Origin of the sequence: Stenotrophomonas sp. ZAC14A_NAIMI4_1, assembly GCF_003086915.1 — a bacterium.
Lineage (GTDB): Bacteria > Pseudomonadota > Gammaproteobacteria > Xanthomonadales > Xanthomonadaceae > Stenotrophomonas.
In genome coordinates this window covers 455,781-571,123 of the sequence record NZ_CP026002.1, presented here as the reverse complement: position 1 = coordinate 571,123, position 115,343 = coordinate 455,781, and the positions used below count along the sequence as shown (strand labels likewise).

Sequence of the window (115,343 nt, the reverse complement as noted above, 5' to 3'; positions counted from 1 at the left end):
ATGCGCTTCTCGATGGCGGCCATGTCTTCCGGCGTGAACGGACGCTCGGAATAGATGTCGTAGTAGAAGCCTTCGGCGATGACCGGACCGATCACCATCTTCACGTCGGGGTACAGCTGCTTGACGGCATGGCCGACCAGGTGGGCGCAGGAGTGGCGGATGATTTCCACGCCCTCCTCGTCCTTGGCGGTGATGATGCGCAGGCGGGCATCGTGGTCGATGACGTCGCTGGCATCGACCAGCACGCCATCGACCGAACCGGCGATGGTGGCCTTGGCCAGGCCGGCGCCGATCGACTGGGCGACGTCCATGACGCTGACGGGATTTTCGAATTCGCGGCGGCTGCCGTCGGGAAGGGTGATATTGATCATCGCAATGGCTTCGTGCGGGGCCCGCTCGGGCGGGCTGGAAAGCGTTCCGGGCGGTGCCCGGGCAATAAAAAAGCGCCGCGAGGGCGCCTGGAAACACAGGGCCTTCGGGGGCAGGTCAGCGGTGGGCGGTGGTAGTGCTCATGTCGCACGCTCGGCCGGCGCTGGGCGCGGGCCACCTTGTTCCAGTCAGGGTTCTGCGTCGATCTTAAACCAGCGCGCGGCAAAGCCCAAGGTGCAGCTCCGGTCACCGCTGAACCGGGATCGCTGGCAGCGGGAAATCGCAATGATTACCATGTGCGCGCAGCCATCTCCGTTGGCAGCTTTACCGACCACACCAGGACCCCTCCACCATGCGTCCCGCGTACCTTCCGGCCTGCGCAGCCCCTACGCACGTGGCCCTCAAACAGGCACTTGTACTGCCATGTGCCCGGCAATGATCACCGTGGGCCTGTCGACGCTGGGCTTCTGCAGCCTGGCCATGCTGTCGGCGATGTTTTCCGCCCTGGCGTTCTACGCGGCATCGCCGCACTGCCGCTGGCCACGCCTGCGCCGTGCCGGCCGCCTGGGCCGGCAGATCGGCATGGTCGCGGCGGTCGCCTCGCTGTGGCTGTGGATGGCCGAACTGGGTGTTGCCGCCGGCCTGGTGGCGATGCTGTGCACCTGGATGCTGGTGGCCCTGCTGCTGCCGGCACTGGCGGCCTGGCACCGCCCGGCGGTGGATGGCAGCGCACGGGAGCCGCGCTGATGTGGATGCGCGCCCTGTCGGGCATCTTCGCTGGCTTCTTCCTTGCCGCCGCTGCCACCGGCCTGCTGACCTGGCTGCCGCCGGGGCCGTGGCCGAGCGCGGTGGTGCCGGCCCTGATCGCCTTCGTCCCGCTGTGGATGCTGGCGGCGCTGTGGGCCTTCAGTTTCCGCACGGTGGCGCGCGCCTGGCTGGTGCCCGCCGCCTGTGCCGCCGGCGGCTTCGCCGCGCTGTGGCTGCTGCGCCTGAGCGGCGCGGTGCAATGAGAACGACCGCATGAAATTCAGTTCGCAGACCCTGCGTACCTTCACCACCCTGCACACCTGGGTCGGCCTGGTGGCCGGCTTCGGCCTGTTCGTGGCGTTCTATGCCGGTGCCCTCACCCTGTTCCACCACGACCTGCCGATGTGGCAGACGCCGGGCGCGGCCAGCGTGCTGCCGGCCGGGCTGGATGATGCGCAGTACCTGCTGGACGACGTGCTGGCCAAGCACCCGGAGGCACGCCGCCATGTCGGCATGACCTTCCCCGGCGCCGAGCACCCGCAGCCGCTGGCCTACTGGCAAGGGGCCGACGGCGGCTGGCGCTATGCCTGGCCCGGCCAGACCGGCGGCAGCCCGACGCCGCCGCAGGCCGGCCTGGCCGAGCTGGTCAACGAACTGCACTACAGCCTTGGCCTGCCGGTCGCCGGCATCTACGTGATGGGCATCGTCAGCCTGCTGTACGGCATGGCCCTGCTCAGCGGCGTGGTCATCCACCTGCCCAAGCTGCTGGGTGACCTGTTCGCGCTGCGCCCGGGCCGCAACCTCAAGCAGATGTGGCAGGACGCGCACAACGTGATCGGCGTGCTCAGCCTGCCGTTCCACCTGATGTTCGCGGTGACCGGCGCCCTGCTCTGCCTGGTGTTCATCCAGATCGCCCTGCTCAACCCGCTCATCTTCGAAGGCAAGGCCATGCAGGTAGTGCCTGCGGCAATGGACACCGCACCGGTGCGCGAGGCCGCGGGCGTACCGGCCGCACCGGGCAGCCTGCGCGAGCTGCACGCGCGCGCCCTGGAAGTGGCGCGCGCACAGGGCGTTGCCGATTTCGAACCGGCCTACCTGAAGCTGGCCAATGGCGCAGATGCCAACGCCACCATCGAGATCACCGGCGAATCCAGCGGCACCCTCGGCCCGCTCGGCTCGGTCGCACTGGATGTGGCCAGTGGCCGCGTGCTGGCCAGCCAGCTGCCCGGCCATCGCGATGCCAACCACGCCACGCTCAGCGCGGCGTACGCCCTGCACTTCGGCGAGTTCGGCAACGGCGTGGTGGTCTGGCTGTACTTCCTGCTGGGGCTGGGCGGCGCCTTCCTGTTCTACTCGGGCAACCTGTTGTGGATCGAATCGCGGCGCAAGCGCCGGCAGCCGCAGCAGCCGCGTTCGGGAGTGAACATGGCGCGGGCGACGGTGGGCGTGTGCATCGGCCTGTGCGTGGCGATTTCGGTGGCGTTCGTCACCGCGCTGGTGCTGGAACGCGTGGCCCCGGCCGCGGTGGACCACGGCATCCGCTGGGCCTGCTTCGGCACCTGGGCGGCGTGCGCGCTGTGGGCGGCCCTGCGCCGGCCGGCGCAGGCCGCGCGTGAACTGCTGTGGGCCGCAGCCATCAGCACCGCCTTGGTGCCGGTGATGCATGGCGCACTCAACGGCGACTGGCCGTGGCTGGCCGCCGCGCGCGGGCTGTGGCCGCTGTTCTGGATCGACGTGGTGGCCCTGGCGATGGCGTTCGGCTTTGCGCGGCTGGCGGTGGCCAGCCAGCGCCGTGCCCGTGATGGCGACCCCAACAGCGTGTGGGCCAATTGAGGCACCCGCCGGGCATGGCCCGGCGCTACCGGTACGCACCGCCCCGGTAGAGTCGAGCTTGCTCGACTGCAGTCGCCTCTCCGGTAGAGTCGAGCCATGCTCGACTGCTGTTGATTTCGCGCCAAAGGCAGTCGAGCATAGCTCGACTCTACAAAAGCGTGGTCAATCGCCGACGCGGGCCTTGTGCCACGGTGCCAGCATGGCGTTGAGCAGGCTGGCCTGTTCGTCATCGCCGGTCAGTTCCCACATGAACACGCCGGCCAGGCCCTGCTCGCGGGCGAACTGCGCACGCAGGCCGATCGAACGCGGGTCTTCGTAGCTGATGAAGATCTTCTTGGCCGCGTTGTACAGCCAGGGGCTCTGCGCCTGCGGCTGCCAGTGTTTCGTCCAGCCCGGCTGGTCCAGGTAACGGGCCTTGATCACCCGCCAGTCGCCGGCATCGGCCGGTGTGCTGTAGGCCTGGTACAACCCATCAGGCGCCTCGCCGGTCACCTTGAAGCCACGCCCGTAGAACGGCACGCCCAGCACCAGCTTGTCGGCCGGCACGCCATGGTCGCGGTAGTACTGCACCGCGCCGGCCACGTTGTTCCAGCGCCGCAGCTCCGGCGCCAGCGGGTCGGCTGCCACTTCATGCAGCGGCGCGTTGAAGGTGGACACCGCCGAGAACCCGGTGCCCATGTCGTAGCTCATCAGATTGATGAAATCGAGTACATTGGCCAGCGCCGGCAGGTCATAGCTGGCGGCCGGATCATACGGGCCATCGGTCTGCAGGCGGCCGGCTGCAAGGGCGGCGGTCAGCAGCATCGGCTGGCCAAGCTTACGGCCGCGCGCATCCAGCGCCACGCGGAACGCCTGCGCGAGCCGGGTCATGTTCGCGCGGTCCTGCGGGCGATGGGCCAGCTCCTTCGGGCCGCCACTGACCGGGAATTCCCAGTCGATGTCCACGCCATCAAAGCTGCCCGCGTACTGGTCGAAGAACAGCGCCATGCACGAATCGACCAGGCGCTTGCGGCTGGCCTCGGTCAGCGCGGCATCGGAAAAGCCACCTGCGCCCCAGCCGCCGATGGAGATCAGCGTGCGCAGGTGCGGGTGCGCCTTCTTCAGCTCGGCCAGCGCGGCGAAGTTGTCCGGCGCTTCGGCGCCGACCGTGCAGCGCCCGGCTTCGATGGTGGAGAACGCATAGAACAGGTGGGTGAGGCGATCGGCTGGAATACGCGACACCGGGTAGCGCTCGGCCGAACCGCCCGGGTAGTAGGCACCGTAGATCGGCGGCTGCGCCGCGTGGCTGGCGACAGGAACGGCGGCGGCGATCAGCAGGGCAAGCCCGGCCAAGGTCTGGCGCAACATGGAAACTCCCGGTAGGTAGAGACGAGCGTGCTCGACTCTACACGGATCCGGCATCGGCTAAGGTAGCCGCGGATCTTCAATCGCACACGGACATGAGCACAGACGACAACGCCTCCCACGATGACACCCAGGATGCACTGCAGGCCCTGGAGGCACGCGCCTATGCGGCGTTCGACGATGGCGAGCTGGTGCAGGCTGCGGACCTGCTCGGCGAGCTGATCGGCCATGCGCCAGAGATCCCCTACCTGCATTACATGCGCGGGCTGGCGCACAAGTACCTGCGCAACTGGCCTGCTTCGCTGCAGGACAACCTGCGTGCGGCGCAGGTGCGCGGCGACTTCGACGAGGCCACGGCCTGGAATGCCGGCATCGCTGCCTCGGCCCTGGGCGACTGGGCCGAGGCACGCCGGCAGTGGACGCACTGTGGCATCACCCTGCCCGAGGGTGAGGGGGCAATCGCAGGCAACTTCGGCGTGGCCTGCGTGCGCCTGGCACCCTGGGCCGATGCCGAGGTGGTGTACATGAGCCGCATCGACCCGGTGCGCGCGCGCATCGACAACGTGCCGCTGCCCGAAAGCGGTTTCCGCTTCGGCGACATCGTGCTGCATGACGGCGCCTCCACCGGCCGCCGTACCTACGGCGACGGCGACGTGCCGGTGTTCAACGCGATGCAGCGCCTGCAGGCATCGGACATGGCGACCTTCACCGTGTTCGTGCAGTGCGACGCGGCCGAGGACATCGCGGCGCTGGAAGCCCTGAACCTGCCCGGCATCGGCACGGTCGAGGATTGGACCGCCACCGTGCGCCGGCTGTGCCGCCGCTGCAGCTACGGCACGCCGCACCGGCATGACGACGACGCCGGCAACGATGATGGCGGTGGCTGGGCACGCGAGCGTGATCTGGGCATTGCAGCCCAGGGCCGGGCTGCGGTGGAAAAGCTGCTGGCCACCTGGACCGCTGCGGCACCGGGGCGCGTGCTGCAGGCCATCGAGCAGCGCGAGCATCCGCTGAGTGATCCGGCGCCGGGGCAGGTGTGGTGGCTGGGCGAGGACGAAGAGGACGCGTCGTAGAGTCGAGCTTGCTCGACTGCAGCGTGAGGACCAACGGTCCTCACCCACGGAATCGCAGGCAAAGAAAAAGCGGGCCGAAGCCCGCTTTTTCATTTTCGAAGGCGTGAGGACCAACGGTCCTCACCTACCGTAATCGACCGTAGGTCGATTACTCGGCGCTGGCGCCTTCGCCTTCTTCCACGGCCTTCATCGACAGGCGGATACGGCCCTGCTTGTCGACTTCCAGGACCTTGACCTTGACCACATCGCCTTCCTTCAGCACGTCGCCGACCTTCTCGACGCGGTCGCTGGAGATCTGCGACACGTGGACCAGACCGTCCTTGCCCGGCAGGATCGTGACGAACGCACCGAAGTCCATGATCTTGGCGACCTTGCCTTCGTAGATGCGGCCCGGCTCGACGTCCGAGGTGATCTGCTCGATGCGGGCCTTGGCGGCCTGGGCAGCGATGGCGTTGACCGAAGCGATGACGATGGTGCCGTCATCCTGGATGTCGATCTGGGTGCCGGTTTCCTTGGTGATGGCCTGGATGGTCGAGCCACCCTTGCCGATCACTTCGCGGATCTTGTCCGGGTGGATCTTGATGGTCAGCAGGCGCGGCGCGTAGTCCGACAGCTCTTCACGCGGAGCGGTCAGGCCGTGGGCCATTTCGCCCAGGATGTGCAGACGGCCAGCCTTGGCCTGCTGCAGAGCCTGCTTCATGATCTCTTCGGTGATGCCTTCGATCTTGATGTCCATCTGCAGGGCGGAGATGCCCTCAGCGGTACCGGCAACCTTGAAGTCCATGTCGCCCAGGTGATCTTCGTCACCCAGGATGTCGGACAGGACGACGAAGCGATCGCCTTCCTTGACCAGGCCCATGGCGATACCGGCAACCGGTGCCTTCACCGGCACGCCGGCGTCCATCAGGGCCAGCGACGAACCGCAGACCGAGGCCATCGACGAGGAGCCGTTCGACTCGGTGATTTCCGAGACGACGCGGATGGTGTACGGGAAGGATTCCAGCGACGGCATCACAGCCAGCACGCCGCGCTTGGCGAGGCGACCGTGGCCGATTTCGCGGCGCTTCGGGCCCATCATGCGGCCGGTCTCACCCACCGAGTAGGGGGGGAAGTTGTAGTGGAACAGGAAGTTTTCCTTGTACTCACCGGAGACGGCATCGATGACCTGGCCATCACGGGCGGTGCCCAGGGTGATGGTCACGATGGCCTGCGTTTCACCGCGGGTGAACAGCGAGGAACCGTGGGTACGCGGCAGGATGCCGGTCTGCACGGCGATCGGGCGGACGGTGTCCAGCTGACGGCCGTCGATGCGGACCTTGGTGTCCAGCACCGAGTTGCGCATGGTGCTGTATTCCAGCTCGCCGAATTCCTTCGACAGCTCGGCCGGGTTCCAGCCTTCAGCGGCCACGCGGCCAGCCAGGGTTTCAACCACGTCCTTCTTGATCGCCGAGATGGCGTCACGGCGCTGCAGCTTGTCGCGCACCTGGAAGGCTTCGCCCAGGCGCGGGCCGATGGCTTCCTGCAGGGCGCTGATCAGCACGTCGTTCTTGGCCGGGGCCACCCAGGTCGACGGCTTGGTGCCGGCTTCCACGGTCAGCTCGTTGATCGCGTTGATGACCTTCTGCATTTCGCGGTGACCGAAGGTCACGGCGCCCAGCATCACGTCTTCGGACAGCAGTGCGGCTTCGGATTCAACCATCAGCACCGCGTTGGCGGTACCGGCAACGACCAGCTCCAGCTCCGAATCCTTCAGTTCCGACACGGTCGGGTTGAGGATGTACTCACCGTTCTTGTAGCCGACCTTGGCGGCGGCGATCGGACCCTTGAACGGGGTACCGGCCAGCGACAGGGCAGCCGAGGCACCGATCAGCGCCGGGATGTCACCGTCGATCTCCGGGTTCAGCGACATCACCGTGGCGATGATCTGGACTTCGTTCTTGTAGTCTTCCGGGAACAGCGGACGGATCGGACGGTCGATCAGACGCGAGATCAGGGTTTCCTTCTCGGTCGCGCGGCCTTCGCGCTTGAAGAAGCCACCCGGGATACGGCCACCTGCGTAGAACTTCTCCTGATAGTCACAGGTCAGGGGGAAGAAATCCTGGCCTTCGCGCGCGCTCTTGGCGGCAACGGCGGAGACCAGCAGCACGGTGTCGTCGAACTTGACGATGACGGCGCCACCGGCCTGACGGGCGATTTCGCCGGTTTCAAGCGTGACGGTGTGCTTGCCGTACTGGAAGGTTTTGGTGATTTTTGCCACGGAGGGTGTCCTTGGGGATGCTGTCTGCGAATTTGGACCGTCGGCGACCCTTGCCGCCTGCGGGTGACCGGATCGTTCCGGTCTGAATCGGTATTTCGGTGCTACAAAACAAAACCGCGGCGCATCGCTGCGCCGCGGGGGATTCTTTGCTTAGCGACGCAGGCCAAGCTTTTCGATCAGGGCCTTGTAACGCTCGACGTCCTTCTTCTTCAGGTAGTCGAGCAGGCTGCGACGGCGGTTGACCATCTGCAGCAGGCCGCGGCGGCTGTGGTGGTCCTTCTTGTGGGTCTTGAAGTGGCCGGTCAGCAGTTCGATGCGGGCGGTCAGCAGGGCAACCTGGACTTCCGGGGAGCCGGTGTCAGCCGAGCTGCGCTTGTTGTCTTCAATGACCTTCTGGGTGTCGATCGACATTTTCTTTTTTCTCTGTGATGCGTGGCCGGCAGGAACGCGCTTCGCGCACCGCCAGGCTCGCCGTGGACTACGAGGATGAAACCTGCGCGAGGCAGGCTGCCGGAAAACGGCCGCGAAATTGTAACGGTCAGGGGCTCCGGGAACAAGGACCGGGGCTGAACCGCCCTCCCCCGGTCAGAGGTTGAACCGGCGCTGTGGGGCCAGCAGGCCACTGTCGTCGACCTGGCCCAGGCCCTGGACAGCATCGTCCGGACCGTACACGGCCACCAGGCCGCGCGGCCACGACGCGTCGCGCTGGCGCTGGCCGACACAGAAGCGATGGGCCTGTTCAGCGTCGAGGTCGACGCGCGGGTATTCGGCCAGGCCGGCGGCCAGCGGCAGCAGCAGTGCGTCCATGCCCGCTTCGTCGCCGGCCTCGACCATCGCCCGCAGCTGGTCCAGGGTGACCATGGCCGGGGCATGGAACGGCTCGACCCACAGCCGGCGCAGCGCGCTGATGTGGGCGCCGCATCCCAGCGCCTCGCCGAGGTCGCGGGCCAGGCTGCGGATGTAGGTGCCCGAACCGCAGGTCACGCGCAGGCGCAGGCGATCGGCCTGCTGCTCGAGCACCTCGATGGCCTGCACGTGCACCTCGCGCTCGGGCGCCTCGATGGCTTCACCGCGGCGGGCCTTCACATACAGCGGCTCACCACCCTGCTTCAGCGCCGAATAGATCGGTGCCCGCTGCAGGATGCGGCCGGTCAGCGGCGCCAGGGCGGCCTGCAGGGCTTCGGCACTGATGGCCGGCACCGGGCGCTGCAGCAGCACCTGGCCTTCGGAATCATCGGTATCGGTGGTCTGGCCGAGCTGGATCTCGGCGTCGTAGGCCTTGGCCGAGCCCAGCAGCAGGCCGGCGATCTTGGTCGCCTCGCCGAAGCACAGCGGCAGCAGGCCGGTGGCCAGCGGGTCAAGGCTGCCGGTATGGCCGCCCTTTTCGGCACGGAACAGGCGGCGGGCCACCTGCAGGGCGGCGTTGGAGCTCATGCCGGTCGACTTGTCGAGCAGCAGGATGCCATCCAGGCGGCGGAACTGAATTCGGGTCATGACAGGATTTCGTAGCGTCGAGCCATGCTCGACTGCCGAAGCGCGGCCAGCGTCGGGCCTCACACGGTCAGAATGGAAAACGCCGGGCATCACCCGGCGCAAGCTTATTCTTCGTCGCTCTCGCGACGCTTCTCCGCGGCCAGTGTATCGGGCAGGTCGCGCAGGAGGTTGTCGATGTGCTCACCACGGTCGACCGAGTCGTCGTAGTGGAAATGCAGCTCGGGCACGTGGCGCAGCTTCATCGCGCGGGCCAGGTCCATGCGCAGGCGGTAGCCCAGCTCCTTCAGCCCGGCCACGGCTTCGGCCGAACGTTCCGGCATCAGCGCGGTGACGAACACCTTGGCATGGGCCATGTCGCGGGTGATTTCCACGTCGGACACGCTCACCGAGGGCAACCCGTGCTCGCGCACGGCGTTGTGCACCAGGGTGCCGAGTTCACGGCGCAGCTGGGCGGAGACACGGTCGGTTCGATGGAAAGTCTTGGGCACGAGAGGCTCTTGGTTCAGTTGTCGCCCGACCAACGGTCGGGCGCTACTCTTGATTCAATGGCCGCCCGACCAACGGTCGGGCGCTACATCTACAGGGTCGCCTGACCAACGGTCGGGCGCTACATCTACATGGTACCCGACCGTTGGTCGGGTTCTACATCACGGTAGGGCCCGACCGTTGGTCGGGCCACCTTGCAGCATTACAGGGTGCGCGGCACTTCGATACGCTCGAAGCACTCGATCTGGTCACCCGGCTTGACGTCGTTGTAGGCCTTCACCGCGATACCGCATTCGGTACCGTTGCGGACTTCCTCGACGTTTTCCTTGAAGCGGCGCAGCGATTCCAGCTCGCCCTCGAAGATCACCACGCTGTCGCGCAGCACGCGGATCGGCTTGTTGCGCTTGACCACGCCCTCGATGACCATCGAACCGGCAACGGCGCCCAGCTTGGAGCTGCGGAACACGTCGCGGACTTCGGCGATACCGATGATCTCTTCGCGGATTTCCACGCCCAGCAGACCGGAGGCCACCTGCTTCACCTGGTCGATCACGTCATAGATGATCGAGAAGTAACGCAGGTCCACGCCGTTGGATTCGATGATGCGACGGGCCGAAGCATCCGCACGCACGTTGAAGCCGATGACGGTGGCCTTCGAAGCGGCGGCCGAATTGGCGTCCGACTCGGTGATGCCGCCCACGCCGGAGTGGATCACGTTGATGCGGATGTCTTCGTTGGACAGCGCGACCAGTGCCTGGCTCAGGGCCTGCACCGAACCCTGCACGTCGGCCTTGATGACCAGGTTGAGGACCTGCTGGCCCTCGCCCTTGCCCAGGGTCGCCATGATGTCTTCCATGCGGCTGCCAGCGGTGGCAACCAAGCGCGATTCACGGCGCTTGGTCTCACGCTGCTGGGCAACGTCCTTGGCCAGGCGCTCGTCCTCGACGACCACGAAATCGTCACCGGCTTCCGGCACGCCGGACAGGCCCAGGACCTGCACCGGGATGGACGGGCCAGCGAACTCCGGCTGCTTGCCGGTTTCGTCGAACAGCGCACGCACGCGGCCGTACTGGATGCCGCACACCAGGTAGTCGCCCTTCTTCAGGCGGCCCTGCTGCACCAGCACCGTCGCAACCGGGCCACGGCCCTTGTCCAGCGACGATTCGATCACCACGCCTGCGGCGCGGCCTTCGTCGACGGCCTTCAGTTCCAGCAGTTCAGCCTGGACCGAGACGGCGTCCAGCAGGTCGTCGATGCCCAGGCCGGTCTTGGCCGAGATCTCCACCATCTGGATGTCACCACCGAAGTCTTCGGCCACGACCTGCTCGGAGAGCAGCTCGTTCTTGACCCGCATCGGGTCGGCACCGGACTTGTCGATCTTGTTGATGGCCACGATCAGCGGCACACCCGCCGAACGGGCGTGCTGGATCGCTTCCTTGGTCTGCGGCATGACGCCGTCGTCGGCGGCAACCACCAGCACCACGATGTCGGTCAGCTTGGCACCGCGGGCACGCATCGAGGTGAACGCGGCGTGGCCCGGGGTATCCAGGAAGCTGATGACGCCCTTCGGCGTATCAACGTGGTACGCACCGATGTGCTGGGTGATGCCACCGGCTTCGCCGTGGGCGACCTTGGTGCGGCGGATGTAATCCAGCAGCGAGGTCTTGCCGTGGTCGACGTGGCCCATGATGGTGACCACCGGCGGGCGCTGCACGGCTTCGCCCTGGTCTCCACCGGTCGAGGCCAGCAGTGCGTCTTCGGCATCGTTGTCATTGGCACGGATCGCCTTGTGGCCGAGTTCTTCGGTCACCAGCGCGGCGGTGTCATGGTCGATGGACTGGGTGATGGTGGCCATCACGCCCATCTTGAACAGCGCCTTCACCACCTCGCCGCCCTTCAGCGCGAGCTTCTGCGCCAGGTCGGCCACGGTGATGGTTTCGCCGATCGCCACTTCACGCACGACCGGTGCGGTCGGACGCTCGAAGCCGTGCGGACCGGCATTGTTGCCACCACGCGACATGTCGCGACGGCCGCCACTCTGGTTGCGGCCACCCGGACGACCACGGTTGTTGCTGTTGTTGCTGTTGCCACGACGCGCACGGTCGGCAGCCGACAGGTGCATCTGGCCGGCGAAGCGATCGCCCGGGCCACGCTCGTTGCGCGGCGCGCTGCGGTTGTTGCGGTCGTCGCTGCGCGGCGGCGCCGGCGGTGCACCACGCGGTGCGGCCGGAGCAGCAGCCGGGGCACGCGGCGGGCGCGGCGCGGTTTCGTCGATCGGCGCACGCTTGGGCTTGGTGGCAGCCAGGGCCTCGGCGGCCTTGGCGGCCACTGCAGCTTCCTCGGCAGCCTTCTTCTCGGCCTCGGCGCGTTCCTTGGCGGCAACTTCTTCCTCACGGGCACGGACGATGGCTTCGTCGCGCAGACGATCCTTTTCGGCCAGGGCCTGCTGTTCGGCGAGGTTGCGGGCGCGCGACTCTTCCAGCTTGCGCAGGATGTCGGCACGCTCTTCGTCCGGCGTCATGGCACGCGCACCATCCTTGACGTAGGTACGCTTCTGGCGCACCTCGACATTCACGGTCGTCTTGCTGCGACCGGAATTGACCGTCACTTCCTGCTGTTTCCGGCGGTTGAGCGTGATCTTCTTTGCAGATTGATCAGTCTCCTCCGGGGCCTGCTCGGGCTTGCCGTGCGAACGACGAAGGAAGCCCAGGAGCTTCACCTTCTCGGTGCTGGTCACGACCTGGTCGGGACCGCTGAACTTCATGCCGGCACCGGCCAGCTGTTCCAGCAGTTTCTCGACCGGCGTGTTGACCAGTTCGGCAAGCTTGCGGATGGTGGTTTGCTGCGACATTCGGATCCTATGATCTTGTGGGCGCCCCCCCGCAGATGGAGGTGGCGCGGATTCTACGCCCTGATCGGCTCAGGGCCCTGTTCATTGCCGGCTCATTCGCCGCGTTCCAGTCGGGCGATCTCCTCGGCACGCGCGGCCAGGATCAGCGCCGCGGCGCGCTCCTGGTCCAGCCCTTCGATGCCGAAGTCCATGACCTCGTCGGCGGCCAGGTCGGAAAGCTCCTCGCTGGTGCGCACGCCGTGGCCGGCCAGCGCGTAAGCGGTGGCTTCGTCCATGCCCTCAAGGGACAGCAGGTCCTGCGCCGGCTGGCCGTCTTCAAGGCCTTCCTCGACTGCCAGGGCCTCATTGAGCAGCGCATCGCGGGCACGAGCGCGCAGCTCTTCGACGATGTCCTCGTCGAAACCTTCCACGGCCAGCAGTTCGCCGACCGGGACATATGCAATTTCTTCAACCGTGCCGAAGCCTTCGCTGACCAGGATGCCGGCGATTTCCTCGTCCACTTCCAGCTTGTCCATGAACAGCTGGCGGGCCGAGGCCTGCTCGGCTTCGGACTTGGCGGTGACCTGGTCCTGGGTCATCACGTTCAGCTGCCAACCGGTCAGGCGGCTGGCCAGACGCACGTTCTGGCCGCCCTTGCCGATGGCCTGGGCCAGGCGGTCTTCGGCCACGGCCAGATCCATCGAGTGCTTGTCTTCATCGACGATGATCGACTGCACTTCGGCCGGCGCCATCGCGTTGATGACAAAGTTGGCCGGGCTGTCGTTCCACAGCACGATGTCCACGCGCTCGCCATTGAGCTCGTTGGACACGGCCTGCACGCGCGAACCGCGCATGCCGATGCAGGCACCGATCGGATCGGTACGGGTATCGTGGGCCAGCACGGCGATCTTGGCGCGGTCGCCCGGATCGCGGGCACAGGCCTTGATTTCCACCAGGCCCTGGCCGACTTCCGGCACTTCGAGCTTGAACAGCTCGATCATGAATTCCGGGGCGGCGCGGCTGATGAACAGCTGCGGGCCACGCGGTTCCGAACGCACTTCGGCCAGGTAGCCGCGCACGCGGTCACCGGCGCGCAGCACGTCGCGCGGGATGCCCTTGTCCTTCGGGATGAAGCCTTCGGCGTTGCCGCCCAGGTCCACGTAGATGTTGCCGCGCTCGGCGCGCTTGACCACACCGGTGATCAGCTCACCGACGCGATCCTTCCACGCATCGACGACCTGCTGGCGCTCGGCTTCGCGCACGCGCTGCACGATGACCTGCTTGGCGGCCTGGGCGGCGATGCGGCCGAAATCGGGGTTTTCAATCTGTTCTTCGATGTAGTCACCGACGTCCACGCCTTCGGCTTCGTCGATGGCGTCCATCAGGCGGATCTGCCGGTCCGGCGATTCCATGACCACGTCATCGGCCACCACTTCCCAGCGGCGGAAGGTTTCGTAGCTGCCATCCTTGTGGTCGATGACCACGCGGGCCAGCACTTCCTCGTCGGGATAGCGCTTCTTCGCTGCGGAAGCCAGGGCGGCCTCGATCGCATCGAAGATCACTTCACGCGGCACGCCCTTCTCGTTGGCGACCGCGTCCACTACCAGCAACAGTTCCTTGCTCATTGGCTCACTCCGCGCGCGGCTTTTTTGCCGCCGGCTCGTTGGAAGAAGAATTCTTGTCCGGCTTCGGACGCTTCGGCGCCGGGCCGGTCGGCTTGCTCGGGGCCAGGCCCAGGGCAACCCAGTCCGGCATGATCCGGGCCTTGTCGATGTTGTCGGCCGACACGACCACTTCGGTCTTGTCGACGATGAAGGTGATGGTGTCCGCGGCCTCGTCGGTCGCTTCGATGCGGCCCTGCAGGCGACGACGGTTGTCCTGCGGCAGCTTCAGCGTGACCTTGGCCATTTCGCCGAGGTGACGGGTGAACTGCTCCAGGTTGAACAGCGGACGGTCGACGCCCGGCGAGGACACTTCCAGCGTGTAATTGCCGCTGATCGGGTCTTCCACGTCCATCTGCGCGGACACTTCGCGGCTGACGCGCTCGCAATCGTCCACGTTGATGATGCGCTCGGGCTGTTCAGCCAGCGGCACGTCGATGTAAAGGCGCAGGGTCGCACCGCCGGGGGCCGGCAGATACTCAACGCCCAGCAGCTCCAGGCCCAGCGACACAACGGTCGGGGCGAGCAGATTCGCGATGTCGGTTGCCTTGTCGCTCACAGCCTGCCTTGATCTCTTGGTTGGGTGCCGGCCACAGCCGGCGGGAAAACATGACGCCCCGGAAACGACAAAGGGCCCGCTGGGCCCCTTTTTCCGGAAAGACTCCGGTGACTGGATTCCGGTTGCAGCCCGCTGCGTAAGCGGATTGCGAGCCCTCCTTCCGGACCGGGTCTCCCGATGGGAGGCCGCCTTCAGGGGTACTGCCTAGGCCGCTGATGATAGCGGCTGCACCGCACTGGTGCAAGGTGCGGGCCCGGGGTCAGATCCCTTTTCCGGCAGGTAGTCGAGCATGGCTCGACTCTACAGAAACGGAAGACCCCAAAGAAAAACGCCTTCGAAGCAGGACTTCGAAGGCGATCTCTTTACTTGGTAGCGGGGGCAGGATTTGAACCTGCGACCTTCGGGTTATGAGCCCGACGAGCTGCCAGACTGCTCCACCCCGCATCAGAAGCGGAATTATGAGTGATAACTTCAAAACATGCAAGCTTTCCCTCATTCATCAAATCGGTTGGCGCCGTTTCGATGTTTGGTAGCGGGGGCAGGATTTGAACCTGCGACCTTCGGGTTATGAGCCCGACGAGCTGCCAGACTGCTCCACCCCGCACCGGAAGTGTTTGAACTGCTGCCCTGCTCTTTCGAGGAGGGCTACCGCAACGATGTTCTGGCTGAACCGCTGCAGTGACAACTCAGGCTGCGCATATTACACGAATCGCGCAGCTTTGTGTCAACTTTTATGCAAGATGCGCAAATGCCTGCTGGCACCAGACCATGATCGGGTTCCAGGCCAGGCCCAGAGCCAGCAGTGCCAGGGCATTCACGCCCAGCACCACGCCCAGCACGCGGTCGTTGTTGCGCGGCATGGCCTCGCCCACCGGCTCATCGAAGTACATGACCTTGATGACGCGCAGGTAGTAGAAGCAGCCGACCACGGCGCACAGCACGCCCAGGATGGCCAGCCACAGCAGGCCGCCGTTGACGGCTGCGCCGAGCACGGCCAGCTTGGTCCAGAAGCCCAGGAACGGCGGGATGCCGGCCAGCGACGCCATGATGCACAGCACCAGGCCGGCCATCCACGGGTTGCGGGCGTTCAGGCCCTTGAAGTCCTCGATGTTCTCGGCTTCAAAGCCGGCGCGCGACAGGGCGATGATCGCACCGAAGGCGGCGGTGGACATGATGGCGTAGGCCAGGGCGTAGAACAGCGCGGCGGCATAGCCCTGCGCGCCACCACCGGCGATGCCCATCAGCAGGAAGCCGATGTGCGAGACGGTGGAGAACGCCAGCATGCGCTTGAGGTTGCTCTGCGCGATGGCCATCAGGTTGCCGATGACCAGCGACACGGCGGCCAGGCCGGCGATGAGCAGCTGCAGTTCGGTGGACAGCGGACCCACGCCCATTTCCAGCAGGCGGTACGCCATGCCGAAGGCGGCCAGCTTCGGTGCCGAGCTGATGAACAGCGCGATCGGTGCCGGGGCACCCTGGTACACGTCCGGCAGCCACATGTGGAACGGCGCGGCACCCAGCTTGAAGGCGACGCCGGCGATCATGAACACCGCACCGGTGATCAGCAGCACACGCTCCTCAGAATGCGGGATGGCGGCCTGGATGGCGTCCAGGTGCAGGCTGCCGGTGGCGCCGTAGATCAGCGACATGCCGTACAGCAGCAGGCCCGATGCCAGCGAACCGAGGACGATGTACTTCATCGCCGCTTCCGAAGCCAGGCCGCTGTCGCGGTTGCTGGCCACCAGGGCGTAGGAGCACAGGGCCAGCAGTTCCAGGCCCAGGTAGACCATCAGCAGGCTGCCGGCCGAAACCAGGATCATCATGCCGGCGGTGCCGAACAGGATCAGCACCGGGATCTCGCCCTGGAACAGGTTGCGGTCGCGCAGGTAGCGCCAGCCGTAGACCAGGGTCAGGCCGCTGAGCAGCACGATCCCGGTCTTCATCACGTCCGCGGCGGTATCGCGCACGAACATGCCGTGGAAGACCTCACCCTGCCCGCCCACGCCGGTGGCGAGCATGAACAGCACCACGGCCAGGGCAGCGACCGAGAACAGGTGGGTGACGATCTTGTTCCGGTTGCTGACGAACAGGTCGAGGATCATCAGGGCGAAGGCGCTGCCGATCAGCACCAGCTCGGGAGCGAGCGGTGGCAGGTCAGCGGCGGTCAATGGCAACAGCGGCGAGGTGGTCATCATCAAATCCTGGAATTACAGCAGCTTGCTGGATGCGATCTGCATCGCCAGCTTCGCGATCGAGGGCTCCATCAGGTCGGTCAGCGGCTTGGGGTAGATGCCCAGGGCCAGCACGCCGATGGCGAACACGGTCAGCAGCGCCCATTCGCGGCCGTTGATGTCCTTCAGCTCAGCCACGTGGCTGTTGGCCACTTCACCGAAGAAGATGCGCTTGTACAGCCACAGGGTGTAGGCCGCACCGATGATCAGGGTGGTGGCGGCGCCCAGGGCGATCCACGGATTGCGCTGGAACGCAGCCAGGATGACCATGAATTCACCGGCAAAACCACTCGTGCCCGGCAGGCCGGCATTGGCCATGAAGAACAGCATGGCGAAGGTGGCGAACCACGGCATCACGTTGACCACGCCGCCGTAATCGGCGATGCGGCGGCTGTGCATGCGGTCGTACAGCACGCCGACGCAGGAGAACATCGCACCGGACACGAAGCCGTGCGAGATCATCTGCACCATGGCGCCCTGCAGGCCCAGGCGGGCGGCATCGGCGTTGCCGGCTTCACGCACCAGCCACAGGGCGATGAAGGTGCCCAGGGTGACGAAGCCCATGTGCGCGATCGACGAATAGGCGATCAGCTTCTTCATGTCGTCCTGGACCAGGGCGACCAGGCCGACGTAGATCACGGCGATCAGCGACAGGGCGATGACCAGCCAGGCCCACTCGCTCGACGCATCGGGGACGATCGGCAGGTTGAAGCGCAGGAAGCCGTAGCCACCGATCTTCAGGGCGATGGCGGCCAGGATGACCGAACCGGCGGTCGGCGCTTCCACGTGGGCGTCCGGCAGCCAGGTGTGCACCGGGAACATCGGCACCTTGACCGCGAAGGCGATCAGGAAGGCGAAGAAGATCCAGGTCTGTTCCTTGGCGCTCAACGGCAGCGCGTACAGGTCGGCCAGCTGGAAGCTGCCGCCCTTCATGTACAGGTAGATCAGCGCCACCAGCATCAGCACGGAGCCGAGGAAGGTGTACAGGAAGAACTTCATCGCGGCATAGATGCGGCGCGGGCCGCCCCAGACACCGATGATGAGGAACATCGGGATCAGCATCGCCTCGAAGAACACGTAGAACAGCATCGCGTCCGTGGCCGAGAAGATGCCGACGGTGACGCCTTCCAGGATCAGGAAGGCAGCCACGTACTGGTTGACGCGCTTGTCGATCGCGCTCCAGGCGCCCAGCAGGGCCAGCACGCCGACCAGGGTGGTCAGCAGGATCAGCGCGATGGCGATGCCATCCACGCCCAGGTTGTAGCCGATCTTGTACGCCGGGATCCACGCATGGGTCTCGACGAACTGCATGCCATCGGCAGCCGGGTTGTAGCCGCTGAGCAGCGAGAGACTCGCAACGAAGGTCAGCAGCGCCACGCCGATCGACGCCCAGCGGGCGGTCTGCGCATCACGGATCGCAAGGATCAGGGCACCGCCGAGGATCGGCAGCCAGATGAGGACACTGAGTAGGGGCCAGTTCGACACGTCTTCTTATTCCGTACAGGTCATCAACGCAGGTAATGCATCAGCACGCCCAGGAGGGCAATCAGGCCGATGATCATCGCGAAGGCGTAGTGATAGAGGAAACCGGATTGGGTACGACGCAGCACGCCGGCTGCGACGTCCACAACACGTGCCGAGAGATTGACCACGCCATCGACGATGTTGCTGTCGATCCAGCGTGCGACCTTGCCGAGCTTGACGCTGCCACCGGCGAAGCCATCGATCCACAGCTTGTCGAAGCCGTACTTGTTTTCCAGCACCGAGACCAGCGGAGCGAAGGTCCTGCGGGCCTTGCCCGACAGGTCCGGCTTCCACAGGTAGAACAGCGCGGCCAGCAGGAAGCCTGCCAGGGTCAGCCAGAACGGCGGCAGCATCATGCCGTGCAGCGCGAACGCCACCGGACCATGGAACTCCTCGCCGAGGAAGCCGACGGTGTTCTTGGCCGGATCGTAGAAATCGACGATGCCGGTGAAGAACGTGGTCGCCTGGCCCTTGATCGCCTCGTGGGCGTGGTGGCCAGCCCAGTCGGTGCCGTGCAGCATCGGGCCGATGCTGAAGAAACCGATGGCGATCGAGGGGATGGCCAGCAGGATCAGCGGCAGGGTCACCACCCACGGGGTTTCGTGCGGCTCATGCGGACCGTGGCCATGGCCGTGGTCGTCATGGGCATCGCCGTGGTGCGCGTCGGCATGATGGGCATCGGCGGCATGATGGTCGTCATGGCCGTGGTCATCATGGTGCGCATCGCGGAAGCGTTCCGGACCATGGAAGGTCATGAACAGCAGGCGGAAGCTGTAGAAGCTGGTCACCAGCACGCCACCCAGCACTGCCCAGTAGCCATAGGTGGCCACCCAGCTGTTCTGGATATGGGCGTGGATCTCGGCCGCCTCGATGATGGTGTCCTTCGAGTAGAAGCCGGAGAAGAACGGCGTACCGACCAGGGCCAGCGTACCGATCCACATGGTGATGAAGGTGATCGGCATGTACTTGCGCAGGCCGCCCATCTTGCGCATGTCCTGCTCGTGGTGCATCGCGATGATGACCGAGCCGGCACCCAGGAACAGCAGCGCCTTGAAGAAGGCGTGGGTCATCAGGTGGAACACGGCGGCCGAGTAGGCCGACACGCCCAGTGCAACCGTCATGTAGCCCAGCTGCGACAGGGTCGAGTACGCGACCACGCGCTTGATGTCGTTCTGCACGATGCCGATCAGGCCGGTGAAGAACGCGGTGGTGGCACCGATGAAGAGGATGAAGTTCAACGCGGTCTGCGACAGCTCGAACAGCGGCGACATGCGGGTGACCATGAAGATACCGGCGGTCACCATGGTCGCGGCGTGGATCAGTGCCGAGATCGGGGTCGGGCCTTCCATCGAGTCCGGCAGCCACACGTGCAGCGGGACCTGGGCCGACTTGCCCATGGCGCCGATGAACAGGCAGATGCAGATGACCGTGGCGATCGACCAGACGACCGGCTCGCTCAGCAGCTGCATGCCCAGCACGGTGCCGTCCCAGACCTGCATCTGCGCCTGCGGGCTGGACAGCACGCTGGCCTGCGAGAACACCTGCGAGTAATCCAGGGTGCCGAACACCCACAGCACGCCGGCGATGCCCAGCAGGAAGCCGAAGTCACCGACGCGGTTGACCAGGAACGCCTTCATGTTGGCGAAGATCGCGGTCGGGCGCTTGAACCAGAAGCCGATCAGCAGGTACGACACCAGGCCCACCGCTTCCCAGCCGAAGAACAGCTGCAGGAAGTTGTTGCTCATCACCAGGGTGAGCATCGAGAAGGTGAACAGCGAGATGTAGCTGAAGAAGCGCTGGTAGCCCGGGTCTTCTTCCATGTAGCCGATGGTGTAGATGTGGACCAGCAGCGACACGAACGTCACCACCACCATCATCATCGCGGTCAGCTTGTCGACCATGAAGCCGACATGGGCCGAGTACTGGCCCACTTCGAAGAAGGTGTACAGGTTCTGGTTGAACGGCTGCGCACCGCCCCAGACCAGCTGGTACAGCGTGTACATCGACAGGGCGCAGCTGATGGCCACGCCGAGGATGGTGACGGTCTGTGCGCCGAAGCGCTTGACCTGGCGACCGAACAGGCCGGCGATGATGCTGCCGAACAGCGGTGCAAGCACCACTGCGATCAACAGACTCTTGGAGAGAGTGATTTCCATCTGTGGATCAGCCCTTCAGCGAATCGACTTCGCCGACATTGATTGTGCGGCGTGTACGGAACAGGGTCACCAGGATCGCCAGGCCGATGGCGGCCTCGGCAGCGGCAACGGTCAGGATGAAGAACACGAACAGCTGGCCGGACGGATCGCCCAGCTGGCGCGAGAACCCGACGAAGTTGATGTTCACCGACAGCAGCATCAACTCGATGGACATCAGCAGGACGATGATGTTCTTGCGGTTGAGGAAGATGCCGGCAAGGCTGATGCAGAAGAGCACCGCGCCCAGCGCCAGGATGTGGCCGAGAGTGATCATGCCTGGGTCTCCTCGTCGCCCGCGACCGGCTTGGTGTTGCTGTGGACCAGCGGCTTTTCAGCGTCCATCTTGACCACGCGCAGACGCTGCGAGGCCTTGACCATGGTCTGGTCGCCCGGGTTCTGGACCTTGACACCGGTGCGGCGACGCAGGGTCAGCATGACGGCGGCAACCACGGCCACGGTCAGGATGACGGCGGCGAACTCGAACGGCAGCAGGTACTCGGTGAACAGGCTGCGGGCCAGCCAGGTGATGTTGGACGTGTCCGCGGCCAGGGCCGCAGCGTTGTCCGCCGGGAAGGCGTTGACCGCCCTGCCCTTCACCCCGATCAGGATCAGCATCTGCACCAGCATGGCGACGGCAACGATCAGGCCGACCGGCAGGTAGCGCACCCAGCCCTCACGCAGGTTCGTGGGATCGATGTCGAGCATCATCACCACGAACAGGAACAGCACCATCACCGCGCCGACGTAGACCAGCACCAGCGCGACACCGAGGAACTCGGCGCCCACCAGCAGCCACACGCAGGCAATGGAGAAGAAGGTCAGCACCAGGCAGAGCACGGCGTGAACCGGGTTGCGCACGCTGATCACCGCACCGGCCGAAACCGTTGCCGCGATGGCGAACACCCAGAAAGCGATATTTACCCAATCCATCTCTCGACCTCAGCGGTAAGCGGCATCGGCGGCACGACGCTCGGCGATCTCGTTTTCGAGACGATCGCCAAGGGCCAGCAGCTGCGGCTTGGTAACGATGTTTTCGCCACGGTTCTCGAAGTGGTACTCGAGGATGTGGGTTTCGACGATCGAGTCCACCGGGCAGCTTTCTTCACAGAAGCCGCAGAAGATGCACTTGAACAGATCGATGTCGTAGCGGGTGGTACGGCGGGTGCCGTCCTCGCGCTTGGCCGAGTCGATGGTGATGGCCAGTGCCGGGCACACCGCTTCGCACAGCTTGCAGGCGATGCAGCGCTCTTCACCGTTGGGGTAACGGCGCAGGGCGTGCAGGCCACGGAAGCGCGGCGACTGCGGGAACTTCTCCATCGGGTACATCATCGTGTACTTCGGCTTGAAGCTGTACTTCAGCGTCAGCCAGAGACCGGCCAGCAGTTCGAGCAGCAGCAGGCTCTTGAAGTAATGGGTAATCCTGTTCATCACTTTAGACGCCCTTTTGAATCACGCCGAAGAACACCATGACGGCGGTAACCGCGATCCACAGAATGGCCAGCGGGATGAAGACCTTCCAGCCCAGGCGCATGATCTGGTCGTAGCGGAAGCGCGGGAAGCTGGCACGGAACCAGATGTAGGCACTGGCGAAGAAGAACACCTTGACGAACAGCCACGGTGCGCCGCCCTTCCAGATCCAGTCGACCAGCGGCGAGACATCACCGAAGTTGACCCAACCCTGGATCGGGCTCAGCCAGCCGCCGAGGAAGAAGATCGAGATCAGGAAGCTGATCAGGATCATGTTCGCGTATTCGGCCAGGAAGAACAGGGCGAAGGCACCGCCGGAGTATTCGACCATGTGGCCGGCGACGATTTCCGATTCGCCTTCCACCACGTCGAACGGCGCGCGGTTGGTTTCAGCCACGCCCGACACCCAGTAGATGACGAACAGCGGGAACAGCGGGATCAGGAACCAGTCGAAGAAGCCGGAGCTGCCGGCCTGGGCCATCACGATGCTGCTCAGGTTCAGGCTGCCCGAAGCGATCATCACGCCTACCAGGGCGAAGCCCATGGCGATTTCGTAGCTGATCATCTGCGCCGAGGCGCGCATGGCACCCAGGAACGCGTACTTCGAGTTGGACGCCCAACCGGCCAGGATGATGCCGTAGATGCCCAGCGATGTCATCGCCAGCAGGTACAGCAGGCCGGCGTTGGCGTTGGACAGCACGATCTGCGAGTCGAAGGGCACCACCGACCAGGCCGCGAAGGCCGGGGCCAGGGTGATCAGCGGCGCGAGCAGGAAGATCGCCTTGTTGGCGCTGCTCGGCTGCAGGACTTCCTTGAACAGCAGCTTGAAGACGTCGGCGAAGGCCTGGAAGATGCCCATGCCCACGTACATCGGGCCGTGGCGGACGTGCATCCAGCCGATCAGCTTGCGTTCCCAGACCACGTAGAAGGCCACCGAGACGATCACCGGAACGGTGATCACCAGGATCTTCAGGATGATCCAGATCAGCGCGCCGATATCACCGAGGCCAAGCAGCCACTGGTGCAGCGGGTCGACCGCGTTCAACAGCAATTCGTTCATGCAGCCACCACCGATACGCGAGCGGCACCCAGCGGCGCGGTCGCGCCGTGGCCCGATTCAATCCAGACCGAACCCGCAGCGACGCGGGCGTCGACCACCACCGGCAGGGTGGCCTTGCCGGCATCGGTGCCGACCTTGGCCATCTGCCCTTCCTGCAGCTGCAGGCGCGCGGCATCGTCAGCGTTCAGCACGATGCGCGGGGCGTTGTTCAGCGGATGCGACTGCAGCGCCGGGGCGCGGCGGACCACCGCATCGGTGCGGTAGATCGCAGCGGTCGAAGCCACTTCCAGGCCTTCGCCGGCAGCGGCCGGCTGGGCCGAGGCAGCCACGGCGACCGACACCGGCGCCAGGCTGGCACGCAGGCCGGCCAGGTCGGTGAAGTCGAAACCGGCCAGTGCCATCTCGCCGCCCAGTGCGCGCAGCACGCGCCAGCCTTCACGGGCCTCGCCCGGCAGCTTGCCGCCGGCGCGGGCCGACTGCTCGCGACCATCGAGGTTGGTCAGGGTGGCGTCGATTTCCGGCAGTGCACCGATCGGCAGGATGACGTCGGCAACGTCGCGGGTGGAGACACAGGCGAACTGGCTGAAGGCCACCACCTTGGCACCGACCAGCGCCTTGCGCGCGGCCGGGGCATCGGCGAAGTCCAGGCCCGGCTCCAGGCCGTACACCACGTAGGCCTGGCGCGGCTGCGCCAGCATGGTGGCCACGTCCTTGCCGGCCGGCAGCACGCCGGCGCGGGCCAGGCCCACGGCATTGGCGCCCTGCGGGATGCGGCACAGCCTGGCACCGGTAGCGGCAGCGAAATCACGCGCAGCGGCGCGGATCGCGGCGGCCTGCGGGTGGTTCTCGGCGATGCCACCGACGATCAGCACGGTGTTGGTACCGCCCTGCACTGCCGAACGCAGTTCTTCGTTGGCCAGCGCGTCGACGAACTTCGACGGGGCGACGATCTGCTTGCCGGCAACGCTGAAGGCGAAGTCGAAGTCCACCGGGTTGACGACGTGGATCTTCGCGCCCTTGGTGGTCTGCGCCTTGCGCAGGCGGGCGTGCAGCAGCGGCAGTTCGTGGCGGATGTTGCTGCCCAGAATGACGATGCGGTCGGCGCCTTCGATCTCGGCCAGCGGCAGGCCGAACACTTCGGCGGTTGCGGCGTCGGAGAAATCGCGGTTGTTGATGCGATGGTCGATGTTGTTCGAGCCCAGGCCCTTGGCCAGGCGGGCCAGCAGCGCGCCTTCCTCGTTGGAGGTCGACGGGTGCACCAGCACACCCAGGTGGTCACCCTGGTGGGCCTTGAGGATCTCGGCGGCCGCGGCCAGGCCTTCGGCCCAGCTCACTTCCTTCCACTCGCCATTGACCTTGCGCAGCGGCTTGACCGCACGGTCTTCGCTGTACAGGCCCTGGTGCGAGTAGCGGTCGCGGTCGGACAGCCAGCACTCGTTCACGGCTTCGTTGTCGCGCGGCACGGTGCGCAGCACTTCGCCGCGACGCACGTGCAGGAACAGGTTCGAACCCATGGCGTCGTGGTAGCCCAGCGATTCGCGCGCGGTCAGTTCCCACGGGCGGGCGCGGAACTGGAACACCTTGTTGGTCAGCGCGCCGACCGGGCAGACGTCGACGACGTTGCCGGACAGCTCGGTGGTCAGCGGCTTGCCGTCGTAAGTACCGATCTGCAGGTTCTCGCCGCGGTACATGCCACCCAGTTCATAGGTGCCAGCCACGTCGGCGGTGAAGCGCACGCAGCGGGTGCACTGGATGCAGCGGGTCATCTCGGTGGCGACCAGCGGCCCCATGTCCTCGTCCGGCACCACGCGCTTGCGCTCGTTGAAGCGGCTGACCGAACGGCCATAGCCCAGCGAGACGTCCTGCAGTTCGCACTCGCCGCCCTGGTCGCAGATCGGGCAGTCCAGCGGGTGGTTGATGAGCAGGAACTCCATCACCGAACGCTGGAACTTGAGCGCCTTCTCACTGCGGGTGGCGACCTTCATGCCGTCCATCACCGGGGTGGCGCAGGCCGGCGCCGGCTTCGGCGACTTCTCCACGTCCACCAGGCACATGCGGCAGTTGGCGGCGATCGGCAGCTTCTCGTGGTAGCAGAAGCGCGGAATGGAGATGCCAGCCTTGTCGGCGGCCTGGATGATCATCGAGCCCTTGGGCACGACCAGCGACTTGCCATCGATCTCGATGGTGACGTGATCGGGTGGGACGCTCGGATTTACGGGTTGCGCGCTCATGCAGCGGCTGCCTCCACCTTCTTGCCGTCAACCATCGAATGACCGTTGACGATGTAATACTCGAACTCGTCCCAGAACTGGCGCAGGAAGCCCTGGATGGGCCATGCAGCCGCTTCGCCGAACGCACAGATGGTGTGGCCTTCGATCTGGCCGGCCACCGCCTTCAGCTGGTGCAGGTCTTCCATCGTGGCCTTGCCGGCGACGATGCGCTCCAGCACGCGGTGCATCCAGCCGGTACCTTCACGGCACGGGGTGCACTGGCCGCAGGATTCCTTGTGGAAGAACTGGCTGATGCGGCAGGCGAACTTGACGCAGCAGACGCTGTCATCCAGCACCACGACGGCGCCCGAACCCAGGCCGGAGCCCAGTGCGCGGATGGTGTCGTAGTCCATCGGCAGGCCCTTAAGCTCTGCCGCGGTCAGCACCGGCATCGACACGCCGCCCGGGATCGCGCCCTTCAGGGTGCGGCCCGGACGCAGGCCACCGGCCATCGCCAGCAGGTCGTCGAAGGTGGTGCCCAGCGGCACTTCGAAGTTGCCGCCGTTCTGCACGCAGCCGGAGACCGAGAAGCACTTCGGGCCACCGTTGGCAGTCAGGCTGAGACCCTTGAACCACTCCGGACCGTTGCGGATGATCGCCGGCACCGAACCGTAGGTTTCGGTGTTGTTGATCGTCGACGGCTTGCCGTACAGGCCGAAGTTCGCCGGGAACGGCGGCTTGTAGCGCGGCTGGCCCTTCTTGCCTTCCAGCGATTCCATCAGTGCGGTTTCTTCGCCGCAGATGTAGGCGCCGGCGCCCAGGGCACCGTAGATGTCGATGTCCACGCCCGAGCCCATCACGTTCTTGCCCAGCCAGCCATTTGCATAGGCATCGGCCAGGGCCTGTTCGAAGTTCTCGAACGGCTCGTGGTGGAACTCACCGCGCAGGTAGTTGTAGCCCACGGTCGAGCCGGTGGCGTAGCAGGCGATCGCCATGCCTTCCACGACCGAATGCGGGTTGTAGCGCAGGATGTCGCGGTCCTTGCAGGTGCCCGGCTCGGATTCATCCGAGTTGCAGAGGATGTACTTCTGCATGTTGCCCTTGGGCATGAAGGACCACTTCAGGCCGGTCGGGAAGCCCGCGCCACCGCGACCGCGCAGGCCCGAGGCCTTGACCATCTCGATGACCTGCTCCGGCGGGATCTTCTCTTCGAGGATCTTGCGCAGGGCGGCATAGCCACCGGTCTTCAGGTAGCTTTCGTACGACCACGGGGTGTCGTAATGCAGGGTGGTGTAGACCACCTGGTGCGGCAGCGGCGCGGGGCCGACCGGACCCTTGGATTCGTGGTGATGTGCCATGCCCTTACTCCAGCCCGTCCAGCAGCTCGTCGACCTTTTCCAGGGTCAGACGCTCATGGTAATGACCGTTGATGACCATCATCGGTGCACCACCGCAGCCTGCCAGGCACTCTTCCTCGCGCTTGAGGTAGACGCGGCCGTCCGGGGTGGACTGGCCGTGCTTGATGCCCAGCTTCTTCTCGCAATGGCGCACGATGTCCTCGGCGCCATTGAGCCAGCAGCTGATGTTGGTGCAGATGGCCACGTTGTTGCGGCCCACCTTCTCGGTCTCGAACATCGAGTAGAAGCTGGCGACCTCGTAGGCCCACACCGGCGGCAGGTCGAGGTACTTGGCCACGCCGGCGATCAGCTCGTCGGTCAGCCAGCCCTCGTTCTGCTCCTGGGCCGCGTGCAGGCCCTGCAGCACGGCAGAGCGCTTGCGGTCCGGCGGGAACTTGGACAGCCAGTGATCGATGTGAGCGCGCGTCTTGTCGCTCAACACCACCATCGGGTCGACGTCGCGCGCCGTCTCGAAATTACCTGTCGCCTTCATCGGCCGACCTCAGCGAAATGCATAACGTGAAATTGCAGAAACTGCGGCGCCGGCTTGCGCCGGCTGCCTGCAGCAGGCGTTGGCTTGGCAGACGTCATTACCGGTCAACCTCGCCGAACACCAGATCGTAGGTGCCGATCATTGCCACCACGTCAGCCAGCATGTGGCCGCGCACGATCGAATCGATCGAGGACAGGTGGGCGAAGCCCGGCGCGCGCAGGTGCACGCGGAAAGGCTTGTTGGCGCCATCGGAGACCAGGTAGCAGCCGAACTCGCCCTTCGGAGCTTCCACCGCCGAATAGGTTTCGCCGGCCGGGACGCAATAGCCTTCGCTGAACAGCTTGAAGTGGTGGATCAGCGCTTCCATGTCGTCCTTCATGTCCTCGCGCTTGGGCGGAGCGACCTTGAAGTTCTTCACCATCACCGGGCCCGGGTTGGCCTTCAGCCACGCCACGCACTGCTTGATGATGCGGTTGGATTCGCGCATTTCGGCCACGCGGCACAGGTAGCGGTCGTAGCAGTCGCCTTCCTTGCCCAGCGGGATGTCGAAATCGACGGCATCGTACTTGGCGTACGGACGCTTCTTGCGCAGGTCCCAGGCAATGCCCGAACCGCGCAGCATCACGCCGGTCATGCCCCACTGGTGGGCCAGTTCCGGGCTGACCACGCCGATGCCGACCGTACGCTGCTTCCAGATACGGTTGTCGGTCAGCAGGGTCTCGTACTCGTCGACACGACCCGGGAATTCATTGGTGAAGTTTTCCAGGAAGTCGAGCAGCGAACCTTCGCGCGAGGCGTTGAGGTTCTTCAGGGCCTTGCCCTTGTGCCAGCGCGATTCCTTGTACTTCGGCATGTGGTCCGGCAGGTCGCGGTAGACGCCGCCCGGACGGTAGTACGCCGCGTGCATGCGCGCGCCGGAGACCGCTTCGTAGCAGTCCATCAGCTCTTCGCGTTCGCGGAAGGCGTACAGCATGACCGCCATCGCACCCAGGTCGAGCGCGTTGGAGCCCAGCCACATCAGGTGGTTCAGGATGCGGGTGATTTCGTCGAACATGGTGCGGATGTACTGCGCACGCTCCGGCGCCTCGATCCCCATCAGGGTCTCGATCGAGCGCACGTAGGCGTGCTCGTTGCACATCATCGACACGTAATCCAGGCGATCCATGTAACCGATCGACTGGTTGAACGGCTTGGATTCGGCCAGCTTTTCGGTACCACGATGCAGCAGGCCGACGTGCGGGTCGGCGCGCATGATGGTTTCGCCATCCATTTCCAGGATCAGGCGCAGCACACCATGGGCGGCCGGATGCTGCGGGCCGAAGTTCATGGTGTAGTTGCGGATTTCCTGCCGGCTTTCGGCGGGGTTGCTGGCGAAAGCTTCGCCGGCCTGGTGTACGTGGCTCACTTCACTGCCTCCTGCGCGCGCTCACCTTCTGCGGTCTGCAGACGGGCGTCGTCACGGATCACGCGCGGCACGCCGACACGCGGCTCCACCGAGGTGACCGGTTCGTAGATCACGCGCTTCTTTTCTTCGTCGTAGCGGACTTCGACGTTGCCGATGAGCGGGAAGTCCTTGCGGAACGGATGGCCGACGAAACCGTAGTCGGTCAGGATCCGGCGCAGGTCCGGGTGACCTTCGAAGATCACGCCGTACAGGTCGAACGCTTCACGCTCGAACCAGTTCAGGCCCGGCCAGATGCCGGTCAGCGAGGACACCACCGGCAGTGCTTCGTCAGGGGCGAAGCAGCGCAGGTGCAACATCAGGTTGTGCTGGTAGGAGCGCAGCTGGGCGACCACGGCGAAACGCTGGGTCGGCATGTGCTGCGGGCTCGCGCCATCGGCACCGTTTTCCTCGGTGGGGAACTCGCCCCACGCGAAACGGCCCTGGGCCTTGCCTTCGACGCCGCGGCTGAAGCCCTGCGAGGACACGTCAGCGGTGTCCCATTCGTCGGAGCCATAACCGAGGTAATCGACGCCGCAGAGATCCACGGCCTGCTCGAAACCAAACTCGTCACGCAGCGCCAGCGCGGTGGCATGCCACTCGGCGGCAGGCACCTCCAGCGTCACTTCGCCGCGGGGTTCGACCACGATGACCTTCGCACCAGCGAAACGTGCGGAGAGTCGGTCGATGAAGGATGCTTGCTCTGCCATGGGGGCTTGGCGCGCTCTTGTAGTGTGGAAGGGTCAGCGGGCGATGGTCTGTGTACGCCAGATCTTCTTCTGCAGCTGCAGGATCCCGTACACCAGCGCCTCGGCGGTCGGCGGGCAGCCCGGGACGTAGACGTCCACCGGCACCACGCGATCACAGCCGCGCACGACAGAATAGGAGTAATGGTAGTAGCCGCCGCCGTTGGCGCAGCTGCCCATCGAGATGACCCACTTCGGGTCCGGCATCTGGTCGTAGACCTTGCGCAGCGCCGGGGCCATCTTGTTGACCAGGGTACCGGCCACGATCATCACGTCGGACTGACGCGGCGACGGGCGGAACACCACGCCGTAGCGGTCAAGATCCAGGCGCGCGGCGCCGGCGTGCATCATCTCGACCGCGCAGCAGGCCAGGCCGAAGGTCATCGGCCACATCGAGCCGGTGCGCGCCCAGTTCAGCAGTGCGTCGACGCTGGTGGTGACGAAGCCCTTTTCCAGCAGCGGGTTGTCGCCCTCCGGCCGCAGGATGTCATCAACCCGCCCTTCCGGGACCGGGTTGTTCATGAGGCCATCGAGAGTCTGAATCACTCCCATTCCAGCGCTCCCTTCTTCCAGACGTAAATGAAACCGAGGAACAGCATGCCGACGAACAGGCCCATGGTGACGAGCGAACGGGCGCCCAGCTCCATGAAGACCTGGGTCCACGGCACGATGAAGATGATTTCCAGGTCGAAGACGATGAACTGGATCGCGATCAGGTAGTAGCGCACGTCGAACTTCATGCGCGCGTCTTCGAAGGCCTCGAAGCCGCACTCGTACGGCGAGAGCTTTTCCAGATCGGGGCGGCGGGGACCGAGGAATCGACCGATCAGCATCAGCGTGATGCCGATACCGGTCGCGACGATCAGAAACAGCAGAGACGGCAAATATTCGGCCAGCACAGCGATTCTCTCTTGCCTCTGCCGCCGCGCCTGCAGGCGCTTTGGCATGGGGGAGTGGACGGGAAACGGCTGGCGCATTGCGCGCCAGGAGAACCCGCTTTACTTACAAATGGTGCCCAAGAGGGGACTCGAACCCCTACGACCTAAGTCGCTACCACCTCAAGGTAGTGCGTCTACCAATTCCGCCACCTGGGCAAACGATCACATCAGTCAGATAACCCGATGCGCCGCATATTGTAACCGTCTTCAGTCTTTCTGGGAGCCTTCCGAAGGCTTTTCTTCACCAGAAACCGAAGATTCCGCCTGAGCCGGCACAGTCGCGGCCGGAACCGGGGCGGCCGGGACCGCATCGGCCTTCGGAACGGCCGGAAGTTCACCTGCCGGAGCGGCCGGAGCGCTGGCCGCCGGGGCGGACATCAGGCCCAGGTCCTGCTCGGCCGCCGGACGGCTGCCGTGACCGGCATACCAGGCCATGAAGAGGCTGATGCCGAAGAACACCACGGCCAGCCACTTGGTCGACTTGGACAGGAAGTTGGACGCGCCACGCGCACCAAACACAGTGCCCGAGGCGCCAGCGCCGAAGCCCGAACCAGCCGCCGCACCCGAACCACGCTGCATCAGGATGAGCGCGATCATGGCCACGGCCACGAGCACGTAGACGACATTGAGGATCAACATCAGCATTGGGAATCCGCCCTCGGACAATACTTGTAGAGTTAGTTCGCAGCCGCCGCCTGCGCGATGGCCAGGAAGTCCGCGGCCACCAGGGAGGCGCCGCCGACCAGCCCACCATCGACATCCGGCTGCGCGAACAGTTCCCCGGCATTGTCGGGCTTCACGCTGCCGCCGTAAAGAATGGGCAGTGAATCAGCGATTCTAGCATCGATGCGCGCCACTTCGCCACGGATGAACGCGTGGACCTGCTGCGCCTGCTCCTTGCTGGCGGTCTTGCCGGTGCCGATGGCCCAGACCGGCTCGTAGGCGACCACGGCGGTGGCGAAACCCTCGCCCCCGACCAGGGCCAGCACCGGGGCCAGCTGGGCGGCGATGACCGCCTCGGTCTGCCCGGCCTCGCGCTGTTCCAGGGTTTCCCCCACGCACAGCACCGGTACCAGGCCGGCATGCAGGGCGGCGGCGAACTTGCGCGCGACCAGCTCGCTGCTTTCATTATGGTACTGGCGGCGCTCGGAGTGGCCGACCAGGCCGTAGCGGGCACCGACCTCATGCAGCATGGCGGCGCAGACCTCCCCGGTATAGGCGCCCTTCTCATTGCTGCTGACGTCCTGGGCACCGAACACCAGGCCGGTCTCGCCGAAGTCCTCGACCAGCTCGCCCAGGTAGGGCAGCGGCGGCAGGATGACGACCTCCACCCCGGCCTTGGGCAGCCCCGCAGCCACCTGGCCCAGCAGGTCAGTGGCGAATTGACGGCTGCCGTGCAGCTTCCAGTTTCCGGCGACGATCTTGCGGCGCATGAGCGGGTGGCTCCTGTATGAAGTCAGCCGCCCATGATACCCGTTACGGGAAAAACCCGTTTGCTTGTAAGCGGTTACATGGGTTTTCAGCGAACGGCGCAGCCCCTCGTGGCGGGTCGGTTGGGTTGGGTGGGTCGCGGAATGCCCGGTTGGTTGCGCTGGCTTGGCCGGGCGCGGCAGGGGCGCGGGACACGCCGTGAACCCATCCATGGGGCTCGTAGGCGCCATCCATGGCGCCTGCGGTCCCGCGCCCCTGCCCCGCCCGGCCTCTGACACATTCCGGCGGTTCCCCCGCCACGGAAAGAAAAAAGAAGAGCAAGGGCAAGAGCAGAAGCAGCACTCCGGCGAGCCGCCGGGGTCAGATCCCTTTTCCGCAGGAAAAGGGATCTGACCCCTACCCCACGTCGATCTGACAGATTCCATCCACGCGTGGCGTGGATCTACTGCCGTCACCGGGAAACTGTCGAAGGCGGGGAGGTGTCGGATGGCGGGGTGTCCGCGGCATGGATGCCGCGGCCAAGCCCCCAGGGATGGGTTTACGGCGTCCCCGCCATCCGACACCTCCCCGCCTCCCCACGCAGAAACCCAGAGCCGCTTCGCTTTGGCTCTGGCTCTGGCCTTGGCTTCTGCAGGTGCAGGGCGCAGCCCTGCAAAGAAAAAGCCGCCTTTCGGCGGCTTTCTCATTACTTCAGCTTGATCTCGCGCAGGCGTTCCTCGAGGAAGCCGTGGGCGGTGATCGGCTCCGGGTACCGGCTCGGGTTCTCCGGGGTGATGCACGACGGCAGCACGTCGATCAGGAAATCCGGGTTCGGGTGCAGGAAGAACGGCACCGAGTAACGCGGCTGGCGGGCCAGCTCGCCCGGGGGGTTGACCACGCGGTGGATGGTCGACGGGTACACGTGGTTGGTCAGGCGCTGCAGCATGTCGCCGATGTTGACCACGATGGTGTCCGCGTCGGACGTGAACGGCACCCACTCGCCCTCATGCGACTGCACTTCCAGGCCTGCGGCGCTGGCGCCGACCAGCAGGGTGATGAAGTTGATGTCGCCATGGGCACCGGCACGCACGTTCGGAATGTCGTCGGTGGTGATCGGCGGGTAGTGGATCGGGCGCAGGATCGAATTGCCGAAGTTGGTCTTGTCGGCGAAGAAGTCTTCCGGCAGGCCGATGTGCAGGGCCAGTGCCGACAGGACGCGCGAGCCCAGGTTGTCCAGCGCCTGGTACAGGCCGTAGCCGCGCTCACGGAAGCCTTCGACCTCGGTCGGCCACAGGTTCGGCGCCATCACGTCACGGTACTTGGAGTCGTCGGCGATCTCGCGGCCGATGTGCCAGAACTCCTTCAGGTCAAAGTGCTTGGAGCCCTTGGCGGTTTCCACGCCGAACGGGGTGTAGCCACGGGCGCCGCCGCTGCCGGCCACGTGGTACTGGCGCTTGACCTCGTCCGGCAGGGCGAAGAAGGCCTTGAAGACATCGTAGGCCGCGTCGATGTCGGCCTGCGGGATGCCGTGGTTGCGGATGCCCGCGAATCCCCATTGGCGGTAGGCCGCGCCCAGCTCGGCCACGAAGGCCTCGCGGTCGCTGTCAAAACGGGTGATGTCGAGGGTCGGGATCTGGCTCACAGCGGTTCCTGGCTTGTCGTTGGGTCAATGGGCCGGCAGCTGTCTGCCGGCCAGCCTGAACATTGTGACAGATCGGCCCAGGTACGCCACCGATACAATGAAACAAACCGATACAATGCGCCACCCGCGCGAGCAGGCAGCCCCTCCGGGCGCCCATGCAGCACGTCCCCTGCACCCCTGCCCGCTGCCTGCACCATGTCCGTCGCACTGCCCGCTGCTGCCCCTGCCCTGCTTTCCGGAAACGACCGCCGCTGGCGCCGGTTGGCGTGGTGGTCGCTGTTTGTCGCGGCCAACGCCGTGCTGGCCCTGCTGATCGCGCTGGGCAACGTGCCGCTGCGCGACAACCCCGGTGGCGGCCTCGGCCTGGCCTATCTGGCCGTCGCCCTGCCCGGCCACCTGCTGGCGCTGGGCGCGCTGGCCGGCGCGCTGCCTCTGGCGATCGGCCTGTGGCCGCGCAGTGCGCGCACGCTGACACTTTCAGCCATCGCACTGCAGGGGCTGTGGCTGTGCCTGCTGCTGGTCGACGCCAAGGTGTTCGCCCTGTACCGGTTCCATCTCAATGCGATGGTCGCCAACATGGTGTTTGGCGGCGCGCTGCAGGACCAGGTCAGCCTGTCGTGGAAGACCTGGCTGCAGGTGGCCGGCCTGGTGGCGGCCCTCTTTGCTGCCCAGGCGCTGCTGGCCTGGGCCTGCTGGAAGCTGCTCTCGCCGGCGCCGCACCGGCACCGCGTGCTGCAGGCCTGGACCGCCATTGCGCTGCTGATGGGCGGCGGCCAGGTCGCCACCGCCTACTACGATGCGCTGGGCGAGCGCGCGGTGATCAGCCAGTGGAACTACCTGCCCTGGGCGCAGCCGATCACCGCCAAGAGTTTCATGCGTCGGCTGGGCGTACACAGCCAGCAGCAGGCCGGCCTGCCCGATCCGCGCCACGCCCAGCTGCAGTATCCGCTGCAGCCGCTGCGTTGCCAGAGCCACCGCCGGCCCAACGTGCTGATGGTGGTGCTGGAATCGCTGCGGCACGACGCGCTGATCCCGCAGTACATGCCCCACACCGCGGCGCTGGCTGGCTCGGCCCGCGTCTACGACCACCACCTCAGCACCGGCAACGCGACCCGTTACGGTCTGTTCGGCCTGTTGTACGGCCTGCCGGGTGGCTACTGGCCGAGCATGCTGGACGAGCAGCGCGGCTCGCAGCTGTTCAAGGTGCTGCAGCAGCAGGGCTACGACCTGCATCTGTACGGTAGCGCGCCGCTGTACAGCCCCGAGTTCGACCGCACCGCATTTGCCGATGTGCGCGACCAGCTGCACCAGGGGCCGACGGAACTGGATCCGTCCGCGCGCGACCAGAGCATCGTCGCGTCCCTGCAGCAGGACATCACCCGCAGCCAGGCTGCGCAGCGGCCGTGGTTCGGTTTCGTCTTCCTCGATTCCACCCACGCGCCGTACCAGATGCCAGCCGGCTATCCGCCGGTGGCCACGCCGATGGCCGCCGACATCGACTTCCTCAAATTCGGCCCGGACCATGATCCGGCGCCGGAGTTGAACCGCTACCACACGGCCGTGCACTACGCCGACAGCCTGGTCGGCCAGCTGCTCGAACAGCTGCGCGCACAGGGCCTGGAGCAGGACACCATCGTGCTGGTGACCGGCGACCACGCCGAAGAATTCAACGACCTCGGCCTGAACTACTGGGGCCACAACGGCAACTTCTCCAACCACCAGGTGCAGGTGCCGTTCGTGCTGCGCTGGCCGGGCGAAGCCAGCGGTCACGACGCGCGCACCAGCTCCCACGAGGATTGGGTGCCGACGCTGATGCGGCACGCGCTGGGCTGCGAGAACGCGCTGGGTGATTTCAGTACCGGCCAGGATCTGCTGGCCGTGCCGCAGGGCCAGCGCTCGCTGGTGGTGGAGAGCTGGTCACAGCGCGCGGTACGCCACGGCGAGGTGATCTACGTGTTCGACAAGTTCGGCAACGCCACCGCACTGGACCAGGACTACCTGCCCCTACCGCAGCAGGCGCCGGACCCGGCCGCACTGCGCACCGCATGGGACGCGCTCACGCGCTTCCGCAACCGTTGAAATCCAGGACAGATTCACGATGAACCGCCCGCTGCGCATCCTCCACACCGAAGCCGCCAAGGGAATGGGTGGCCAGGAGATCTACATTCTTCGCCACATGCAGGTGATGCGTGCGCGCGGCCATGAGGTCGCGCTGCTGTGCCAGCCCGACGCGCGGCTGGGCACGCTGGCCCGCGATGATGGTTTCACCGTGCACACCCTGCGCATGGGTGGCATGGCCCGGCTGATGCGCGGCATCTGGTCGGTCTCGCGCCTGGTTCGCCGCGAGCGCTACGACGTGGTCAACACCACCAGCCGGCGCGACACGCTGATCGCCGCTGCGGGCGCACGCCTGGGCGGAACGCCGCTGGTGGTGCGCTCGCGCCACCTGATGAGCCCGGTCAACTCGCTGCTGACCTATACCGGGCTGCCGCACCGGGTCATCACCGTGAGCCGGTTCGTCAAGCAGCTGCTGGCCGAGCGTGGCATCGCTGGCGGGAGCATCGGCATCGTGCCGCCCATCGCGGTACCGCCGCGCTGGACCGACATGCGCAAGGAAGACCCATGGCAATGCCTGCAGGACGTGCGCGCCGAGGTCCGTGCCGAACTCGGCTTCAGCGACGACGACATCGTGGTCGGGTGCGTGGCCGTGCTGCGCGAGCCGAAGGGCCATGCCGACCTGCTGCGCGCGATCGCGCCGCTGTGCAAGGCCAACCCGCGACTGCACCTGGTGGTGGTGGGCAATGGCGAGGCGGTCATGCAGCGCCTGCTGGCGATGCGCGAAGAACATGGCCTGCAGCAGCAGGTACACCTGCTCGGCTACCGTGACAGCGCCTGCCGCCTGATGACCGGCTTTGACATCTTCGCCCTCGCCTCGCACAAAGAGGCCGCCGGCACGGTGTTCCTGGAGGCCGCCTACGTGGCCGTGCCGATCGTGGCCACGCGGGTGGGCGGCGTGCCTGAAATGGTGCTGGAGGGCAGCAATGCGATCCTCACCCGGCTGGGCGACAATGGCGCGCTGACCGCTGCGCTGCGCCTGCTGGTGGACGATCCGCAGCGGCGGCAGCTGATGGGCCGTGCAGGCTGGGACTGGATGCGCAGTGCGCACGATTTCAGCCCGGCCGGGCATGGCGAAACCACCGAATCCTATTACCACCAGTGGCTGAAGGAGCTGGGACATGGCTGATGCGCGAACTGTTCCGGTGCTGATGCACCACCACGTCAGCCCCTCGCCGGGGATGATCACCGTCTCGCCGGAAAACTTCGAGAGCCAGATCGCCTGGCTGGCCGACAACGGCTGGACCTCGCTGACCCTGGACCAGTACGCCGGCTTCCTGGCCGGCAAGCCGGTGCCGCGCCGGTCCATCGTCATCACCTTCGATGATGGCTACCTGGACAACTGGGTGTACGCGCACCCGATCCTGCAGAAGTACGGCATGCATGCGGTGGTGTTCGTGGTGACCGGCTGGATGGGCGAAGGCGACGTACGCCCGCATGCCGGCATCGCCGGGGCCACGCTGCCGGCGACGCCGGACCACCGTGGCTGCGAAGCGGCGATCTTCGAGGACGACCGCAGCGACACGGTGATGATGCGCTGGAGCGAAGCGCGCGCAGCCATCGAGGCCGGCACCTTCGAAGTGCACTGCCATACCCACACCCACACCCGCTGGCTGCGCCGTGATGACCTGGACCGCGCGCAGCGCCGTGCCGGCATCAGCCAGGACCTGGCGATCTCGCGGCAGGTGCTGCAGGACAAGCTGGGCGAAGTGTCCGACACCCTGTGCTGGCCCTATGGCGATTTCGACCAGGATCATGTCGAGGTGGCCCGCGAGCACGGCTTCCGTTACCTGCACACCACCCATCCGTTCGGCCGCAACGTGGTCGGCGGCGATCCGGAGCGGATCTACCGCTTCGCGATCCGCAACCGCCCGGCCAGCTGGCTGCGCAAGCGCATCGCGCAGAGCTACAACCCGCTGATCGCGCCGTTCTTCAACGGCTTCAAGGCGCGCCAGAAGAAGATGGTGCCGGGGCCCTGATCACGCGACCTTCGCTGCGGAAAACAAAAACGCCCCGGTCTCCCGGGGCGTTTTCCGTCTGGGCCCAGCGCAGCGGCCTCAGGCGGAAGCTGCCGCCTTCACTGCGGCCGACAGGCGATCCAGCGTGTCCTGCATCAGCACGGCCTCGTCGGCTTCGACAGTGACGCGCACCACCGGCTCGGTGCCGGACGGACGCAGGAACGCGCGACCGCGCCCCGCCACTGCCTGCTGTGCTTCGGCCAGCGCCGACTGCACGCTGTCCGCCTGCACGGTGGTCTTGGCCGAGACATCACCCAGGCGCACGTTGACGGTCTTCTGCGGCACCTTGGCCAGCGGCTGCAGGGCCTGGCGCAGGGTCTGGCCACTGCGGCGCAGGGCCACCAGTACCTGCAGGGCGCTGACGATGCCGTCGCCGGTGGTTGCGCGATCCAGGCACAGCAGGTGGCCGGAGGCTTCGCCGCCGAGCACGCCGCCGCCTTCAACCAGCGCCTGGTGCACGTAACGATCGCCCACGTTGCTGCGCACGAACGGGATCTGCAGTTCGCCCAGGGCCTTTTCCAGGCCGAAGTTGCTCATCAGCGTGCCGACCACCGGACCGCGCAGGCGGCCGTCGGCCTGCCATGCACGGGCCAGGATGTAGAGCAGGTCGTCGCCGTCAACCGGGTTGCCCTGGTCGTCGGCCATCAGCACGCGGTCGCCGTCGCCATCGAAGGCAATGCCCAGGTCGGCACCGGTCTGGCGCACCTTGGCCGCCAGGTTGTCGATGTGGGTCGAACCCACGCCGTCGTTGATGTTGACGCCGTTGGGTTCGGCACCGATGCCGATCACGTCGGCACCCAGCTCACGGAACAGCAGCGGTGCGATCTGGTAGGTCGCACCGTGGGCGCAGTCCAGCACCAGGCGCACGCCACGCAGGTCGAAAGTGCGCGGCACGCTGGCCTTGCAGAACTCGATGTAGCGGCCGACCGCTTCGCGCGCGCGCGCCGCCTTGCCCAGCTTTTCCGACTCGGCCGTGGTAAACGGCACGTCCAGCGCTGCTTCCAGCGCCAGCTCGGTGGCGTCATCAAGCTTCTCGCCTTGGGCGGAGAAGAACTTGATGCCGTTGTCGTAGTGCGGGTTGTGCGAGGCACTGATGACCACGCCGGCATCCACGCCCAGGGTGCGGGTGAGGAAGGCCACCGCTGGGGTCGGCATCGGCCCCAGCAGCTGCACGTCGGCACCGGCGGCCACCAGGCCGGCTTCCAGTGCGGCTTCGAACATGTAGCCGGAAATGCGCGTGTCCTTGCCGATCACCACGATCGGGCGGCGCTCGTCGTGGCCGCGCTGGTCGACCAGCACGCGGCCCAGCGCATTGCCCAGGCGCATCACGAAGTCGGCCGAGATCGGGCTCTGCCCGACGCGGCCGCGGATGCCGTCAGTACCGAAGTACCTGCGGCCTGCCATTACGCAGCCTCCGGCGCCGGCGCCGGCTGGCGGCCGAGCATGGCCAGCAGGTCGGACAGGCGATCACGCATTTCACGGCGGTCGCAGATCTGGTCGATGGCACCGTGTTCCAGCAGGAACTCGGAGCGCTGGAAGCCTTCAGGCAGCTTCTCGCGCACGGTCTGCTCGATCACGCGCGGGCCGGCGAAGCCGATCAGCGCCTGCGGCTCGGCGATGTTGATGTCGCCCAGCATGGCGAAGGAGGCCGACACGCCACCGGTGGTCGGGTGGGTCAGCACCGAGATGTACGGCAGGCCGGCTTCACGCAGCTTGCCCAGCGCAGCGGAGGTCTTGGCCATCTGCATCAGCGAGAACAGGCCTTCCTGCATGCGCGCGCCGCCGCTGGCGGAGAAGCACACGTAGGGGGCACCGATCTCGACCGCGGTTTCAGCGGCCAGGGCGAAGCGCTCGCCGACCACCGAACCCATCGAACCGCCCATGAAGGCGAAATCGAAGGACGACGCCACCAGCGGACGGCCCTTGAGCAGGCCGCGCATGGCGATCAGCGCGTCGTACTCGCCGGTGTTCTTCTGCGCGATCTTGATGCGCTCGCTGTACTTCTTCTGGTCCTTGAACTTGAGCAGGTCCGTCGGGCCCAGGCGCGCACCGATCTCGGTGGTGCTGTCAGCGTCGAACAGGGCCGCCAGGCGCGCGCGGGCGCGGATCGCCATGTGGTGACCGCACTTCGGGCAGACCTCCAGGTTCTCTTCCAGCTCGGGGCGGTACAGCGCGCTGCCGCAGCTGCTGCACTTTTCCCACAGGCCCTCGGGGACGCTGCGCTTCTTGCTGGGGGTGTTGTCGGTGCGGATGCCGGACGGCATCAACTTGCTGAGCCAACTCATGCGGGAGGACACTTCCGTTCAGGGCGGCCCGAGGGCCGCAAAGGCGGACAGTCTAGCTCCGCTGCCCCCGCCCGTGCACCCCTTGCGCGGCACGGGCCGGCAGGAAAAAACCATGCTGGGACGTACGTTTAGCGCCGGAGGTAGTGCCGGCCGCTGGCCGGCAACCCCTTGCGCACACGCGGGCCAGGCGCTACCGACATCGCTCGATCCCCGCTCTGGTGGGTGTCGACCGTTGGTCGACACGCTCTTGCTGGCATGCGGGCCAGCGGCCGGCACGACCAACGCCGGGCATGGCCCGGCGCTACCGACATCGCTCAACCCCCTGCTTTGGTAGGTGTCGACCTTGGTCGACACGCTCTTGCATGGCATGCCGGCCAGCGGCCGGCACTACCAACGCCGGGCATGGCCCGCCGCTACCGACATCGCTCGATCCCCGCTTTGGTAGGTGTCGACCGTTGGTCGACACGCTCTTGCATGGCATGCCGGCCAGCGGCCGGCACTACCACCGCCGGGCACGGCCCGGCGCTACCGACATCGCTCGATCCCCGCTCTGGTAGGTGTCGACCGTTGGTCGACACGCTCTTGCATGGCATGCCGGCCAGCGGCCGGCACTACCGTTACGCGTCCAGTGCCTGCCGCAGCGGGGCCAGGAAGGCGCCGGCCCGCTGGGCGGCTTCGTCGGCCGAGGCGGCATCGGCCAGCGCCGCCACCAGGGCACTGCCGACCACCACGCCATCGGCCTGGCGGGCCATGGCCGCGGCACTGGCCGCATCCTTGATGCCGAAGCCAGCCACCACCGGCACGCTGGCGCGCGCGCGCAGGGCCTGCAGGCGAGCGCTGGCGGCCTCGCTGTCCAGGCGCTCGGAGGCGCCGGTGACGCCGGCGAAGCTGACGTAGTAGAGGTAGCCACGGGCCAGCGCCAGCAGCTTGTCGGCCCGGGCCTCACTGGTGGTCGGCGAGGCCAGCAGGACCAGCGCCAGGCCGGCCGCGTCGAACGCCTGCAGCGCTTCGGTGGCTTCTTCCGGCGGCAGGTCCACCAGGAGCACGCCGTCCACCCCGGCTTCGACCGCGGCCTTGGCGAACGCCGCATAGCCATGGATCTCCACCGGGTTGAGGTAGCCCATCAGCACTACCGGGGTCTGCGCATCGCGCTGGCGGAACTGCGCCACGGCCTGCAGCACGTAGCGGCTGCCGGCGCCGCGGGCCAGCGCGCGCTCGGAGCTGCGCTGGATGGTCGGGCCATCGGCCATCGGATCGGAGAACGGCACGCCCAGTTCGATCACGTCGGCGCCGGCCTCGACCAGCGCATGCATGACCGGCACGGTGGCCTCCAGCGACGGATCGCCAGCAGTGATGAACGGGATCAGGGCCTTGCGCTGCTGCTCGCGCAGGCGCTGGAAACAGGCATCGAGTCGGGAAACGGACATGTCAGGTACATCCTTCGATCAGGTCAACGGCGCCGCTGGCGCCCCAATACATTCGGGATACGGTGCCGTCGACGATCTCCACGCGGATCGCCAGGTCGGAACCGGGGTCCTGCCAGAGCAGGGTCTCGCCGGCCTCGGCATCTTCGCCATAGGGCCGTGCGGTGGCGCCCGCTGGCAGCAGCTTCAGGGCCTGTGCGCGCGGCATGTCCAGGTGCAGGCCGAACGGCCCCGGCTGCACCACCACCTGGCCCGAATCGTCGATGGGGGCCAGGTCGAAACGCACCACGTCGCCGTCCTGCACCATCATCGCCACGCCCTCGGGCAGCGTGCCACGCTCGTAATACTCGCAACGCCCGGCCGTGGCTTCGCCGAGGCCGGCCGAATGCCACTGCGCCTCTCCCTCCAGCTCGCTGAAGGGTTGGCCGATCAGCACCTCGCCTGCGTGGTCCAGCGCCACCGACACCACCGCCGGGGCGGTTTCGCCGCCCGCGTCGTCGTCTGCCGTGGGTGCAGGTGCATCCTCGATGGGGCGATGGGCCGCATCATCATCGTTGCTGGCCACCTGCCGCGCCGGGGCAATGGCCGCAGGTGCGGCCGGCGCGGGCGCCAGCACCGGCGGATCGGGCGGCGTGCAGCCGCCCAGGCCGACCGCCAGCACCAGCGCGCCACCGTGGCGCAGCATGCAGTTCACAGCACCAGGCCTTCGCGCGCGGCGATGGTGTGCACGTCCTTGTCGCCACGGCCGGACAGGTTGCACAGCACGATCTGGTCACGCGGGCGCTCGCGCGCCAGCTTGATGGCCTGGGCCAGCGCATGGCTGGATTCCAGTGCCGGCAGGATGCCTTCGGCATGCGCCAGCAGGTGGAAGGCCTGCAGCGCCTCTTCGTCGGTGATGCCGAGGTAGGTGGCGCGGCCGCTGTCGGCCAGGAAGGCGTGCTCGGGGCCGACGCCGGGGTAATCCAGGCCGGCCGACACCGAATGCGTTTCGATGATCTGGCCATCGTCATCGCACAGCACGTAGGTGCGGTTGCCGTGCAGCACGCCGGGACGGCCGGCCGCGATCGATGCGGCATGGCGGCCGGTATGGATGCCATCACCGGCCGCTTCGGCGCCGAAGATCTCGACCTGGCGGTCGTTGAGGAAGGCATGGAACAGGCCGATGGCATTGCTGCCGCCGCCGACGCAGGCGGTGATCGCATCGGGCAGGCGGCCGTACTCGGCCAGCATCTGCTCGCGCGCTTCGCGGCCAACGATGGCGTTGAAATCACGCACCATGCGCGGGTACGGGTCCGGGCCGGCCACGGTACCGATGATGTAGAAGGTGTCCTGCACGTTGGTCACCCAGTCGCGCATCGCTTCGTTGAGCGCGTCCTTCAGGGTGGCCGAGCCGGAGGTGACCGGCACCACCGTCGCGCCCAGCAGCTTCATGCGGTAGACGTTGATCTTCTGCCGCTCGATGTCGGTGGCGCCCATGTAGACCACGCACTCCAGGCCCAGGCGCGCGGCCACGGTGGCACTGGCCACGCCGTGCTGGCCGGCGCCGGTCTCGGCGATGATGCGCTTCTTGCCCATGCGCGCCGCCAGCAGGGCCTGGCCGATGGTGTTGTTGATCTTGTGCGCGCCGGTGTGGTTCAGGTCTTCGCGCTTGAGCAGGATCTGCGCGCCACCGACATGGTCGCTCAGGCGCTGTGCGTGGTAGATCGGGCTCGGCCGGCCCACGTAATGGGCCAGGTCGCGGTCGTAGGCCTGCTGGAATGCGGGGTCCTGGCGGGCCTGGTCATAGGCCTGGGCCAGTTCCTGCAGCGGGCCGACCAGGGTTTCGGCGACGAAGCTGCCGCCGTAGCGGCCGAAGTGGCCCTGGGCATCCGGGAAGGCGTGGAAGTCGGCAATGGGGGAGGCAGACATGGAAGCGACCGCTGGTTCGAGACAGGTGGATACTCTAGCGCACGGATCCTGACCGGAATATCGATATTATCTGGCGCATATCGTCAGGAAATCTCACATGAGCACCTCCCTGCTGCCGCCGCTCAATGCCCTGCGTGCCTTCGAGGCGACCGCCCGCCTGGGCGGCGTGGGCCGCGCCGCGCAGGCCCTGCACGTCACCCACGGTGCGGTGAGCCGGCAGCTGAAGCTGCTGGAAGACCATTTGGGGTTGCCGCTGTTCCAGCGCGCCGGGCGCGGGCTGCGCCTGACCGAGGCCGGGCAGCGCCTGCACGCGGCCTGCGGCGAGGCCTTCGCCGGCATCGAGGCCTGTGTGCGCGAACTGCGCCAACCGGCGCGCTCCCCGGCGCTGGTGCTGGGCTGCAGTGGCAGCGTGCTGGCGCGCTGGATGATTCCACGGCTGCCCGCGTTGCAGGCGGCCCTGCCCGGGGTGAACCTGCAATGGTCGGCCCTGGATGGCGCCTTCACCGAGGCGCAGGCGGCGCTGGACGCGGTCCTGCTGCTGGCGCAGGGACCGTGGCCGCGTGGCTGGCAGGTGCGCGAACTGGCGCCGGAACGGGTGGGCGTGGTGGTGGCGCCCTCGCATCCCGCCGCGCAGCGGTTGCGCCATGTGCCGCCCCCGGCACTGCTGAAGGAGACGCTGCTGCACACCAGCTCGCGCCCGCAGGCATGGCCGGCCTGGGCACAGGCGCACGAGCTGGACCCGGCGCAGTTGCAGATGGGCACCGGCTTCGAGCATCTGTACTACCTGCTGGAAGCGGCCGTGGCGGGCCTGGGGCCAGCGATCGCGCCGGAGCCGCTGGTGGCCGAGGACCTGGCCGCAGGGCGGCTGATCGCGCCCTGGGGGTTCTCGGCGACAGGCGGGTTCTGGGTGCTGGCGCGGCCGGACGGCCCGGCCGACCCGCGCGTGGATGCGCTGGCCGAGTGGGCGATGGCGCAACTGTAGCGTCGAGCTTGCTCGACAGGCATTGATCTCCTCAGTCGAGCAAGCTCGACGCTACGACTACCTCAGTCGAGCAAGCTCGACGCTACGACTCCCTCAGTGCCGTGGGTGCGGCCAGCCGCTGCTGCAGGTCTTCGCGCAGGCGCGACAGTTCGACTTCGGCCTGCTGGCGCTGCTGCATGCCTTCGCGATGGATGCTGCGCACTTCCTCCACCGTGGCGATCAGCTGGTCGTGCACGTGGCGCAGCGTGGCCACGTCGATCACGCCGCGCTGGTTGCTGCGTGCGGTATCCACCGACGCCTGGCGCAGCAGATCGGCATTGCGGCGCATCAGCTCGTTGGTGGCATCGTCGATGGCGGTGGACAGCTCTACGGCGGCCTTCTGCTCGCCCAGCGAAAGCTGGATGGCGAACTGGCGCTTCCACGACGGGATGGTGATCTCGCGCACCGTGTTGAATTTTTCGATCAGCTGCAGCGCGTTGGCCTGGATCAGGCGGATCATCGGCAGCGACTGGTCGGCCGCATGCTGCATCAGCTGCAGGTCGGAGACGCGCTTTTCGATCAGGCGGATCGCGTTGTCGACTTCGCTCTGGCGGATGCGCTGCTGCGGGTCGTCGCTGCCCTGCCCTGCCAGCTGCTCGGCGTGAAGTTCGGCCAGGCGCTGCTTGCCGGCGGCTGCGTACAGGCCCAGCGCGTGGCGCTCCTCGCGCACGATCTCGTGCATGCGGTCGAACTCGCCCACGCGCTTGCCCATCAGCGCCTGCTGCACGCCCACGTCGCCCAGCAGCTGCTCGATCTGTGCGTTGGTATCGCTGAACTTCTGCACCAGTTCGCCCTTGGACACGCGCAGGCGATCGATCAGGCCGCCGATCACCGGCACCTTCGAACGCTGGGCGAAACCGTCCAGTTTCAGGCTGCGCGCAATGCGCACCACTTCGCCCAGCTTGTCGCCGCTGGCATCGAGGTCGCGGTTGCGAACCTGGTCCAGCAGCTGGCTGGAAAACGCTGCCGTGCGCGTCGCTGCCTCGCGGCCGAACACCTGCAGGTTGCCCGGGCGCAGGTCGTCCAGTTCCATGCGGATCTCGGCGATGCGCGGCAGGTCCTCGCGGACCAGGCCCAACGCCTGCAGCGCGCCTTCATCGAGTGCGGAAGGGGTGGCCGGGGTCGGCACGAGGGTGCCGGGGTGCTGGCTGTCCTGGGTCATCGGGCAGTCTCCTTGCAGGTGGGTTGGCGGCAGCGGCGGCCGGCTCAGCGCAGTCTAGCCTGAGCCGCCGCGACCTCGTCGTCGATCTGTGCGTGCAGCGTGGCCGCCTGGCCGGCACGGACCGCGCCGGTGGCGGCCTGCGCGGCCAGTGCGGCCTGCCGCCACGCTGGCAGCAGGACATCGTGGATGCGGGCGAAGCGCTGCAGCAGCACCTCGTCCTGTTGTTGCAGCAGCTGCCACTGCCCGGCTTCGATGCGGCGCAGTGCCGCCAGCCGCTGCAGGTGGTCGATGCGCGCCGCCAGTGCTTCCTGGCCGGCGCCCTGCAGCGCTGGCACGTCCGCGGCGGCCGCGTCCGCCCAGGCCTGCAGTGCTTCGGCGGCCTGGCCGGTCGCGCTGATCGCGGTGGCACGCATGGCCATGTGCTGCTGCAACTGCTGGGCCTGCTCGCGTGCCTGCAGGGCGAGAACCCCCAGCTGCGACTGCAGGCCGCGGCCCGCGGCCTCACGCTCGACATCGCGGCCAAGCAGGCGGCCCCACCAGCTTTCCTGCCGGCGCAGGCGTGCCGGGTCGGCAGCCTGCAGCGCCAGCGCGATGCGTGCCAGCGCCTCGACCAGCCCATCGCCGGCGGTCGCCGGCAATGCGACGTCGCGCACGGCCAACGCCTGCAGCAGCGGTGCGCCGTAGTCGGCCAGGCGTGCGACATCCGCCGTGTCCGGCCGCTGCGGCGTCGGCAGGGGCGCCGTGTCGGTCATGGCAACGGCGGCGGCATCGGCGCGCTTCCCGCCGGGGCGTCGTCAGTGGCTTCCGGTGGCAGCGACTCGCCGTAGAAGTGGCGCATCAACGCCTCATCCAGTGCGCGCTCCTCCGGCGTGCTGGCCCGCCGCACGCGCGGACGACGCGCGGTGGTGGTGCTGCCGCCAGCCGCGCCTTCGACCTGCTGCCGCGCCCACCCGGCGAATGCCGCCAGGGTCTGCGATACCTGTTCCTGCTGTGCCTGCGAGGCCACCAGCAGTTGGACCAGCGGAGCCAGCCCGGCCTGCAGGTCCTCGGCCAGCGGCGTGGCCGGGGGGCTGGGCGCGGCAATCACCACCGGCTCGGCAGGCTGCACGGCGGCCGGTGCTTCCGGGCGTGCTTCGGCCAGGCGCTGCAGCGCTTCCAGCAAGGCCGGCCACGGTGCCGGATCAGCCGCCACCAGCGGCGCCGCCGGTGGCGGCAGCTGCAGTGCACTGGCGATGTCGGCCAGCTGCGCGACCACGCGACCACCGACATCGCTGTCGTCGGCACCCATGGCCTTGTTGCGCAGGAAATCGCGCTTGATCTGCGCCCAGCGCTGCGCCTGCGCCTCGTCCAGCACGCCGCGCAGTTCGCCCAGCTTCAGCAGGTTTTCCTCGGCGCCGGTGGTCAGCAGCTGCGCCTCGCCCAGGTAATGGTCGGAGATCAGCTGCTGCAGCTCGTCCTCGTTCATCACCGGCGAGATCTTCTCGGCCAGCTTGTTCATGTTGCGGTAGCTGCCCTGCAGACGGAAGGGCGGCTCGGTGCGGTAGCGGTCATCCTGCGCGGCGCTGGCGATGTACTGCTGGTTGACCCGGTAGACCACGTCGCGCACGCGCAGCATGCGCTGCAGGGTGGCGGTGATCTCGTTGATCTCGGCACCGCTGTAGGCATGGCTGAGACCGTTGGTCGACACGTCCTTGCCCATCGCACGATCGACCAGCAGGTACAGGTCGGCCATGTCACGGGTCGCCAGCGGTGCCAGCACCGGGTTGGAGGTCAGGCTGTTCTCGATGTAGCTGAGGGTGAACGCCGCTTCCATGCCGCCCAGCACGTCGCCGAGGTTGTAGATGTCGGCGCGGTTGGCCAGCATGTCCGGAATCTTGAACACCTCGCCCGACTCGGTATACGGGTTGCCGGCCATCACCACGCAGAACTTCTTGCCGCGCATGTCGTAGGTGCGCGTGCGGCCGCGCCACACGCCTTCGATGCGGCGGGTGCCATCGCACAGCGAAATGAACTTCTGCAGGAACTCGGGATGGGTGTGCTGGATGTCATCCACATACAGCATGGTGTTGTTGCCCATCTCCAGGGCCAGGTTGAGCTTTTCCAGCTCCTGCCGCGAGGTGGCGTCGGGCGCCTGCTCCGGGTCCAGCGAGCGCACGTCGTGGCCCAGCGCCGGGCCGTTGATCTTCATGAAGACCAGGCCCAGCCGGTGCGCCACGTATTCCATCAGCGTGGTCTTACCGTAGCCCGGCGGCGAGATCATCATCAGCAGGCCCATCAGGTCGCTGCGCTTGTTCTCGCCCACCGTGCCCATCTGCTTGGCCAGGTTGTCGCCGATCACGCCGAGGTAGACGTCGTTGATGAGCTTGTTGCGCACGAACGAGGACAGCGGCCGCGCCTTGAACTCGGACAGGCGCAGGGCCTGCCGCTCACGGCCGATGATGCCCTGGCGCACCGCCTGGTAGGCGTGGAATGCCGGCACGAACTGCTGCAGGTGGGTGTGCAGGCGGGCCAGGAAATCATCCAGCGACAGCGCGAGGGTTCCCTGCACGATGCGCGGATGCTCGCCGAGCAGGCCGTTCACTTCCACCCGCAGCGTGGCATCGCTGGCGCGCGTGCGCAGCTGCCGCTGCACCAGCAGCAGTGCGGCGGCCTCATCGGTGTAACCGGCATGGGCGGCCTGCGCCGGCAACCGGCCCAGCGCGCGCAGCCACTGCCCGGCCAACGCCCAGCGCAGCGGCAGCGGATCCTGTCCACGCTGCAGCGCGCGTTCCAGTGCTTCGCGCTGTCCCGCCTGCTCCAGCTGCTGCTGCAATGCCTCCAGCAGTGCCAGCGCATGGCGGCTGCTGGCGAATACCGGATCGCCCGCGCTCAGTTCGTCACCGAGGTAGGCAGCGGCACCTTCGATCGCGGCGGCGTCGAACGGCAGGGCCTGCGCCTGCACGAACGCATCCAGCGCAGCGGCCATCTCCGCGCGCAGCGCCTGGCGTCCTTCGTCGGAACCAAACAGGCGGGCGATGGCATCGGCACCGGCCTGGCGCGCCGGCCACTGCGCCACGGCCTCGTTGCGCTGCTCGGCGGCCCAGAACAGCATGGCCAGTGCGCGGACGCGCGGTGCATGGCGCAGGCTGCCGGCGGCCTGCTGCAGCGGCAGCAAGGCGTGCAGGATCAGCGCGGCATCGTGGTCATGGATGCCGCGCTCATACCCCTCGCGGTAACGCGGCGCGGCGAACGCACGCACGCGCTGGTCCAGCGCCTCGGGGCTGGCGAGATCGTGCTGCAGCTGGGCCATGTCCAGGCCATCGCGGCCGTCCTGCGCGGCCAGCAGCAGGCTGCCGGCCAGGTACTCGCCGCGGTAGATCGCATCGGATTCCGAATCCAGGGTCACCGGCCAGAACGGCTTGAGCGCCTCCAGCTCGGGGTCGTGCAGGGTTTCCAGAAAATCGGTGCCGGTGAGGTGGATGGCCAGCGTGTCGCCGCGCGGCAGCAGGGTCAGGTCCAGCGCCTGGGTGTTCACGCTGAAACGGTGGCGCGGGCCGAGCCGGACGACGTTGCCGCCAGCTTCGTACAGGTCGCTGCGATCACGCAGCTGGCGCACGGCCTGGTCGCGCACGCCCTTCAGGCGCGCCTCGATGTCATCGGCCTTGACGTTGTCGCGCAGCGCGCGCAGCCGCTCGGCCAGTTCGCGCAGCTTGAGGATCAGCGGATCGCCGGCGAAGAACGCGTTGAGCTCGTCGGCGGTGGCGAAGCGCTCGGTGCGCTTGGCCAGGCCGTCGAGGATGCGGTTGGCCGCGTCGAGCACCGAGCGCGCCTTGCGCTGGCGGTCGTCCAGCAATGCCTGCTTGTGCGTCTCGAAGGCTTCAACCAGTTCCTCGCGCTTGCTGAGGATGTCGCCAAGGAACTGCTCGTGCTCGCCGAACTGGCTTTCCAGTTCCTCCAGCTGCACCAGCAGGCGCGACAGCTGTTCGTCGGCCTTTTCCGGATCGTTGGCCATCGCCAGCGCACTGGTGATGGACTGCGAGAACAACGCGAACTGTGCGGCGAACTGGGCCACGGCCTCGGCCGAACCGAGCGTGCGGCGGCGCTGTTCGGCACGCGTGCGCGCCTGGTTCAGCCGCCCGTACAGCGCGGAAATCGATTCGACCACGCGGGTACGCGCGGTGGCATCGTCCACCTTCAGGCCGGCCATCAGTTCGGACAGCATGTCCAGGTCGGCGGCCATGCCACGCATGCCTTCCAGCTGCTCGTCCAGCTGGCGCGCACTGCTGGCCTGCTGGGCGGCTTCATCCAGTGCCTGCAGGCGGCTGCCCAGTGGAGCCAATGCGGCATCGCCGGCCAGGAACTCGCCGGTGGCGGCGCCCACGCGATCCTGCGCCTGCACCAGTTCGGCGGCCATCGCCTCGATGCGCGCGGTGTCGATGTAGCGCAGCTCGCGGATGGTCAGCAGCCGCCCGCGCAGCGCGGTGATCTCGTTCAGGGCCTCTACGAAGGCCTGCACCTCGTTCCAGTTCTGCGGCTGCAGGCGGCCCAGCAGCGCCTTGTAGTTCGCTTCCGCCTCGACCATCGCCTGCGCCGACTGCTCGCGGATGGACTGGACCTTCTCGTACTCGTCCAGCACCGACTCGCCGGTGGCACTGATCTGCCGCAGCAGCGCTTCGGCGCCGTCGCAGGCCTCGTCCCCCAGCCAGTGGTGGGTATCGAACAGGCGGCGGGTGTCGGCCACCAGGCGCTGGTAGCGCTGCACCGAGACATCCTGGCCGTCGATCTCGCGGGACAGGTTGAACAGGTTGGAGATGCCGCGCACCAGCTCGGCATTGCCGATGCGGCCCATGAAGGTGTTGCCGGGCGGCCGGCTGGCGGCGAACTCGTCGCTGCTGAACGGCGTCTGCCAGACCTGCATCGGATGGATGCGGGTGGGTTCGGCGCCCTCGGCATGGAACAGCACCATGCGCCCATCCTGCATGAAGGCATAGCCGTGGCCGAACACCGGGTTCTGCAGCACGCGCTGGATGGTGTTGTAGACGAACAGCGCCGAGCGCCCGCCTTCGCGCTCGTAGAAGATGTACAGCACGTCCTCGCCGTTGGGCGAGCGGATGCTGCGCTTGAACTGCATGCCGGCCATCGAGGCATCGAAGGCCTTGTGCTCGCCGCCCTGCAGGTAATAGCCGCCGGGGAAGATCACGCCGTGGTCTTCGGGCAGCTGCACGCAGGCCTGGACGATGGCGTCGTTGCGCACGATATCGCCGGTGAGCGTGTTGTAGATCAGCCCGCGCCAGACGGTCTCGCGGTACGGCAGCACCTTCAGCAGCAGCAGCGAACCGACGCGCGCGAACTCGAACTGGGCATCGTCCAGCGACTGCGTGCTGTCCTCCACCGGTTCGCTGTAGATGCCCTGCCCGGTTTCGGTGTTGTTCTCGACCTTGATGGTCAGGTCGCCACCGGTGGTTTCCACGAACAGGGTGTCGAGGATGTTCAGGTGCGAGTGGCGGCCGTTGACCGCGAGGTCGCGGGTGGCCTTGGTCCATTCGAAATCGAACGGCGGCGGCAGGGCGATATCGCGTTCGCCGCGCGCATCGAGGTAGGTCAGCTCGCCTTCGCGCGACAGCGCCCAGCGGAACACGCGCACGTCGCTGCTGCGCTCGCCGATCTGGAACGAGGCCAGCAGCTTGTCGCCGACCACGATCAGCTGCAGCAGGCGCGCATGCTTGTAGTAGGCGTACAGCTCGTTGAAGTCGTGCACGAAGCCAGGCTGGTCGAGGAAGCTGCCCTTCAGCTCGAGCGCGGCCACATCGTAGCCGTCCTTGCCCTGCACCAGCCGGTACAGACCAAACACATCCTCGATGCGGGTATGGGTCTTGAGCCCGATGTAGACGTTGTAGCCGAACAGCAGGCGGTCAGGCCCGACCTGGACGATGTCACGGCCGACGCAGTTGTTCTCGCTGCGGATGCGGAAGCGACCGACCACCTCCAGCCGGCTGTCGCCGAACTCGGCCAGTCGCTGGCGGTTGAGGGCTTCGGCCAGCGCCTGCAGGCGCTGGCCCTGTTCGCCAAGGCGGCGGCGCAGGACTTCGTAGGCACCGCCCTGGGCAACGGCCTGGTCGACGGTGTTGCCGCCGGCCTCCGGCGCGGTGGTTTCGGCGGACGGATGGGTTTCAGACATCAGCAGGCTTCCGGCTTACGGACGGCCGGCCGTGGTTGCGGCCGGCGCGGGCGGGCGGTGGCCGCAGCGGCCACCGCCCGGTGCATCAACGGGCGCTGTCGACCACGGCGGCCGACACGGCCGGGGCCGCGTCGGCGTCCTCGGCGATCTGCCGCGGTGCCGGTTCGGCCACGGCCACGCCCAGGTAGCGCTGCATCAGCTCCTGCACGATCGGGCTCTTGCCGGCGAAGCCTTCGATCGACTTGCCCAGCGACACGGCCTTGACCAGGTTCTCGAACATGCCGCCGTCGCCACCGACCAGGTCGATGTCGGCATTGCGCAGCGCGCTGGCGATGACGTTGGCGTTCTCGCGCGAGACTTCCTTGCCCGCTTCGATGGAGGCCAGTGCCTGCTTCAGGCTGTTGTCCAGCATCATGCGGAACTCTTCATGGCCACGTGCCTGGTCGCTCAGCGAGGCGATGGCTTCGAACTTGCGCACCAGGCCTTCGGCTTCGGCCAGCAGCTTCTTCTGCACCACGCCGGCTTCGGCGTTGCCCAGCGATTCGGTGGCGGTGGCGCGGGCCAGGCCCATCTTCTCTTCGCCCTGGGCCTGCGCCTGCAGGGTTTCGGCCAGCACGCGGGCCTCGTTGCTGCCCTGCTTCAGGTTGGCTTCGGCCTTGGCTTCGATCACGCGGGCTTCGGCGATACCGACCTTCTCGATGGCCAGTGCGGAGGCTTCACGCACCTGCGCTTCGGCCAGGCCCGGCGCCGCCTGTTCGGCACGGAAGGCGTCGGCCAGCAGGCGCTTGGCTTCGGCCTGCTTGCCGGCCGCTTCGTGTTCGGCCTGGGCCAGGGTGGTCAGTTCCACCGCGCGGTGCTTGGAGGCGGTTTCGCGGGCCTGCGCTTCCTTCACTTCGCGCACCAGCGATTCCTGCGCCTTGGCTTCGGCTTCCAGGATCAGTACCTGCTTCTGGCGGTCGGCCTCGGAGACCTCGCGCACTTCCTTGATGCGCTCTTCTTCCTGGGCCACGGTCTTGTCGATGGAGATGCGTTCGCGGGTGATGTTGGCCACGTCCATCTTGCCCTGCTCGACCACCTTGTCACGCTCCACGCCCTGCAGCTGCACTTCGCGGTCGGTGGTGACCTGTTCCAGCTGGCGCGCGCGCTCCACGCGCTCGGCTTCGATGGCCACCGCACGCTGGCGGTTCTGTTCGGCCACTTCCACTTCGCGCAGGCGGTTCTGGTCACGGATGTCGATCAACTGCTGCGCTTCGATGCGTGCGTTCTCGGACAGCTGGCGCTGTTCTTCCTGCACCTTGGCAGTCTCGGCTTCCTCGCGGGCGCGGATGGTCTCGATCTCGCGCTTCTGCCGCGCCTCGGCCTCGGCCTGCTGGCGTTCCAGGGCCAGCAGGGCTTCGCGCGCTTCCACGTTCTTCTTGGTGATGGCGAGCTTCTCGTTCTGCTCCAGCTCGTTGGTCACCACGTTCTGCGCGGCGGTCAGCTCGGTGATCTTGCGGATACCCTGCGCGTCGAGGATGTTGAACTGGTCCAGCAGCGATTTCGGGGTCTGCTCCAGGTAGTCGATGGCCACGTCTTCCAGCACATAGCCGTTCAGGTCGTTGCCGATGACCGCGATGATCTCGTCGCGGAATTCCTGGCGCTTCTCGAACAGCTCGGTGAAATCGAACTTCTTGCCGACCGTCTTCAGCGCTTCGGAGAACTTGGCGTTGAACAGCTCATCGACGGCGTGCTTGTCCGAGGCACGGTCGGCACCGATGGCCTTGGCCACGCGCAGCACGTCGGCCTGGGTCTCGTTGACCCGCAGGTAGAAGGCCACGGCGATGTCGGCGCGCATGTTGTCGCGGCAGATCAGGCCTTCCTTGCCGCGGCGGTCGATCTGCAGGGTGATCAGGCTGATCCGCATCAGTTCGGCGCGGTACAGCACCGGGATGATCAGCGCACCGGTGAAGTGCACCTTGGGCGTGGCGCTCATGTCGTTGACGATCAGGGCCACGCCCTGGTCGACCTTGCGGTAGAACGCCTTGAACAGTCCCGCCAGGCCGAGCAGCAGGCCTACGAGGACGATGATCCCGATCAGGAAGGGGGCCGCGCCAGCAAAACTCATCAGTGATTCTCCTTGTTGCCCGGAAGCAGGTTGTCCTGGAAATCGAGGGCGACCGCATCAGCGCGGACCACCCGGTAGTAATGGTGTTCGGCCACGTGCTCGACCAGCACGATGCGCTCGCCACGCTGCAGCTCGATGTCGCTGCGCACCTGCAGCACCAGCCCGGCACCGCCGTCATCGACCGTGGCGTGGCCGCTGCGCGCATCCACCCTGGGCGAGGCGACCACGCCCACGCGCCCCAGCAGGGAGGCCTGTGCGACCGGCTGCAGGCGCTGCAGGAAGGTGCGGATGGGCCGCAGCAGCAGCGCGGTGATCGGCACCGCCGGCAGCGGCGCGAGCACGGCCACGAGCGTGCCGAAGCCCCAGCGCAGCAGGCCCGGCAGCGGCAACAGTACGAACAGATGGATGAAATAGGTCAAGGCCCAGCCGAAGAAGCCCAGCAGGGTGACCACGACCATGACCGGCACGCCACCGAGGCCGAAGCGCTGCAGCAGGGCCGAGAGGCCGCTGAGATCGGTGTCACTGTCCAGCGCACCATCGGCGCCGAGATCGCCGAACCCGTCATCGACCAGGCCAAAAGCGGCAAGCCCCCAATAGACCAGCGACACCGCCAGCAGGACGCTGTACGGCAGGGTCGGATAGCCGAACACGACGGTGAGGAATTCCTGCATCGCTTTGCCTTCCTGGGCTATGGGCGCGTGACGCCACGTTCGGAATCCGCCGGGAGCGGTTCCGTCGATCCCGCCACGGCCCTCATGGCCATGGCTTCCCCTTCATCCTATGTGAAGAGGGTGTACAGGGACAAATGTGAAGACGCGCGCCAACCGCAGGCGGCGACGCGCGCGGGGTCGTGCCGGGTCACTCCAGCACGGTGCAGTCGGCGCTGCGCACCTCTTCGACGAACGTGCGCATCTTGTAGCCGTCCTTGATGCCCGGCTCGAGCTCGATGCCGCTGGACACGTCAACGCCCCACGGCAGGGTGGCGAGGATGGCGTCCTTTACGTTCTCCGGGTTCAGCCCGCCGGCCAGCAGGAAGGGACGGTGCAGGCCGGTCGGAATGCGCGCCCAGTCGAAGGCCACGCCGGTGCCGCCACCGCCACCCGGGGCGTGGCTGTCGAACAGGAAACCAGCAGCACTGGGGTAGCGCAGCTGCAGGGTGCGCGCATTGACGTCCTCGCGACCGCCCATGGCGATCGCCTTCAGGTACGGCATGTTGAAGCTGCGGCAGAAGCTTTCGTCTTCCTCGCCATGGAACTGCAGCAGGGTCGGACGCACGGTGCGCAGCACTTCACGCACTTCTTCCTTGCTGTTGTTGCGGAACAGCGCCACCACATCGACCATCGGTGCGATCGCCTGGCGCATCGCCCGGGCTTCGGCCGGGGCCACCCGGCGGCGGCTTTCACGGGCGAAGATGAAACCCACCGCGTCCACGCCCAGTTCGCCGGCCAGGCGCACATCGCCGGCGCGGGTCATGCCACAGAACTTGATGCGGGTACGGTAGTAGGAGCGGCTCATAAGGTGACCTCGGCAGGCAGATGCCAGTTGTCGGGGTACAGCGGCCCCAGGAACACCAGCCCCTGCGGAGGTGCGGTAGGGCCGGCAACGGTTCGGTCGCGTCCGGCCAGCAGCTCGGCGATCCACTCCACCGGTTTCTCGCCGCTGCCGACCAGGATCAGCGAACCGACGATATTGCGGACCATGTGATGAAGGAATGCATTACCGCGCACCGCCACCTCGATCACCTCGCCCTGGCGGCTGACCTGCAGGGACTGCAGCTCGCGCCGCGCATGCAGGGCCTGGCACTGCACCGAGCGGAACGCGCTGAAGTCGTTCTCGCCGAGCAGGGCCTGGCCGGCGGCATGCATGAGGGTCTCGTCCAGCGCCCGTCGTTCCCAGCTGAGGGTCTGCCGGTCCAGTGCCGGGCGCACCTCGCGGTTGAGCAGGCGGTAGCGGTAGCGGCGGGCGCGCGCCGAGAAGCGGGCGTGGAAATCGTCGGCCACCGGCACGCACCAGCGCACCGCGATGGAGCGCGGCAGGCGGGTGGTGGTGCCCAGCATCCAGGCGCGCGGATCGCGCACCACGTCGGTATCGAAATGCACGACCTGGCACTGGCCGTGCACGCCGGCATCGGTGCGGCCGGCGCAGACCACCTGCAGCGGCGCATCGGCCACCGAGGACAGGGCTTTCTCCAGGCTGGCCTGGACGCTGGGTCCACCCTCGCCCAGGTTCTGCCAGCCCCTGAAATCGCTGCCGTCGTATTCGACGCCGAGCGCGTAACGCATGTGCTGCTACCTCGATGTTGCGGGTGGGACGGCGCTCAGGCCGGGTCGCGTTCGGACCAGACCGCCAGCTCGTTGCCACCGGGCTCGACGAACTGGAAGCGGCTGCCACCGGGGAAAGAGAAAACGGGCCGGACGATCTGGCCGCCAGCCGCGCGCACGGCCGCTTCGACCGGCGCCAGCAGATCGGCATACAGCACCAGCAGCGGTGCGCCGGCTTCGGCCCGCTGCGGCTGTCCACGGAAGAAGCCGCCCTGCAGGCGGCCATCGTCGAACGCGGTGTAGTCCTCGCCGTAGTCGACGAACGACCAGTCGAACACGGCCTCGAAAAAGGCACGGCTGGCGGCCGGGTCGGCCGAGGCGAACTCAACGTAGTCGATGCGGTTTTCGCGGGTCATGGGCGGCGCCTGTGGTCCAGTGGTCAGTCCAGCCGGGCGAGCAGTTCGCGCGCCTGCGCCTGGCAATGCACGTCGCCGTCGGTGGCGACTTCTTCCAGCAGCGTCCGCGCGGTCTGCGCGTCGCCCAGGTCGAGGTAGGCGATGGCCAGTTCCAGCCGCTCCTGGCCCGCGCGCGGGGCCCAGTCCGGGTCGGCGGATCCATCGGCCGGCGCCGCCTCGTCGAGGGGTGCGGCCGCGGGCGGCGCAGCCTCCGCCGGTTCGGCCGGCAGATCGAACACGCCACGGAACTCCGGCTGCTGCTCGGCCTGCAGCGCGTAATCGGGCACGCCGACCTCATCGGCCGGTTCCGGCGCGGCGGGCGAGAACTCGGGCGCGGGTTCATCCCAGCGCGGGGCGTCGCTCACCGCCGGCGGCAGTTCGTCGCCCTCGTCGCCCTCGTCGGTCACCAGCGCCCCCACCTGCCAGGACGCCTCGACGTCGGCAGCAGGCGGTGCCATCGGCTCTTCAACCGGCTCGGGCGGCAGCGCATCCTGGTCGGCATGCACCTGGGCGGCACGGTCGTCTTCGAGGGCCCAGACCGGCATCGACGGTTCCTGGCGGCCATCCTCTTCGTGGCCAGCAGCCCACGACGACTGCTCGGCCAGCGAATCCAGCGCGGCACCGGCAGGCACCGCTGCGGCCAGGGCCACGGCGTCGCCTTCCTCACGCAGCGGCGGCAACGGCGAGGGCTTGCGCCGGCGCAGCAGCCAGGCGGCACCAGCCACCAGCAGCAACAGCGGCAGGCCCAGCCAGTACCACGGCGTGCCGCCGGCGGGTGCGCCGGGCGGTTGCGCCAGGCGCTGCTGGGCAGCGGCCAGGTCGTTGTCCTTCATCGCAATCAAGGACTGCTGCTGTTCCTTCAGCTTCTCCAGCTCGGCCACGCGCTGCTTCAGCTCACCGATCTCGGCATCGCGGGTGGCAACGTCTTCCCTGGCCTGCCGCAGTTGTTCATTGCCCAGCATGTCACCCTCGCTGCCGGCACCGGTGCCGGTGGTTGTGCCCGCGTGCGCGGCGTCGGACGCCAGCGCCGGAGCGATCTCAAGACGTGCCCCTGCGCTGGCGGCAGCAGCAGCGGGCGTGGCGGTGGCGGCCACGGGCGCGACCGCCGGTGTACCGGCAGGCTGCGGCACCGTGCGCGCCTGGCGCCACTGCGCGGCATGCTCGCGGACCAATGCGGCGGCTTCGTTGCCGTCGATCGCGGCCAGGGCTTCGCTGCCCGGCACGCGCAGTACCGCGCCCTGCTTGAGCAGGTTGACGTTGCCGCGGATGAAGGCCTCCGGATTGGCTCGCAGCAGGGCGATCATCGCCCGCTCCCGGCTGATCTGGTTGCCCCGGGCCAGCGCACCGGCAATCTGCGAAAGGGTCTGGCCCTGCTGCACGGTGATGCTGCCGTCGGCAGCGGCGCGGGCAGCGGGTGCGGCGGCCCGCGGCCGCGGCTCGGCCAGTCGCGCGGCGGTGGCCGGCGCGGACGGGGCGGCGGCGGGCGCCTGCGCTGCCGGCGACGGCGTATCGCGGGTGATGGTGTTGCCCAGCACCCCGGCCGGGGCGACGATTTCCGGCTCGGCCACGGCCAGCGCACTGGCCGGTGCATCGACCAGGGCGGAATATTCGCGGACCAGGCGGCCCTGGCCCCAGTCGGCTTCGACCAGGAAGCTCAGCGACGGGGTCTCCACCGGGGCCTGCGAGGTCACCCGCACCACCGCCCTGCCCTGGCTGTTGGTGGTCAATTCGAACTGGAGTTCGCTGACCAGGCCGGTCGGCCGTTGCAGGCCGACCCGCTCGAAGGTGGCGGCCGAGGCCAGCGCCACGCGCAGGTTCTCGAGCTCGGAAGGATCGGCGGACACCACCGGGATCTCGGCCAGCAGGGGCTGGCCGGGGCGTGACAGCACGCGGATGTCGCCCAGGCCCAGGGCCATGGCCGAACTGCTGGCCAGTGCCAGCAGCGCGGCGGAGAGATAGATGAGCGGGCGCGATGCGCCCCTGGCCCGTTTATTCATGGGCGACACTATAAAGCGTGCGGACCGCGGTCCGCATCCACCGGGGGAGCGGCACCCGGTAGAGTCGAGCTTGCTCGACTGCCTTCAAAGCAGTCGAGCAAGCTCGACTCTACGAAGGGCAGACCCGCCCACCATGCAATGCCGGCCAGCGGCCGGCACTGCAGTCGAGCATGGCTCGACTCTACTCAACGGGTGATCAGCGCTGTTCGGCGGCGACCAGCTCGGCCAGCTGCACGGCGTTCAGCGCCGCGCCCTTGCGCACGTTGTCCGAGACGATCCACAGGTTCAGGCCGCGCGGGTGCGACAGGTCTTCACGGATGCGGCCGACGTACACCGCATCGGTGCCCGAGGCGTGGGTGACCGGGGTCGGGTAGCCACCGGCTTCATGGCGGTCCACCACTTCCACGCCCGGCGACTGCTCCAGCAGCGCGCGCGCTTCGGCCACGGTCACCTTGTCGCGGGTCTCGATCGCCACCGATTCGGAGTGACCGTAGAACACCGGCACGCGCACGGCGGTCGGGTTCACCAGGATGCTCTCGTCGCCGAGGATCTTGCGGGTTTCCCAGACCAGCTTCATTTCTTCCTTGGTGAAGCCGTTGTCCTGGAAGTCGTCGATGTGCGGGATCAGGTTGAAGGCGATCTGCACCGGGAAGCGCTGCGGATCGATGTCCTGGAAGCTCAGCAGCTGGCCGGTCTGCTTGCCCAGCTCTTCCATCGCCGAACGGCCACCGCCGGACACCGACTGGTAGGTGGACACGTTGATGCGCTCGATGCCGTACTTGCGGTGCAGCGGGGCCAGCGCCACCAGCATCTGCATGGTCGAGCAGTTCGGGTTGGCGATGATGCCGCGCGGACGGTTGCCGACCTGGTCCGGGTTGACCTCGGACACCACCAGCGGCACGTCATCGTCGTAACGGAAGGCCGAGGAGTTGTCGATCACCACCGCACCGGCGGCGGCGAACTTCGGCGCGTATTCCTTGGACACGCTGCCACCGGCCGAGAACAGGGCGATCTCCACGCCGCTGGGATCGAAGGTGGCCAGGTCCTGGATCTTCACCTTCTGGCCTTCGAACTCGACTTCGCCGCCGGCCGAGCGCTCGGAAGCGAGCAGGCTCAGGGTACCGACCGGGAAGTTGCGCTCGGCCAGGATGGCCAGCATGGTCTCGCCGACGGCGCCGGTGGCACCGACGATGGCGACGTGGAAGCTGCGTTGTGCATTGCTCATGGGGGAACTCTCACGAAAACGGGAAGGGGAAAAACTCACGCACGACAGCTGGGTTCGGGGAACCTCCTCAGGCGGGGCGCGCAGAGGTTCCCTATCGTTTCCCGGTTTTTTTGCCCAGCGCGGCACGCGCGGCGAGGGCCGCGTCGGCATTGATCGCGCTCGGCATGCGCGCTGCTTCGCCGGCCAGGCCGAGGCCGGCCAGCAGGTTGTCCACTGCCAGCTGCACCATGGCGGTACGGGTGCCCAGCGAGGCGCTGCCGATATGCGGGGTCAGCACCACGTTGCGCAGCGCCAGCAGTTCCGGGCGTACCTTCGGTTCGCCTTCGTAGACATCCAGGCCGGCGGCGGCCAGGCGGCCATGGGCCAGCGCATCGGCCAGGGCCAGCTCGTCGACGATGCCGCCGCGGGCGATGTTCACCAGGGTGGCCGACGGCTTCATCTTCGCCAGCGCGGCCGCATCGATGATGTGGTGCGAGGCGGGGGTGTACGGCAGCACGGTGACCAGGTGGTCGGACTGGGCCAGCAGCGTGTCCAGGTCCACGTAGGTCGCGCCCAGTGCCGCTTCGGTCTCGGCCGGCAGGCGCGAACGGTTGTGGTACAGCACCTTCATGCCGAACCCGTGTGCACCCCGGCGGGCGATGCCCTGGCCGATGCGGCCCATGCCGAGGATGCCCAGCGTGCTGCCGTGAATGTCGGCGCCGAGCATGGTCTGGAACGACCACTGGCCCCACTGCCCGTCACGCAGCCAGCGTTCGGATTCGGTGATGCGGCGCGCAGTGGCCATCAGCAGGGCGAAACCGAGGTCGGCCGTGGTCTCGGTGAGCACGTCCGGGGTGTTGCTGGCGAGGATGCCGGCCGCGCTCAGCGCGTCGACATCCAGGTTGTTGTAGCCGACGCCGACGTTGGCGATCACCTGCAGCTGCGCGGCATCGGCCACCTGGGCCGCGCCGATGCGCTCGTTGAGGGTGACGATCGCACCGTCGACCGAGGCCAGGCGCTCGGCGATCTGCTGTGGCGACCAGGCGGTGACGGTATCGGTGGCCAGCAGCTGCACGCGATCGCGCAGCGGCGCGATGGCCGCGTCGATCAGCGGCTGGCTCACCCACACCGTCGGCCGGGTATCAGCCATCGATCTGCCCGGGAATGCGCGGGGTGATGGTGCCGACATCGCCGCACTGGGCGCGGTGGCGCAGCGCCTGGTCCATCAGCACCAGCGCCATCATCGCCTCGGCGATGGGGGTGGCGCGGATGCCGACGCAGGGGTCGTGGCGGCCGGTGGTGACCACCTCGACCACGTTGCCTTCGGTATCCAGCGACGGGCCGGGCAGGCGCAGGCTGGAGGTCGGCTTGAGGACGATGGACGCGACCACCGGCTGGCCGGTGGAAATGCCACCGAGGATGCCGCCGGCATGGTTGCTGGCAAAACCCTGCGGGGTCAGCAGGTCACGGTGTTCGGTGCCCTTCTGCGCGGCGCTGGCGAAGCCGTCGCCGATCTCCACGCCCTTCACTGCGTTGATGCTCATCAGCGCGGCGGCGAGGTCGCCGTCGAGCTTGCCGTAGATGGGTTCGCCCCAGCCCGGCGGCACGTTGTCGGCCACCACGTCCACGCGCGCACCGACCGAATCACCGGACTTGCGCAGCGCATCCATGTACGCCTCCAGCTCGGGCACCTGCTCGGCATGCGGCCAGAAGAACGGGTTGTCCTCCACCGCCGACCAGTCGAAACCAGCCGGACGGATCCCGCCCAGCTGCGACAGGTAGCCACGCACGGTCACGCCGAAGCGTTCGGCCAGCCACTTCTTGGCGACCACGCCGGCGGCCACGCGCATGGTGGTCTCGCGCGCGGAAGAACGGCCGCCACCGCGCGGGTCGCGGATGCCGTACTTGTGCCAGTAGCTGTAGTCGGCATGGCCCGGCCGGAACTGCTGGCCGATGTTGGCGTAATCCTTGCTGCGCTGGTCGGTGTTGCGGATCAGCAGCGCGATCGGGGTGCCAGTGGTCAGGCCCTCGTACACGCCGGACAGGATCTCGACCTCGTCGGCCTCGCGGCGCGCCGAGGTGTGCCGGCTCTTGCCGGTGGCGCGGCGCTGCAGGTCGTGGGCGAATTCGGCCGCATCCAGCGCCAGCCCCGGCGGGCAACCGTCGAGCACGCAGCCGATGGCCGGCCCGTGCGACTCGCCGAACGTGGTGACGGTGAACAGCTTGCCGAACGAATTGGAACTCACGGGCGCTGCGCCGCCAGTTCGGTGATGCGGGCGCTGTGGGCGATCAGCTCGCGGCATTCGACCGCGAAGATGCCCATCTGGCCGACCTTGAATTCAACCCAGGCGAAATCGACTTCCGGCAGCAGCTTGATCAGGTGCTGCTCGGATTCACCCACTTCGCAGATCAGCAGGCCGTCCTCGCTCAGGTGCAGCGGGGCGTCGCGCAGGATCTTCAGCACCAGGTCCAGGCCGTCGTCGCCGGCACGCAGGCCCATTTCCGGCTCGTAGGAGTATTCCTGCGGCAGGGCATCGGTCTCGTCGTTGGTGACGTACGGCGGGTTGGTGACGATGAGGTCGTAGTGGCGCCCGGTCAGGCCGTTGAACAGGTCCGACTTCAGCAGGGTGACGTTGTGTGCCTGCAGGCGTTCCTTGTTCTCTTCGGCCAGCGACAGCGCGTCATCGCTCAGGTCGACGCCGTCCACTTCCCAGTTCGGGTAGTAGTGGCCCATGGCGATGGCGATGCAGCCCGAACCGGTGCACAGGTCCAGCGCGCGGCTGACATCACGGCCGGCCAGCCACGGCTCGAAGCCGCACTCGATCAGCTCGGCGATCGGCGAACGCGGCACCAGGGCGCGCGAATCGCTCTTGAAGCTGAGGCCGGCGAACCAGGCTTCACCGGTCAGGTAGGCAGCCGGGACACGCTCGTCGATGCGGCGCTGGAACAGATCCAGCACGCGCAGCTTCTCGGCCTGCAGCAGGCGTGCCTGGCCGTAGGCCGGGCCGAGGTCGTGCGGCAGGTGCAGGCTGTGCAGCACCAGCTGGGTGGCCTCGTCCAGGGCGTTGTCGTAGCTGTGCCCGAAGGTCAGCCCGGCTTCGTTGAAACGGCTGGTGCCGTAGCGGATCAGGTCGATGATCGTGTGGAGTTCGGCGGCCGTTTCAGCGGTCATGGCGGTACTGCGGGCAAAGTGGCCCACGATTATAGGGGCTGGCGCCCGCGGCGGCATCCGTTGCGACGGAAACGATCAGGCTGCAGCCGGTATGATGGGGATTACTTCCTGCGGGGGCTCCCATGTTCAATCGCAACGTCGGCATCATCCTGCTGATCGCCCTGGCGGCGGGCCTGGGCCTGCTGGCCGCGCAGCAGGTGTTCGCGCCGAAGCCGCCGGCCAACCAGCCGGCCACCGAAGCGATCACCCTGTACCCGCACACCCGCGAGCTGCCCGACTTCAACCTGGCCCAGTCCGATGGCACCCGGCTCATCCCCGGCGAGCTGAAGGGCCACTGGACCCTGGTGTTCCTGGGCTTCACCTTCTGCCCGGACGTGTGCCCGACCACCCTGGCCGAGCTGGCCGGTGCGCAGAACCAGTGGGAGGCCCTGCCCGACACCCTGCGCCCGCGCGTGCTGTTCGTTTCGGTGGACCCGGACCGTGACAACGCCACCCGCCTGGGCGAGTACGTGCATGGCTTCCACAAGGACACCCTGGCCGCCACTGCCGACATCCCTTCGCTGGAGCGCTTCGCCACCTCGCTGGGCTTCGTGTTCCAGAAGGTGCCGGGCAAGCATTTCGACGAGAATCCCGAGGATTACACCGTCGAGCACTCGGCCAGCCTGGCCGTGCTCGACCCGCAGGGCCGGCTTGCCGGCCTGGTGCGCCCCCCGTTCAACGCGCCGGCCATCGCCCGCGACCTGCAGAAGCTGACCGAGAAATCCGCCCCATGAGCCTGACCACCGCCCTGACGTACGCCCTGCCCCACCGCCTGCTGTCCTCGATGGCGCGCTCGCTGGCGTACTCGGACGACCCGCGCGTGTCGCGCTGGCTGATCGATACGGTCACCCGCAAGTTCAACGTCAACCTGGACGAAGCGGCCAACCCCGATCCGCGCAGCTACCCGACCTTCAACCAGTTCTTCACCCGCGCCCTGAAGCCGGGCGCACGCGTGGCCGACGCCGATCCGCGCAGCCTGGTGATGCCGGCCGACGGCCGCATCAGCCAGCTGGGGAAGATCGAGGCCGGCCGCATCTTCCAGGCCAAGGGCCAGTCCTTCACCGCCGCCGAGCTGCTGGGCAGCGAGGAGGACGCCAAGCCGTACAACGACGGCCTCTACGCCACGGTGTACCTGTCCCCGCGTGACTACCACCGCGTGCACATGCCCTGGACCGGCACCCTGCGCGAGACTGTGCACGTGCCCGGCCGCCTGTTCAGCGTCGGCCCGGCCGCGGTGAACGGCGTGCCGCGCCTGTTTGCCCGCAACGAGCGCCTGGTCTGCCACTTCGATACCAGCTTCGGCCCGATGGTCAGCGTGATGGTCGGTGCGCTGCTGGTGTCCGGGGTGGAAACGGTGTGGAGCGGCGAAGAGATCCCGGCCTACGGCGACCGCATCACCCGCAAGGATTACCGTGGCCAGGGCATCCAGTTGGAGCGCTTTGCCGAAATGGCGCGCTTCAACTACGGCTCGACCGTGATCGTGCTGCTGCCGCCGGACGTGGCCGAGTTCGCGCCGCAGCTGGGCGCCGAAAGCCCGGTGCAGCTGGGCCAGGCGCTGGCGAAGCTGCGCTGAGGAAGCGGCAACAATGCCGGCCAGCGGCCGGCACTACCGGGGCGGTAGATCCACGCCATGCGTGGATGGATTCACCACCGGGTCCGTAGAGTCGAGCTTGCTCGACTGCTGCCGGGTCAGTCGAGCAAGCTCGACTCTACTGCAGGGTCGGGGCCGGGCCGACGTCGACGCCGTCGTAGTCTTCCACGCCGGTCTGGCTGGCCAGGGCGGCCAGCTCCTGGTTGCGCAGGTCCAGCGAGGTCTCGTCGTGGATTTCCACGCGCTCCACGTGCAGCACGTGGAAGGGCGCATCGCCCTCCTCCGGCTCCTGTTCGAACAGCTCCACCACCTCATAGCCCTGGGCTTCCAGGGTGGTCGCCAGCGCCTGCAGGCGGTCCGGGGTGGAGTGCACGAAGTAATAGCCCCACAGCAGGGGCGTGGCGAGATCCCAGTCGGTGTTCTCGCGCAGGTTGGCGAACAGATCGCGGGTTGCTTCCAGGTCCATGGCTCTCTTCCGGTTCGGTTACTTGTCGCAGCCCTGCAGCTTCAGCACCTGGCCGGGGCGCAGGCTGTAGCTGGGGGCCTTCAGGCCGTTGGCGCGCGCCAGGGTCGGCACTTCGCACTGGAACTTCGCCGCGATGCGGCCCAGGGTGTCGCCCTTGCCGACCTTGTAGGTCTTGGCAGGCTTGGCCCGGGGCGCAGCCGGACGCGGCGCAGCCACCGGCGCGCTCGGTGCGGTCGGCACCGTGGTACTGGCGTTCGGGTCGGCCAGCGGCACTACGCCACCCACCGCCACGCTGCCGGTGTAGCTGGCGGCGGTCGGGCGCACGATGGCCGCGTTCAGGTCGGCAGTGATGAGGGTGCGGGCGAGGTCCGCGCGCGGGCCGCTGACGCAGTTGCGCTGGTACAGGCCGGCAATGCGGGTGGTGGCATTGATCAGCGTGCCGGCCGGAATCCAGCCATCGGCTTCATAGCGCGGGTTGAGGTTGCGCAGCACGCGCATGTAGCCATCACGGGTGCCGTGGCTGCCCAGGCAGATGGTCAGCTCGTAGATGGTGGTGGACTTGGCCAGGCGCAGCGTGGCCGGCTGCGCGCTGATCTTCGGGAACTCCACGCCGTACTGCTGCGGGTGCAGGAAGATCCAGGCGGCAGCGATCACCATCGGCACGTAGTCCTTGGTCTCGCCGGGGAACTGGTTGTAGACGCTGTCGGTCCAGAAGCTCTGCCCGCCGCTCTGCTTGAACACGCGCGCGGCGCGGCCTTCGCCGCCGTTGTAGGCGGCCACCGACATTTCCACGTTGTTGTTCAGTTCGCGCAGGCGCTCGTTGAGATAGCTGGCGCTGGCTTCGGCGGCACTGCGCGCGTCAAAGCGCGTATCGAAGCCGGTGCCGTCCGGGCCCAGCCCGAAGCGGCGGCCGGTGGCGGGCATGAACTGCATCAGGCCGGCAGCGCCAGCGCGCGAGGAGGCATGCACGCGGCCATTGGATTCCTTGGCCATGATGCCGAACAGCAGCGCCTCGGGCAGGCCGCGCTTTTCCCACTCGGGCCACATCACCGCGCGCAGGTTCTGGTAGTTCTCGTAGCTGGTCAGCAGTGCCGGGCGCATGTCGGTCAGCCAGCGGCGGATGCCCGCCTGCACGGCCGGGTTGTAATCGACCATGTTGTCGAAGGCATGGCGCTTGTCGTTGAGCAGGGCCGCAGCGCGGGCCGCCTCGGGCACATCGGCGGTGAGCGGGCCAACGTGGTCCGGGTCGGCTTCCAGGCGGTCGCCGCTTTCATCGGCGGCGTCATCGCTGGCGGCCGCATCGGCATCACGCTTGAGCAGGCGCTTGTAGGTGGCCAGCATGTTGCTCATCTGGCAGCCCTTCTGCTTCACGCATTCGCTGATGACATCTTCCATGTCCTCCAGCGCGGCGTCGGCTTCGTTGCTGCCCTTCGGGTCGGAATTGGCGACCAGCAGCAGGGCATCGCTGTAGCGTTTCTCGGCGGTGGCCATGCGCTGCTGCAGCGCCTCGGCCTTCGCCTGGTCCCGCGCCGAGACACGCTGCGCATGGGCGTCGGGCGCCAGGGATACCAGGCCGGCAAGTGCCAGCAGCGGCCAACCACGGGAAATCAGGACAGGAACGGGCATTGGTGGCACTGTGTGCGAAACAGGCAGGCAGAGTAGCGGGGCCGCCAAGGTCCGGGCAACCCGGCCGTCGGCCCGCGACCGTCGCCGGTTAACATTGGGCGCATTCACCACAAGGGCTGGACCATGGATCCGATTCTGCTGGGCAAAGGCATCACCGATGATGTGGCCGTCACCCTGCTGCCGAAACTCGGCAACCGCCATGGCCTGGTCGCCGGCGCCACCGGCACCGGCAAGACCGTGACCCTGATGACCCTGGCCGAGGGTTTCTCGCGGCTGGGCGTGCCGGTGTTCCTGGCCGATGTGAAGGGCGATGTGTCCGGCCTGGCCGTGCCCGGTACCGGCGCCGATGCGCTGCTGCAGCGCGCCGCCGAGATCGGGGTGGCCGACTATGCCCCGGCCGCCAGCCCCACCGTGTTCTGGGATCTCTACGGCAAGCTCGGCCACCCGGTGCGCACCACCATCAGCGAAATGGGCCCCACCCTGCTGGCGCGCATCCTGGAGTTGAACGATACCCAGGCCGGCGTGCTCGACATCGTCTTCAAGCTGGCCGACGACCGCGGCCTGCTGCTGCTGGACATGGATGACCTGCGCGCCCTGCTCGGCCTGGTGGCCGAGGAGCGCAAGGACATCTCCACCGAGTACGGCCTGGTCAGCGCGCAGTCGATCGCCGCCATCCAGCGCTCGGTGCTGCGCCTGGCCCAGGACGGCGGCGAAGGCTTCTTCGGCGAACCGGCGCTGGAACTGGCCGACCTCATGCGGGTCAACCACGACGGCCGCGGCGTGGTCGGCATCCTCGCCGCCGACCAGCTGGTGCTCAAGCCCAAGCTCTATTCCACCTTCCTGCTGTGGCTGCTGTCGGAACTGTTCGAGCAGCTGCCCGAAGTGGGCGACCTGGACAAGCCCAAGCTGGTCTTCATCTTCGACGAGGCGCACCTGCTTTTCGACGACGCACCGGCCTCGCTGGTGCAGCGCATCGAGCAGGTGGTGCGGCTGATCCGCTCCAAGGGCGTGGGCGTGTACTTCTGCTCGCAGTTCCCCGACGACGTGCCGGGCAACATCCTCGGCCAGCTCGGCAACCGCGTGCAGCATGCGCTGCGCGCCTTCACCCCGCGCGACCAGAAGGCGGTGAAGACCGCCGCCGAGACCTTCGTGCCGAACCCGAAGCTGGACGTGGCCAAGGTGCTCAGCCAGCTCGGCACCGGTGAAGCACTGGTATCCACGCTGCAGGACAAGGGCGTGCCGATGCCGGTGCAGCAGACGATGATCGCCCCGCCGCGCTGCCGGATGGGACCGATCACCGAGGCCGAGCGCGCACAGGTGCGTGCGGGCAGCCCGGTCGGCACCCGTTACGACACCGCGGTGAACCGCGAATCGGCAGCCGAGCTGCTGGCCCAGCGCGCGCAGAAGGCCACCGAGAAGGCCGCAGCCCCGGCCGCCCGCAGCCGCGAACAGGATGACGCACAGGAAGGCGGCTTCGGCCAGTCGATCAAGGATGCGATCTTCGGCACCAAGCGCCGCCAGGGCATGATCGAGACCATGGCCAAGCAGACCACGCGCACCGTCGGCACCAAGCTGGGCAACCAGATCGTGCGTGGCATCCTCGGCGGCATCTTCGGCGGCAAGCGCTGATCTGCTCCTGCCGGGGTCAGAGCCTTTTCCGCTGGAAAGGGATCTGACCCCGGGGTCGGATCCCTCCCGCCAGGGAGGGCTCCGACCCCATTCCCCTATTCGTCACCCAGAAAAGAAGTCGTACCGCATGTCCCGCTGGCGTCCCCCCGCAGAAAAAAGCACCGCCCTGATCACTGCCGCCGGCCACGCCCGGTTGAAAGCCGAGCTGGATGACCTGTGGCGCGTGCGCCGCCCTGAAGTGGTGAAGGCGCTGGCCGCCGCGGCCGCCGAGGGCGACCGCTCGGAGAATGCCGAGTACACCTACCGCAAGAAGCAGCTGGGCGAAATCGACCGCCGCGTGCGCTACCTGACCAAGCGCCTGGAATCGCTGCGCGTGGTCGATACCACGCCGACCGACCCGCAGGCGGTGTTCTTCGGGGCGTGGGTGGAGCTGGAGAACGTGGACAGTGGCGAAACCAGCCGCTATCGCATCGTCGGCCCGGACGAGACCGATGCAGGGCTGGGCTGGATCAGTATCGACTCCCCGCTGGCGCGCGCGCTGCTGAAGAAGCGCATCGATGACGAGTTCGCGGTTGAGCTGCCCGGCGGCCAGTTCACGTTCGCGGTGATCGGCGTGGAGTACGCGGCGCCGTAACGTCGACGGTCGGTCGACTGCGCCGCTGTTGGTAGAGTCGACTGTTAGTCGACTATCGCGCGCAGCGCGGGGGTTTTCATGGACCCAAGGGCAATGTAGTCGACTAACAGTCGACTCTACCAACAGTCGACTCTACCAACAGTCGACTCTACCAACAGTCGACTCTACCGAAGCAGCGGCAGCGGCGGCGGGTACTGGCGGCCGGCACGCAGCGGGCGGAAATAGTCGGCGTTGCCGTAGAAGGCGTCATCCTGCTGCTCATGCCAGCCGGGAATACCCGCCAACGGCAGCGGCCGCAGCTGCAGCGGATCGCCCAGCACCCTGCCCTCGCCGATGGCGCGCGCCACCGTGTCGATGCACGCGGCCTCCTCTTCAGCCTGCACCAGCACGCACTTGCCCACCAGCAACCGGCCCGGCAGCAGCGCCTGTTCCATCAGCGCGTGGCCGAACACCGCCACGATGCCGATGCCGCCGCCCTGCCAGTGCGACGGTTCAAACAGCGCGCGCCAGTCATGTGTATCCCACGCGGCCAGCACGGCCGGATCGCGCACCTGCACGACCACACCGGTTTCATCGAACTGGGTCAGCGCGGCCTGCGCGCGGTTGCGCTGGCCGGGCGCCATCGCCGCGATGTGTCGGCACTGCTGGGCATTGAGCGCACGCTTGAGCGACGGCAGGCTGGCCCAGACCAGTGCGTTGAACAGGTCGTGCCAGTTGTCGGCGCGGGTGGCGATGCGGCCTTGGGCAATACGGGTTTCGTAGTGCAGGCCGTCGGCCAGCAGCGCCGCATCCTGCTCCACCAGCTGCACGCCCGGCAGCGCCAGCCGGGCATCCAGCACGGAGACGGCCGGCCACCCGGGACCGGCCAGCAGATCGGCGAAACCGCGCACGCCTGCAAACAACGGATGGTCGAACACCCGCGCATCGACCGCCGCACGCAGCGGCGGGATGAAGCGACGAGGGCCGCCTGCGTCGCCGCCGGCGGCCGTCGCTGCGGTCACAGCACCTTGAGGTCGAACGCCGGGCGGGCAGCGCTGGGCAGCGCGTCACCGTACAGATCGTGCTCGTCGCTCTCGGTGATCTCCACATTGACGAACTCGCCCACGCGCAGCGGCACCTGGTCGGCGTTCTGGATGTGCACCAGGCCGTCGATTTCCGGGGCATCGGCCTTGGAACGGGCCACGGCGATATCGCCTTCGATGGCATCGACCAGGCACTGCTGCACGGTGCCGATCTTGGCTTCCAGGCGCGCGGCGGAAATCTGCGCCTGCTTTTCCATGAAGCGCGCCAGGCGCTCCTGCTTCACTTCTTCCGGCACCGCGTCCGGCAGGTCGTTGGCGGTGGCGCCCTCGACCGGCGAATAGGCAAACGCGCCCACGCGGTCCAGCTGCGCTTCGTCCAGGAACGACAGCAGTTCTTCGAACTCGGCCTCGGTCTCGCCCGGGAAGCCGACGATGAAGGTCGAGCGCACGGTGATGTCCGGGGCGATGCGGCGCCAGTTCTGCACGCGCTCGAGGGTCTTCTCGACCGCGCCGGGGCGCTTCATCAGGCGCAGGATGCGCGGGCTGGCGTGCTGGAACGGGATGTCCAGGTACGGCAGGATGCGGTTTTCCGCCATCAGCGGCACCACCTCGTCCACGTGCGGGTACGGGTAGACGTAGTGCATGCGCACCCAGGCATCGAGTTCGGACAGGCCTTCGCACAGCGCCTTCAGGCGGGTCTGGTAGGCCTTGTCGCGCCACATCTTCTCGGCGTACTTCACGTCCACGCCGTAGGCCGAGGTGTCCTGCGAAACCACCAGCAGTTCGCGCACGCCGCCGCGCACCAGGCGCTCGGCTTCGCGCAGCACCTCATCCACCGGGCGCGAGACCAGCTTGCCGCGCATCGACGGGATGATGCAGAAGCTGCACTTGTGGTTGCAGCCTTCGGAAATCTTCAGGTACGCGTAGTGGCGCGGGGTCAGCTTGATGCCGTAGTCCGGCACCAGGTCCACGAACGGGTCGTGCTTGGGCGGCAGCGCTTCGTGCACCGCTTCCATCACGCTCTGGTAATCCTGCGGGCCTGACACCGCCAGCACGTTCGGGTACGCCTCGCGGATCTGCTCCGGGCGCTTGCCCAGGCAGCCGGTGACGATGACCTTGCCGTTCTGGTTCATCGCCTCGCCGATGGCGTCCAGCGACTCGGTCACCGCCGAATCGATGAAGCCGCAGGTGTTGACCACCACCACGTCGGCCGAATCGTAGGACGGGACGATGTCATAACCTTCCGAGCGGAGCTGGGTCAGGATGCGCTCGGAATCGACAAGGGCCTTCGGGCAGCCAAGGCTGACGAAGCCGACTTTGGGGTTCAGCTGGGACATGGAAATCGCGGGACTCTGGGGGCCTGGGCCCCTGCCGGCATGGCAGGGGGTCCTGGGGGCCGGGGCCTGAAAGGGCGCCAGTATAACGGGGTTGGTGGCCCGGCTCTGAACGGCCAGCCGCCTGATCGGGCACAGCCGCTGACACGCCGCTAACCCGGCCAGCGTCGACAATGCAGGCCTGTCCCCTGCAACGAGGTACCCGACGATGTCCGAATGGATCACCCTGGATACGCATCATGGCCCGGTCCGCGCCTGGCAGGTCCTGCCCGAGGGCAAGCCGCGCGCGGCGCTGGTGGTCATACAGGAAATCTTCGGGGTCAACGCGCACATGCGCGGGGTCGCCGAGCGCTTCGCCGCCGAAGGCTACGCGGTGCTGGCGCCGTCGTTCTTCGATCTGGTCGATGGCCCGGAGTCCGACCCCGACGCCCTGCCCTACAGCCCGGAAGGCGTGAAGGACGGCCTGGAGCGGGTCAACACCCTGGGCATGGAGAAGGCGCTGGAAGTGGTGCGCGCCGCGGCGACGCGCCTGGCCCCCTACGGCAAGGTCGGCACCGTCGGCTACTGCTGGGGCGGCAGCGTGGCCCTGCTGGCGGCGATGCGCCTGGGCCTGCCGTCGGCCAGCTACTACGGCGGCCGCAACGTCAATTTCCTCGACGAAACGCCGAAGGCGCCGGTGATCTTCCACTTCGGCGCCCAGGACAAGAGCATCCCGCCGGAGGCCGTGCAGGCCCACCGCGAAAAGCTGCCGCAGATGGCCACCTACGTCTATCCGGCCGACCACGCCTTCAACCGGGAGGTCGGACATGCGTATGATCCAGACAGCGCCGCCCTGGCGCTGCAACGCACCCTCGATTTCTTCACGGAGCATCTTGGATGAGCGATTTCGAACTGGATTCACGCCTGGCCACCGACAGCGTGCTGGTTGCTGAAGGACCGTTGTCGCAAGTGCGGTTGATGAACGACGAACGATTCCCCTGGCTGGTCCTGGTGCCGCGCCTGGCCGGGATCACCGAGTGGATCGAGCTGGACGGCGAGCAGCAGGACAAGCTGCGCACCGAACTCAACCGCGCCTGCAAGGCCCTGCATGGCTCGGACGGGGTGGAGAAGATCAACATCGGGGCGCTGGGCAACATCGTGCGCCAGCTGCATTTCCACGTGATCGGCCGCCACGACGGCGATCCGGCCTGGCCCGGCCCGGTCTGGGGCAGCGGGCCGGCGCACCGTTACGAGCCGGCCGCGCTGGACCAGCATGTCGCCTACTGGAAGGAACGGCTAGGATATCCGGCCCACCCCTGAGCCTTTGACGACCCGATGCGATTCAATCTTGTCGCCGCCATCCTGCTGATCCTGATCGGCTTGTTCATGCTCGCCAGCAACCTGGGCTGGACGCACCTGAATGTTTCCAAGCTGTTCCTGACCTGGTGGCCGGTCGGCCTGGTCGGCGTCGGCATCGCGATGCTGTTCGGACGCGGCAAATAAACAAAGGCGGCGCAAGCGCCGCCTTTGTCCATGTGCAGCCGGTCATGGCCCGGCGCTACCGACAGGTTGCTCAGGTACGCGGCAGGGTCACGCCGGTCTGGCCCTGGTACTTGCCGCCGCGGTCCTTGTACGAGGTTTCGCAGACATCGTCGGCCGCCGCCTGGAAGAACAGCATCTGGGCCACGCCTTCGTTGGCGTAGATGCGCGCCGGCAGCGGCGTGGTGTTGCTGAATTCCAGGGTCACGTGGCCTTCCCACTCCGGTTCCAGCGGGGTCACGTTGACGATGATGCCGCAGCGGGCATAGGTGCTCTTGCCCAGGCACACCACCAGGGTGTCGCGCGGGATGCGGAAGTATTCCACCGTGCGGGCCAGCGCGAAGCTGTTGGGCGGGATGATGCACTCATCACCGACGATGTCCACGAAACTGCCCGGATCGAAGTGCTTGGGGTCGACGATCGTGGAGTTGATGTTGGTGAACACCTTGAACTCGCGCGAGCAGCGCACGTCGTAACCATAGCTGGAGGTGCCGTAGCTGACGATGCGCTCACCGTTGGCATGCTTCACCTGCCCGGCCTCGAACGGCTCGATCATGCCGTGCTGCTCGGACATACGGCGGATCCAACGGTCACTCTTGATGCTCATGCTTTGTCCTGGGTGCGAGGGGCGCGTGGATTCTAGCAGGGGGCCGGGCAGCCACGCCGCAGCCCCGCGGTTGCTGCCTCAGAGCAGCGAGGACAGGATCTGGATCGACGCCCGCGGGCGCTTGCCCACTTCCTCCACCAGGCGCTCGGCGGCCCGGCGATAGGCCTGGGCGGCGGTCGAATCGGGCTGGGCGACGGTGATCGGGCTGCCGGCGTCGCCCTGCTCGCGGATATCGATCTGCAGCGGCAGCGACCCCAGCAGCGGCACGCCGTACTGCGCGGCCATGCGCTCGCCACCGCCCTCGCCGAACAGGTGCTCGACGTGGCCACAGTTGCTGCAGGTGTGCACGGCCATGTTCTCGACGATGCCCAGCACCGGCACCTCCACCTTCTCGAACATCTTCAGCGCCTTCTTCGCATCCAGCGTGGCGATGTCCTGCGGCGTGGTGACGATGACCGCACCGGCCAGCGGGATCTTCTGCACCAGGGTCAGCTGGATGTCACCGGTGCCCGGCGGCAGGTCGATCAGCAGGTAGTCCAGGTCGTCCCACAGCGTGTCTTCGAACAGCTGGGTGAGCGCAGCGGTCGCCCGCGGCGCGCGCATGATCAGCGGCGTCTCGTCTTCCACCAGGTAGCCGATGGACATGGTGTCCACGCCGAACGCACGCATCGGTTCGATGCTCTTGTTGTCCGGGCTTTCCGGGCGGCCGGAAAGGCCGAGCATGGCCGGCACGCTGGGGCCGTAGATGTCCGCGTCCAGCACGCCCACGCGGGCACCGAGCTGCTGCAGGGCCACCGCCAGGTTCACCGAGGTGGTGGACTTGCCGACGCCCCCTTTGCCCGAACCCACCGCGATCACGTTGCGGATGCGCGCATGGGGCGACAGGCCCTTCTGTACCTGGCTGGCGTGGGGACGACGGGCGGGGCTGTTCACTGCGGACTCCGGAAGCGGTTCGTGGGGACTGGCAACCTCCCATCATACAAGTTGGACCCGCCGGGCCAGGCGATGAAGGCGCTCCGGTTGGCACTGACGCGCCTACCGAACATCTGCTACCGTCCGAATCCGTTCACCAATCAGTCAGCTTTCGACCTCGATCAACGCGCAGCCCAAGGACAAGAAATGCACGTGATTCCCCGCTTCCGCCTGGGTACCGCCCTGGCCCTGGCCCTGGCCGGCACCTCTGCCCACGCCGCCCCCGTCCCCATTGAAGACCTGGCGCGCCTGCCGGCGCTGCAGTCGGTTTCGATGAGCCCTGACGGCAAGCACCTGGTCGCACTGATCCCGTCCCCGGCCAACCCGGAAGAAACCGCGCTGGCCAGCTGGGACACCGACAGCCTGTCCGGCGGCCCGAAGGTGGTCACGCCGTCTGGCGACCGCATGAAGTTCATCGCCGCCGCGGCGCTGAAATCCGACCGCATCCTCGCTGTCGGCCGCCAGGAATGGACCGGCCAGCTGGGCGGCTGTGGCGAAGGCAGTGTTTCCGGCGCGACCAAGACCTTCGTGGTCAAGACCTACCTGACCGACACTACCCAGAAGGATTTCGGCGAAGCCTTCGCCGACAACACCCGCAAGCTGGGCGTCAGCGAGCAGACCCAGCGCTGCCTTGAACTGGGTGGCACCGCGTCGCTGGTCAACATGCTGCCGCTGGATCCGGACCGGGTGATCATCCGCCAGCTGAGCGAAATCTCGCTGACGGCCAACTACTATCTGTACAACCTCAAGACCAAGGAAACCGAGCTGCTGTTCCGCGGCGGCACGCGCGCCCAGCCCGCGCTGTTCGACGCGCGCACCGGCAAGGTGCTGGCCAAGGCACAGATCGAACCGGTAAGCGGCGACTACGAGCAGCAGGTGCTGATCCTGGACCCGTCGTCCGGCCAGTTCGTGCTGCAGAAGCCCCTGCTGTCCAAGCTGTCCAACCGGCACTCGGTGGAGCTGGCCGGCGTGGATGACGCCACCGGCAAGTACTACACCCTGACCGACCTGTTCTCGGACAAGGTCCAGGTCCATCTCTACGACGCAAAGCTGCAGAAGTTCGACCCCGAGCCCGTCCTCGCCAACCCGAACTTCTCCATCGCCAGCCTGGTGTTCAGCACCCAGCCGAAGACTTTCAACCAGGTCGTGGGCTTCACCATCGATGGCCCCAGCGCGCAGACGGTGTACGTGGACCCGACCCTGAAGTCGATCCAGGACACGCTGAAGCAGGCCGCCGGCGGGCGCCAGGTGGAAATTGCCCGCTACAACGATGATTTCTCGCGCATCCTGTTCCGCGCCGTCGGCCCTGATGCGCCCACCAGCTACTTCCTGCTGCTGGACCGCAAGAATGTGGTCAGCCTGGGCAGCGAGCGCCCATGGATCGCCAAGGGCGCCACCGGTGAAGAGCGCTGGGTCACCTACAAGGCCCGCGACGGGCGCGAGATTCCCGCCATCCTCGACCTGCCGCAGGGCTGGAAGGACGGCGACCCGGCACCGCCGGCCATCGTCAACCCGCATGGCGGCCCCTGGGCGCGCGACTACGTGCAGTGGGACGCCTCGGGGTGGATCGCACTGCTGACCTCGCGCGGCTACGCGGTGCTTCGCCCGCAGTACCGCGGTTCGTCGGGCCTGGGTCGCGAGCTGTGGATCGCCGGCGACCGCGAATGGGGCCAGAAGATGTCCGACGACAACGACGACGGTGCCGCCTGGCTGGTGTCGCAGGGCTTCGCTGCCAAGGACCGCATCGCGATCTTCGGCTACTCCTACGGTGGTTTCGCCGCTGCTGCGGCGACCGTGCGACCGAACTCGCCGTACCAGTGCGCCATCGCAGGCGCGCCGGTGACCGACCTGGCCCGCCTGGGCACGTCGTGGAGCGACAACCGCCTGCAGCGCATCCTGCAGGGGCAGACCGTCAAGGGCATGGATCCGATGCGCAACACCGCGTCGGCCAACATCCCGGTCATGCTGTTCGTCGGTGACCGCGACGTGCGCACGCCCTCGTTCCACGCACAGGGCTTCTACGACGCGGTCAAAGGCAAGGTGCCGGCGAAGTTCCACCTGATCGCCGACCAGCAGCACAGCATGCCGTGGTACCCGCGCCAGCAGCGCGAGACGCTGGGCCTGATCGAATCGTTCCTGAAGAACGACTGCGGCCCCGGCGGCCTCTGATTTCACCGTTAACACAAAGATGTGAAGAAAAACCCTCTCGATCCTGAACCGAGAGGGTTTTTTTGTTTCAAAAGCCCTGGATGTCTTTTAAAAACAACGAGTTATAAATTTTCGTATTCATATTGCATTTAGCTAACGTCCTACTTACACTCGCTTAACCGAAGCATAACAAGTGGGGATCCAACCGAAATGCGCACCGCCAATCGCCAGATCAAGCCAAGCCGCGTCCCATTGACCCTCGCCGTCCTCGCATGCCTGCAGGCCGCGCCCGTCTTTGCCCAGGAAGCGGAACCGCAGCAGCCGACGACCACGTCGAGCAGCGCGTCCAAGAACGCCACCAACCTGGATGCCATCAGCGTCACCGGTTCGCTCATCAAGCGCCCGGAGTACGAAACCACCTCGCCGGTGCAGGTCATCTCGATCGAAAAGGGCATCGCCTCCGGTCAGTTCGACACCGCTGACTTCCTGCAGACCTCGGCGATCGCCGCTGGCTCGACCCAGATGAACAACCAGTTCGGCGGCTTCGTCGTCGAAGGCGGCACCGGCGTGCAGACCGTCTCGCTGCGTGGCCTGGGCGCCAACCGCACCCTGGTCCTGCTTGACGGCCAGCGCCCCGGCCCGGCCGGTACCCGTGGCCAGGTCGGCTCATTCGACCTGAACGTCATTCCGCAGGCCATCCTGCAGCGCATTGAAATCGTGAAGGACGGCTCGTCCTCCATCTACGGCTCGGACGCTCTGGCCGGCGTGGTCAACCTGATCACCAAGAAGAGCATCGACCGCCCGGAGATGACCTACTCCATGAGCGTTCCGCAGCACGGCGGCGGCGAGCAGTTCTCTGCCTCGATCGCCAACGGCTGGAACTTCGAGAAGGGCAGCATCGTTGCTGCGGCCCAGTGGGACCGCCTGAACGCCCTGACCGTGGGCGACCGTGACTTCTTCTCCTGCGCCCAGGACATGGTGTGGGGCACTGACGGCAAGCGTATCGACCGCGAGGATCGTTCGATCCTGGCCGGCACCGACCTGGCAGGCTGCAGCACCGGCAACCTGTACGCCAATACCATCATCAACTACAACAACTCGGCGATCCGCTACGTGCCCTCGCCCGATGGCAGCACTGTCGGTCCGTTCCCGGGCTACCGCCCGCGTCCGCGCCCGACCCCCACCTACGCCAATGGCGGTACGGCCTATTACGAGGACGTGCTGAACTTCCCGTTCTACCATGACCAGGAAGTGATCAACCAGCGCGAACGTGCCACGCTGTACGCCGCCACCGATTTCAGCTTCGACAGCTTCAACTGGAAGACGCAGTTCCTGTACAACCGCCGCGAGACCAAGGCGCACTCCTGGCGCCAGTTCTTCCCGATCGTGTACAGCGAAGCGGCCGATGACTACTACCAGGTCATCATGCCGTTCCCGAGCGACCAGAAGATCACCGTCGACTACTTCTACGGCACCACCAAATTCGATGGCCAGTTCAAGTCCACCGAGAGCTGGGCCTGGGAAATCAATGCCGGCTACAGCCGCTCGAGCGGCGATTACGGTGCGTTGGCCATCGATGCGACCCGTACGGGTGATCTGTCCTACGACAACAGCGGCGACATGCCGGTTGACTACTTCAACGCCGGCTTCCTGAGCGGCCAGCGCATGGACGAGCTGGTGAACGCGATCGGCCAGTACCACACTGGCAACACCGTGTACGAACAGACCAGTGCGAACGCCATCCTCAGCGGCAACCTGTTCACGCTGCCAGCCGGCGACGTCGCCTCGGCCTTCGGCGTCGAGTTCCGCAAGTACAAGATCAACGACACCCCGTCGGAGTTCTCGCGCTCGGGCAACATCTGGGGTTCCAGCACCGCCGACATCACCAAGGGCACCGACAAGGTGAAGGAAGCCTTCGCCGAAGTGGACGTGCCGCTGCTGAAGGGCATTCCGGGCATCGAATCGCTGTCGGTCAACCTGTCCGGCCGCGTGTTCGAATATGACTCCGTGTCGGGTTCGGACAAGGTCTGGAAGACCGGCGTGAACTGGCAGATCGTCCCCTCGCTGCGCGTCCGCGGCACCATGGGCACCTCCTACCGTGCGCCGGGCCTGTATGAGCTGTACCTGGGCAACCAGACCGGCTTCCTGGCCCAGAACCAGATCGACCCCTGCATCCTGTGGGGCGACAGCAACAACGACTTCCTGCGCGCCAACTGCGGCGCGGCTGGCATTCCGGAAACCTACGCCGGCGGCGGTGGCAGTGCCACCATCTATTCCGGTGGCGGCGCTGGCCAGCTGAAGCCGGAAACCTCCAAGGCCAAGACCCTGGGCCTGGTGTGGACCCCGACCTTCGCCAACCTGAACATCGCGCTGGACTACTTCGACTACGACGTGCGCGGCGAAATCACCCAGCTTGACGAATACGACATCGTGTTCGGCTGCTACGGTTCGGCCGTGTACCCGAACTCGTTCTGCAACAACCTGGTGCGCAACAGCCCGACCGATCCGGCCAACCCGAACCAGATCACCACCATCTACAACCAGTACGTGAACATCAACCGCGAGCGTACCCGCGGCTACGACCTGCAGATCAACTACGACAACGACTTCGCCTTCGGCAAGTTGTCCGCCGAAGCGCAGGTCACCTACACGCTGGAAGACACCTACCAGCTGTTCGACTCGGCAGCTGACAGCGGCTTCACCACCTCCGACCAGGTGGGCTATATCGGCCGTCCGAAGACCGTCGGCCTGGCCAGCGTGAGCCTGGAGCGCGGTGACTGGGCCTTCAACTGGCAGGGTGTCTACAACAGCAGCACGCAGAACAAGGATCTGGACCGGACCTTCACCTACTCCGGCTACCAGAACGCAACGCGCGACATCAAGGCCGGCTGGCAGTTCCGCCACAACGTCTCGGTGGCCTACAACATGGACGACTGGAGCCTGATGGTCGGCGTGCGCAACCTGCTCGACAAGGCACCGGACCTGATTTCCAACACCGCCGGTACCCGCTACGGCAACACCCCGCTGTACGCGTCGCAGTACGACTGGTACGGCCGTACGTTCTTCGCCCGGGTTTCCTACAAGTTCTGACCGGCGACAACGTCAACATGAAAAGGGCGGCTTCGGCCGCCCTTTTCTTTTGTCTTCAGCCCGGCAGCCGACGCGCGGACGGACGCCCGAGACGCCAGTTTGTGCAAAGCCCACGCCACTTCTGCGCAAAGCTTCGCTTAATCCCCTATTCATCCCTATTGTTGGCTTACAGACGTAACCATCACAACTGAGACTAAGCCTCTGTATTTGTTGCAATTTGATGAACAACTGGGACACGAAGTGCGTCAATGCGTGACGGAAACATGCATTTATCGTTAAGGCCGTGTTAGGTTCGAGGCGAGTCAGGACGACACATGAACGCACACAGAACTACGGCACGGAAGCCAGCATTCACATCCATTAGGGGGTTTCACGCATGACGATTCACCGCACGCCCGGTCGCCACCCGCTGACCTGCGCCCTGCTGGCCGGCCTGATGGCCGCCGCTGCAGCACCGGCCTTCGCCCAGGACGCCGAGTCCACCGGCAACAGGGCCGTCGACCTGGACAAGGTCACCGTCACCGGCTCGCGTATCGCGCGTACCGGTTTCGTCACCCCGTCGCCGGTCACGGCCATCTCGGCCGAGGAAATCCGTGGCACCGGCGCGGTGAACATCGGTGACCTGATGGCAAAGATGCCGCAGCTCACCCCGACCTACACCATGGGCAACTCGACCCGTTTCATCGGCACCGCCGGTCTGGGCCTGATGGATCTGCGTGGCATGGGCACCTCACGCACCCTGGTGCTGGTCAACGGCCGCCGCCACGTGGGCGCCAGCCCGGGCTCCACCGCCGTGGACGTCAACACCATCCCGGTCGAGTGGATCGAGCGCGTTGAAGTGATCACCGGTGGTGCATCCGCCGTGTACGGCGCCGATGCGGTTGCCGGCGTGGTCAACTTCATCATGAAGAAGAAGTTCGATGGCTTCGAACTGCGCGCCCAGCGCGGCGCGGCATCGGAAGGCAGCTTCGACCGTTCCTTCATCAGCTTCTCCGGCGGCAAGGACTTTGCCGACGGCCGCGGCAGCGCCGCCATCGCGATGGAGTACAGCACCCAGGGCCGCTACGGCCGTGGTGATCGCGCGATCGGCCGTGAGTTCCTGACCACGGTCAACAACCCGGACTATGACCGCACCAAGCCGCCGAGCGAAAGCAACCCGCAGACCATCCTGCAGGGTCCGGGCGGCAACCATGCGCTGTCCTACGGCGGCACGTTCACCCTCGGCGCATTCCGCGCTGACGGTTCGAACCGCTATGTGTTCAATCCCGATGGCACGTTCCGCAAGAACCGCTATGACGGCACGATCGTCAGCGCGAACACCTGTACGAACTGCGATTTCGCCGATCTGAATGCCGTCGCGGATCTGGAGCCGGCGTTCAACCGCTTCAGCTTCAACACCGCCGTCAACTTCGATCTGAACGACGACCACCGCCTGTTCTTCGAAGGCAAGTACACCAAGACCGAATCGGAGTTCTTCGGCCAGCCGACCTTCGACCAGGTGGGTACCGCGCGCGCCCTGCGCATCCAGCGCGACAATGCGTACGTGACCCCGGAGCTGGGCGCCCTGATGGACGCGAACGGCCTGAGCACCCTGCTCGTGTCGCGCTTCAACGTTGATTCCGGCCGCCGCGGCGAGAACGTCGAGCGCTCCACCGCACGTGCCGTGCTGGGCCTGGAAGGCAACCTGGGCGCCGACTGGACCTACGAGGCTTCGGCCAACTTCGGCCAGACCACCATCGACCGCGTCAACTTCAACAACCGCATTGAAGAGCGTTGGCAGGCCGGTCTGGATGCCGTCATCAATCCGGCCAATGGCCAGATCGTCTGCCGCTCGACGCTGAACCCCAACGCCGTCAACCCGTATACCGGCCGCGCCTACTCGGCCGCCCTGGTCGCCGGCTGCGTTCCGTTCAACGTGATGGGCAACGGCAAGGTCAGCCCGGAAGCAGCTGCATGGTTCAACACCAACTCGCTGAACCAGTCCAAGCTGAAGCAGCAGGTGTTCAGCGCCTCGGTGGCCAACGGCTCGCTGTTCTCGCTGCCGGCCGGTGACATGGGCATCGCAGCAGGCGTGGAGTACCGCAAGGAACAGAGCCAGGAAAACACCGATCCGCTGTCGGCGATGGGCCTGACCTTCCTGAACGCCATCCCGAGCCGTGGTGGCGAGTACGACACCAAGGAAGCCTTCGTGGAAACCTCGGTGCCGCTGCTGGCCGACATCCCGGGCATCCGCCGCCTGAACCTGGATCTGGCCGGTCGTTACTCGGACTACAGCACCATCGGCGAAACCAAGACCTGGAACGTCGGCCTGGATTGGGAAGTGCTGAGCTCCCTGCGCTTCCGCGCCAGCCTGGCCAAGGCCGTCCGCGCCCCGAGCATCGGCGAACTGTTCAACCCGCAGTCGCAGAACTTCGCGACCATCAACGACCCCTGCAACACGCTGTCGACCAACTCGAACCGTCCGGGCACCGCGAAGGATCCGGCACTGCGTGCAGCCAACTGCGCCGCGCTGGGCATCCCGAGCAACTGGGTGGACACCTACACGGCGACCCGCCCGGGCGTCAGCGGCGGCAACCCGGACCTGAAGCCGGAACGCTCCAAGTCGGTGACGATGGGCTTCGTGTGGCAGCCTGAGTTCCTGGACGGCTTCGGCATGTCGATGGACTACTGGCGCATCACGCTGGAAGACGCGATCGGTTCGGTGACCGCGCAGACCAACGCAACCCGTTGCGTTGACTCGCCCGGCGGCGTGCAGAACAACTCGTTCTGCGACATGGTGGTCCGCGCCAGCGGCACCGCAGGCACCCCGTACAGCATCATCGGCTGGACCGCGCTTGCCGAGAACCTGGCCAAGTCCCGCCGCGTCGGCGTCGACGTGGAAATGGACTACCGCTTCCAGCTGGCAGGCGGCAACACCACCCTGCGCCTGGTCGGTACCCGCCTGATCCAGTCGCGTGAGTGGGCCTTCCAGGCGTTCCCGGATGAGTTCACCGAGTACGTCACCTACTACAGCGATCCGCGCTGGCGCGGCCAGTTCAACGTCAACTATGACCTGGGCAACTTCCGCGCGAAGTGGGACATGATCTACGTCGACGGCAACCTGCGCGTGACCCCGGACAGCTACAAGTCCAACCCGGGTTCGCAGAGCCCGATCCGCAACCCGTCGTACCTGTACCACAACATGCAGGTCGGCTATAAGATCGCGGACTCCGGCGTGGAGGTCTACCTGGGCGTGGACAACGTGTTCGACAAGGATCCGCCGGTGAACTACTTCGGCACCGATCTGGGCTCGTCCTACTACGACATGGTCGGCCGTTATGCCTACGTGGGCGTGACCTACAAGTTCTGATCCCGTCAGGACCGCAATACCCCGACAGGCCCGGCTTTTGCCGGGTCTGTCTTTTTATGGGCCCCGCCCGGCCCTTGCGCCCGGCCATGACCTTCGACACCCTTGCAGGGCGGGCCAGCGGCGTATCGTTCGGCCCACGGCCGCCCCAAACGGCCCTTCCCTGAATCACCCGGCCTGGAGGCCATTCAAGTGACCCGTACTCCCAAGATCGTGCTGCTGACCCTGGCCGTTTCGGCCGCGCTGGTCGGCTGCGGCAAGACCGACACCCCGGCAAAGGACGCCACCGCCTCCACGCCGGCCGCCACTGACCAGGCCACCACCTACAAGCTGGACGAGGCCAAGCTGCCGGCCTACAACGCCTTCCAGGCCAGTGACCTGGACAGCGCGATGGACGCCTGCGGCGCCTTTGGCGACTACGTCAACAGCAAGTGGCTGGCCGCCAATGAAATTCCGGGCGACCGCACCAGCTGGGGCGCCTTCACCATCCTCGACGAGCGTTCGGTGGCCGTGCAGCACCAGCTGGCCGAGCAGCTTGCCCAGGTCAAGAACCCGAACCACATCGAGAAGATCGTCGGCGACCTGTGGGCCACCGGCATGGACGAAGCCAAGATCAACGCCCAGGGTATCGAGCCGCTGAAGGCTGACCTGGCCGCCATCGACGGCCTGCAGGACAAGGCCGCCATCGCCGATTACCTGCGCACCAGCGCAGCCAAGGGCGACAACGTCCTGTTCGGCTTCGGCGCCGAAGCGGACTTCAAGAACTCGGCCATGAACATGGCCTACGCCAGCCAGGGCGGCCTGGGCCTGCCGGACACCACCTATTACACCGACACCAAGAACGCCGACAAGCTGAAGGCCTACCAGGCGCACGTCGCCAAGGTGCTGGAACTGTCGGGCGTGGCCGCTGCCGATGCCGCCAAGCAGGCCGAGGACGTGGTCAAGTTCGAGACCCGCCTGGCCAAGGCCTCCAAGTCGCGCGTCGACCTGTCGCGCAACGTCGAGCTGTTCTACAACCCGGTCACCCTGGCCGACGCCGACAAGCTGACCCCGAACTTCAGCTGGACCGAGTTCTTCAAGTCGCAGGGCGTTGCCGCACCGGAGAAGTTCTCGCTGGCCATGCCGGCCTTCCACGAGGAAGTGAGCAAGGCACTGGGCGACACCGATCCGTCGGTCTGGCGCGCCTACCTGCGCTTCCACACCGTTGATGGCGCCTCGCCGTACCTGGCCGACGCCTTCGTGCAGGAGAACTACGAGTTCTACGGCAAGACCCTCAATGGCCAGAAGGAACAGAAGCCGCGCTGGAAGCGCGTGCTGGGCACCATCGAGAACGATGCCGGCGAAGCCTTCGGCCAGCTGTACGTGAAGGTCGCCTTCTCGCCGGAAGCCAAGGCGAAGATGGAAGAACTGGTGAAGAACCTGGCCGCGTCGCTGAAGGAACGCATCCAGGGCCTGAGCTGGATGAGCGACGAGACCAAGGCCAAGGCCATCGCCAAGTGGGAAACCTTCACCCCGAAGATCGGTTACCCGGACAAGTGGCGTGACTGGGCCGGCCTGCAGACCCAGCGCGACAGCTACCTGGGCAACGTGCGCGCCGCCAACGAGTTCAACTACAAGTTCAACCTGTCCAAGGTCGGCAAGCCGGTGGACAAGACCGAGTGGGGCATGACCCCGCAGACGGTCAACGCCTACTACAACCCGCTGCAGAACGAGATCGTGTTCCCGGCCGCCATCCTGCAGCCGCCGTTCTTCGACCCGAAGGCCGACGACGCCCTGAACTACGGCGGCATCGGCGCAGTGATCGGCCACGAAATGACCCACGGTTACGACGACCAGGGCGCACGCTTCGGGCCGACCGGCAACCTGGAAGACTGGTGGACCCCGGCTGACAAGAAGAACTTCGAAGGCCTGACCGGCAAGCTGGTCAAGCAGTTCGACCAGTACAAGGTCGACGGCCAGGCCGTGAACGGCCACCTGACCCTGGGCGAGAACATCGCCGACCTGGGTGGCCTGGCCACCGCCTACGACGCCCTGCAGAAGGCCACCGCCGGCAAGGAAGATCCGAAGGTCGATGGCTTCACCCGCGACCAGCGCTTCTTCTTCAACTGGGCCACCGTGTGGCGCACCAAGTACACCGCTGAAAACGCCAAGGTCCGCCTGGCCACCGACCCGCACGCCCCGGCGCAGTTCCGCGCCATGGGTGCGCCGTCGAACCTGCCGACCTTCGCCGCTGCATTCCAGTGCAAGGCCGGCTCGCCGATGGCCCGCACCGGCGACCAGCAGGTGGTGATCTGGTAAGCCGCGGCTGACGCCAAGGCAGACCCTCGAAGGCCCGGGATTTCCCGGGCCTTTGTTTTTGGCGGCTCCGGCCATCCACGCATGGCGTGGATCTACTGGCCATGCCACCCGGTAGCGCCGGGCCATGCCCGGCGGATGTGACGTGACGCATGCATCCCGTGCCCATGCCACACACCCCGGTAGCGCCGGGCCATGCCCGGCGGATGTGACGTGACGCATGCATCCCGTGCCCATGCCACACCCCCCGGTAGCGCCGGGCCATGCCCGGCGGATGCGACGTGACACATGCATCCCGTGCCCATGCCACACCCCCCGGTAGCGCCGGGCCATGCCCGGCGGATGCGACGTGACGCATGCATCCCGTGCCCATGCACGGCTTGCTATAGTTCGCCCGCCCTCAATCCATCACGGATTCGTTCTACATGCCCAATTTCCGTCCGCTTGCCGTCGCCCTGGGTATCAGCCTGGCGACCCTGGTCCCGACCCACGATGCGTTCGCCGCCAAGAAGAAGGCCGTGCGCGCCCCGGCCGTCAGCGCCCAGTGCAGCGATTTCTACGATGCCACCAACGCGGACTGGCTGAAGGCCAACCCGGTGCCGCAGTCCGGCGCCGCCACCGCACTGGGCCAGCTGGTCGACCGCAGCCGCCAGCAGCAGCGTGAACTGCTGGACGCCTCGATGAAGGCGCCGCAGGGCAACGTGCAGAAGCTGCTGGGCGACTTCTGGGCCAGCGGCCTGGACGAAGCTGCGGTGGAAGCCGATGGCTCCAACCCGATCGCCCCGCTGCTGACCCGCATCAATGCGATCAAGAAGGCCAAGGACGTGCCGGCCTCGATCGCCGCGCTGCACCAGGTCGGCATCCCGGTGGCCTTCAACTTCGGCCCGGACGTGGACCTGAAGGCGCTGGACCGCCACATTGGCTACTTCATGCAGGGCGGCATGGGCCTGCCCGACCCGGCGTTCTACACCCGTAGCGACGCCGACACCGTGGCCCTGATGGGCCGCTACCGCAACTACGTCAAGCAGATCCTGGCCCTGACCGGCACCCCGGCAGCCAAGCTGGATGCCGAATCGCAGTCGGTGATCGAACTGGAAACCGAACTGGCCCGCAACGCGCAGTCGCTGGCCGGCATCAACAACCCGTTCAACAACTACGCGCCGATTTCCACCAAGGACCTGAACAGCCGCTACCGCAACCTGCAGCTGGATGCCTTCCTGAAGGTGCAGGGCGTGAACGACGACCTGGTCTCGCTGGCGGACCCGGGCCTGTTCAAGCAGCTCGACACCATGGTCACCAAGCTCAAGCCGGAACAGTGGAAGGCTTACCTGCGCTGGCGCGTGGGCGACTCGATGGCGCCGTACCTGTCCAAGGCCTACCGCGACGCCGAGTTCGAGTTCCGCGGCCGCGTGCTGCGTGGCCAGACCCTGCCCGCGCAGCGCTGGGAAAGCGTCCTGGATGCCATCAACGTGGCCGCCGGCCCGATGGTCGGCCGCGAGTACGCCGCCCGCTACCTGTCCGCCGAAGACCGTCGCCAGGCGGCGTGGATCGTCGACAAGGTGCGTGAAGTGCAGATCGAGGCGGTCAAGAACAGCACCTGGATGAGCGCCGAGGCCAAGGCCGAAGCACAGGCCAAGCTGGGCGCGCTGAAGATCGAGATCGGCACCCCGCTGCGCGACCTGGACTACACCGTGCAGCCGATGGGCCGTGGCTCGTTCGGCGGCAACATGCTGATCGCTTCGACTTGGCGCCACCGCGAGGAAATGAAGCGCATCGGCAAGGGCAACGCCGACCGCCGCTGGGACGTGCTGCCGCAGCAGCCGTCGCTGGCCTACGACCTGGCGCAGAACCGCCTGATCGTCACCGCCGCCATCCTGCAGGGCCCGGTGTTCAACGCCAAGGCCGATGCCGCCGACAAGTTCGGCAGCTTCGGTGGCCTGGTCGGCCACGAACTGAACCGTGCCATCGATGCCAAGGGCGCCCTGGTCGATGCCAAGGGTGAACTGCGCAGCTGGTGGAGCCCGGCCGACAAGACCGCCTGGACCCTGCTCGGCAGCCGCGTGGCCGCGCAGTACGGCGCCTACGAATTCCCCGGCGTGAAGGGTGCCAAGGTCAACGGCACGCTGACCCAGGAAGAGAACCTGGCCGACATCGCCGGCCTGGAACTGGCCTGGGCGGCCTACACCGCGCAGGAGCCGAAGGCCAAGCCGGCGCAGCAGCAGGGCTTCTTCCGCGCCTGGGCTGCACTGTGGCCGCAGCAGCTGTCGCCGAACGAAGCCGCTCGCCGCCTGACCGCCGACATCCGTGCACCGGGCCGCTGGCGCACCAACGGCCCGCTGTCGAACCTGCCGGCGTTCGGCGCGACCTTCAGCTGCAAGGCCGGCCAGCCGATGCAGCGCACCGACGCCGAGCAGATCAAGGTCTGGCGCTGACCACGAGCGTAGTGCAGTAACGAAGAAGGCGCCGCAGGGCGCCTTTTTCGTGGGCGGTGCCCGCACATAAAAAGACCCCGGCAGATGCCGGGGTCAAACGTCCTACTGAAAGAGAGCGGGTTTTACATCAGAAATCGTAGGACGCACTCAGGCGCACCGAACGCGGTGCGGTGTAGAAGGTGCCGATACCGTAGGTATTGGAGACCGTGTGCTGGCCCGATTCATACGTCGGATCGGACTGGACCGCGCGGCGCTGGTTGAGCACGTTGAACACGTCCAGGCCGAATGCCAGCTTGTGGTCGGCAAAGGCCGGGCGGTACATCACGCCCAGGTCCAAGCGGTAGGTCCACGGCTGGCGGCCGGCATCACCCGGGCGCGACGGCTCGCCGTTGCAGTAGTGGTACGACGACCGATAGCCGATCGGATCGCTGCCATCCGCGCCGTAATAGCCGAGGCAGCTCTTCGGCATGCCCGAGGTGACGCGCAGGGTGGCCGACGCCGTCCACTCATCGTTGAACTGGTACGCGCCGTAGCCCTTCAGCTGGTGGCGACGGTCGTTGGCGAGGTAGCCACCGGCGTACTCCATCAGGTAGTAGGAATCCCAGTCCTGGGTCTTGGCCGCTTCATCCTGGCCGATGTCCGACTTGACCTGGCCTTCGGTGTTGCCGTAGCTGCGCGACCAGGTGTAATCCAGGCGGCCGTACCACTTGTCACTCAGCGGATGCTCGATGAACAGATCGACTGCAACGTAGCTGCGCTTGGCCTTGTTGCCGTTGTAGCCCCAGTCCGACGAGCTCATCTGCACCGGCGTGTAACCCGAGCCATCGCTGTGCTTGACCATGAAGGTATTGGTCTTGCCCGGGTTGAAGATCACGCAGCCCGGCACTTCCAGGCCGTCCGTATCAACGCCCATCGCATCGAGCTTTGCGTAGATCTGGTCGGAGTCGCAGGTATCGTCGATGGCGGTCTGCAGGCGACGGTAGGTGAACTTCGCACCCGTGTTCCAGGACGAACCCAGGGTCTTTTCGAAGCCCATGATGAACTCATCCTGGTACTGCGACTTCAGGTCGGTCGGTGCAACCGACAACGGATCGGGCGCAACGCCGTACTCGTTGTTGGTCGATACCGGGCCCGGGCCCAGTGCGGTCAGGTCGGTCGGGTTGCCGTTGGCATCGATGCCACCGTAGGTGAAGTACTCACTGGTATAGGTCGACGCCGATGCGCCACGGATGGCCACGCTGTTGGGCAGGGCCAGGTAGTAGCGGCCGAGGTTGGCGAACACCTTCAACGACGAATCGCCAAAGACATCCCAGCTGGCGCCCAGGCGCGGGGCCCACTGGTCACCACTTTCAACGTAGGCAATGGCCGAGCTGTTGTAGTTGGTGAACTTGTCGTTGCGCAGGCCCAGGGTCAGCAGCCAGTTCGGGCTGACCTGCCAGCGGTCTTCCAGGTAGTAGGCCTTCTGTTCCACCGACATGCTGGTGGTGGTGGAGAAGATGTACTTGTAGACGTAGTAGCCATCACCACCCGGCGCGGCAACGTCGAACGCCGGCGCCGGCGACGAACCCGGTGCGATGCGCGAATAGATCCAGGCGTAACCCGGGCCGGTCATCGCCTGCCCTTCGTTGTGGGCCTGGTAGGTCATGTTGTCGATACCGGCGGTCAGCTCATGGCTGCCGATGCGGTACTGCAGGTCCACGCGCAGGCCGCGGGTCTTGCTGCCCGCATCAAGCGACTTGGTGTACAGCGCGGTCTGGTCGTTGCGGATCGGCGTACCACCGGTAATCGACGGATCCTGGCTGGTCGGGCCGCTGATGTAGGGGTTGGCCGAATCCTTCGGATTGGATTCCAGGTTGGTTTCCTTGCTGCGGCCCCACACCGCGCTCAGGGTCAGGTCATCGGTCAGGTACCCGGTGTACTTGAAGATGTCGAACTCGTCCTTGAGCTTGGTCGTGTTGGCGAAGGTACCGGTGCGCTCGCCCTCGCTCATCGTGTCGTAGTCGAAATCACGGTAGTAGCTGCCGTAGCGGTCCGTGTTCTGCAGCCGGGTGTATTCCAGCGTGTTGTTGTCGTTGATGTTCCAGTCGATCTTGCCGTAGAACTTCGGCGTGTCGTAGGCGTAGTGGCTGCGGATCTGCTGTGCGGCTTCGGCAGCACTGGTGGACACGCCCTCGTTGCGATCCTTCTCGGCGGCGAGGTGGATGAACAGGCGATCCTCGATCAGCGGGCCGCTGACATAGCCGCTGTAGGTGGTGCGGGTCGCCTTGTCGCCCTTGCGCGAGCGGTACAGGGAGCCGGCGACCGTGCCGGTAGGATCTTCGAGTTCGAGACCCGGCGGCGCGGTGTGGTTGGGGTAGTAGATGTCGCGCGGCGATTCGGCCAGCGAATCGGGCGACCAGGTGGTCTGGAAGCCGAACTTCCATTCATTGGTACCGCGCTTGCCGAGCTGGTTGATCACGCCGCCGGTGGAACGGCCGTAGCCCGCGCCGTAGCCACCCATGAAGGTTTCCTGCTGGTCGATCGAGCCATACGGCAGGCTGACACCGCCCATTGCATTGAGCGGATTGGTCGCGTTGAAGCCGTTCAGGTAGTACGCGTTCTCGGTGACACTGGAGCCGCCGAACGACAGCACCGAGCGCGACCCATTGGAGAACTCGCCACTGCCGGCGACAACGCCTGGCGCGAGCAGGGCGATCGCTTCGGCGCTGCGGCCCAGCGGCAGGACATCGAGCTGTTCGGAGGTGATGACCGACTTGGAGACCGTGTTGGTCACGTCGATCTTCGGGATGTTGGCCGCAGTGACGTTCACCGCGTCGAGGTTGGTGGCACCGCCGCTGGCGGACTGGCCAAAGGAGACTTCCGTGCCTACGCCGACCTTCAGCAGCACGTTGTCGCGTTGCTCTACCACCTGCCCGTCACGCTCGAGGGTGATGGAGTACCGGCCCACCGGCAGTGAACCCAGGTTGTAGCGGCCGTTTGCATCGACGTTCGCGCTGCGCTTGAGGCCCGAGTCGCTCTGTACGACGACCGTGGCGCCTGCGGCGGCCGGGGCGTTGCCATACAGGGAACCGGTGGTGCTCTGCGCCGCGGCGGCGCCGATGAAGGAGGTCAGGACAGCGGCAAGTGCCGTGCGCTTCAGCCGGATGGCCGTCTTGCTATAGGTCATGAAAATTCCTTGTTCCGTGAAAAGACACACTCGTTTTTCAGACTCGCTGCATCAGCGTTTCATCTTCGTAGCAGCTGAATAGAATATTAATTTCATAAAAGTTTAACTTGCAAGGGTTGATAGCAAATATTTTATCTTGTTGATTTAATTGATTTTTTCCTGATACAAAAGAAAACAATTGTTTACATTCCATTCAACTGAGACTTTTGCGGGCATATTTGACCGCTTATCGACGGCGATATTCGAGAGAATCCGTGCCGCGAATCCGGGATATTCGAAAGGTTTACTGAGTTAATGCTTTCGGTTTCCTCGATTCCCGGGGAAAGAAGTACGGCGACGGAAAAGGCGCCGCAGCCCCATGCAGGCAGGACTGCGAAAAACGGCCCGACAGCGATCAGGGCCAGGCCAACCCGTGCGAAGAGAGAACCGCTGTCCGCGTGGGACTGACCAGGAGATATATGCACGGCGAAACCCTGCGAGTCAGTGCCTCGCCCCTCGGTAAACCGGGTTGGATGCGCCACGCCGCACGCCCCAGCGTGCACCGGAGCTCACGCCATGCGATTGAAAACCCTGGAGAAACAGCGAACCGTGGACACGATCAGGGTCATGCCCAAACCGATCCATGACGGGCGGCATGCGTCACGCCAGCACAGCACGAGCGCGACGGCCAAAGCAGGAAGCGACAGCGCTTGGTTCCGATTGCGACACGCCCGATGCAGGCACGCCTGCATCAGTGCCCCTCACCCTGGTTCCAGCGTTCCCCGGTAGTGCACGATGCGGCCGACCAGCGGCGCGCCGATCTCGACATCGAACACGAAACGCCCGTCCACTTCCGACTCGAAGCTGTTCTCACCCGGCAGCAGCGCGCGTGGCAGCGGAATGCCGAGCAGCGACCAGCGGCGTGGTACCAGCTGCAGCCGGCCGCCCTCGACCACGACGGCCAGGGCCACTGACACCGCACCGAAGCGCTCGACCAGCAGCGCCTCGTTGCGGCCGCGGCCTTCGGTCTGCAGCGAGGAAAAACGGCGGCCGGCAAACGTGCGCGTCCAGCGCTCGCCGCCGACTTCCGGCGTGAACTCAACGCTGACCGGCACCTGCTCGCCCGCCGCCGGAAAACCAAACAGCGCGCCCAGCAGACGTGACAGCAGGCCTCGGCCGCGCTGCACCCGCGCCCTGCCCTGCCAGCACCGCGCCGCGCCGGGCGCATGCAGCGCCTGCACGGCCGCTGGCAGCCGCGCATAGGCGTCCCCCAGCACGCGCTGGTACAGGCTGGCGCCGGGCATGTCGTGGCGGAAGCCGGTATGGATGGTGCGGCCGGCAAACAGTCGATCGTAGTCGGCCAGCTCCAGCGCGTGCGTCGCGGGGCGCGCACCGGGCGCTGGCCGCTCGCCGAGGAGCTGCTTGCGGATCAGCGCTTCGATGGCCATCGATGGAATGTAGGGGCCATCATCGGCCTCGGCCAGCAGATGCCAGCTCTGGCGTACCGGCGCACCGTCACGCACACCGACCGCGCGCACGATCATGCCGCCGCGATGCTCGCCGAACTTCATCAGGTTCAGCACGGTGTAGAACAGCTGCGAGCACGGTTCCAGCGATGGCAGGCGCAGTCGTTGGCGGGCCTTGGCCAACAGGTTGAGGATGCGGTGCAGGACTTCCGGCACCGGACCGGCGCCGATCCAGATATCGGTGAGCGTCGGGTGTTCCGGCGGCAGCACCTGCAGGTCGGGCACGTCCACCAGCGAGAAATGCAGGTTGCGCAGCGGTATCCGGCCCGGCACCGCGACGGTGAAGCGGCGGCTCTCGGCCAGGCCCACGCCGTGGCTGTCGCGCGCACCACGGCGCAGCTTCACCGGCGCGCCGGCATAGCCCACCACCGCACGCATCACGTTCAGGCCGATGCCCGCATACGGTGACGGCGCGATGCCGCCTTCCACGCTGAGGATGTCCATGCGCGTGGCCATCACCCGCAGCACCGCAGCGGTCAGCACCGGGAAGCTGCTGACCCCGGACAGCACGTAGACGCCGGCCGCCCGCGCCTGCGCGTCGAACTGCGGGACACCCGAAACGAAATCTGCCGCGTCGGCAAAGTCCAGGTAATCAATGCCGGCGGCGATGCAGGCTTCGATGGCTGCATAGCGCTGGCGGCCGTAATCCTGGAAGGGGCCGGATGCATCGACCACCAGGTCGGGCCGTTCGGCCTGCAACGTCGGCGCCAGCTGCTGCCGGTCCACCCGCAAGGGCCGCAGCGTGGATTGGCCGCGGTACGCCAGGCAGAACGCCTCGGCCGCCGCCAGGGTGCGCCCGGCTACCAGCAGCTCCAGCTGCGGCAGATCCGCCAGCAACTGCACCAGGCGCCCTCCAAATACACCATATCCGCCCAGGATCAGGATCTTCACGCATCGTCCTTGTCGTGCTGCCATGGAGGGAACTGCTCTCCCGCCGGATGGTAGCGCGGTCCTGCAATGCAGCACGATCCGGCATTAACACCGCCCGTGCTATCGCTGCGCCTTCGCCCGCTGCGGAGCCGCTCATGGCCATCAGGAACATCATCTGCGTGTGGTACGACAAGGACGCGCTGGAGGCTGCCACCTTCTACGCCAACACCTTCCCCGACAGCGCGGTGACCGCCGTCCACCACGCACCCGGGGACTACCCGGCCGGCCAGGAAGGCGCCGTGCTCACCGTCGAGTTCACCGTCTGTGGCGTGGCCTGCGTCGGCCTCAATGGCGGCCCGGCCTTCAAGCACAACGAGGCGTTCTCGTTCCAGATCCAGACCACCGACCAGGCCGAAACGGATCGCCTGTGGAATGCCATCGTCGGCAACGGCGGCCAGGAAAGCGACTGCGGCTGGTGCAAGGACCGCTGGGGCGTCTCCTGGCAGATCAGCCCGCGCATGCTGATCGAGGCGGTGACCAGCACGGACAAGGCACTGGCCAAGCGCGCCTTCAACGCGATGATGCCGATGAAGAAGATCGACATCGCCACCATCGAAGCGGCGATCGCCCAGGCATGAGCCAGTGGGATGCCATCATCGTCGGCGGCGGCCACAACGGGCTGGTGTGTGCGGCCTACCTGGCGCGAGCGGGAAAGAAGGTGCTGGTGCTGGAGCGGCGCAACGTACTGGGCGGAGCGGCGGTTACCGAGGAGTTCCATCCCGGCTTCCGCAACTCGGTGGCGTCCTACACCGTGTCGCTGCTGCAGCCGAAGGTGATCGACGACCTGCAGCTGCACGCCCATGGCCTTCGCATCATCAACCGGCCGGCCAACAACTTCCTGCCGCTGGACGATGGCCGCTACCTGCTGTCGGCAGCGGGCCGCACCCAGGCCGAGGTCGCGAAGTTCTCAGCGCGCGATGCACAGCGGCTTCCCGAGTACGAAGCGCGGCTGGAGATCTTCGCCGACGTGCTGCGCGCATGGGCACTGCGTGCGCCACCGGACCTGGGCGTGGCCGGCGGATGGCGTGCCCTGCCCGCGCTCTGGCAGATGGGGCGCCTCGGCCGCGAACTGGCCACGCTGGACGCTTCGCTGCGGCAGGAGCTGCTGGACCTGTTCACGCTGTCGGCCGCCGAGTACCTGGACCGCTGGTTCGAGAGCGAACCGATCAAGGCGCTGTTTGGCTTCGATGGCATCGTCGGCAATTTCGCCAGCCCGTACACGCCGGGCAGTGCGTACGTGCTGCTGCACCACGTGTTCGGCCAGTGCAACGGCGTAAAGGGTGCCTGGGGCCATGCGATCGGTGGCATGGGCGCGATCAGCCAGGCCATTGCCGCGTCGGCGCGCGACGCCGGCGCCGAACTGCGCGTGGGTGCCGGTGTGCGGCGCGTTCTGGTCGAGCAGGGCCGTGCGGCCGGCGTGGAACTGGACAACGGCGAAAACCTGCGCGCACGCGCGGTGATCGCCAACGTCAATCCCAAGCTGCTCTACGAGCGGTTGCTGGAACCGGCAGAGGTACCGCAGGCGACGCGCGAGCGGATGGCGCAGTGGCGCTGCGGCTCGGGCACGTTCCGGATGAACGTCGCACTGTCACGGCTGCCGGATTTCCGCGCCCTGCCCGGCCCCGGCGATCACCTCAGCGCCGGCATCATCATGGCGCCCAGCCTGGAGTACATGGACCGCGCCTGGCTGGATGCACGCCGCGAGGGCTGGTCGCGCGAACCGATCGTGGAGATGCTGATTCCCAGCACGCTGGACGATTCGCTGGCCCCGCCCGGGCAGCATGTGGCCAGCCTGTTCTGCCAGCACGTCGCGCCGGTGCTGCCCGGCGGGCGGCACTGGGATGATCATCGCGATGAAGTGGCCGACCTGATGATCGCCACGGTCGAGCAGCACGCGCCGGGCTTCGCGGCCAGCGTGCTCGGCCGGCAGGTGCTGTCACCGCTGGACCTGGAACGCACCTTTGGCCTGATCGGCGGCGACATCTTCCACGGTGCGCTCAGCGCCAACCAGCTGTTCTCGGCGCGGCCGATGGTCGGCCAGGCGGGCTATCGTGGTGCGCTGCCGGGGCTGTACCTGTGTGGCTCGGGCACCCATCCCGGCGGTGGCGTGACCGGAGCACCGGGGCACAATGCGGCGCAGGTGGTGTTGCAGGATTTGTAGATCCACGCCATGCGTGGATGTGGGCACCGAGTGCCGACCAACGGTCGGCACCCACAGCGTCAAAAGATCCGATCCAGAGCGTGCCGACCAACGGTCGGCACCTACAGCGCCAAATGATCCGATCCAGAGCGTGCCGACCAACGGTCGGCACCCACAGCGTCAAATGATCCTTTGGATCATTTGACGCTGCGCAGGTGGTTCGGGCGCTTCGGTGGGCCGGGCGGGCGGCGCTTGTTGAACGGCGGCTGCCCGCGCCAGTAGCGGATCAGCAGCCAGCCGAACAGCATGCCGCCCAGATGTGCGAAATGCGCGACGCCCGGCTGCCAGCCGGTCATGCCCAGCACCAGTTCGCCCACGCCGAACAGGATCACGAACGTGCGTGCCTTCATCGGAATGGGCGGGAACAGCAGCATCACGCGCTGGTTCGGGAACAGCATGCCGTAGGCCAGCAGCAGGCCGAACACACCGCCGGATGCGCCCAGCACCGTGGCCGGGTTCTCCAGCAGCGTACCCACCAGCAACTGGCACACGCCGGCACCGGCCACGCACACCAGGTAGTACAGCAGGAAGCGCTTCTCGCCCCAGGTCTGCTCCAGCGGCGCGCCGAACATGAAGACCGCCAGCATGTTGAAGAACAGGTGGCCGAAGCTGCCGTGCAGGAAGCCGTAGGTCAGCAGCTGCCAGGGCTGGAAGTTGCCGCCCGGGGAAAACGCATCGAAGCCCTGCTGCCAGGGCTGCAGCATGAAGGGCTCGAAGGTCTGCATGCCGAGCAGGAACGGCTGCTGCAGCAGGAACAGGATCGCGTTGGCGATCAGCAGGGCCTTGGTGACGGTGGGCAGTCGCGGGAACATGGGAATACCGGCATGGAACGGCCTCCATCATAGCCGCAGCATCACGACAGCGTGGCGACCGCCCCGTCCGCTCCGTTCAGTGGCCGGCAGCGATCAGCCCGGGCCCCAGATCGCGGCATCCAGCGCCGCAGCGGGGTCGATGGCCGGCATCCGCACCCGGCCGTTCTCGACCACCACGCCTTCGGCACGCAGGCGCTGCGACTGCTCGCGCCAGCCCGCCGAGCCTTCGGCCATGGCAATGCGCCCGTCCGAGCGCAGCACACGGTGCCACGGCAGGCCGGGGTCTTCGTTCTGGCCCAGGATGCGCGCGGTGAGCCGTGCGCGGCCGGGCAGCCCCGCGCGCATGGCCACCTGGCCGTAGCCCAGCACCTGCCCTGGCGGGATCGCGCGGATCACCGCCAGGATGCGGTCACGCGCCTGTTCCGGCGTCAGCGCCGCAGGCGGGTCACCAGCAGTACGCCGATCAGCACCAGCACGGTGCCGGCGATCTGCGCCGGCCCCATCGGCTCGTCGAGCAGCCATAGACTCATCACGATGGTGGAAACCGGGCCCAGCATACCCACCTGCGCGGCCAGCGACGAGCCGACGCGCTGCACGGCCAGCATGATGGCCAGCACCGGCAGCACGGTGCATACCGTGGCGTTGACCAGCGACAGCCATTGCACCGCCGCAGGTGCCTGCCACAGCAGCGGCAGCGGATGGGTGATGGCGAAATGCAGCAGCACCAGCACGCTGGCCACGCAACTGGCATAGGCGGTCAGCCGCACCGCACCGATGCGCGCGACCACCTGGCCACTGCCGAACAGGTACAGCGCGTAGCTGAGCGCGCTGCCCAGCACCAGCAGGCTGCCAACGATGATCTGCCCGCCCTCGCGCTGCAGGTCGTGGCCGAAGGCCAGCAGCACGCCCAGGTAGCTCAGCACCAGCGCTGCCACCTGCCAGCGGCCCGGACGCTGCCGCGCCAGCAGGACGTTGATCAGCAGCACCAGGGTCGGGTTCAAGTACAAGATCAGCCGCTCCAGGGTCACGCTGATGTACTGCAGGCCCTGGAAATCGAGCAGGCTGGACAGGTAGTAGCCGGTGAAGCCCAGCCACAGCACGCGCGCCCGGTCGGCCCAGGACAGCGCTTCGGTACGGCGTGCCGACCACAGGGCCATCAGCACGAACAGCGGCAGCGCCATCAGCATGCGCAGGGCCAGCAGCGTGGTGGCATCCACGCCATGGCGCAGGCCGAGCTTGACGATGATGGCCTTGCCGGACGCCGCGATGGCACCGACCGCAGCCAGGCCGATGCCACCCAGGGCAATGCGCGGGGAAGCAGTGGCGATGCGGGGGGAAGGACTGGACATCAGGACGGCGGCAGGCCGCACGGGGTGCGGCCACGGGGGTATGTGGGGACGCGCATTGTCGCATGCACGCGCCCAGCATCCGCCCTGTAGAGTCGAGCTTGCTCGACTGCCTTACACCACAGTCGAGCATGGCTCGACTCTACAAAAAGCGGCTGCAACAACCGCGGGTCAGCGCATCAGCACGACTTCCTCGGCCGAGGTCGGGTGGATGGCCACGGTGTCGTCGAACTGGGCCTTGGTTGCGCCCATCTTCACCGCCACCGCAAAGCCCTGCAGGATCTCGTCGGCCGCTTCACCCAGCAGGTGGATGCCCACCACGCGTTCGTCGGCACCGGCGCAGACCATCTTGAACAGGCTGCGCTGGGTGCCGTTGGCCAGCGCCTGCAGCATCGGCCGGAACCGGCTGTGGTAGACCGTCACCTGGTCGAAACAGGCGCGCGCCTGCTCCTCGCTCATGCCCACCGCGCCCAGCGGCGGGTGCGAGAACACCACGCTGGCCACGTTGCTGTAATCCATCTTCGCGCTCGGGCGACCACCGAACAGGCGGTCCATCAGGCGTCTTGCCGCAGCCACCGCCACCGGGGTCAGGCCAACCTTGCCGGCAATGTCACCCACGGCATGCACGCTGGGCACCGCCGTGGTCTGCCACTCATCCACTTCCACCTGCTGGTGCTCGCCGATGCCGATGCCCAGCGCTTCCAGGCCAAGATCGCGGCTGTTGCCGCGGCGCCCGGTCGCGAAGAACACCGCATCGAACACGCTGTCCAGCGGGCCGTCATGGCCGAAGGCACGCACGCGCTCACCATCGCGCTGCAGTTCACGCAGGCGGTAATCGAAGTGGATGCGCACGCCCTGCTGCTTCAGGTTCTCGGCCAGCTGGTCGGTCAGTTCGTAATCGAAGCGTTCCAGCAGGCGCGTACCCCGCACCAGCAGGCTGACCCGGCTGCCCAGCGCCTGCAGCAGCCCGGCCAGCTCCACCGCGATATAGCCGCCGCCGATGATCGCCACCTCGGCCGGTGCGCTGCGCAGGTCGAAGAAATCATCGGACACCAGGCCCAGCGCCGCGCCGGGAATGTCTGGCCGCTGCGGGTGTGCACCGGTGGCGATGAGGATGTGCCCGGCGCTGTAGCGCACGCCATCGCTGCACGCCACGGTGTGCGCATCGACCAGGTGGCCGCGCGCGGGGATGCGCACCACGCCGGTTTCGTCCAGGCGCTTGTTGTAGCTGGTGTGGATGTTGCTGATGTAGGCCTGGCGATGGATCACCAGTTCCTTCCACGACAGCGCCGGGCGCGCCGGCACATCGAAGCCCATCGCACTGGCCAGGCCGATGCGCTCGTGCAGGTCGGCCGCCAGCCACATCGCCTTCTTCGGCACGCAGCCGACATTGACGCAGGTACCGCCCAGCGCGCCGGGTTCCAGCAGCGCCACGCGCTTGCCATGCTGGGCAGCCCGGATGGCGCCGGCCAGGCCGGCAGAACCGCCGCCAAGGACGATCAGGTCATAGTCAAAGGATGCAGTGCTCATCGGGATCGCTCTGAAGAAGGGAGAATCATGGATCCACGCCCTGCGTGGAGGGTGCCGCTGCCGTGGCCGAGCATGCCATGGGGAGCATGCAGCGCAACGTGAGCGGCACAGGCGGTAATCAGCCCTGCGCAACCTCGCGGCGGATGGGCGGCCACTGCCGGTAGGTCATCGCGCGCCACAGCCATTCCATCGGGCCGAAGCGGAAGCGCCGCAGCCACCAGTGCGAGATGCCCACCTGCAGCGCGAACAGCAGCAACGCGAACACCACCTGCCAGGCGCGCGGCATCAGGTCGAACCCGCCCAGCCCGTAATGGTTGAACAGCCAGGTGCAGGCCAGCGACTGCGCCAGATAATGGGTCAGTGCCATGCGCCCTGCCGGTGCCAGCCAGCCGAGCCGCGCGCGCCAGTGCACGATCCAGGCCAGGTAGCCCAGGCACATCGGCACCGCGCCGACCGACACCAGCGACATCACCGCCGTGGTTTCCAGGGTGTACTGGCCCGGCGCGAGGTAGGGCTTCCACAGCACCCCGGCAAGCGTGACCAGCAGGCCCAGCGGCAGCGCGACCCAGCGCAGGCCCGCATACAGGCGGGGGAAACGGTCCGGTTCGGCCAGCGCCCCGCTGCCGGCAAACCAGCTGCCGATCAGGAACATGCCCAGCACTTCCGGCCCGGTGATCACCAGCGCGCCCAGTGAGGAACCGAACTCATGCAGGCGCTGCACGTTGCCCTGCATCCAGCTGCCCTGCCCGTACACCAGCCGCTGCTGGTCGATGGCCTGCTGCGCATCGAGCACCATTTTCTGCAGGTCCTGCGCCGGCGAGAGCGTCACCATCGCGCCGATCAGCAGCATCATCGACACGCCGGCCAGGTAGACCACGATGCCCATCCACGGCAACCAGCTGCGCGGCGCTTCGCGGCAGGCGAGCAGCGGCAGCGACACCAGCGCGTACAGCACCAGGATGTCGCCGGACCACACCAGCAGCGCATGGCACAGGCCGATCAGCGCCAGGCCGAGGCTGCGCCGCAGGTAGAACGGAGTGAACTCGCGGCCAGCCGCCTGCGCGCGTTGCGCCATGACCGCGAAGCCGGCACCGAACAACAGCGAGAACAGGGTGAAGAACTTGCCCTGCACGAAGATGTAGACGAAGGCGTCGGCCACGTAATCCAGCCCGTGCCAGCGCGCGTCGATGCCGGTGAAGGCCAGGTCCAGCGGTCCGCTGAAGGCCTCGATGTTCATCAGCAGGATGCCCAGCAGGGCCACTCCGCGCAGCACGTCCAGCACGGCGATGCGTTCGCCGGAAGCCACCGGCTGCAGGGAAAGGGAAGCGGCGTTCACGGGGCATCCGGCAGGCAGGTCCGCCATTATGCCGCCGCCCTGCGCGCCGTGGACGGCCGCGCCGTGTTCCAGAAACGCAACGACCCGCCGGAGCGGGTCGTTGCTGCCCTCACGATCGCGCTGCGATCAGTGCTGGTGGCCACCGTCGCCATGGACATGGCCGTGGTCGATTTCTTCCTTGGCGGCTTCGCGCACTTCGACGATCTCGACGTCGAAATGCAGGTCCTTGCCGGCCATCGGGTGGTTCAGGTCGACGTCGACCACGCTCATGCCGACCTTCTGCACGGTGACCGCGCGCGGGCCGAAGTTGGTCTGCAGCACGACCTGCTGGCCCGGGACCAGCTTGGCGTTGCCGAAGTGCTTCTTCGGCACGCGCTGGGACAGGCCCTCGCGACGCTCGCCGTAGGCATCGGCCGCCGTGACATCGACGTCGAAGGTCGCGCCGGCTTCCTTGTCCATCATGGCGTTTTCCAGGCCCGGGATGATGTTGCCGTGGCCGATCAGGATCGACAGCGGCTCACCGCGGTCCTTGGACGATTCGATCGGCGCCTGGCCGACCTCGGAGACGGTGTAGTGGAAGCGGACAACGCGGTCTTTTTCGATCTTCATGCGCAACTCTGTCTGGATCTGCCGGAGGCAGGCGGGTTGGGGCGGGTTGTCGCCCGGCGGGGACGCCGCCATCATGACGGCCAATCCAAGGTGGCGCATTATCCGGAGAACATGCACAACACGCCAGTTTCGTCCGGCCTGCGCCGGATCCTCGCGCCCGCCCTGCTGCTGGCCCTGCCCCTGATGCTTGCCGCCTGCGGTGGCGGCAAGGCCGTCCGCCCCGCCACGCCGCCGCCGTCGGCGCACTGGCCGGCCACCACGCCGGACAACCCCGAGGCCGCCAATTCGGTACTGATGCGCGCCATCAGCCTGGTCGGCACGCCCTACCGCTATGGCGGCAACACGCCCGACTCGGGCTTTGACTGCAGCGGCCTGGTGACCTACGTGTACCGCGAGATGGTCGACCTGAAGCTGCCGCGCACCTCGCGCGACCTGGCCGCCGTGCAGGGGCCGAAGATCGACCCGCAGCGCCTGGCCACCGGCGATCTGGTGTTCTTCGGCAGTCGTGGCAACGTCACCCATGTCGGCATCTACGTCGGCGAAGGCCGTTTCGTGCACGCGCCGAGCACCGGCGGCACCGTTCGCCTGGACTCGCTCAGCGGCGCCTACTGGAAAGACCACTACACAGGAGCGAAACGCGTTCTTCGCTAAAATGAACAGGCGATATGTTCAAAACTGTGACGGATATCACTGCGTGAATAACGTTTTATTAACGGAATTTTTAACTTATTGACGCTTTTACAGGGCATGATGCCCCATCGTTTTTTTCCTGTGACCGACGCGTGACGACTGACGACCTGCAAGGCCAAGGCCAGACCGCCGCTTCTTCACGTAGTGTCCGCCCGCTTTTCCTGGGCCTGGCGCTGTGTCTGACCAGCCTTCCGGCCTGGTCGCAGAGTGCCCCCGCCAAGACCGACGCGACCCCGGCCACCGTGGCCGAGACCGCCCGGCCGGCCGCCAAGGCCGACGCTGCCGCTCCCCAGCGCAGCCGCGCCGATGCCGCCGCCAGCGCCACCCTGGCCGCCCTGCTGCCGCATCTGGCCGCCAATGACACCATTCCGCTGATGGACCGCTCGGCCATGGTTGCCGGCGACCTCAGCCGCCTGCTCGCCAACTACGACACCAGCAGCGTCGCCACTGGCGCCGTGGTGGGCAACCTGGATGACAACGGCAAGGTGCAGTCCCTGCTGCGCCGTGCGATGACCCTGCTGGGCACCCCCTACCGTTGGGGTGGCAGCAACCCGGACAGCGGCTTCGACTGCAGCGGCCTGGTCGGTTACGTGTTCCGCTCGGCCCTGGGCATCGAGCTGCCGCGCGTCTCGCGCGAAATGGCCCATGACAACAATGCCGAACTGATCAACGACCGTGCCGCACTGGCCGCCGGCGACCTGGTCTTCTTCGGCCGCAAGGGTCGCGTCGACCACGTCGGCATCTATGTCGGCGAAGGCCGCTTCCTGCACGCACCGAGCACCGGCAAGGATGTCCGCGTCGACACCCTGCTGACCGGCTACTGGGGCAACAAGTTCATGCAGGCACGCCGCGTCGAGCTCTGAGCCCGCCGCACCCGCGCCCGCACCGGAAGCCGCTGCCCTGCAGCGGCTTTTTTGTTGCCCGCCGATCCTGCAGCGCCGATGCGTGGCCGCTGGCCGGCGCGGCCTGCGTTGGTCTTTGATGTCACGGCGAGATACCTGCCGCGACGGGCCGCTGGATGCGGCCATGGCATCCCGGCGTGGGGCGGCACGCGGCGATGCCCAGTCTGACACCGCCCGCGTTGCCCGGATGCTTGGGGGAAGGCATGGCGGCAAGCCTGCAGGTTCCATCACGCTGTGTGATCTGGTTCGGCCAGCCCCTGGCGGGCGAGCGCGAGGCGCTGGCGGCCGCCGGTTGGCAGCTGCGCTGCGTCAGCCCCTCGCCCGCCATGGCCGTGGGCCTGCGCGGGCGCGACCACCTGGTGGCCGTGCTGGACCTGCGCCATCTCGATGCAGAGGCGCTGGGGCCCTTGCTGCCCTGGGTCGAGCAGCACCACCACCTGCCCTGGCTGGCCGTGCTGCCGGCAGGCCTGGATGCACCACCGCCCAGCTGGGCACCGCTGCTGCGTGCCTGCCAGGACCAGTTCACCCTGCCCCGCGAACTGCAGGACCTGCTGACGGCGATGCAGCGTGACTGCGGCGAGGAGGATCCGCCCACGGCATCGATGCGCGACGGCGGCGGCCTGCCGGCCCTGATCGGCGACAGCCAGGCGCTGTTGGCCGTGCGGGCTGCCCTGCACAAGTTCGCCCCGGTGGAACTGCCGGTGCTGGTCACCGGCGAAACCGGCACCGGCAAGGAGCTGGCGGCGCAGGCCCTGCACGCCTTGTCCGGTCGTGCCGGCCGGCCCTTCCTGGCGGTCAACTGCGGCGCCATTCCAGCCAGCCTGGTGCAGTCGGAGCTGTTCGGCCACGAGCGCGGCGCCTTCACCGGGGCCGCGCAGCGCCGGGTGGGCCTGTTTGAAACCGCCGACGGCGGCACGGTGTTCCTGGACGAAGTGGGCGACCTGCCTGCCGACGCCCAGACCAGCCTGCTGCGGGTGCTGCAGGAAGGCACCCTGGAGCGGGTCGGCAGCAACCAGCCCCTGCGGGTGGACGTGCGCGTGCTGGCGGCCACCCATGTCGACCTCGAACAGGCCGTGGCCCAGGGGCGGTTCCGCCGCGACCTGTACTACCGGCTCAACGTGCTGCGGCTGCCGATGCCGGCGCTGCGTGACCGTGGCAACGACGTGCTGCTGCTGGCCGAGCATTTCCTGCGCAGCTTCCGCAACCGCCATCCGGGCCGCGCGCGCGGCTTCGATCCCGGCGCGCGCCTGGCCATGCGCCACTTCGACTGGCCCGGCAACGTGCGCGAACTGTTGAACCGGGTGCAGCGCGCGGCGATCGTCAGCGAACACGAACTGATCAGCGCCAGCGACCTGGACATGGCCGACGCCGAGACCCCTGCCCCGCGCGCGATGCTGCAGGATGCCCGCGGCCAGGTCGAGCGCGATGTGCTGCTGCGGACGCTGAAGATGCATGGCTACAACGTATCGGCCTGCGCGCGGCACATGCAGGTATCGCGGGTGACGGTGTACCGGTTGTGCCGGAAGCACCGCCTGGAACTGCCTCCGGAGCGGTAGGAAGCCAGCCGAGCATGGCTCGGCTCTACTGAAAGCGTGAGCGCCTGCTCTCCGCCGCCACAGAAAAAGAACGCCGGGCGAGGCCCGGCGTTGCCGATGCAGGATCACCGCAATCGGCTACAACATGTACGGCACCTTGAACGACAGGGTGAAGTCCGGCGCATCCGGGGTCAGGCCGATGCCCAGCAGCGTCACCATCGTCGCGTGCTGGTTCAGCGCATACGTCACGCCCAGGTTCAGCGACGCTGCATTGGCATCGCTGCCGATCACCTTCACCCACTGCCCGCCCTGGAACCGCGTCGACGCGCGTGCGCTGATCTTGTCGCTGAAGGAAATGCTCAGGCTCGTGCGCTCGTTGAAGGCAAAGGCCACGCCCGCACCGAAGTACACCGACCCGCCCAGCTTCACGTCGCCGGGGTTCACGGTGTCCGGGTTGGTGTCGAGATCGTCGAAGCCGCGCGGGAAGGAATGGATGTAGCCGGCGTTGGCGAACAGGATCGCCGGGTCGGCGGTCTTCACCATCGACACGCCCAGGTTGGCCTGCCATACGCCGTTACCGGTCGGTTGTTCGCGCGGCACCGCGAAGCGGATGTAGTCATCGTCATCGCGCTCGAGCACCTTCCAGTCCAGGCCATAGGGCGCGCGGCCGGTGGGTGCGGTGACGCCGCCGGTCAGCACTGTTTCCGGGCGCCAGCCACGCTCGCCGAACAGGCGGTAGTTGGCGCTCGCGCTGATATCACCCAGGCCGTTGCCATTGGTCTCTTCCTGCGCGATGGCCGCCGCCGCACCACCCGCACCGCCCTTCTGGTACACGGTGCGCCGTGCCAGGTAGGGCACGTCCATGTTCAACGTCAGGTTCGGGCTGACACCCCAGCGCGCGGCCAGGTTGTAGGTCAGCGAATCGGATTCGACGTTCTCGATGGCGATGTTGCCGAGGAAGATCGCATCCAAGGCCAGGAAGCCGTTGAGGCTGAGCTGCTTGCGGTCGTAGCGCGCGTAGGTGAGGCTGTTTTCCAGGGTGAACCTGCGCGAGAACAGCGCCGCCTGCTGCTGTTTCACGTCATCCACGCTGCGCCGCGCCTCCTGCTTGGCCTGCTGGGCCTCGGCCGCGGTGCTGGCATACCCCTCGCTGCTGGGAGGCGCTGCGGCTGCGGCCGCCGGGGCGAGGGGTGCTGCCGGGGTCGTGGCGCCACCGGCACGTCCGCTCAGGCGGGCCTGCATGGCCTGCACCTGCATGTCCAGCTCGCGCAGGCGGCGCACTTCCTGTGCGTAGTTGGCCTTGAGCTGTTCCAGCTGGGAAATCAGTGCCTGTACGTCGGCACCGTCCTTGGCCTCCGTCGCCGGTTCCTGGGCGAAGGCATTGGCCGCCAGCGCCGCCAGCGCCAGCGGGGTAAGCCGCAAATAAGTGTGCATGTCGTTGGCCTGCGTTGTCCGTCCTTCCCCCTTGACCGGGCCGTGTTACTGGCCCGGGCCCATGCCGCGGTTCAGCGCGATCGCCTGGGCCACGTTCTGGCTCAACGGCTGGTTGCTGGCCACGGTGTTGCGCACCAGCTCAAGCTGCAGCCGGTTGCTTGCCACTTGGCCATCACCGGACAGGGCGATGCCCTGGCCGACGCTGCCATTGCGGATCCACTGCTGGACCAGGCCCTGGCCGTCGATCTGCAGCATCAGGCGCGCCTGGTTGCCATCAAGCACCGCCGTGGCGCTGGCCCCGCCCTGCTGCATCTGCGCGATGCGGGTGCCGTCGTCGCTGGTGGTCGGCACTGCGCCGTCACGTACGGTCAGGGTGGTCACGTTGCGCGCGGTGTTGCCATCGCCAGCCACCTGCACCGCCTGCACCAGGCCGGTGGCGTTGGCCAGGCCGCTGCTGTCGATGCTGCGGCTGTCCGTGGTGGGCAGCGGGGCATCGGCGTTGGTGACCTGCACGTGCGGCTGGAACGTCAGCCGTGGCGTACCGCCCTGGCGGAAGTCCATGCCCAGCGTCAGCGCGCCCTGCACGCTGCTGCCGTTGGCGCCCTGCCACTGCGAGATCATCGTCACCCCGAACCAGGCAACGTTGTTGCCGCCTACGGTGTAGCGGCCACGCATCAGGTTCAGTTCGGGATCGGGTATTTCCTTCAGGCCACGTCCTGGTGCGCCTTCAGCGGCCCAGGCGGGCAGCACCGGCAACAGCAGCAGCGTGGCGATCAACAGACGTTGGCACAGCATGATCGAGCCTCCTTCAGAACAGGTCGGCGTGGCTGAAGCCGAAATCGACCAGTTCGGCATCGGTGATCGGGCCCTGCCGCGCGTACAACGCACGCGCACTGGGCCGTTCGCTGGGTTGCAGAAGAACGGTATTGCGATCGAAGTCGCTGCCGATCACGACGAAAACAGCACGCGACGGCCACGCTTCGTTGAATTCAGCCAGTGACAGGCTGCGGTTGCCGAGGATGGGATCGGCCACCTCGACGATGCCGCCACGGACCTGCTTGAGCACCACGAAATGGCGGAACCCGCGCACGTCCATCAGGACCAGGCCGGGCACGCGCAACGTGCGCAGCCGGTTCTCGTCGATGCGGTAGCCACGCCCGCGCATGCCCAGTGATTCGACATAGCGCTTGATGTCCAGCAGCGAGAAACCGCGTTCCTTCACCAGCTGCGGATCGGACACGCCCATCATCCCTTCGATCACCGTCGCTTCGGTGGTATCCAGGTGGTAGGCGTAGCGCAGGATGGTGGCCAGTGCGGCCGCGCCACAGCTGTAATCGGTGTGTTGCCGCACCAGGTTGCGGTAACGCCGCTCCTGCATGCTTTCCACCTTCTGCTGCATCAGCGCGCCATTGGGCAGTACGCCCGTGAACGCGATATCGCCTGCCCACGCATGGGCGCTGCCCAGCAACAGCAGGCAGGACAACAGGCGGATCCAGCAGCGGTGTGCGGCCATGGTGCCCTCCAGCGGAAGGAAGGAGCCCCTGCCCCAAGGGGGAGGAGGAGCAGGGGCTCCCGGGGGAACCCGGCCATTGGCGGATGGCCGGGCTTGTTGCACTCAACGCAGCTTCGCTGCGAAAGCGGTCACGCCAGGAGTTACTCGCCGCCGCCGGTGCCGCCACCGGTGCTCGGCTGTGCCACGGCCAGGGCCAGGCTGTTGGCCTGCAGGTTGCCGGTGCCCGAGGCGACGTTCACGCCGATGTTGCCGGAGGCGCCCGAGAACGCACTGCCCGACAGCGCCGCGGTGTTGGTCGCATTCACGTTCACCCAGCGGGTGGTCGTGACGGTGCCGCTCAGGCTGGCGTACAGGTCGGCGATGCCCAGCTCGACGAACTGGCTGGTGCCGCTTTCACGCGTATCGAAGCCCAGGCCACCGACGCCCGGACGGCCCGGGTTCGGCGTGGCGTTCTGGATCTCGTTGTCCAGATCGATGTGGCCGGTGGCGTTGCCACCCGGGTGCGGCAGATCGCCACTCCAGGTATCCAGATAGTAGTTGGCCATCTGGTAGGCATTGCCGGTGCCGCGGTAGGTGCCCGCGCCGTAGGCCAGGGTCAGGCCGCCCACGCCACCGCTCATGCCCACTTCCACGGTGTCGGTGTAGGACTGCACGAAGCCCGCATTGCTCACGGCGTTGCCGCTGGAGACCTGGTTGGAACTGATGCTGGACTGGGCCATCGCACTGGTGGCCACCGAAGCAGCGAGCGCGTTCTTCTGCTCGTTGTTGTTGCCCGAAGCGATGTTCACGCCGATGTTGCCCGACGCGCCGCTGAAGGCATTGCCACCGAGGCCGGCGGCGTTGGTGACGCCGTAGTTGACGGTGGTGTTGCCCATGCCGGACTGGTTGACGAACACTTCGGCGTCGGCCATGCCGAAGCTGAAGGACGCGTCAGCGGCCGACAGCGAAGCGGCGTTGTCCTGCGCGTTGTTGTCACCGGCAGCGACGTTGAAGCCGAGGTTGCCGGACGCACCGGAACCGACGTCATCGGCGATCGAGGCGCTGTTGGTGAGCAGGCTGTTGCCGGCGGTGTTGTGGCTGATCGACTGGCGGTTGTCGATGACCGCGATGGCGGCCGAATCCAGGTCGATGTTGCCGGTGATGGTCGGATCGCCGGAGAAGTTCACGTCACTGCTCAGGCGCAGGTCCTTTTCCAGGTTCACGTCGACGCCGTGGTTGTTCTTTTCCTTGCGCTCGTCGGCCTGGATGTTGCTGTTCTTCTGTACCTGCTCGTTGACCATGCGGTTGCGGGTCACGGTGGAGCTGTCGGTGTTGTTGCGCACCGTGGTGTTGGTACGGGTCCAGTTGCGGACCTCGTTGTCGGTGTGGTTGTGGGTGTCGTTGCGGGTCTCGGTCACGACATGGTTGTGGTTGATGTTCGCGTTGGCGTTCTGGTTGTCCCAGCCATTGGCCGCGGCAGCGGTCGAGGCAGAAGCAATTGCCATGGCGAGCAGAGACTGCTTGATGGTCGCTTTCATGGTGCCCTCTCTCATCAGTGATACATCGGGTGGTGGGTACTGCTCACGGGTTGCCCTGGACGACCAGGCCAAGCACGTTGGCCGTGTCGTTGCGGGCTCCCGCGATCTGATTGAGTTGCAGGACACCGTCGAAGCCCCGCAGTGCCGACGCGGAAACGCCGACACTACGGATACCCGCCGCAACACCGTCGCCGGTGTCGCCCTGCCCCCCTGTTGACGCGATGTCCGACGCCGCCAAAGCCGCGTCGTCGGTCTCGCGTATCCCTTGCCGGGCCAGCGTCGCGCTGACGACGTTGAGCGTCGTGTTGGCGATGCCGCTGGTCTGGTTGATCGATGCGATGCCACTGGCGCCTTCCAGCGCCTGGCCTTCGATATGTGCGCTGGCCTGCAGCGGCCCGGACAGCACCACGTCGGCATGGCGCTGCTGGCGTGCGGCGATGGCGACGTTGGCCTGGTCGCCAGTTGCCATGCCCTGCAGGTTGGCCTGGATGTTCAGGTCGCCGCTGGCCTGGTTGACCATGATGGCGCCGCTGGCACCGGCCAGCGCGCGGTCGCCGATGCGGGCCACGTCCAGGTAGGACAGCATGCCGCTGTAATCATCGGCCCAGGCCAGGGCCGGCGCAGCCGCCAGCACCAGCAGCAGCGCGCCACGTGCCGCGCGCTTCACTTGCCACCGCCCTGCGGCGCAGCCGCACCGAGCGGGAACTGCGCCAGCGCGCCGCGTACGGTGTCGCCGATGCCGCGGGTGGTATTGCCGACCGCACCCAGCGGGCCGCTCATCGCGCCGCCCAGGGCGTTGCCGCCGAGCGCGCCGTCACTGGAACGGCCCAGGGTGCCGCCGAGTGCCTGGTGGGTCACCCGCTCCACGGTGGTGCCGCCGGGCGCGGCCAGGTGGCCGGTCTGGCCCGCGCCGAGCCCGGCATAGTCGTCATCGCTCAGTTCGTCCATGCCGCTGGAGCCGCCGCCGCTGCCGAGTGCGGTGGCGATCTCATGCTGCGGTTTGGGGTCGGCGATCAACGCCATGCCGGGCGGCGCCATGCGATAGGCCGGACGTGCGGCCACATCCCGCAGCAGGACGATTTCGCCCGGCTGCGGCTTCACACCCTGGCGTGCACCGGAGGCGGCAGCCGCCAGCGGGCAGGCCAGGGCCAGCAGCAGCGCCAGCTGCCGGACCGAGGAACCGAGATGGGTGGTGCTGCTGTCCATGCCGCTCTCCCGTTGCGTATGCGCAGGGACAGAGCAGCTTCCGTGCCAACTTCCAAACGCCTTGGTAGCAAGCGGTTCAGCCAGTTACGGGGCGGTGGATTGCCAGCAGGGTGTTACAGAGTCGTTCGGATTTCGTTTGCCTTAACGTGCAGGAAACAACGCTGCACAAGGCCCGGCGGGGGCTGTATCAGCGGTGTTACAGGTGCTGATACAGCCCGTTGCAGTGCCGCTTCAGCTACGCGGCGGCGTCGGGTCGGGATCGTCCAGGCCGACATTGGTGGACGGGTTGTCGTACACCGCCTGGTCGAGCAGGCCGGTTTCCTTGGCCACCAGCACCGGCACCAGCATCTGGCCGGTCACGTTCGTCATCGTGCGCATCATGTCCAGGATGCGGTCGATCGCGTACAGGTAGCCGATGGTTTCCAGCGGCAGGTTGGCCGCACTCAGCACCACGGTGGCCATGATGACCGCCGTACCCGGTACGCCGGCGGTGCCGAAGCTGCCCAGCACCGAAGCGATCAGCACCACCACGTACTGCTCGGGCGTCAGCGGCACGCCGCTGTACTGGGCGATGAACACCGCGCACAGCGCCGGGTAGATCGCACCACAGCCGTCCATCTTGATGCTTGCGCCCAGCGGCACGGCGAACGAACCGTAATCCTTGTTCACGCCCAGGTTGTGGGTGATCGAACGCAATGCCACCGGCATCGCGGCGAAGCTGGACGAGCTGACGAACGCCACCTGCATGCCCGGCGCCGCACCACGGAAGAACTTCAGCGGATTCAGCCCGTGCGACAGCAGCAACGCGCTGTAGACCACCACGATGTGCAGCGCACAGGCCACGTACAGCGCCAGCACGAAATGGCCCAGCGGCAGCAGCTTCTCGAAGCCGTAGCTGCCGACCAGGCCGGCGATCAGGCCGAACGTACCGATCGGGGTGACTTCCAGCACGAAGCGGGTCACCTGGATCATGATGTCGCTCATCTGACCGACCAGCTTGCGCGCTTCGGTCACCTTCTCGCCGAGCTTGACGATGGCGAAGCCGACCAGGCCGGCGAAGAAGATCACCGGCAGGATCGAACCGCGGCCGGCGGCCAGCACGGTTTCGCCTGCGGCATTGACCTTGGTGCCGATGCCCGACAGCGCGTAGAACACGTTGGACGGCACCACGTCCAGCAGCACCTGCACCACGCTGGGCACTTCGCGCGGCACGTAGTTGTTGGCCATCGACAGCTGCAGGCCACCGGCACCGGGCTGCAGCACGGTGCCCACGCCCAGGCCCACGCACACCGCCAGCGCGGCGGTGATGACGAACCACAGGAAGGTGCGGCCACTGAGCGCGGCGACCGACTTCTGGCCGTGCAGCGAGGAGATGGCGTTGATGACCGCGAAGAACACCAGCGGTACCGCGATCATCTTGATGAGGGTGACGTACAGTTCGCCGAGCGGGCCGAACCAGGTTTCAGCGGCCGGGCCAAGCGCCCAGCCCGCCAGCGCGCCGAGCACGAAGCCACCGACCACGCGCTGCCAGAATGGAATCCGCAGCCAGGCAGAGACCAGCTTCATAGGCAATCCAGGGGGGGAAGAAAGGGATGCTGGCACGATAGCCCAAGCGGGCGGGCGGTACGACCGCCCCACCGGCAAACAGTGTGTCATCGGCGTGCATTGCAGGGTTGGGCATAATGAACGCCCCGTTACACTTTGTGAGATCCCAGCGTCCATGCGTCGTTCCGTCTCCCTGTTGGCCGCCTGCGCCACCACCCTGCTGCTGGGCGCCTGCGCCAGCACCACCCCCGCTTCCGCCCCGGCCGGCCTGAAGGTCGCCGTTGATCCCGTCGCCCACCCGGCCGGCGAGACCCCGCAGTGGTGGTACCGCAGCGGCGCCGCCCAGGCGGCCGCCAATGGCGCGATGTCCGGCAAGGCCAAAAACGTCATCCTGTTCCTGGGTGACGGCATGAGCCTGACCACCGTCGCCGCCTCGCGCATCTACGAAGGCCAGCAGAAGGGCGGTTCGGGCGAAGAGAACCTGCTGTCCTGGGAGCGCTTCCCGGCCACGGCGTTCAGCAAGACGTACAACACCGATTCACAGACGCCGGATTCGGCCGGCACCATGACCGCCATCACCACCGGCGTGAAGACCCACATGGGCGCGATCGGCGTCAGCGCCGGCAGCCGCAGCGACTGCGCCGACAGCCTGTCCAAGGGCCTGCTGACCTGGCTGCAGCTGGCCGACAGCGCCGGCCTGGCCACCGGCATCGTCTCCACCGCGCGCCTGACCCATGCCACCCCGGCGGCAACCTACGCGCACTCGCCCGAGCGCAACTGGGAAAACGACACCGACCTGACCGATGCGGCCAAGGCCGCCGGTTGCAAGGACATCGCCCAGCAGCTGCTGTCGACCTCGCGCTACGGCCGTGGCCCGCTGGTCGCCCTCGGCGGTGGCCGTGGCGAATTCACCACCGTGGAAGAGCGCGACCCCGAGTACGACGACAAGGTCGGCCAGCGCCTGGACGGCCGCAGCCTGGTGCAGGAATGGCAGCAGTCGCACCCGCAGGGTGCCTACGTCTGGAACAGCAGCCAGCTGGCAGCCGCGGCCACCGCGCCGGCGATCCTCGGCCTGTTCGAGCCGGACCACATGCGTTACGAATACGAGCGCCCGCAGGACCCGGCCGGTGAGCCGAGCCTGGCCGAGCTGACCGCTGCCGCGATCAAGAACCTGTCGCAGCACCAGGAAGGCTACGTGCTGATGATCGAAGGCGCGCGCATCGACCACGCCAACCACAGCGGCAACGCCTACCGTGCCCTCACCGAGACCGTGGCGCTGTCCGACGCGGTGCGCGTGGCCAACGAACTGACCTCGACCGACGACACCCTGATCATCGTCACTGCCGACCACTCGCACACCCTGAACTTCGTCGGCTACCCGGCGCGTGGCAACCCGATCCTGGGCAAGGTGAAGGACAAGGGCGGCGAAGACGGTGCCGGCAAGCTGGACTACGCACTGGACGGCAACGGCCAGCCGTACACCACCCTGAGCTACGCCAACGGCCCGGGCCACACCGGCGCGACCAACCAGCAGCCGGCCGGCCCGAAGGTCTACCCGCACAACCCGAGCAGCTTCGAGCAGGCCAACGGCCGCCCGAACCTGCACGACGTGGACACGACGCACCCGGATTACATGCAGGAAGCGCTGGTGCCGATGAAGTCCGAATCGCACGGTGGCGAAGACGTGGGCATCTGGGCACGAGGCCCGGGCAGCAAGGCCATCCGTGGCACGCTGGAGCAGAACGCGATCTACCACATGATCGTGCAGGCCACCCCGGCCCTGCGCGAGCGCCTGTGCCAGGCCGGCACCTGCGATGACAAGGGCGTGCCGGTGCAGCTGCCGGCGCCGACCGCGTTCGAACGCAAGGGTGAGGCGCAGTGACGGCGCGGCCTCCGCGACCACTGCCTGCCGGCGGCAGCCTCGTGCGGTCGCTGGTGCTGTGCAGCCTGATGGCCAGCGGCGCGGCGCTGGCACAGGCACCGGACTGCAAGCTGCTGACCGATGAGCACGGCCTGCGGGCCCTGCCCGGCTGCGAGGTGGTCGGGCACACGCTGAAGATCAGTGCAGCGGCGCTGAAAGACCTGGATTACGACGACCACGGGCTGGCGGTGGTGTATGCCGACCAGGGCTTCCACTACGTGGACCGCACGGGCCGCAGCCTGCCGGTGCTGACCTGGGACAACGGCCCGGACACGCCGCAGGAAGGCCTGCTGCGCGGGCGCGTGGGCGATCGCGTGGGCTATTTCGACCTGCAGTTCCGCCAGGTGATTCCGGCGCTTTTCGATTTCGCGTGGCCGTTCAAGGATGGCGTGGCGGAGGTCTGCAACGGGTGCCGGCGTGGGACGCCGGATGGCGATGGGCATACGCCGATGGAAGGCGGCGAATGGTTCCGCATCGACCGCTCGGGCCGCCGGGTGAAGTAGGTTTTTCGGCAGGGCTGCGCCCTGCACCTGCTCAAGGCAACGTCAACATCAAAGGCAACAGCGGGCTATCCGTGGGTTGGCGGGGCGGTGTCGGATTGCGGGGACGCCGCAAGTACGTCCGTGTAGGCTTGGCCGCGGCATCCATGCCGCGGACACCCCGCAATCCGACACCGCCCCACCTTCGACAGGTTCACGCGACTGTTGGTGGGTGCCGACCGTTGGTCTGCACATCTGTCAGATATCGAATGAATTCATCCACGCATGGCGTGGATCTACCGTGCCGACTCCGACAGGCTGTTGGTAGGTGTCGACCGTTGGTCGACACATCTGTCAGATATCGAATGAATTCATCGGTGCCGACCAACGGTCGGCACCCACCATCAGCAGCAGGTTCCATCAGCAGCAGGTTCCGACAGCTCGCGAGAAACTGTCGAAGGCGGGGTGGGTCCGGTTGAGGGGGTGTGAGCGCCATGGATGGCGCGACCAAGCCCCCATGGACGGGTTTACGGCGTCCCCCTCAACCGGACCCACCCCGCCATCCCACGGATAGCCCGCTGTTGCTGTTGCTGTTGCTGTTGCTGTTGCTGTTGCTGTCGCTTCGGCCTCGGCGGGTGCAGGGCGCAGCCCTGCCAGGCACCCCCCTTATACTTCCCGCCGTGAGTACCTTCCCCACGCTCGTCACGCTGGAATCCCCCCTGCTGGTCGCCTACAGCGGCGGGCTGGATTCGACCGTGCTGCTGCACTGGCTGCAACGCAGCGCACTAGCCAGCGGCACGCCGCTGCGGGCGGTACACGTGCATCACGGCCTGCAGGCCAGCGCCGATGACTGGGTACAGCATTGCCAGCAGCAGTGTGATGCCATGGGCATCGCCTTGGCCGTGCACCGCGTGCAGGTCGATACCGGCGCGGGCCTGGGCCTGGAAGCTGCGGCCCGCCAGGCGCGGCGCGCGGCGTTCGCCGCTGAACTGCGCGAGGGCGAAACGCTGGCCCTGGCCCAGCACCAGGATGACCAGGCCGAAACGTTCCTGCTGCGCGCACTGCGCGGCTCCGGCATCGATGGCCTGGCCGCGATGGCCGAAGACAGCGTCCTGCACGGCCACCGCCTGTGGCGGCCGCTGCTGCACACCGCGCGCGGCGCGCTGCGCGACTATGCCCATCACCACGCCCTGCGCTGGATCGAAGACCCCAGCAACGGCGAGGACCATGCCGATCGCAACTTCCTGCGCCTGCACGTCCTCCCGTTGCTGCGCCGGCGCTGGCCGCATGCGGCCACGGCCCTGGCCGGCAGTGCCGCGCACTGCGCGCAGACCCGCACGTTGCTGGACGAGGAAGATGCGGAACTGATCGCCCACCTGGAAGTGGCACCACGCGTGCTGTCACTGGAACTGCTGCGCCAGGTGTCACCGGCGCGCGGTGCCCGCGTGCTGCGCGCCTGGGTGCGCGCGCATGGCGCCGCGCCGTTGCCGGCCACGGTGCTGCAGCAACTGCAGCAGGAACTGCTGGACGCGCCCAGCGATCGCCAGGCACAGGTGCGCTGGCAGGACCACGCCATCCAGCAATGGCGTGGCCACGCCTACCTGCTGCCGGCGCTGCTGCCCGCGCTGCCAGCGGGCTGGCAGGCCGCGTGGGATGGCCGCGCACCGCTCCCGCTGCCCGATGGCGGCCAGCTGCGCCTGCTGGGCTGCGAGGCGTTCGACCGGCCCC

At 67.0% G+C, this 115,343-nt stretch carries 93 protein-coding genes and 3 tRNA genes (2 of these 96 cut by a window edge); 28 read left to right on the top strand and 68 right to left on the bottom strand.

Translation table 11 applies throughout. The features are described from left to right. Positions 1-371, bottom strand: partial view of a threonine--tRNA ligase gene (gene thrS / locus C1926_RS02475; protein ID WP_079222587.1) — the 5' portion only. 1,531 nt of this gene lie to the left of the window's left edge; 371 of the gene's 1,902 nt are visible here — the first part of the coding sequence; the start codon lies at positions 369-371; its stop codon lies off the left edge, out of view. A gap of 433 nt (positions 372-804) precedes the next feature. On the opposite strand from thrS, the gene C1926_RS02470 reads away from it, so the two are divergent. From C1926_RS02470 to C1926_RS02460, 3 genes are read left to right on the top strand one after another with little or no spacing between them, the layout of a single operon-like run. Then, a complete protein-coding gene (locus C1926_RS02470) occupies positions 805-1,116 on the top strand; it encodes a hypothetical protein (RefSeq protein ID WP_079222588.1) in 312 nt (103 codons plus the stop codon). Continuing rightward, positions 1,116-1,379 (top strand): hypothetical protein, encoded by a 264-nt coding sequence (locus C1926_RS02465; protein WP_108758148.1) that lies wholly within the window; start codon positions 1,116-1,118, stop codon positions 1,377-1,379. The genes C1926_RS02470 and C1926_RS02465 overlap by 1 nt, the downstream gene beginning before the upstream one ends. Positions 1,380-1,389: 10 nt before the next feature. Next, entirely contained in the window at positions 1,390-2,949 is a 1,560-nt protein-coding gene (locus tag C1926_RS02460; RefSeq protein WP_079222590.1) for a PepSY-associated TM helix domain-containing protein, read from the top strand. Between the two features lie 162 nt (positions 2,950-3,111). On the opposite strand, the gene C1926_RS02455 is transcribed toward C1926_RS02460, so the two are convergent. Then, positions 3,112-4,296 (bottom strand): glycoside hydrolase family 18 protein, encoded by a 1,185-nt coding sequence (locus C1926_RS02455; protein WP_108758147.1) that lies wholly within the window; start codon positions 4,294-4,296, stop codon positions 3,112-3,114. A 92-nt stretch (positions 4,297-4,388) separates the two neighbouring features. Between C1926_RS02455 and C1926_RS02450 the strand changes: the two genes are divergently transcribed. Then, positions 4,389-5,366: a hypothetical protein gene (locus C1926_RS02450; protein ID WP_108758146.1), complete on the top strand. Its 978-nt coding sequence runs from the start codon at positions 4,389-4,391 to the stop codon at positions 5,364-5,366. Between the two features lie 148 nt (positions 5,367-5,514). On the opposite strand, the gene pnp is transcribed toward C1926_RS02450, so the two are convergent. The 27 genes from pnp to C1926_RS02315 form a co-directional block, all read right to left on the bottom strand. Continuing rightward, positions 5,515-7,623, bottom strand: coding sequence for a polyribonucleotide nucleotidyltransferase (gene pnp / locus C1926_RS02445; RefSeq protein WP_079222595.1), 2,109 nt, complete (start codon positions 7,621-7,623; stop codon positions 5,515-5,517). Positions 7,624-7,773: 150 nt separating this feature from the next. Continuing rightward, positions 7,774-8,034, bottom strand: coding sequence for a 30S ribosomal protein S15 (gene rpsO / locus C1926_RS02440; RefSeq protein ID WP_005410445.1), 261 nt, complete (start codon positions 8,032-8,034; stop codon positions 7,774-7,776). A 174-nt stretch (positions 8,035-8,208) separates the two neighbouring features. Beyond that, positions 8,209-9,117, bottom strand: a complete 909-nt coding sequence (gene truB, locus C1926_RS02435; protein ID WP_079222596.1) for a tRNA pseudouridine(55) synthase TruB — start codon at positions 9,115-9,117, stop codon at positions 8,209-8,211. Positions 9,118-9,221: 104 nt separating this feature from the next. After that, positions 9,222-9,605, bottom strand: coding sequence for a 30S ribosome-binding factor RbfA (gene rbfA, locus C1926_RS02430; protein WP_019660575.1), 384 nt, complete (start codon positions 9,603-9,605; stop codon positions 9,222-9,224). Positions 9,606-9,805: 200 nt separating this feature from the next. Then, complete coding sequence (gene infB / locus C1926_RS02425; protein WP_108758145.1) at positions 9,806-12,454, bottom strand: translation initiation factor IF-2; 2,649 nt, start codon at positions 12,452-12,454, stop codon at positions 9,806-9,808. A 92-nt stretch (positions 12,455-12,546) separates the two neighbouring features. Beyond that, complete coding sequence (gene nusA / locus C1926_RS02420; protein ID WP_108758144.1) at positions 12,547-14,058, bottom strand: transcription termination factor NusA; 1,512 nt, start codon at positions 14,056-14,058, stop codon at positions 12,547-12,549. 4 nt (positions 14,059-14,062) lie between these two features. After that, positions 14,063-14,653, bottom strand: coding sequence for a ribosome maturation factor RimP (gene rimP, locus C1926_RS02415; protein WP_108758143.1), 591 nt, complete (start codon positions 14,651-14,653; stop codon positions 14,063-14,065). 367 nt (positions 14,654-15,020) lie between these two features. Further along, positions 15,021-15,097, bottom strand: a tRNA-Met gene (locus tag C1926_RS02410). Positions 15,098-15,180: 83 nt separating this feature from the next. Continuing rightward, positions 15,181-15,257: transfer RNA gene (locus C1926_RS02405), tRNA-Met, on the bottom strand. Between the two features lie 127 nt (positions 15,258-15,384). Beyond that, the gene (nuoN, locus tag C1926_RS02400; RefSeq protein WP_108758142.1) at positions 15,385-16,845 is read right to left on the bottom strand and encodes an NADH-quinone oxidoreductase subunit NuoN; all 1,461 of its coding nucleotides are present in this window, start codon (positions 16,843-16,845) and stop codon (positions 15,385-15,387) included. A gap of 15 nt (positions 16,846-16,860) precedes the next feature. After that, positions 16,861-18,369, bottom strand: coding sequence for an NADH-quinone oxidoreductase subunit M (locus tag C1926_RS02395; RefSeq protein WP_079222603.1), 1,509 nt, complete (start codon positions 18,367-18,369; stop codon positions 16,861-16,863). 23 nt (positions 18,370-18,392) lie between these two features. Beyond that, a complete protein-coding gene (nuoL, locus tag C1926_RS02390; RefSeq protein WP_108758141.1) occupies positions 18,393-20,564 on the bottom strand; it encodes an NADH-quinone oxidoreductase subunit L in 2,172 nt (723 codons plus the stop codon). A 7-nt stretch (positions 20,565-20,571) separates the two neighbouring features. Further along, entirely contained in the window at positions 20,572-20,877 is a 306-nt protein-coding gene (gene nuoK / locus C1926_RS02385; protein ID WP_053519917.1) for an NADH-quinone oxidoreductase subunit NuoK, read from the bottom strand. Continuing rightward, positions 20,874-21,533: an NADH-quinone oxidoreductase subunit J gene (locus C1926_RS02380; protein WP_079222605.1), complete on the bottom strand. Its 660-nt coding sequence runs from the start codon at positions 21,531-21,533 to the stop codon at positions 20,874-20,876. The genes nuoK and C1926_RS02380 overlap by 4 nt, the downstream gene beginning before the upstream one ends. Before the next feature lie 9 nt (positions 21,534-21,542). Then, positions 21,543-22,031, bottom strand: coding sequence for an NADH-quinone oxidoreductase subunit NuoI (gene nuoI / locus C1926_RS02375; RefSeq protein WP_005410456.1), 489 nt, complete (start codon positions 22,029-22,031; stop codon positions 21,543-21,545). A gap of 4 nt (positions 22,032-22,035) precedes the next feature. Next, a complete protein-coding gene (gene nuoH, locus C1926_RS02370; RefSeq protein ID WP_108758140.1) occupies positions 22,036-23,130 on the bottom strand; it encodes an NADH-quinone oxidoreductase subunit NuoH in 1,095 nt (364 codons plus the stop codon). After that, positions 23,127-25,361: an NADH-quinone oxidoreductase subunit NuoG gene (gene nuoG, locus C1926_RS02365; RefSeq protein WP_108758139.1), complete on the bottom strand. Its 2,235-nt coding sequence runs from the start codon at positions 25,359-25,361 to the stop codon at positions 23,127-23,129. Before nuoG ends, nuoH begins: the two co-directional genes overlap by 4 nt. Beyond that, positions 25,358-26,698 (bottom strand): NADH-quinone oxidoreductase subunit NuoF, encoded by a 1,341-nt coding sequence (gene nuoF, locus C1926_RS02360; protein ID WP_079222608.1) that lies wholly within the window; start codon positions 26,696-26,698, stop codon positions 25,358-25,360. Before nuoF ends, nuoG begins: the two co-directional genes overlap by 4 nt. A 4-nt stretch (positions 26,699-26,702) precedes the next feature. Continuing rightward, on the bottom strand, positions 26,703-27,230 hold the full coding sequence (gene nuoE / locus C1926_RS02355; RefSeq protein WP_079222609.1) for an NADH-quinone oxidoreductase subunit NuoE: 528 nt from the start codon (positions 27,228-27,230) through the stop codon (positions 26,703-26,705). Between the two features lie 97 nt (positions 27,231-27,327). Next, the gene (locus C1926_RS02350; protein ID WP_108758138.1) at positions 27,328-28,635 is read right to left on the bottom strand and encodes an NADH-quinone oxidoreductase subunit D; all 1,308 of its coding nucleotides are present in this window, start codon (positions 28,633-28,635) and stop codon (positions 27,328-27,330) included. Continuing rightward, complete coding sequence (locus C1926_RS02345) at positions 28,632-29,381, bottom strand: NADH-quinone oxidoreductase subunit C (RefSeq protein ID WP_079222611.1); 750 nt, start codon at positions 29,379-29,381, stop codon at positions 28,632-28,634. Before C1926_RS02345 ends, C1926_RS02350 begins: the two co-directional genes overlap by 4 nt. Before the next feature lie 33 nt (positions 29,382-29,414). Further along, the gene (locus tag C1926_RS02340; RefSeq protein WP_079222612.1) at positions 29,415-29,969 is read right to left on the bottom strand and encodes an NADH-quinone oxidoreductase subunit B; all 555 of its coding nucleotides are present in this window, start codon (positions 29,967-29,969) and stop codon (positions 29,415-29,417) included. After that, positions 29,960-30,316 (bottom strand): NADH-quinone oxidoreductase subunit A, encoded by a 357-nt coding sequence (locus C1926_RS02335; RefSeq protein ID WP_079222613.1) that lies wholly within the window; start codon positions 30,314-30,316, stop codon positions 29,960-29,962. The genes C1926_RS02340 and C1926_RS02335 overlap by 10 nt, the downstream gene beginning before the upstream one ends. 110 nt (positions 30,317-30,426) lie before the next feature. Continuing rightward, a tRNA-Leu gene (locus C1926_RS02330) sits at positions 30,427-30,511 on the bottom strand. 51 nt (positions 30,512-30,562) lie between these two features. Next, positions 30,563-31,000, bottom strand: a complete 438-nt coding sequence (secG, locus tag C1926_RS02325) for a preprotein translocase subunit SecG (RefSeq protein WP_079222614.1) — start codon at positions 30,998-31,000, stop codon at positions 30,563-30,565. A 32-nt stretch (positions 31,001-31,032) separates the two neighbouring features. Next, positions 31,033-31,788 (bottom strand): triose-phosphate isomerase, encoded by a 756-nt coding sequence (tpiA, locus tag C1926_RS02320; protein WP_108758137.1) that lies wholly within the window; start codon positions 31,786-31,788, stop codon positions 31,033-31,035. Between the two features lie 683 nt (positions 31,789-32,471). Next, entirely contained in the window at positions 32,472-33,407 is a 936-nt protein-coding gene (locus tag C1926_RS02315) for a 2-oxoglutarate and iron-dependent oxygenase domain-containing protein (protein ID WP_108758136.1), read from the bottom strand. Between the two features lie 195 nt (positions 33,408-33,602). Between C1926_RS02315 and C1926_RS02310 the strand changes: the two genes are divergently transcribed. The 3 genes from C1926_RS02310 to C1926_RS02300 are packed head-to-tail and all read left to right on the top strand — an operon-like array spanning position 33,603 to position 37,501. Continuing rightward, positions 33,603-35,486 (top strand): sulfatase-like hydrolase/transferase, encoded by a 1,884-nt coding sequence (locus tag C1926_RS02310; RefSeq protein ID WP_108758135.1) that lies wholly within the window; start codon positions 33,603-33,605, stop codon positions 35,484-35,486. A 19-nt stretch (positions 35,487-35,505) separates the two neighbouring features. Then, on the top strand, positions 35,506-36,651 hold the full coding sequence (locus C1926_RS02305; protein WP_108758134.1) for a glycosyltransferase family 4 protein: 1,146 nt from the start codon (positions 35,506-35,508) through the stop codon (positions 36,649-36,651). Continuing rightward, on the top strand, positions 36,644-37,501 hold the full coding sequence (locus tag C1926_RS02300) for a polysaccharide deacetylase family protein (protein WP_079222619.1): 858 nt from the start codon (positions 36,644-36,646) through the stop codon (positions 37,499-37,501). Before C1926_RS02305 ends, C1926_RS02300 begins: the two co-directional genes overlap by 8 nt. A gap of 78 nt (positions 37,502-37,579) precedes the next feature. Here the strand turns inward: C1926_RS02300 and glmM are convergent, their stop codons facing one another. The 5 genes from glmM to trpB form a co-directional block, all read right to left on the bottom strand. Further along, the gene (gene glmM / locus C1926_RS02295; RefSeq protein ID WP_108758133.1) at positions 37,580-38,944 is read right to left on the bottom strand and encodes a phosphoglucosamine mutase; all 1,365 of its coding nucleotides are present in this window, start codon (positions 38,942-38,944) and stop codon (positions 37,580-37,582) included. After that, complete coding sequence (accD, locus tag C1926_RS02290; protein WP_079222621.1) at positions 38,944-39,825, bottom strand: acetyl-CoA carboxylase, carboxyltransferase subunit beta; 882 nt, start codon at positions 39,823-39,825, stop codon at positions 38,944-38,946. The genes glmM and accD overlap by 1 nt, the downstream gene beginning before the upstream one ends. 617 nt (positions 39,826-40,442) lie before the next feature. Then, the gene (gene trpA / locus C1926_RS02285; RefSeq protein ID WP_079222622.1) at positions 40,443-41,252 is read right to left on the bottom strand and encodes a tryptophan synthase subunit alpha; all 810 of its coding nucleotides are present in this window, start codon (positions 41,250-41,252) and stop codon (positions 40,443-40,445) included. A gap of 1 nt (position 41,253) precedes the next feature. Continuing rightward, positions 41,254-41,943, bottom strand: coding sequence for a hypothetical protein (locus C1926_RS02280; protein WP_108758132.1), 690 nt, complete (start codon positions 41,941-41,943; stop codon positions 41,254-41,256). Continuing rightward, positions 41,940-43,157, bottom strand: coding sequence for a tryptophan synthase subunit beta (trpB, locus tag C1926_RS02275; protein ID WP_079222624.1), 1,218 nt, complete (start codon positions 43,155-43,157; stop codon positions 41,940-41,942). Before trpB ends, C1926_RS02280 begins: the two co-directional genes overlap by 4 nt. Positions 43,158-43,254: 97 nt before the next feature. On the opposite strand from trpB, the gene C1926_RS02270 reads away from it, so the two are divergent. Then, complete coding sequence (locus tag C1926_RS02270; RefSeq protein WP_108758131.1) at positions 43,255-44,139, top strand: LysR family transcriptional regulator; 885 nt, start codon at positions 43,255-43,257, stop codon at positions 44,137-44,139. Between the two features lie 82 nt (positions 44,140-44,221). Here C1926_RS02270 and C1926_RS02265 read toward each other — a convergent pair whose 3' ends face one another. The 13 genes from C1926_RS02265 to prmB all read right to left on the bottom strand — a co-directional run bounded on the left by C1926_RS02265 (position 44,222) and on the right by prmB (position 62,690). Then, positions 44,222-45,340, bottom strand: coding sequence for a toxic anion resistance protein (locus tag C1926_RS02265; RefSeq protein WP_108758130.1), 1,119 nt, complete (start codon positions 45,338-45,340; stop codon positions 44,222-44,224). A 44-nt stretch (positions 45,341-45,384) separates the two neighbouring features. Then, positions 45,385-46,092, bottom strand: coding sequence for a hypothetical protein (locus tag C1926_RS02260; protein ID WP_108758129.1), 708 nt, complete (start codon positions 46,090-46,092; stop codon positions 45,385-45,387). Continuing rightward, positions 46,089-51,497 carry a DNA repair ATPase gene (locus C1926_RS02255; protein WP_108758128.1) on the bottom strand — a complete coding sequence of 1,803 codons (5,409 nt, stop codon included), beginning with the start codon at positions 51,495-51,497 and terminating at the stop codon, positions 46,089-46,091. The genes C1926_RS02260 and C1926_RS02255 overlap by 4 nt, the downstream gene beginning before the upstream one ends. 85 nt (positions 51,498-51,582) lie before the next feature. Next, positions 51,583-53,601, bottom strand: coding sequence for a hypothetical protein (locus C1926_RS02250; RefSeq protein WP_108758127.1), 2,019 nt, complete (start codon positions 53,599-53,601; stop codon positions 51,583-51,585). After that, positions 53,601-54,272, bottom strand: a complete 672-nt coding sequence (locus C1926_RS02245) for an OB-fold-containig protein (RefSeq protein ID WP_108758126.1) — start codon at positions 54,270-54,272, stop codon at positions 53,601-53,603. The genes C1926_RS02250 and C1926_RS02245 overlap by 1 nt, the downstream gene beginning before the upstream one ends. Positions 54,273-54,459: 187 nt before the next feature. Continuing rightward, positions 54,460-55,116, bottom strand: coding sequence for a phosphoribosylanthranilate isomerase (locus C1926_RS02240; protein WP_108758125.1), 657 nt, complete (start codon positions 55,114-55,116; stop codon positions 54,460-54,462). After that, positions 55,113-55,883 (bottom strand): tRNA pseudouridine(38-40) synthase TruA, encoded by a 771-nt coding sequence (gene truA / locus C1926_RS02235; protein WP_079222631.1) that lies wholly within the window; start codon positions 55,881-55,883, stop codon positions 55,113-55,115. The genes C1926_RS02240 and truA overlap by 4 nt, the downstream gene beginning before the upstream one ends. A gap of 35 nt (positions 55,884-55,918) precedes the next feature. After that, positions 55,919-56,278, bottom strand: coding sequence for a VOC family protein (locus C1926_RS02230; protein WP_108758124.1), 360 nt, complete (start codon positions 56,276-56,278; stop codon positions 55,919-55,921). Between the two features lie 23 nt (positions 56,279-56,301). Next, positions 56,302-58,314 (bottom strand): FimV/HubP family polar landmark protein, encoded by a 2,013-nt coding sequence (locus C1926_RS02225; RefSeq protein ID WP_108758123.1) that lies wholly within the window; start codon positions 58,312-58,314, stop codon positions 56,302-56,304. A gap of 196 nt (positions 58,315-58,510) precedes the next feature. Next, positions 58,511-59,539, bottom strand: coding sequence for an aspartate-semialdehyde dehydrogenase (locus C1926_RS02220; RefSeq protein WP_108747098.1), 1,029 nt, complete (start codon positions 59,537-59,539; stop codon positions 58,511-58,513). 91 nt (positions 59,540-59,630) lie between these two features. Next, positions 59,631-60,668 carry a D-glycerate dehydrogenase gene (locus tag C1926_RS02215; RefSeq protein WP_108758122.1) on the bottom strand — a complete coding sequence of 346 codons (1,038 nt, stop codon included), beginning with the start codon at positions 60,666-60,668 and terminating at the stop codon, positions 59,631-59,633. Continuing rightward, positions 60,661-61,764: a chorismate synthase gene (aroC, locus tag C1926_RS02210; RefSeq protein ID WP_108758121.1), complete on the bottom strand. Its 1,104-nt coding sequence runs from the start codon at positions 61,762-61,764 to the stop codon at positions 60,661-60,663. Before aroC ends, C1926_RS02215 begins: the two co-directional genes overlap by 8 nt. Next, the gene (gene prmB / locus C1926_RS02205; protein WP_108758120.1) at positions 61,761-62,690 is read right to left on the bottom strand and encodes a 50S ribosomal protein L3 N(5)-glutamine methyltransferase; all 930 of its coding nucleotides are present in this window, start codon (positions 62,688-62,690) and stop codon (positions 61,761-61,763) included. Before prmB ends, aroC begins: the two co-directional genes overlap by 4 nt. A gap of 122 nt (positions 62,691-62,812) precedes the next feature. On the opposite strand from prmB, the gene C1926_RS02200 reads away from it, so the two are divergent. Then, entirely contained in the window at positions 62,813-63,463 is a 651-nt protein-coding gene (locus tag C1926_RS02200; protein WP_108747100.1) for an SCO family protein, read from the top strand. Further along, a complete protein-coding gene (gene asd / locus C1926_RS02195) occupies positions 63,460-64,302 on the top strand; it encodes an archaetidylserine decarboxylase (protein WP_108758119.1) in 843 nt (280 codons plus the stop codon). The genes C1926_RS02200 and asd overlap by 4 nt, the downstream gene beginning before the upstream one ends. A gap of 136 nt (positions 64,303-64,438) precedes the next feature. Here the strand turns inward: asd and C1926_RS02190 are convergent, their stop codons facing one another. Both C1926_RS02190 and C1926_RS02185 read right to left on the bottom strand, forming a co-directional pair. Beyond that, positions 64,439-64,786 (bottom strand): ribonuclease E inhibitor RraB, encoded by a 348-nt coding sequence (locus tag C1926_RS02190; RefSeq protein ID WP_108758118.1) that lies wholly within the window; start codon positions 64,784-64,786, stop codon positions 64,439-64,441. Positions 64,787-64,804: 18 nt separating this feature from the next. After that, on the bottom strand, positions 64,805-66,412 hold the full coding sequence (locus tag C1926_RS02185; protein ID WP_108758117.1) for a transglycosylase SLT domain-containing protein: 1,608 nt from the start codon (positions 66,410-66,412) through the stop codon (positions 64,805-64,807). A 123-nt stretch (positions 66,413-66,535) separates the two neighbouring features. Between C1926_RS02185 and C1926_RS02180 the strand changes: the two genes are divergently transcribed. Then, positions 66,536-68,041 carry a helicase HerA-like domain-containing protein gene (locus C1926_RS02180; RefSeq protein WP_108758116.1) on the top strand — a complete coding sequence of 502 codons (1,506 nt, stop codon included), beginning with the start codon at positions 66,536-66,538 and terminating at the stop codon, positions 68,039-68,041. 127 nt (positions 68,042-68,168) lie between these two features. Beyond that, positions 68,169-68,675 carry a transcription elongation factor GreB gene (greB, locus tag C1926_RS02175; protein WP_079222642.1) on the top strand — a complete coding sequence of 169 codons (507 nt, stop codon included), beginning with the start codon at positions 68,169-68,171 and terminating at the stop codon, positions 68,673-68,675. A gap of 164 nt (positions 68,676-68,839) precedes the next feature. On the opposite strand, the gene C1926_RS02170 is transcribed toward greB, so the two are convergent. Next, a complete protein-coding gene (locus C1926_RS02170; protein WP_108758115.1) occupies positions 68,840-69,676 on the bottom strand; it encodes a DUF3025 domain-containing protein in 837 nt (278 codons plus the stop codon). After that, the gene (gene rimO, locus C1926_RS02165) at positions 69,673-71,034 is read right to left on the bottom strand and encodes a 30S ribosomal protein S12 methylthiotransferase RimO (RefSeq protein ID WP_079222644.1); all 1,362 of its coding nucleotides are present in this window, start codon (positions 71,032-71,034) and stop codon (positions 69,673-69,675) included. The genes C1926_RS02170 and rimO overlap by 4 nt, the downstream gene beginning before the upstream one ends. Positions 71,035-71,239: 205 nt before the next feature. Between rimO and C1926_RS02160 the strand changes: the two genes are divergently transcribed. From C1926_RS02160 to C1926_RS21645, 3 genes are read left to right on the top strand one after another with little or no spacing between them, the layout of a single operon-like run. Next, positions 71,240-71,911, top strand: a complete 672-nt coding sequence (locus C1926_RS02160; protein ID WP_079222645.1) for a dienelactone hydrolase family protein — start codon at positions 71,240-71,242, stop codon at positions 71,909-71,911. After that, positions 71,908-72,330: an HIT family protein gene (locus C1926_RS02155; RefSeq protein WP_079222646.1), complete on the top strand. Its 423-nt coding sequence runs from the start codon at positions 71,908-71,910 to the stop codon at positions 72,328-72,330. The genes C1926_RS02160 and C1926_RS02155 overlap by 4 nt, the downstream gene beginning before the upstream one ends. A gap of 15 nt (positions 72,331-72,345) precedes the next feature. After that, the gene (locus C1926_RS21645; protein ID WP_174208692.1) at positions 72,346-72,513 is read left to right on the top strand and encodes a DUF5668 domain-containing protein; all 168 of its coding nucleotides are present in this window, start codon (positions 72,346-72,348) and stop codon (positions 72,511-72,513) included. 70 nt (positions 72,514-72,583) lie between these two features. Here the strand turns inward: C1926_RS21645 and dcd are convergent, their stop codons facing one another. After that, positions 72,584-73,156 (bottom strand): dCTP deaminase, encoded by a 573-nt coding sequence (gene dcd, locus C1926_RS02150; protein WP_079222647.1) that lies wholly within the window; start codon positions 73,154-73,156, stop codon positions 72,584-72,586. A gap of 78 nt (positions 73,157-73,234) precedes the next feature. Continuing rightward, positions 73,235-74,089, bottom strand: coding sequence for an iron-sulfur cluster carrier protein ApbC (apbC, locus tag C1926_RS02145; protein WP_108758114.1), 855 nt, complete (start codon positions 74,087-74,089; stop codon positions 73,235-73,237). A gap of 186 nt (positions 74,090-74,275) precedes the next feature. On the opposite strand from apbC, the gene C1926_RS02140 reads away from it, so the two are divergent. The 5 genes from C1926_RS02140 (at position 74,276) to C1926_RS02120 (ending at position 87,439) form a co-directional block, all read left to right on the top strand. Next, positions 74,276-76,297: a prolyl oligopeptidase family serine peptidase gene (locus C1926_RS02140; RefSeq protein ID WP_108758113.1), complete on the top strand. Its 2,022-nt coding sequence runs from the start codon at positions 74,276-74,278 to the stop codon at positions 76,295-76,297. 189 nt (positions 76,298-76,486) lie between these two features. Then, positions 76,487-79,366 carry a TonB-dependent receptor gene (locus C1926_RS02135; protein ID WP_108758112.1) on the top strand — a complete coding sequence of 960 codons (2,880 nt, stop codon included), beginning with the start codon at positions 76,487-76,489 and terminating at the stop codon, positions 79,364-79,366. A 376-nt stretch (positions 79,367-79,742) separates the two neighbouring features. Further along, a complete protein-coding gene (locus C1926_RS02130; protein WP_108758111.1) occupies positions 79,743-82,715 on the top strand; it encodes a TonB-dependent receptor in 2,973 nt (990 codons plus the stop codon). A gap of 189 nt (positions 82,716-82,904) precedes the next feature. Continuing rightward, a complete protein-coding gene (locus tag C1926_RS02125; RefSeq protein WP_108747114.1) occupies positions 82,905-85,010 on the top strand; it encodes a M13-type metalloendopeptidase in 2,106 nt (701 codons plus the stop codon). A gap of 422 nt (positions 85,011-85,432) precedes the next feature. Next, a complete protein-coding gene (locus C1926_RS02120) occupies positions 85,433-87,439 on the top strand; it encodes a M13 family metallopeptidase (RefSeq protein WP_108758110.1) in 2,007 nt (668 codons plus the stop codon). Between the two features lie 127 nt (positions 87,440-87,566). On the opposite strand, the gene C1926_RS02115 is transcribed toward C1926_RS02120, so the two are convergent. Together C1926_RS02115 and C1926_RS02110 are read right to left on the bottom strand one after the other, a co-directional pair. Beyond that, complete coding sequence (locus tag C1926_RS02115) at positions 87,567-90,605, bottom strand: TonB-dependent receptor (RefSeq protein WP_108758109.1); 3,039 nt, start codon at positions 90,603-90,605, stop codon at positions 87,567-87,569. 740 nt (positions 90,606-91,345) lie between these two features. Further along, positions 91,346-93,001 (bottom strand): SDR family oxidoreductase, encoded by a 1,656-nt coding sequence (locus C1926_RS02110; protein ID WP_108758108.1) that lies wholly within the window; start codon positions 92,999-93,001, stop codon positions 91,346-91,348. Between the two features lie 134 nt (positions 93,002-93,135). Between C1926_RS02110 and C1926_RS02105 the strand changes: the two genes are divergently transcribed. Together C1926_RS02105 and C1926_RS02100 are read left to right on the top strand one after the other, a co-directional pair. Beyond that, positions 93,136-93,618 carry a VOC family protein gene (locus tag C1926_RS02105; protein ID WP_108758107.1) on the top strand — a complete coding sequence of 161 codons (483 nt, stop codon included), beginning with the start codon at positions 93,136-93,138 and terminating at the stop codon, positions 93,616-93,618. Beyond that, positions 93,615-95,201, top strand: a complete 1,587-nt coding sequence (locus C1926_RS02100) for an NAD(P)/FAD-dependent oxidoreductase (RefSeq protein ID WP_108758106.1) — start codon at positions 93,615-93,617, stop codon at positions 95,199-95,201. The genes C1926_RS02105 and C1926_RS02100 overlap by 4 nt, the downstream gene beginning before the upstream one ends. A gap of 176 nt (positions 95,202-95,377) precedes the next feature. Here the strand turns inward: C1926_RS02100 and C1926_RS02095 are convergent, their stop codons facing one another. The 6 genes from C1926_RS02095 to C1926_RS02070 form a co-directional block, all read right to left on the bottom strand. Continuing rightward, entirely contained in the window at positions 95,378-96,052 is a 675-nt protein-coding gene (locus C1926_RS02095; RefSeq protein ID WP_079222658.1) for a rhomboid family intramembrane serine protease, read from the bottom strand. Between the two features lie 93 nt (positions 96,053-96,145). Next, on the bottom strand, positions 96,146-96,484 hold the full coding sequence (locus C1926_RS02090; RefSeq protein ID WP_234458311.1) for an MGMT family protein: 339 nt from the start codon (positions 96,482-96,484) through the stop codon (positions 96,146-96,148). Further along, positions 96,481-97,401, bottom strand: coding sequence for a DMT family transporter (locus tag C1926_RS02085; protein ID WP_108760610.1), 921 nt, complete (start codon positions 97,399-97,401; stop codon positions 96,481-96,483). Before C1926_RS02085 ends, C1926_RS02090 begins: the two co-directional genes overlap by 4 nt. Positions 97,402-97,569: 168 nt before the next feature. Further along, positions 97,570-98,928, bottom strand: coding sequence for a glutathione-disulfide reductase (gene gorA / locus C1926_RS02080; protein WP_108758105.1), 1,359 nt, complete (start codon positions 98,926-98,928; stop codon positions 97,570-97,572). Positions 98,929-99,046: 118 nt separating this feature from the next. Then, complete coding sequence (locus C1926_RS02075; protein ID WP_108758104.1) at positions 99,047-100,291, bottom strand: DUF418 domain-containing protein; 1,245 nt, start codon at positions 100,289-100,291, stop codon at positions 99,047-99,049. 99 nt (positions 100,292-100,390) lie between these two features. Next, positions 100,391-100,873 carry a peptidylprolyl isomerase gene (locus tag C1926_RS02070; protein WP_079222661.1) on the bottom strand — a complete coding sequence of 161 codons (483 nt, stop codon included), beginning with the start codon at positions 100,871-100,873 and terminating at the stop codon, positions 100,391-100,393. Between the two features lie 111 nt (positions 100,874-100,984). On the opposite strand from C1926_RS02070, the gene C1926_RS02065 reads away from it, so the two are divergent. The 3 genes from C1926_RS02065 to C1926_RS02055 all read left to right on the top strand — a co-directional run bounded on the left by C1926_RS02065 (position 100,985) and on the right by C1926_RS02055 (position 104,021). Continuing rightward, a complete protein-coding gene (locus C1926_RS02065) occupies positions 100,985-101,524 on the top strand; it encodes a C40 family peptidase (RefSeq protein WP_108758103.1) in 540 nt (179 codons plus the stop codon). 200 nt (positions 101,525-101,724) lie between these two features. Continuing rightward, positions 101,725-102,426 carry a C40 family peptidase gene (locus C1926_RS02060; RefSeq protein WP_254057400.1) on the top strand — a complete coding sequence of 234 codons (702 nt, stop codon included), beginning with the start codon at positions 101,725-101,727 and terminating at the stop codon, positions 102,424-102,426. A 242-nt stretch (positions 102,427-102,668) separates the two neighbouring features. After that, positions 102,669-104,021, top strand: coding sequence for a sigma-54 dependent transcriptional regulator (locus C1926_RS02055; protein WP_108758101.1), 1,353 nt, complete (start codon positions 102,669-102,671; stop codon positions 104,019-104,021). Positions 104,022-104,138: 117 nt separating this feature from the next. Here C1926_RS02055 and C1926_RS02050 read toward each other — a convergent pair whose 3' ends face one another. The 7 genes from C1926_RS02050 to C1926_RS02020 form a co-directional block, all read right to left on the bottom strand. Further along, positions 104,139-105,434: a transporter gene (locus C1926_RS02050; RefSeq protein WP_108758100.1), complete on the bottom strand. Its 1,296-nt coding sequence runs from the start codon at positions 105,432-105,434 to the stop codon at positions 104,139-104,141. Between the two features lie 45 nt (positions 105,435-105,479). Then, positions 105,480-106,229, bottom strand: a complete 750-nt coding sequence (locus tag C1926_RS02045) for a hypothetical protein (RefSeq protein WP_079222666.1) — start codon at positions 106,227-106,229, stop codon at positions 105,480-105,482. Positions 106,230-106,242: 13 nt separating this feature from the next. After that, on the bottom strand, positions 106,243-106,947 hold the full coding sequence (locus tag C1926_RS02040; protein ID WP_079222667.1) for a C39 family peptidase: 705 nt from the start codon (positions 106,945-106,947) through the stop codon (positions 106,243-106,245). Positions 106,948-107,087: 140 nt separating this feature from the next. Then, complete coding sequence (locus tag C1926_RS02035; protein ID WP_079222668.1) at positions 107,088-108,464, bottom strand: adhesin; 1,377 nt, start codon at positions 108,462-108,464, stop codon at positions 107,088-107,090. 43 nt (positions 108,465-108,507) lie between these two features. Further along, complete coding sequence (locus tag C1926_RS02030) at positions 108,508-109,131, bottom strand: hypothetical protein (protein WP_108747120.1); 624 nt, start codon at positions 109,129-109,131, stop codon at positions 108,508-108,510. Next, positions 109,128-109,670, bottom strand: a complete 543-nt coding sequence (locus C1926_RS02025; RefSeq protein WP_079222670.1) for a hypothetical protein — start codon at positions 109,668-109,670, stop codon at positions 109,128-109,130. Before C1926_RS02025 ends, C1926_RS02030 begins: the two co-directional genes overlap by 4 nt. Positions 109,671-109,901: 231 nt before the next feature. Then, positions 109,902-111,236: a dicarboxylate/amino acid:cation symporter gene (locus C1926_RS02020; RefSeq protein WP_079222671.1), complete on the bottom strand. Its 1,335-nt coding sequence runs from the start codon at positions 111,234-111,236 to the stop codon at positions 109,902-109,904. Between the two features lie 154 nt (positions 111,237-111,390). Here C1926_RS02020 and C1926_RS02015 point away from each other — a divergent pair, with 154 nt between their 5' ends. The 3 genes from C1926_RS02015 to tilS form a co-directional block, all read left to right on the top strand. Continuing rightward, positions 111,391-113,097, top strand: coding sequence for an alkaline phosphatase (locus C1926_RS02015; protein ID WP_108758099.1), 1,707 nt, complete (start codon positions 111,391-111,393; stop codon positions 113,095-113,097). Between the two features lie 68 nt (positions 113,098-113,165). Continuing rightward, positions 113,166-113,639: a WG repeat-containing protein gene (locus C1926_RS02010; protein ID WP_254057399.1), complete on the top strand. Its 474-nt coding sequence runs from the start codon at positions 113,166-113,168 to the stop codon at positions 113,637-113,639. A gap of 656 nt (positions 113,640-114,295) precedes the next feature. Next, positions 114,296-115,343: the 5' portion of a tRNA lysidine(34) synthetase TilS gene (tilS, locus tag C1926_RS02005; RefSeq protein ID WP_254057358.1), read on the top strand. It continues 239 nt past the right edge of the window; only the first 1,048 of its 1,287 coding nucleotides appear in the window; its start codon is at positions 114,296-114,298; its stop codon lies off the right edge, out of view.

Bases quoted from the DNA above. Each gene is read 5' to 3' on its own strand.
- nuoG (WP_108758139.1), bottom strand. From the start codon at position 25,361: ATGAGCGCGCAACCCGTAAATCCGAGCGTCCCACCCGATCACGTCACC.
- asd (WP_108758119.1), top strand. From the start codon at position 63,460: ATGAGCCTGACCACCGCCCTGACGTACGCCCTGCCCCACCGCCTGCTG.
- dcd (WP_079222647.1), bottom strand. From the start codon at position 73,156: ATGAGCATCAAGAGTGACCGTTGGATCCGCCGTATGTCCGAGCAGCAC.
- nuoL (WP_108758141.1), bottom strand. From the start codon at position 20,564: ATGGAAATCACTCTCTCCAAGAGTCTGTTGATCGCAGTGGTGCTTGCA.
- C1926_RS02380 (WP_079222605.1), bottom strand. From the start codon at position 21,533: ATGGATTGGGTAAATATCGCTTTCTGGGTGTTCGCCATCGCGGCAACG.
- C1926_RS02075 (WP_108758104.1), bottom strand. From the start codon at position 100,291: ATGGCGGACCTGCCTGCCGGATGCCCCGTGAACGCCGCTTCCCTTTCC.
- infB (WP_108758145.1), bottom strand. From the start codon at position 12,454: ATGTCGCAGCAAACCACCATCCGCAAGCTTGCCGAACTGGTCAACACG.
- C1926_RS02180 (WP_108758116.1), top strand. From the start codon at position 66,536: ATGGATCCGATTCTGCTGGGCAAAGGCATCACCGATGATGTGGCCGTC.
- nusA (WP_108758144.1), bottom strand. From the start codon at position 14,058: ATGAGCAAGGAACTGTTGCTGGTAGTGGACGCGGTCGCCAACGAGAAG.
- C1926_RS02250 (WP_108758127.1), bottom strand. From the start codon at position 53,601: ATGAGTTTTGCTGGCGCGGCCCCCTTCCTGATCGGGATCATCGTCCTC.
- C1926_RS02340 (WP_079222612.1), bottom strand. From the start codon at position 29,969: ATGGGAGTGATTCAGACTCTCGATGGCCTCATGAACAACCCGGTCCCG.
- rimO (WP_079222644.1), bottom strand. From the start codon at position 71,034: ATGTCCCAGCTGAACCCCAAAGTCGGCTTCGTCAGCCTTGGCTGCCCG.
- C1926_RS02105 (WP_108758107.1), top strand. From the start codon at position 93,136: ATGGCCATCAGGAACATCATCTGCGTGTGGTACGACAAGGACGCGCTG.
- C1926_RS02310 (WP_108758135.1), top strand. From the start codon at position 33,603: ATGTCCGTCGCACTGCCCGCTGCTGCCCCTGCCCTGCTTTCCGGAAAC.
- C1926_RS02215 (WP_108758122.1), bottom strand. From the start codon at position 60,668: ATGGCTGATACCCGGCCGACGGTGTGGGTGAGCCAGCCGCTGATCGAC.
- nuoE (WP_079222609.1), bottom strand. From the start codon at position 27,230: ATGAAGGCGACAGGTAATTTCGAGACGGCGCGCGACGTCGACCCGATG.
- gorA (WP_108758105.1), bottom strand. From the start codon at position 98,928: ATGAGCACTGCATCCTTTGACTATGACCTGATCGTCCTTGGCGGCGGT.
- C1926_RS02465 (WP_108758148.1), top strand. From the start codon at position 1,116: ATGTGGATGCGCGCCCTGTCGGGCATCTTCGCTGGCTTCTTCCTTGCC.
- C1926_RS02070 (WP_079222661.1), bottom strand. From the start codon at position 100,873: ATGAAGATCGAAAAAGACCGCGTTGTCCGCTTCCACTACACCGTCTCC.
- C1926_RS02085 (WP_108760610.1), bottom strand. From the start codon at position 97,401: ATGTCCAGTCCTTCCCCCCGCATCGCCACTGCTTCCCCGCGCATTGCC.
- C1926_RS02020 (WP_079222671.1), bottom strand. From the start codon at position 111,236: ATGAAGCTGGTCTCTGCCTGGCTGCGGATTCCATTCTGGCAGCGCGTG.
- C1926_RS02240 (WP_108758125.1), bottom strand. From the start codon at position 55,116: ATGAGCCGCTCCTACTACCGTACCCGCATCAAGTTCTGTGGCATGACC.
- C1926_RS02015 (WP_108758099.1), top strand. From the start codon at position 111,391: ATGCGTCGTTCCGTCTCCCTGTTGGCCGCCTGCGCCACCACCCTGCTG.
- C1926_RS02190 (WP_108758118.1), bottom strand. From the start codon at position 64,786: ATGGACCTGGAAGCAACCCGCGATCTGTTCGCCAACCTGCGCGAGAAC.
- rpsO (WP_005410445.1), bottom strand. From the start codon at position 8,034: ATGTCGATCGACACCCAGAAGGTCATTGAAGACAACAAGCGCAGCTCG.
- C1926_RS02450 (WP_108758146.1), top strand. From the start codon at position 4,389: ATGAGCACAGACGACAACGCCTCCCACGATGACACCCAGGATGCACTG.
- C1926_RS02230 (WP_108758124.1), bottom strand. From the start codon at position 56,278: ATGACCCGCGAAAACCGCATCGACTACGTTGAGTTCGCCTCGGCCGAC.
- tpiA (WP_108758137.1), bottom strand. From the start codon at position 31,788: ATGCGCCGCAAGATCGTCGCCGGAAACTGGAAGCTGCACGGCAGCCGT.
- C1926_RS02300 (WP_079222619.1), top strand. From the start codon at position 36,644: ATGGCTGATGCGCGAACTGTTCCGGTGCTGATGCACCACCACGTCAGC.
- C1926_RS02160 (WP_079222645.1), top strand. From the start codon at position 71,240: ATGTCCGAATGGATCACCCTGGATACGCATCATGGCCCGGTCCGCGCC.
- C1926_RS02305 (WP_108758134.1), top strand. From the start codon at position 35,506: ATGAACCGCCCGCTGCGCATCCTCCACACCGAAGCCGCCAAGGGAATG.
- C1926_RS02135 (WP_108758112.1), top strand. From the start codon at position 76,487: ATGCGCACCGCCAATCGCCAGATCAAGCCAAGCCGCGTCCCATTGACC.
- C1926_RS02045 (WP_079222666.1), bottom strand. From the start codon at position 106,229: ATGCTGTGCCAACGTCTGTTGATCGCCACGCTGCTGCTGTTGCCGGTG.
- secG (WP_079222614.1), bottom strand. From the start codon at position 31,000: ATGCTGATGTTGATCCTCAATGTCGTCTACGTGCTCGTGGCCGTGGCC.
- C1926_RS02260 (WP_108758129.1), bottom strand. From the start codon at position 46,092: ATGACCGACACGGCGCCCCTGCCGACGCCGCAGCGGCCGGACACGGCG.
- truB (WP_079222596.1), bottom strand. From the start codon at position 9,117: ATGACCCGAATTCAGTTCCGCCGCCTGGATGGCATCCTGCTGCTCGAC.
- C1926_RS02120 (WP_108758110.1), top strand. From the start codon at position 85,433: ATGCCCAATTTCCGTCCGCTTGCCGTCGCCCTGGGTATCAGCCTGGCG.
- C1926_RS02100 (WP_108758106.1), top strand. From the start codon at position 93,615: ATGAGCCAGTGGGATGCCATCATCGTCGGCGGCGGCCACAACGGGCTG.
- C1926_RS02155 (WP_079222646.1), top strand. From the start codon at position 71,908: ATGAGCGATTTCGAACTGGATTCACGCCTGGCCACCGACAGCGTGCTG.
- C1926_RS02065 (WP_108758103.1), top strand. From the start codon at position 100,985: ATGCACAACACGCCAGTTTCGTCCGGCCTGCGCCGGATCCTCGCGCCC.
- C1926_RS02050 (WP_108758100.1), bottom strand. From the start codon at position 105,434: ATGCACACTTATTTGCGGCTTACCCCGCTGGCGCTGGCGGCGCTGGCG.
- C1926_RS02010 (WP_254057399.1), top strand. From the start codon at position 113,166: ATGGCCAGCGGCGCGGCGCTGGCACAGGCACCGGACTGCAAGCTGCTG.
- glmM (WP_108758133.1), bottom strand. From the start codon at position 38,944: ATGGCAGGCCGCAGGTACTTCGGTACTGACGGCATCCGCGGCCGCGTC.
- C1926_RS02460 (WP_079222590.1), top strand. From the start codon at position 1,390: ATGAAATTCAGTTCGCAGACCCTGCGTACCTTCACCACCCTGCACACC.
- C1926_RS02345 (WP_079222611.1), bottom strand. From the start codon at position 29,381: ATGGCAGAGCAAGCATCCTTCATCGACCGACTCTCCGCACGTTTCGCT.
- C1926_RS02245 (WP_108758126.1), bottom strand. From the start codon at position 54,272: ATGCAGGAATTCCTCACCGTCGTGTTCGGCTATCCGACCCTGCCGTAC.
- C1926_RS02455 (WP_108758147.1), bottom strand. From the start codon at position 4,296: ATGTTGCGCCAGACCTTGGCCGGGCTTGCCCTGCTGATCGCCGCCGCC.
- C1926_RS21645 (WP_174208692.1), top strand. From the start codon at position 72,346: ATGCGATTCAATCTTGTCGCCGCCATCCTGCTGATCCTGATCGGCTTG.
- C1926_RS02225 (WP_108758123.1), bottom strand. From the start codon at position 58,314: ATGAATAAACGGGCCAGGGGCGCATCGCGCCCGCTCATCTATCTCTCC.
- C1926_RS02130 (WP_108758111.1), top strand. From the start codon at position 79,743: ATGACGATTCACCGCACGCCCGGTCGCCACCCGCTGACCTGCGCCCTG.
- accD (WP_079222621.1), bottom strand. From the start codon at position 39,825: ATGAGTTGGCTCAGCAAGTTGATGCCGTCCGGCATCCGCACCGACAAC.
- C1926_RS02140 (WP_108758113.1), top strand. From the start codon at position 74,276: ATGCACGTGATTCCCCGCTTCCGCCTGGGTACCGCCCTGGCCCTGGCC.
- nuoF (WP_079222608.1), bottom strand. From the start codon at position 26,698: ATGGCACATCACCACGAATCCAAGGGTCCGGTCGGCCCCGCGCCGCTG.
- C1926_RS02470 (WP_079222588.1), top strand. From the start codon at position 805: ATGATCACCGTGGGCCTGTCGACGCTGGGCTTCTGCAGCCTGGCCATG.
- C1926_RS02035 (WP_079222668.1), bottom strand. From the start codon at position 108,464: ATGAAAGCGACCATCAAGCAGTCTCTGCTCGCCATGGCAATTGCTTCT.
- prmB (WP_108758120.1), bottom strand. From the start codon at position 62,690: ATGACCGCTGAAACGGCCGCCGAACTCCACACGATCATCGACCTGATC.
- C1926_RS02185 (WP_108758117.1), bottom strand. From the start codon at position 66,412: ATGCCCGTTCCTGTCCTGATTTCCCGTGGTTGGCCGCTGCTGGCACTT.
- C1926_RS02200 (WP_108747100.1), top strand. From the start codon at position 62,813: ATGTTCAATCGCAACGTCGGCATCATCCTGCTGATCGCCCTGGCGGCG.
- nuoK (WP_053519917.1), bottom strand. From the start codon at position 20,877: ATGATCACTCTCGGCCACATCCTGGCGCTGGGCGCGGTGCTCTTCTGC.
- C1926_RS02115 (WP_108758109.1), bottom strand. From the start codon at position 90,605: ATGACCTATAGCAAGACGGCCATCCGGCTGAAGCGCACGGCACTTGCC.
- trpA (WP_079222622.1), bottom strand. From the start codon at position 41,252: ATGTCCGTTTCCCGACTCGATGCCTGTTTCCAGCGCCTGCGCGAGCAG.
- C1926_RS02040 (WP_079222667.1), bottom strand. From the start codon at position 106,947: ATGGCCGCACACCGCTGCTGGATCCGCCTGTTGTCCTGCCTGCTGTTG.
- C1926_RS02255 (WP_108758128.1), bottom strand. From the start codon at position 51,497: ATGTCTGAAACCCATCCGTCCGCCGAAACCACCGCGCCGGAGGCCGGC.
- C1926_RS02270 (WP_108758131.1), top strand. From the start codon at position 43,255: ATGAGCACCTCCCTGCTGCCGCCGCTCAATGCCCTGCGTGCCTTCGAG.
- greB (WP_079222642.1), top strand. From the start codon at position 68,169: ATGTCCCGCTGGCGTCCCCCCGCAGAAAAAAGCACCGCCCTGATCACT.
- C1926_RS02095 (WP_079222658.1), bottom strand. From the start codon at position 96,052: ATGTTCCCGCGACTGCCCACCGTCACCAAGGCCCTGCTGATCGCCAAC.
- nuoI (WP_005410456.1), bottom strand. From the start codon at position 22,031: ATGAACAGGATTACCCATTACTTCAAGAGCCTGCTGCTGCTCGAACTG.
- C1926_RS02055 (WP_108758101.1), top strand. From the start codon at position 102,669: ATGGCGGCAAGCCTGCAGGTTCCATCACGCTGTGTGATCTGGTTCGGC.
- nuoH (WP_108758140.1), bottom strand. From the start codon at position 23,130: ATGAACGAATTGCTGTTGAACGCGGTCGACCCGCTGCACCAGTGGCTG.
- truA (WP_079222631.1), bottom strand. From the start codon at position 55,883: ATGCGTTACGCGCTCGGCGTCGAATACGACGGCAGCGATTTCAGGGGC.
- trpB (WP_079222624.1), bottom strand. From the start codon at position 43,157: ATGTCTGCCTCCCCCATTGCCGACTTCCACGCCTTCCCGGATGCCCAG.
- C1926_RS02220 (WP_108747098.1), bottom strand. From the start codon at position 59,539: ATGAGCAATGCACAACGCAGCTTCCACGTCGCCATCGTCGGTGCCACC.
- nuoN (WP_108758142.1), bottom strand. From the start codon at position 16,845: ATGACCACCTCGCCGCTGTTGCCATTGACCGCCGCTGACCTGCCACCG.
- C1926_RS02265 (WP_108758130.1), bottom strand. From the start codon at position 45,340: ATGACCCAGGACAGCCAGCACCCCGGCACCCTCGTGCCGACCCCGGCC.
- C1926_RS02025 (WP_079222670.1), bottom strand. From the start codon at position 109,670: ATGGACAGCAGCACCACCCATCTCGGTTCCTCGGTCCGGCAGCTGGCG.